Annotated in this window: 101 protein-coding genes and 2 tRNA genes (2 of these 103 running past the window's edge); 51 read left to right on the top strand and 52 right to left on the bottom strand. The window is 63.3% G+C overall.

Annotated features, from left to right (window positions below):
• The 5 genes from BLS27_RS16360 to BLS27_RS16340 all read left to right on the top strand — a co-directional run.
• Positions 1-183, top strand: the 3' end of a protein-coding gene (locus BLS27_RS16360; RefSeq protein WP_043214641.1) for a flavin reductase family protein. The gene continues 336 nt to the left of window position 1, outside the view; the window shows 183 of its 519 coding nt (coding positions 337-519); its start codon lies beyond the left edge, outside the window; the stop codon is at positions 181-183.
• A gap of 9 nt (positions 184-192) precedes the next feature.
• Positions 193-1890, top strand: coding sequence for an FAD-binding protein (locus tag BLS27_RS16355; protein WP_090345693.1), 1698 nt, complete (start codon positions 193-195; stop codon positions 1888-1890).
• Position 1891: 1 nt separating this feature from the next.
• The gene (locus tag BLS27_RS16350; RefSeq protein WP_090345806.1) at positions 1892-2983 is read left to right on the top strand and encodes a ferredoxin--NADP reductase; all 1092 of its coding nucleotides are present in this window, start codon (positions 1892-1894) and stop codon (positions 2981-2983) included.
• 148 nt (positions 2984-3131) lie between these two features.
• The gene (locus tag BLS27_RS16345) at positions 3132-3878 is read left to right on the top strand and encodes an SDR family NAD(P)-dependent oxidoreductase (protein WP_043215143.1); all 747 of its coding nucleotides are present in this window, start codon (positions 3132-3134) and stop codon (positions 3876-3878) included.
• Positions 3879-3945: 67 nt separating this feature from the next.
• Positions 3946-5529 carry a FadD3 family acyl-CoA ligase gene (locus BLS27_RS16340; RefSeq protein ID WP_090345690.1) on the top strand — a complete coding sequence of 528 codons (1584 nt, stop codon included), beginning with the start codon at positions 3946-3948 and terminating at the stop codon, positions 5527-5529.
• Between the two features lie 123 nt (positions 5530-5652).
• Here the strand turns inward: BLS27_RS16340 and BLS27_RS16335 are convergent, their stop codons facing one another.
• Positions 5653-6531, bottom strand: coding sequence for an SDR family NAD(P)-dependent oxidoreductase (locus BLS27_RS16335; RefSeq protein ID WP_090345687.1), 879 nt, complete (start codon positions 6529-6531; stop codon positions 5653-5655).
• 2 nt (positions 6532-6533) lie between these two features.
• Positions 6534-8267: an FAD-dependent oxidoreductase gene (locus BLS27_RS16330; RefSeq protein WP_090345685.1), complete on the bottom strand. Its 1734-nt coding sequence runs from the start codon at positions 8265-8267 to the stop codon at positions 6534-6536.
• A gap of 257 nt (positions 8268-8524) precedes the next feature.
• Here BLS27_RS16330 and BLS27_RS16325 point away from each other — a divergent pair, with 257 nt between their 5' ends.
• Positions 8525-10102 (top strand): DUF1302 domain-containing protein, encoded by a 1578-nt coding sequence (locus BLS27_RS16325; protein ID WP_090345683.1) that lies wholly within the window; start codon positions 8525-8527, stop codon positions 10100-10102.
• A 24-nt stretch (positions 10103-10126) separates the two neighbouring features.
• Entirely contained in the window at positions 10127-11509 is a 1383-nt protein-coding gene (locus tag BLS27_RS16320; protein ID WP_043215152.1) for a DUF1329 domain-containing protein, read from the top strand.
• Positions 11510-11586: 77 nt separating this feature from the next.
• Here BLS27_RS16320 and BLS27_RS16315 read toward each other — a convergent pair whose 3' ends face one another.
• The 6 genes from BLS27_RS16315 to BLS27_RS16290 form a co-directional block, all read right to left on the bottom strand.
• Entirely contained in the window at positions 11587-12552 is a 966-nt protein-coding gene (locus BLS27_RS16315; protein ID WP_090345681.1) for an acetyltransferase, read from the bottom strand.
• Between the two features lie 14 nt (positions 12553-12566).
• The gene (locus BLS27_RS16310) at positions 12567-13352 is read right to left on the bottom strand and encodes an SDR family oxidoreductase (RefSeq protein WP_090345679.1); all 786 of its coding nucleotides are present in this window, start codon (positions 13350-13352) and stop codon (positions 12567-12569) included.
• 30 nt (positions 13353-13382) lie between these two features.
• The gene (locus BLS27_RS16305; protein ID WP_090345677.1) at positions 13383-14558 is read right to left on the bottom strand and encodes a sulfotransferase family protein; all 1176 of its coding nucleotides are present in this window, start codon (positions 14556-14558) and stop codon (positions 13383-13385) included.
• Entirely contained in the window at positions 14558-15670 is a 1113-nt protein-coding gene (locus BLS27_RS16300) for a DUF1214 domain-containing protein (RefSeq protein WP_090345675.1), read from the bottom strand. The genes BLS27_RS16305 and BLS27_RS16300 overlap by 1 nt, the downstream gene beginning before the upstream one ends.
• A 117-nt stretch (positions 15671-15787) precedes the next feature.
• Positions 15788-18478, bottom strand: coding sequence for an RHS repeat domain-containing protein (locus BLS27_RS16295; protein ID WP_090345673.1), 2691 nt, complete (start codon positions 18476-18478; stop codon positions 15788-15790).
• 128 nt (positions 18479-18606) lie between these two features.
• Complete coding sequence (locus tag BLS27_RS16290) at positions 18607-19110, bottom strand: hypothetical protein (RefSeq protein WP_043215909.1); 504 nt, start codon at positions 19108-19110, stop codon at positions 18607-18609.
• Between the two features lie 410 nt (positions 19111-19520).
• Between BLS27_RS16290 and BLS27_RS16285 the strand changes: the two genes are divergently transcribed.
• The 3 genes from BLS27_RS16285 to cysN all read left to right on the top strand — a co-directional run bounded on the left by BLS27_RS16285 (position 19521) and on the right by cysN (position 22885).
• Positions 19521-19991 carry an SRPBCC domain-containing protein gene (locus BLS27_RS16285; RefSeq protein ID WP_090345671.1) on the top strand — a complete coding sequence of 157 codons (471 nt, stop codon included), beginning with the start codon at positions 19521-19523 and terminating at the stop codon, positions 19989-19991.
• Positions 19992-20084: 93 nt separating this feature from the next.
• The gene (gene cysD / locus BLS27_RS16280) at positions 20085-20999 is read left to right on the top strand and encodes a sulfate adenylyltransferase subunit CysD (RefSeq protein WP_279614988.1); all 915 of its coding nucleotides are present in this window, start codon (positions 20085-20087) and stop codon (positions 20997-20999) included.
• Complete coding sequence (gene cysN / locus BLS27_RS16275) at positions 20999-22885, top strand: sulfate adenylyltransferase subunit CysN (RefSeq protein ID WP_090345662.1); 1887 nt, start codon at positions 20999-21001, stop codon at positions 22883-22885. Before cysD ends, cysN begins: the two co-directional genes overlap by 1 nt.
• Before the next feature lie 45 nt (positions 22886-22930).
• On the opposite strand, the gene BLS27_RS16270 is transcribed toward cysN, so the two are convergent.
• Entirely contained in the window at positions 22931-24544 is a 1614-nt protein-coding gene (locus BLS27_RS16270) for a phosphoethanolamine transferase (RefSeq protein WP_090345659.1), read from the bottom strand.
• 220 nt (positions 24545-24764) lie between these two features.
• Here BLS27_RS16270 and BLS27_RS16265 point away from each other — a divergent pair, with 220 nt between their 5' ends.
• From BLS27_RS16265 to BLS27_RS16255, 3 genes are all read left to right on the top strand, one after another.
• Positions 24765-25913 carry a helix-turn-helix transcriptional regulator gene (locus BLS27_RS16265; protein ID WP_090345656.1) on the top strand — a complete coding sequence of 383 codons (1149 nt, stop codon included), beginning with the start codon at positions 24765-24767 and terminating at the stop codon, positions 25911-25913.
• A 31-nt stretch (positions 25914-25944) separates the two neighbouring features.
• The gene (locus BLS27_RS16260; RefSeq protein ID WP_090345653.1) at positions 25945-26922 is read left to right on the top strand and encodes a 5'-nucleotidase; all 978 of its coding nucleotides are present in this window, start codon (positions 25945-25947) and stop codon (positions 26920-26922) included.
• A gap of 178 nt (positions 26923-27100) precedes the next feature.
• Positions 27101-28378, top strand: coding sequence for a bifunctional O-acetylhomoserine aminocarboxypropyltransferase/cysteine synthase (locus tag BLS27_RS16255; RefSeq protein WP_043213632.1), 1278 nt, complete (start codon positions 27101-27103; stop codon positions 28376-28378).
• A gap of 712 nt (positions 28379-29090) precedes the next feature.
• On the opposite strand, the gene BLS27_RS16250 is transcribed toward BLS27_RS16255, so the two are convergent.
• Positions 29091-29552: a hypothetical protein gene (locus BLS27_RS16250; protein WP_090345651.1), complete on the bottom strand. Its 462-nt coding sequence runs from the start codon at positions 29550-29552 to the stop codon at positions 29091-29093.
• On the bottom strand, positions 29549-30457 hold the full coding sequence (locus BLS27_RS16245; protein ID WP_090345649.1) for a hypothetical protein: 909 nt from the start codon (positions 30455-30457) through the stop codon (positions 29549-29551). The genes BLS27_RS16250 and BLS27_RS16245 overlap by 4 nt, the downstream gene beginning before the upstream one ends.
• Positions 30458-30782: 325 nt before the next feature.
• Between BLS27_RS16245 and BLS27_RS16240 the strand changes: the two genes are divergently transcribed.
• The 3 genes from BLS27_RS16240 to BLS27_RS16230 all read left to right on the top strand — a co-directional run bounded on the left by BLS27_RS16240 (position 30783) and on the right by BLS27_RS16230 (position 33076).
• The gene (locus BLS27_RS16240; protein WP_090345648.1) at positions 30783-31550 is read left to right on the top strand and encodes a hypothetical protein; all 768 of its coding nucleotides are present in this window, start codon (positions 30783-30785) and stop codon (positions 31548-31550) included.
• Positions 31551-31646: 96 nt separating this feature from the next.
• Positions 31647-32564, top strand: coding sequence for a hypothetical protein (locus tag BLS27_RS16235; protein ID WP_090345646.1), 918 nt, complete (start codon positions 31647-31649; stop codon positions 32562-32564).
• Positions 32565-32605: 41 nt separating this feature from the next.
• On the top strand, positions 32606-33076 hold the full coding sequence (locus BLS27_RS16230) for a GIY-YIG nuclease family protein (RefSeq protein ID WP_139205755.1): 471 nt from the start codon (positions 32606-32608) through the stop codon (positions 33074-33076).
• Here BLS27_RS16230 and BLS27_RS16225 read toward each other — a convergent pair.
• The 9 genes from BLS27_RS16225 to glsB form a co-directional block, all read right to left on the bottom strand.
• Complete coding sequence (locus BLS27_RS16225; RefSeq protein ID WP_090345643.1) at positions 33073-33402, bottom strand: RidA family protein; 330 nt, start codon at positions 33400-33402, stop codon at positions 33073-33075. The genes BLS27_RS16230 and BLS27_RS16225 overlap by 4 nt on opposite strands.
• Positions 33403-33453: 51 nt before the next feature.
• Positions 33454-34872: an aldehyde dehydrogenase family protein gene (locus BLS27_RS16220; RefSeq protein WP_090345641.1), complete on the bottom strand. Its 1419-nt coding sequence runs from the start codon at positions 34870-34872 to the stop codon at positions 33454-33456.
• Between the two features lie 11 nt (positions 34873-34883).
• Positions 34884-35927 (bottom strand): homoserine dehydrogenase, encoded by a 1044-nt coding sequence (locus tag BLS27_RS16215; protein WP_090345639.1) that lies wholly within the window; start codon positions 35925-35927, stop codon positions 34884-34886.
• 206 nt (positions 35928-36133) lie between these two features.
• Positions 36134-36571 (bottom strand): Lrp/AsnC family transcriptional regulator, encoded by a 438-nt coding sequence (locus BLS27_RS16210; RefSeq protein WP_090345637.1) that lies wholly within the window; start codon positions 36569-36571, stop codon positions 36134-36136.
• Positions 36568-37953, bottom strand: coding sequence for a threonine synthase (locus BLS27_RS16205; protein WP_090345635.1), 1386 nt, complete (start codon positions 37951-37953; stop codon positions 36568-36570). The genes BLS27_RS16210 and BLS27_RS16205 overlap by 4 nt, the downstream gene beginning before the upstream one ends.
• A 25-nt stretch (positions 37954-37978) precedes the next feature.
• Positions 37979-38863, bottom strand: coding sequence for a LysR substrate-binding domain-containing protein (locus tag BLS27_RS16200; RefSeq protein ID WP_090345633.1), 885 nt, complete (start codon positions 38861-38863; stop codon positions 37979-37981).
• 48 nt (positions 38864-38911) lie between these two features.
• Positions 38912-40348: an amino acid permease gene (locus BLS27_RS16195; protein WP_208599416.1), complete on the bottom strand. Its 1437-nt coding sequence runs from the start codon at positions 40346-40348 to the stop codon at positions 38912-38914.
• 143 nt (positions 40349-40491) lie between these two features.
• Complete coding sequence (locus tag BLS27_RS16190; RefSeq protein ID WP_090345629.1) at positions 40492-41763, bottom strand: cystathionine gamma-synthase family protein; 1272 nt, start codon at positions 41761-41763, stop codon at positions 40492-40494.
• A gap of 197 nt (positions 41764-41960) precedes the next feature.
• Complete coding sequence (gene glsB, locus BLS27_RS16185; protein WP_043213650.1) at positions 41961-42869, bottom strand: glutaminase B; 909 nt, start codon at positions 42867-42869, stop codon at positions 41961-41963.
• Positions 42870-43099: 230 nt separating this feature from the next.
• Here glsB and BLS27_RS16180 point away from each other — a divergent pair, with 230 nt between their 5' ends.
• Together BLS27_RS16180 and BLS27_RS16175 are read left to right on the top strand one after the other, a co-directional pair.
• Positions 43100-44137, top strand: coding sequence for a sensor domain-containing diguanylate cyclase (locus BLS27_RS16180; protein ID WP_090345804.1), 1038 nt, complete (start codon positions 43100-43102; stop codon positions 44135-44137).
• A 266-nt stretch (positions 44138-44403) separates the two neighbouring features.
• Positions 44404-45315, top strand: coding sequence for an HNH endonuclease (locus tag BLS27_RS16175; protein ID WP_244155251.1), 912 nt, complete (start codon positions 44404-44406; stop codon positions 45313-45315).
• Positions 45316-45623: 308 nt separating this feature from the next.
• Here BLS27_RS16175 and BLS27_RS16170 read toward each other — a convergent pair whose 3' ends face one another.
• Complete coding sequence (locus BLS27_RS16170) at positions 45624-45857, bottom strand: hypothetical protein (RefSeq protein ID WP_043213600.1); 234 nt, start codon at positions 45855-45857, stop codon at positions 45624-45626.
• Between the two features lie 551 nt (positions 45858-46408).
• On the opposite strand from BLS27_RS16170, the gene BLS27_RS16165 reads away from it, so the two are divergent.
• On the top strand, positions 46409-46792 hold the full coding sequence (locus BLS27_RS16165) for a nucleotide pyrophosphohydrolase (RefSeq protein WP_090345627.1): 384 nt from the start codon (positions 46409-46411) through the stop codon (positions 46790-46792).
• Between the two features lie 28 nt (positions 46793-46820).
• Complete coding sequence (locus BLS27_RS16160) at positions 46821-48734, top strand: DUF2075 domain-containing protein (protein ID WP_052352484.1); 1914 nt, start codon at positions 46821-46823, stop codon at positions 48732-48734.
• Between the two features lie 253 nt (positions 48735-48987).
• Here BLS27_RS16160 and BLS27_RS16155 read toward each other — a convergent pair.
• The 9 genes from BLS27_RS16155 to thrS all read right to left on the bottom strand — a co-directional run bounded on the left by BLS27_RS16155 (position 48988) and on the right by thrS (position 56461).
• Positions 48988-49064, bottom strand: a tRNA-Pro gene (locus BLS27_RS16155).
• Between the two features lie 99 nt (positions 49065-49163).
• Positions 49164-49520 (bottom strand): MerR family transcriptional regulator, encoded by a 357-nt coding sequence (locus BLS27_RS16150; RefSeq protein WP_043213594.1) that lies wholly within the window; start codon positions 49518-49520, stop codon positions 49164-49166.
• Positions 49501-49803, bottom strand: coding sequence for an integration host factor subunit alpha (gene ihfA / locus BLS27_RS16145; protein ID WP_003250679.1), 303 nt, complete (start codon positions 49801-49803; stop codon positions 49501-49503). Before ihfA ends, BLS27_RS16150 begins: the two co-directional genes overlap by 20 nt.
• A 3-nt stretch (positions 49804-49806) precedes the next feature.
• Positions 49807-52188 carry a phenylalanine--tRNA ligase subunit beta gene (gene pheT, locus BLS27_RS16140; protein ID WP_090345625.1) on the bottom strand — a complete coding sequence of 794 codons (2382 nt, stop codon included), beginning with the start codon at positions 52186-52188 and terminating at the stop codon, positions 49807-49809.
• Between the two features lie 31 nt (positions 52189-52219).
• Positions 52220-53236, bottom strand: a complete 1017-nt coding sequence (gene pheS, locus BLS27_RS16135) for a phenylalanine--tRNA ligase subunit alpha (protein ID WP_043215859.1) — start codon at positions 53234-53236, stop codon at positions 52220-52222.
• 111 nt (positions 53237-53347) lie between these two features.
• Complete coding sequence (gene rplT, locus BLS27_RS16130) at positions 53348-53704, bottom strand: 50S ribosomal protein L20 (RefSeq protein WP_003250671.1); 357 nt, start codon at positions 53702-53704, stop codon at positions 53348-53350.
• 28 nt (positions 53705-53732) lie between these two features.
• Positions 53733-53927: a 50S ribosomal protein L35 gene (gene rpmI, locus BLS27_RS16125; protein ID WP_003250667.1), complete on the bottom strand. Its 195-nt coding sequence runs from the start codon at positions 53925-53927 to the stop codon at positions 53733-53735.
• Positions 53928-53987: 60 nt separating this feature from the next.
• The gene (gene infC / locus BLS27_RS16120) at positions 53988-54539 is read right to left on the bottom strand and encodes a translation initiation factor IF-3 (protein WP_170831750.1); all 552 of its coding nucleotides are present in this window, start codon (positions 54537-54539) and stop codon (positions 53988-53990) included.
• Positions 54539-56461: a threonine--tRNA ligase gene (gene thrS / locus BLS27_RS16115; protein WP_043215858.1), complete on the bottom strand. Its 1923-nt coding sequence runs from the start codon at positions 56459-56461 to the stop codon at positions 54539-54541. Before thrS ends, infC begins: the two co-directional genes overlap by 1 nt.
• 333 nt (positions 56462-56794) lie before the next feature.
• Here thrS and BLS27_RS16110 point away from each other — a divergent pair, with 333 nt between their 5' ends.
• Positions 56795-57097 (top strand): hypothetical protein, encoded by a 303-nt coding sequence (locus BLS27_RS16110; protein WP_043215857.1) that lies wholly within the window; start codon positions 56795-56797, stop codon positions 57095-57097.
• A 162-nt stretch (positions 57098-57259) separates the two neighbouring features.
• Complete coding sequence (locus tag BLS27_RS16105; RefSeq protein WP_070091905.1) at positions 57260-57472, top strand: cold-shock protein; 213 nt, start codon at positions 57260-57262, stop codon at positions 57470-57472.
• Positions 57473-57547: 75 nt separating this feature from the next.
• On the opposite strand, the gene BLS27_RS16100 is transcribed toward BLS27_RS16105, so the two are convergent.
• Positions 57548-57871, bottom strand: coding sequence for an I78 family peptidase inhibitor (locus tag BLS27_RS16100; RefSeq protein ID WP_070571896.1), 324 nt, complete (start codon positions 57869-57871; stop codon positions 57548-57550).
• Positions 57872-58143: 272 nt separating this feature from the next.
• Here BLS27_RS16100 and BLS27_RS16095 point away from each other — a divergent pair, with 272 nt between their 5' ends.
• Positions 58144-58356 (top strand): hypothetical protein, encoded by a 213-nt coding sequence (locus BLS27_RS16095; protein WP_043214792.1) that lies wholly within the window; start codon positions 58144-58146, stop codon positions 58354-58356.
• On the opposite strand, the gene BLS27_RS16090 is transcribed toward BLS27_RS16095, so the two are convergent.
• The 7 genes from BLS27_RS16090 to BLS27_RS16060 form a co-directional block, all read right to left on the bottom strand.
• On the bottom strand, positions 58328-59335 hold the full coding sequence (locus tag BLS27_RS16090; RefSeq protein ID WP_090345623.1) for a nucleoside hydrolase: 1008 nt from the start codon (positions 59333-59335) through the stop codon (positions 58328-58330). The genes BLS27_RS16095 and BLS27_RS16090 overlap by 29 nt on opposite strands.
• A gap of 113 nt (positions 59336-59448) precedes the next feature.
• A complete protein-coding gene (gene rbsD, locus BLS27_RS16085) occupies positions 59449-59847 on the bottom strand; it encodes a D-ribose pyranase (protein WP_090345621.1) in 399 nt (132 codons plus the stop codon).
• Complete coding sequence (rbsK, locus tag BLS27_RS16080) at positions 59844-60752, bottom strand: ribokinase (protein WP_090345620.1); 909 nt, start codon at positions 60750-60752, stop codon at positions 59844-59846. The genes rbsD and rbsK overlap by 4 nt, the downstream gene beginning before the upstream one ends.
• A gap of 9 nt (positions 60753-60761) precedes the next feature.
• A complete protein-coding gene (locus tag BLS27_RS16075) occupies positions 60762-61784 on the bottom strand; it encodes a LacI family DNA-binding transcriptional regulator (RefSeq protein WP_043214798.1) in 1023 nt (340 codons plus the stop codon).
• 4 nt (positions 61785-61788) lie between these two features.
• Positions 61789-62784: an ABC transporter permease gene (locus BLS27_RS16070; protein WP_090345617.1), complete on the bottom strand. Its 996-nt coding sequence runs from the start codon at positions 62782-62784 to the stop codon at positions 61789-61791.
• A complete protein-coding gene (locus BLS27_RS16065; protein WP_090345615.1) occupies positions 62781-64331 on the bottom strand; it encodes a sugar ABC transporter ATP-binding protein in 1551 nt (516 codons plus the stop codon). Before BLS27_RS16065 ends, BLS27_RS16070 begins: the two co-directional genes overlap by 4 nt.
• Before the next feature lie 160 nt (positions 64332-64491).
• Entirely contained in the window at positions 64492-65445 is a 954-nt protein-coding gene (locus BLS27_RS16060) for a sugar ABC transporter substrate-binding protein (RefSeq protein WP_090345613.1), read from the bottom strand.
• Positions 65446-65800: 355 nt separating this feature from the next.
• On the opposite strand from BLS27_RS16060, the gene BLS27_RS16055 reads away from it, so the two are divergent.
• The 3 genes from BLS27_RS16055 to BLS27_RS16045 all read left to right on the top strand — a co-directional run bounded on the left by BLS27_RS16055 (position 65801) and on the right by BLS27_RS16045 (position 68066).
• Positions 65801-66889: an asparaginase gene (locus tag BLS27_RS16055; RefSeq protein WP_043214809.1), complete on the top strand. Its 1089-nt coding sequence runs from the start codon at positions 65801-65803 to the stop codon at positions 66887-66889.
• A 235-nt stretch (positions 66890-67124) separates the two neighbouring features.
• Complete coding sequence (locus BLS27_RS16050; RefSeq protein WP_043214811.1) at positions 67125-67367, top strand: DUF1654 domain-containing protein; 243 nt, start codon at positions 67125-67127, stop codon at positions 67365-67367.
• Positions 67368-67373: 6 nt separating this feature from the next.
• Positions 67374-68066, top strand: coding sequence for an endonuclease (locus tag BLS27_RS16045; protein WP_070571888.1), 693 nt, complete (start codon positions 67374-67376; stop codon positions 68064-68066).
• Here the strand turns inward: BLS27_RS16045 and BLS27_RS16040 are convergent, their stop codons facing one another.
• Complete coding sequence (locus BLS27_RS16040; RefSeq protein ID WP_043214816.1) at positions 68067-68492, bottom strand: GTP pyrophosphokinase; 426 nt, start codon at positions 68490-68492, stop codon at positions 68067-68069.
• A 100-nt stretch (positions 68493-68592) separates the two neighbouring features.
• Positions 68593-69162: an SPOR domain-containing protein gene (locus BLS27_RS16035; protein WP_043214818.1), complete on the bottom strand. Its 570-nt coding sequence runs from the start codon at positions 69160-69162 to the stop codon at positions 68593-68595.
• Between the two features lie 235 nt (positions 69163-69397).
• On the opposite strand from BLS27_RS16035, the gene BLS27_RS16030 reads away from it, so the two are divergent.
• Positions 69398-70066, top strand: coding sequence for a DUF3313 domain-containing protein (locus BLS27_RS16030; RefSeq protein ID WP_070571886.1), 669 nt, complete (start codon positions 69398-69400; stop codon positions 70064-70066).
• 87 nt (positions 70067-70153) lie between these two features.
• Here the strand turns inward: BLS27_RS16030 and BLS27_RS16025 are convergent, their stop codons facing one another.
• Entirely contained in the window at positions 70154-72829 is a 2676-nt protein-coding gene (locus BLS27_RS16025) for a hybrid sensor histidine kinase/response regulator (RefSeq protein WP_090345611.1), read from the bottom strand.
• Positions 72819-73568, bottom strand: coding sequence for a response regulator transcription factor (locus BLS27_RS16020; RefSeq protein WP_269475583.1), 750 nt, complete (start codon positions 73566-73568; stop codon positions 72819-72821). The genes BLS27_RS16025 and BLS27_RS16020 overlap by 11 nt, the downstream gene beginning before the upstream one ends.
• A gap of 302 nt (positions 73569-73870) precedes the next feature.
• Between BLS27_RS16020 and BLS27_RS16010 the strand changes: the two genes are divergently transcribed.
• The gene (locus BLS27_RS16010; RefSeq protein ID WP_090345605.1) at positions 73871-75478 is read left to right on the top strand and encodes a methyl-accepting chemotaxis protein; all 1608 of its coding nucleotides are present in this window, start codon (positions 73871-73873) and stop codon (positions 75476-75478) included.
• A 20-nt stretch (positions 75479-75498) separates the two neighbouring features.
• On the top strand, positions 75499-75693 hold the full coding sequence (locus BLS27_RS16005; RefSeq protein ID WP_090345603.1) for a hypothetical protein: 195 nt from the start codon (positions 75499-75501) through the stop codon (positions 75691-75693).
• A 19-nt stretch (positions 75694-75712) separates the two neighbouring features.
• Here the strand turns inward: BLS27_RS16005 and BLS27_RS16000 are convergent, their stop codons facing one another.
• Positions 75713-76834: a glycosyltransferase 61 family protein gene (locus tag BLS27_RS16000; RefSeq protein WP_090345601.1), complete on the bottom strand. Its 1122-nt coding sequence runs from the start codon at positions 76832-76834 to the stop codon at positions 75713-75715.
• 312 nt (positions 76835-77146) lie between these two features.
• Positions 77147-78649 carry a glycine betaine/L-proline transporter ProP gene (gene proP, locus BLS27_RS15995; RefSeq protein ID WP_043214829.1) on the bottom strand — a complete coding sequence of 501 codons (1503 nt, stop codon included), beginning with the start codon at positions 78647-78649 and terminating at the stop codon, positions 77147-77149.
• Positions 78650-78953: 304 nt separating this feature from the next.
• Here proP and BLS27_RS15990 point away from each other — a divergent pair, with 304 nt between their 5' ends.
• Entirely contained in the window at positions 78954-79520 is a 567-nt protein-coding gene (locus BLS27_RS15990) for a hypothetical protein (RefSeq protein ID WP_232092033.1), read from the top strand.
• A 73-nt stretch (positions 79521-79593) separates the two neighbouring features.
• Here BLS27_RS15990 and BLS27_RS15985 read toward each other — a convergent pair whose 3' ends face one another.
• Positions 79594-80481: a LysR family transcriptional regulator gene (locus BLS27_RS15985; protein ID WP_090345597.1), complete on the bottom strand. Its 888-nt coding sequence runs from the start codon at positions 80479-80481 to the stop codon at positions 79594-79596.
• Between the two features lie 95 nt (positions 80482-80576).
• Between BLS27_RS15985 and BLS27_RS15980 the strand changes: the two genes are divergently transcribed.
• From BLS27_RS15980 to BLS27_RS15950, 7 genes are all read left to right on the top strand, one after another.
• Entirely contained in the window at positions 80577-82010 is a 1434-nt protein-coding gene (locus tag BLS27_RS15980; RefSeq protein ID WP_090345595.1) for an aldehyde dehydrogenase family protein, read from the top strand.
• Positions 82011-82023: 13 nt separating this feature from the next.
• Entirely contained in the window at positions 82024-83010 is a 987-nt protein-coding gene (locus BLS27_RS15975) for a dipeptidase (protein ID WP_090345593.1), read from the top strand.
• A 54-nt stretch (positions 83011-83064) separates the two neighbouring features.
• Positions 83065-84615 (top strand): BCCT family transporter, encoded by a 1551-nt coding sequence (locus BLS27_RS15970; RefSeq protein ID WP_043209246.1) that lies wholly within the window; start codon positions 83065-83067, stop codon positions 84613-84615.
• A gap of 26 nt (positions 84616-84641) precedes the next feature.
• Positions 84642-86336: a hypothetical protein gene (locus BLS27_RS15965; RefSeq protein ID WP_090345591.1), complete on the top strand. Its 1695-nt coding sequence runs from the start codon at positions 84642-84644 to the stop codon at positions 86334-86336.
• 2 nt (positions 86337-86338) lie between these two features.
• Positions 86339-87034 carry a DUF3726 domain-containing protein gene (locus tag BLS27_RS15960; protein ID WP_043209242.1) on the top strand — a complete coding sequence of 232 codons (696 nt, stop codon included), beginning with the start codon at positions 86339-86341 and terminating at the stop codon, positions 87032-87034.
• A gap of 29 nt (positions 87035-87063) precedes the next feature.
• Complete coding sequence (locus tag BLS27_RS15955; RefSeq protein ID WP_090345589.1) at positions 87064-87435, top strand: RidA family protein; 372 nt, start codon at positions 87064-87066, stop codon at positions 87433-87435.
• Positions 87436-87721: 286 nt separating this feature from the next.
• Positions 87722-89638 (top strand): tyrosine-protein phosphatase, encoded by a 1917-nt coding sequence (locus BLS27_RS15950; protein WP_090345588.1) that lies wholly within the window; start codon positions 87722-87724, stop codon positions 89636-89638.
• Between the two features lie 26 nt (positions 89639-89664).
• Here BLS27_RS15950 and BLS27_RS15945 read toward each other — a convergent pair whose 3' ends face one another.
• Positions 89665-90636: a helix-turn-helix transcriptional regulator gene (locus BLS27_RS15945; RefSeq protein ID WP_232092034.1), complete on the bottom strand. Its 972-nt coding sequence runs from the start codon at positions 90634-90636 to the stop codon at positions 89665-89667.
• Between the two features lie 448 nt (positions 90637-91084).
• On the opposite strand from BLS27_RS15945, the gene nhaA reads away from it, so the two are divergent.
• Both nhaA and BLS27_RS15935 read left to right on the top strand, forming a co-directional pair.
• Positions 91085-92278 (top strand): Na+/H+ antiporter NhaA, encoded by a 1194-nt coding sequence (nhaA, locus tag BLS27_RS15940; protein ID WP_090345794.1) that lies wholly within the window; start codon positions 91085-91087, stop codon positions 92276-92278.
• Between the two features lie 117 nt (positions 92279-92395).
• Complete coding sequence (locus BLS27_RS15935) at positions 92396-93517, top strand: mechanosensitive ion channel family protein (RefSeq protein WP_043209235.1); 1122 nt, start codon at positions 92396-92398, stop codon at positions 93515-93517.
• On the opposite strand, the gene BLS27_RS15930 is transcribed toward BLS27_RS15935, so the two are convergent.
• Complete coding sequence (locus BLS27_RS15930; RefSeq protein ID WP_244155249.1) at positions 93501-93974, bottom strand: nuclear transport factor 2 family protein; 474 nt, start codon at positions 93972-93974, stop codon at positions 93501-93503. The two genes, BLS27_RS15935 and BLS27_RS15930, sit on opposite strands and share 17 nt — an antisense overlap.
• 340 nt (positions 93975-94314) lie before the next feature.
• Between BLS27_RS15930 and BLS27_RS15925 the strand changes: the two genes are divergently transcribed.
• Positions 94315-96435: a TonB-dependent receptor gene (locus tag BLS27_RS15925; protein WP_208599415.1), complete on the top strand. Its 2121-nt coding sequence runs from the start codon at positions 94315-94317 to the stop codon at positions 96433-96435.
• Between the two features lie 49 nt (positions 96436-96484).
• On the opposite strand, the gene BLS27_RS15920 is transcribed toward BLS27_RS15925, so the two are convergent.
• Positions 96485-97573 carry a sigma-54 interaction domain-containing protein gene (locus BLS27_RS15920; protein ID WP_090345584.1) on the bottom strand — a complete coding sequence of 363 codons (1089 nt, stop codon included), beginning with the start codon at positions 97571-97573 and terminating at the stop codon, positions 96485-96487.
• A gap of 376 nt (positions 97574-97949) precedes the next feature.
• On the opposite strand from BLS27_RS15920, the gene BLS27_RS15915 reads away from it, so the two are divergent.
• Together BLS27_RS15915 and BLS27_RS15910 are read left to right on the top strand one after the other, a co-directional pair.
• Positions 97950-100175 (top strand): TonB-dependent receptor, encoded by a 2226-nt coding sequence (locus BLS27_RS15915; protein WP_090345790.1) that lies wholly within the window; start codon positions 97950-97952, stop codon positions 100173-100175.
• A gap of 47 nt (positions 100176-100222) precedes the next feature.
• Positions 100223-101296: an ABC transporter substrate-binding protein gene (locus tag BLS27_RS15910; protein WP_232095229.1), complete on the top strand. Its 1074-nt coding sequence runs from the start codon at positions 100223-100225 to the stop codon at positions 101294-101296.
• 74 nt (positions 101297-101370) lie between these two features.
• On the opposite strand, the gene BLS27_RS15905 is transcribed toward BLS27_RS15910, so the two are convergent.
• A complete protein-coding gene (locus BLS27_RS15905; RefSeq protein WP_090345581.1) occupies positions 101371-102105 on the bottom strand; it encodes a class II aldolase/adducin family protein in 735 nt (244 codons plus the stop codon).
• A gap of 331 nt (positions 102106-102436) precedes the next feature.
• Between BLS27_RS15905 and BLS27_RS15900 the strand changes: the two genes are divergently transcribed.
• The 9 genes from BLS27_RS15900 (at position 102437) to BLS27_RS15860 (ending at position 111272) form a co-directional block, all read left to right on the top strand.
• On the top strand, positions 102437-103603 hold the full coding sequence (locus BLS27_RS15900) for an LLM class flavin-dependent oxidoreductase (protein ID WP_043209223.1): 1167 nt from the start codon (positions 102437-102439) through the stop codon (positions 103601-103603).
• Between the two features lie 21 nt (positions 103604-103624).
• Complete coding sequence (locus tag BLS27_RS15895; RefSeq protein WP_090345579.1) at positions 103625-104680, top strand: ABC transporter substrate-binding protein; 1056 nt, start codon at positions 103625-103627, stop codon at positions 104678-104680.
• 58 nt (positions 104681-104738) lie between these two features.
• Entirely contained in the window at positions 104739-105791 is a 1053-nt protein-coding gene (locus tag BLS27_RS15890) for an ABC transporter substrate-binding protein (RefSeq protein WP_090345578.1), read from the top strand.
• Positions 105778-106968, top strand: a complete 1191-nt coding sequence (locus tag BLS27_RS15885) for an MFS transporter (protein WP_090345576.1) — start codon at positions 105778-105780, stop codon at positions 106966-106968. The genes BLS27_RS15890 and BLS27_RS15885 overlap by 14 nt, the downstream gene beginning before the upstream one ends.
• A gap of 4 nt (positions 106969-106972) precedes the next feature.
• Positions 106973-107731 (top strand): ABC transporter permease, encoded by a 759-nt coding sequence (locus BLS27_RS15880; RefSeq protein WP_208599414.1) that lies wholly within the window; start codon positions 106973-106975, stop codon positions 107729-107731.
• The gene (locus tag BLS27_RS15875) at positions 107728-108501 is read left to right on the top strand and encodes an ABC transporter permease (RefSeq protein WP_178113765.1); all 774 of its coding nucleotides are present in this window, start codon (positions 107728-107730) and stop codon (positions 108499-108501) included. Before BLS27_RS15880 ends, BLS27_RS15875 begins: the two co-directional genes overlap by 4 nt.
• Positions 108502-108510: 9 nt before the next feature.
• Complete coding sequence (locus BLS27_RS15870) at positions 108511-109305, top strand: ABC transporter ATP-binding protein (RefSeq protein ID WP_043209210.1); 795 nt, start codon at positions 108511-108513, stop codon at positions 109303-109305.
• 118 nt (positions 109306-109423) lie between these two features.
• Positions 109424-110251, top strand: a complete 828-nt coding sequence (locus tag BLS27_RS15865; RefSeq protein ID WP_043209208.1) for a 5'-nucleotidase, lipoprotein e(P4) family — start codon at positions 109424-109426, stop codon at positions 110249-110251.
• 196 nt (positions 110252-110447) lie between these two features.
• The gene (locus BLS27_RS15860; RefSeq protein ID WP_043209205.1) at positions 110448-111272 is read left to right on the top strand and encodes an SDR family NAD(P)-dependent oxidoreductase; all 825 of its coding nucleotides are present in this window, start codon (positions 110448-110450) and stop codon (positions 111270-111272) included.
• Positions 111273-111464: 192 nt separating this feature from the next.
• Here BLS27_RS15860 and BLS27_RS15855 read toward each other — a convergent pair.
• The 3 genes from BLS27_RS15855 to uvrC form a co-directional block, all read right to left on the bottom strand.
• Positions 111465-111540 (bottom strand) — tRNA-Gly (locus tag BLS27_RS15855).
• Positions 111541-111604: 64 nt separating this feature from the next.
• Positions 111605-112165 carry a CDP-diacylglycerol--glycerol-3-phosphate 3-phosphatidyltransferase gene (gene pgsA / locus BLS27_RS15850; protein ID WP_043209203.1) on the bottom strand — a complete coding sequence of 187 codons (561 nt, stop codon included), beginning with the start codon at positions 112163-112165 and terminating at the stop codon, positions 111605-111607.
• A 33-nt stretch (positions 112166-112198) separates the two neighbouring features.
• Positions 112199-113475, bottom strand: the 3' portion of a protein-coding gene (gene uvrC, locus BLS27_RS15845; RefSeq protein ID WP_070571852.1) for an excinuclease ABC subunit UvrC. Its footprint extends 547 nt past the window's final position; the window shows 1277 of its 1824 coding nt (coding positions 548-1824); the start codon falls outside the window, past its right edge; its stop codon occupies positions 112199-112201.

Genomic DNA, 113475 nt, shown 5'->3' with positions numbered 1-113475 from the left:
GCCGACGCCCAGTCATCGATCCTCTGCCGCCAGGATGGCCAGTTCGCCTACGGCACCCACACGGTCTTCATCGGTCGCATCCTGCGCATCCACACCACCCCGACCATCACCCCGCTGGTGTACCTGGACGGCCACTACACCACCACTGCCAAGCCTGCGCCCCTCGCGGCCAGTGTCGGCTGAGGCGCGGCCATGGCGAAGCACGCGGTGACAGCACCGCTGCGCGTCGACAACGCCGAGCAACTGCACTGGCAGCAGCGCGCCGACCTGGTGGTGGTCGGCTTCGGCGGCGCCGGTGCCAGTGCCGCCATCGAGGCCGCCAGTCGCGGCCTTTCGGTGTTGGTACTGGAGCGCTTCGCCGGCGGCGGCGCCACGGCCCTGAGCGGTGGCGTGGTCTATGCCGGCGGCGGTACGCCCCAGCAATTGCAAGCGGGCTACCCGGACAGCAGCGAGGCGATGTTCAACTACTTGCGCAAGGAGGTAGGCGATGCGGTCAGCGAACAGACCCTGCGCACTTTTTGCGAAGGCAGCCGGGAGCAACTGGCCTGGCTGGAGCGCCAGGGCGCGGTGTTCGAGGGCAGCATGGCCCCACACAAGACTTCCTATCCCAGCGACCGCTACTACCTCTATTACTCGGGCAACGAGGCGGTGCCAGCCTATGCCGTTGATGCCGCCGCCGCGCCCCGCGGGCACCGCACCAAAGGCACAGGCATGTCCGGTTCGGCGCTGTTCCGTGCCCTGGCCGACAGCGCCCGGCGCCGTGGCGTGCAGGTGCGCACCCAGTGCCAGGTGCGGCGTTTGGTGATCGACCGTGACAACCAGGTGATCGGCGTTGAAGCCTGGCAATTGCCCGCCGGCAGCCGCGCGGCACGCAGCCATGCGCGCCTGGCGCGCTGGGCCGCCGCCGTGCACATGTACGTGCCGGCGTTGTCCGCCAGGCTGCGGGCGCGCATGCAGCGCCTCGAGCAACGCCATGCCCGGCCGGTGCGGGTCCGCGCCGATCATGGTGTAGTGCTGGCCAGCGGCGGTTTCGTGTTCAACCGCCAGCTGCTGGGCGAGTATGCGCCGCGCTACCTCGATGGCCTGCCCCTGGGCAGCAGCGGCTGTGACGGCAGCGGCATCGACCTGGGGCGTAGCGTGGGCGCCAGCCTTGGGCGCATGAACAAAGTCAGCGCCTGGCGCTTCATCAATCCACCGCTGGCTTGGGCGCGCGGATTGATCGTCAACGCCCGGGGCGAGCGCTACTGCAACGAAGAACTCTACGGCGCCACCCTGGGCCATGCCATGGTCGAGGAACACGACGGCCGTGCACTTTTGATCCTCGACCGCACCTTGCGCAACCAGGCCCTGGCGCAGGTCGGGCCAGGCAAGGTGTGGTCGTTCCAGCGTTTGCCGGTGCTGCTCAACCTGCTGTTCAACTGCCGCCGAGGCAACACGCTGGAGCAGTTGGCCGACCGCTGCCGGTTGCCCGCCGACACCCTGCGCCGCAGCGTGGAGACCTACAACCTGGCGGCCCGTGGCGAGACCACCGACCCGCTGGGCAAGTCCGCCTCGATGCTGCATGACTTGGGCCAGGGCCCCTGGTATTGCCTGGATCTGTCCTACGACAGCCGCCTTTACCCTTGCCCGACCCTGACCTTGGGCGGACTGCGGGTGTGCGAGCAAAGCGGCCGGATGCTCGACCAGCAAGGCGCCCCCATCGCCGGGCTGTACGGCGCCGGCCGCTGCGCCGTGGGCGTTGCGTCGAACCTGTATGTCTCGGGCCTGTCCCTGGCCGATTGTGTCTTTTCTGGCCGGCGCGCCGCGGCCCATGTGGCCGAGCTTGCCGCAAGCCAACGTGCCTCTGAAGGAGAACACCCATGCAACGCGCAACTGACCCGTGGCCGCTGACATGAACATCCAGGCCACCCCAGACCAGACCCAGGCCAGCCCGGCGCCTGCCAGCACGCTGCGCCTGCAGGTGAGCGCGGTGATCGACGAGACCGCCGATGCCCGCTCGCTGGTGTTCGACGTCCCGCAGGCACTGCGCGAACGCTTTGCCTACAAACCCGGGCAGTTCCTGAGCTTTCGGGTGACCGTGGACGGCAAGCGCCTGACCCGTTGCTACTCGATGTCCAGCTCGCCGTGGACCGATGCACAGCCCCAGGTGACCATCAAGCGCGTCGAAGGCGGGCGAGTGTCGAACTGGATGAACCAGCACGTGCAGGCCGGCGACTGGCTCGACGTGCTGCCGCCGGCCGGGCACTTCTGTCTCGACCAGCGCCAGGCGGCCGACGCCAGCCGGCCCTTGGTGCTGTTTGGCGGCGGCTCCGGCATCACCCCGGTATTCTCCTTGCTCAAGGCGGTGCTGCACAGCGGCCAGCGCCCGGTGCTGCTGGTGTATGCCAACCGTGACGAGGCGTCGGTGATCTTCCGCGATCAATTGCGCCTGCTCACCCGGGCCCACCCGGAGCAATTGCAGGTGGTGCACGTGCTGGACTCGGTGCAAGGCTTTCTCGATGCCGCCCAGGTACGCCAGCTGGTGCGCCATTGGCGTGGCGCGGACTACTTCATCTGCGGGCCAGGGCCGTTCATGGACACCGTGGAAACCACCCTGCTGGCCTTGGGCGAAGCACGCGACAGCATCCATGTGGAGCGTTTCGTCTCGCCGCCCGACCCGGACAGCCAAGGCGCCGCACAGGCCCCGGTGCCACTTGACGGCACCAGCTGCGAGCTGCTGCTGGTGGAGCTGGACGGTGTGACCCACCAGATCGTGCCGCGCCCGGGCGAAACCCTGCTGCAGAGCTGTCGTTCGGCGGGGCTGGATGTGCCGTACTCGTGCGAGGAAGGGTTCTGCGGGGCCTGCATGTGCACCGTCGAGGAAGGCCAGTCGCAGCTGACCCGCAACGATGTGCTCAGCCAGGCGGAGCTTGCGGCCGGGTGGACCTTGGCGTGCCAGGGGCATCCGCAGGGCGCGCGGGTGCGATTGAAGTTTCCTGCCTAAGGCTTTCGAGGGTGCCCTGGCCAATTCGCGGGTTTACCCGCGAAAAAGCCAGTCCCCCCTAGTCTCTACAGACGATCCCACCCGCACCCGCAACAGGTAGACTCGCCACAGCAGCAGCTTCACAACAATAAAAGACTGAGGTTCGAATATGGCTCGTTTGCAAAACAAGGTCGCGGTGGTCACCGGGGGCGCGTCGGGCATTGGCCTGGCCTGCGTGCGTCGCTTCAGCGCCGAGGGCGCCCAGGTGGTCGGGCTGGATGTCGGCCAGGCGCCAGCGGACTTCCCGGGCCTGTTCATGACCCTGGATGTCCGCGACGAAACCCAGGTGCAGCAGGTGATGGCCGAGGTCGTCCAGCGTTTCGGCCATATCGATGTGTTGGTCAACGCCGCCGGCGTCGCCAGCCAAGGCAGCGTCACCAGCGCCAGCACCGCCGACTGGCAGCGGGTCCTGGACATCAACCTGACCGGCAGCATGCTCACCAGCAAGCATGTGCTGGGGCAGATGCAGGCCCAGCGCAGCGGCTCGATCATCAACATCGGCTCGATCTTCGGCCTGCAGGGCTGCGACGGCAACGTCGCCTACAACGTCTCCAAGGGCGGCATCAACCAGCTGACCCGCAGCATGGCCATCGACTATGGCTACGCCAATATCCGCGTCAACGGCCTGTGTCCGGGCCTGATCGAAACGCCGATGACCAGCATGGTCCGCGAGAACCAGGCGTTCCATGATTTCTTCGCCTCGCAGCACATGCTCAGCCGCCCCGGGCAGCCGGAAGAAGTGGCCAATGTCGCGCTGTTTTTGGCCAGCGACGAGGCGTCCTTCGTCAGCGGGCAGATGATCGCCGTGGACGGTGGTTTCTCCGCCGGCCGCCGCTTCGCCCCGCCCAGCGCCTGACCGACCCGGCCGGGCCTGGCGCCCGGCCTTTCCCTTCGTCTATCGATCCTCTGCCTGAGGAGGCCACATGCCGTCCGTGGAAAACGCCCAGACCTTCCCGCAACTGTTCGCCCTGGCCGCCGAGGCCTACGGCGAGCGCCCGGCCATCGAAGACGCCGGCGATCCCATCAGCTACCAGCGCCTGGACCAGTTGCGCCGCCAGGCCGCGCGTGCCTTGCTGGCCCTGGACGTGCCGGTGGCGGCGCGGGTGGCAGTGTGGGCTCCGAACCTTTGGGAGTGGATCGTCGCGGCCGCCGCCCTGCACAGCGTCGGCGCCACCCTGGTGCCGCTGAACACCCGCATGAAAGGCGCCGAGGCCGCGCAGGTGCTGCACGACAGCGGCACCTGTGTGCTGTTCTGCATCAGCCGTTTTCTCGACACCGACTACCCTGCCCTGTTGGCCGACCAGACCTTGCCCGCGCTGCGCCAGGTGATCCACCTGCGCCCTGAGGGCGATGTCGGCCAAGGCCTGGCCTGGGAGGACTTTCTCGCCCTCGCCGAGCAGGTGCCCGACGCCTGTTTGAGCGAACGCGAACGACAGGTCACGGCCGACACCTTGTCGGACCTGCTGTTCACCTCCGGCACCTCGGGCAAGCCCAAGGGCGTGATGAGCTGCCATGGCCAGAACCTGCGCGTGGTGCGTGACTGGAGCGCAATCGTCGGTCTGCAGGCGGGCGATCGCTACCTGATCGTCAACCCGTTCTTCCATTCCTTTGGCTACAAGGCCGGCTGGGTCGCAGCGCTGATGCGCGGCTGCACCCTGCTGCCGCAGCAGGTGTTCGACACCCAGGCGCTGCTTGAATGTATCCAGCGCGAGCGCATCAACGTGCTGCCCGGGCCGCCCACGTTGTACCAGTCATTGCTGGCCCACCCCGAGCGCCAGGCGTATGACCTGGGCAGCCTGCGCATTGCCGTGACGGGCGCGGCGTCGATCCCGGTGCAGATGATCCGGCGCATGGCCAGCGAGCTGGGCTTTGCCATCATCGTCACCGCCTACGGCCTGACCGAGGCCTGTGGCTTCGTCACTATCTGCCGGGCCGGCGACAGCGCCGAGCGGGTCGCCACCACCTGTGGCCGGGCGATGCCTGATGTCGAGGTGCGCTGCGTCGATCCCCAAGGCCAGCCGGTGCCGGCCAATCAGCCGGGCGAGGTGCTGGTGCGCGGCTACAACCTGATGCGCGGCTACCTGGACGATCCGAGGGCCACCGACGAGACGATCGACGCCCAAGGCTGGCTGCATACCGGCGATGTGGGGGTGCTCGATGACGAGGGCTATCTGCGCATTACCGACCGCTTGAAGGACATGTTCATCACCGGTGGTTTCAACGTGTACCCGGCGGAGATCGAACAGACTTTGGTGCGTTATCCCGGTGTGGCCCAGGCGGCGGTGATCGGCATTGCCGACGAGCGTCTGGGCGAGGTCGCCATGGCCTTCCTGCTGCCGGTGCCGGGGCAGCGGATCGACGAAGCGGCGTTCTTGGCCTGGTGCCGGGTTCAGATGGCCAATTACAAGGTGCCACGGCGGGTCCAGGTGCTGAACAACATGCCGCTCAATGCCACCGGCAAGGTGGCCAAGCAGGTGTTGCGCGCTTGGGTCGCGGAGCCTGTTTGAGAACCACGGGGGCGCGTTGCGCCCCATCGCTCCGCTGACGCCCACAGCTACCGTGCTGCTCAGCAGGGCGAGATTCGGTAGCGCTGGCGGAGCCTGCGATGGGCCGCAACGCGGCCCCGGGATTCAGATGACCCGCGCTGGATGCTGCTGGCGGGGCTCGCCCAACATGGCGCGGTGCGACGGAGGCTGGCGGCCGTCAGCTTCGGTGATGCCGTAGCGTGGGGCGACCTCGGCGCTGATGAGGGTCTGGCCGCTGTAGTCGGCCAATTGCGGGTCATTGAGCAAGGCATGGATCAGGCGCCCGTTGAACTGCGGCGTCTCGGCGTTCTCCAGGAACGCACGGTACTGCTCACCATGCTGCTCCCCGGCAATGCGCGTGCGTTCGGTCAGCTGCGGCCCGAGCCACAGCGAGACCGCCGCCACGCCACGGCCTTCGAAGTCGATGGCCATGTCCGCCGCGAACTTGTCGCAACCGGCCTTCTGCGCGCCATACGCCGGCCCGTGCATGTAGCAACCGGCCCCGAAGGACGAGGTGAAGCACACCAACGCACGCCCGCTGCGCAGTAGCAAAGGGGCCGCGTGATAGCTGGCGACATAGGCCGAGCGCAAGCCGACGTCGAGGATGCGCACCAGCGACAGCGGTTTTTCCCAGAACGGGCCCGGCTCGATCAGCTGGTCATGGATATGGGCAACGTTGTTGACCAGCAGATCCAGCTGGCCGCATTCGCGCTCGATGCGTTCGAACAGCGCCCGCACCTGCTCATCGTCGCCATGGTCACAGGCCACGGCGATACCCCGTCCGCCCGCCGCGTCGATGGCATCGGCCGTGCCCTGCAGGTCACCCTCCAGGGCCTGGCCATAGAGCGTCGAGCCGCCCTGCCCGGCCATCCGCCCTGTGACGTACACGGTCATGCCCGCCTCACCCAGTGCCTGGGCAATACCGCGCCCGACACCGCGACTGGCGCCTGTGACCAATGCTACCTGTGGCCTTTCGTTGTGCATGCTTACCTCCCAGTGGTGGCCAGGGTCGGTTGACCCTGGTTGTGTTCGCTATGGGCATGGATATGGTTGGCCGCCAGGTAACCGAAGGTCATGGCCGGGCCAAGGGTGGCACCGGCGCCGGGATAGGTGCGGCCCATCATCGAGGCGGCGCTGTTGCCGATGGCGTACAGCCCCAGGATCGGCCCGCCATCCTGGTGCAGCACCTGGGCGTACGTATTGGTGAGCAAACCGCCCTTGGTGCCGATGTCGCCGGCATCCACCCGCACGGCGTAGAACGGCCCCTTGGTCAGCGGTGCAAGGCATGGGTTGGGCTGCACGCCGGGGTCGCCGTAGTAGCGGTCGAACAGCGACTCGCCCTTGCCGAAATCGTCGTCGCGGCCCTGGGCGGCCATGGCGTTGAAGCGCTGTACAGTGCGGCCCAGGCCGGTGGCATCGACGCCGATCTGCGCCGCCAGCGTGCCCAGGTCATCGGCCTTGTGCAGCACCTGGCGCAGGTGCGCCGGCAATCGCCAGTCCGGCTGGGCATAGCCGGGCAGCAACGGGCCACAGGGGTACTTGCGCCGGAACTGGGCGTCGAAGACCATCCAGCACGGCACGCTGGTGGCGCCTTCGCGGTTGTTCGCGTACATGGCGTAGACGATGTCGCTGTAGGGCGCACCTTCGTTGACGAAGCGCTCACCGGCCGAGTTGACCAGGATGCAGCCAGGCAGGTTGCGCTCGACGAACAGCGCGCGCTGCTTCTCCTCGCCCGCCACCTGCACGGTCGGCGCCCACCAGCTGTGTTCCATCAGGGCCGTGCGTGCGCCAACGGCCACGGCCGCGCGAATGCCATCACCGGTGTTGTGCGGCGGTGTGGCGCTCCAACCGGCATTGGACGGTTGCGGGTGATACTGCTCGCGCATCGCCTGGTTCCGCTCGAAACCGCCGGCGGCGATGATCACCCCTTGCCGGGCCTTGATGTTCAGCCATTGCCCGTCGCGCAGCACTCGGGCGCCGCCGATGCGCTCGCCGACGATCAACAACTGATCGAGCCGGCAATCGAGCCACAGTGGCACGCCTCGGTCGAGCAACGAGCAGCGCAAGGCGCCCACCAAGGCGTTGCCCAGGGTCAGGTAGCGGTCGCGGCGCGACAGCCTGCGGCCCTTGCGGTCGCGCCAGTAGCGCCACAGCACCTTGGCGGTCAGGCCCATCCAGCCTTTGCCTCGGCACAGCAAGACCCGCGCTTCCTTCATGGTCATGGCCATGCGCCCCATCATCAACGTACCGGGGGATGGTGCGCGCATCCGCAGGAATTCATCACCCAGCTGCGCGGCGTCGAACGGCAACGGGTCCATGGAACGGTAGCCGGGCTTGCCGCCCGGCACTTCGGGGTAGTAGTCGGTGTAGTGGGCCTGGGCTTCGAAGCGCACGCGGGTGTCGCGCTCCAGGTACTGGACCATGGACCGGGCATGCTCGACGTAGGCCTCGATGCGCCCGTCGTCGACCTCGCCTTGCGTCACGGCCTTGAGGTACGCCACCGCCTCGGCGGCCGAGTCCGCCCCACCCAGCGCGGCCACGCGGTGGTTGTCGGGGATCCAGATCCCCCCGCCGGACACCGCCGAGGTGCCGCCGTACTGCTCGCTCTTCTCGATCACCAGGGTATCGAGCCCCAGGTCATGGGCTCGCAACGCGGCGGTCAGGCCGCCCGCCCCCGAACCGATCACCAGTACATCGCAACATTCGTCCCACCTGATCATGCACGCACCTCCTCGGGGCAGACGCCTCCAAAGCCCGCGCCGGAAAAGGAAGAACGCGGCCTGGGCCAAGGGCTCGCTCGATTGTCTGGCGCGGTGCATGACCGGACATCGTCCGATGGGACTAGCGGGTCACCACCGATTGCGCGTAGTCCACTTGGACGATGTTGGTCCAAGGGTCCGGTCCCATAGTCGGCCCTGCTTCACCTCCCAAAACCGGAACGTCGGTCGGGCAGGCATGCCCGCGCATGAGGACGACAATGATAAAAACAACAATCGCCCCCCAACCCCTTAACACGTACGTGCGTCTGTCCCTGTTGCTGCTGGCCGGGGGCCTCGGCCAGCAGGCCAGTGCCTTGACCTTCCAGCCCAGCGATGACCTGAGCATCGATTGGGACACGACGTTGTCCTACAGCCTTGCCTGGCGTACCGAGAAGCGTGACCACAAGCTGGTGAACAACGCCGACGGCAACGACGGCGACAACGCCTTCGACCGCGGCAGCCTGATCACCGACCGGGTGGGTTTCCTCACCGAAGCCAACCTGCGCTGGCAGGAAAACTACGGCCTGTTCATGCGCGCCTCGGGCTTCTACGACAAGGCCTACGACCAGAGCAACGACAACGACACCGGTACCTCCAACTGCTTCGCCAGCGGTGTGTGCAGCAAACCGAACCAGTTCCCCAAGGACACCGTCGACCAGCACCGCGACGACCTGCGCCTGCTCGATGCCTATGCCTACGGCACCTGGGACATGGCCGGGCACAACCTCAACCTGCGCGTGGGCGACCAAGTGGTGAGCTGGGGTGAAAGCCTGTTCTACCCAGGCGTCTCGGGCGCCCAGAGCCCGGTGGATGCCACCAAGGCGACTACCCCCGGCGTCGAGGTGAAGGAAGTGCTGCTGCCGGTCGGCCAGGTGTTCGGCCAGTTCAGCCTGACCGACGACCTGGATGTGGAAGCCTACTACCAGTACAAGTGGGAAAAGACACAGTTGTTCGGCGTCGGCAGCTACTTCTCCACCACCGACTTCATCGACCGTGGCGGCTACAGCGATGCCAGCGGCTTCGTCAAGCGCCTGCCCGACAACGAGCCCAGTGACAGCGGCCAGTACGGCCTGGCCCTGCGCTACAGCGCAGCGTCGCTGAACAACACCGAGTTCGGCCTGTACTACGTGCGCTACCACGACAAGACCCCGACGCTGGACTTCCAGAGTGACCTGGGCTTCTACCGTGCGCGCTACTTCGACAACATCGACCTGTACGGCGCAAGCTTCGCCACCGTGCTCGGCGATACCAGCCTGGCCGGCGAAGTCAGCTACCGCGACGGCCAACCGGTGATGGTCGACAACGGTTTCTCCAGCGCGGTACGCGCCGAGACCTTGCAGGCCCAGGTGTCGGCCATCCACGTGTTCGGCCCCAATGCCTTCTCCGATAACACCACCCTGACCGGTGAGCTGGTCTACAACACCGTGCTCAACAACGACAAGTCCGACCCGCTGACCCTGGCCCCTGGCTTCTCGCTGCCGGGCACCGACTCGCTGGTCGGCGATCGCGATGCCTGGGGTTACACGGTGCAAGTCAACTTCGACTACAACGACGTGTTCAGTGGCTGGGACATGTCGGTGCCGATCAACTTCAGCACCGCCGCCCAGCACGACAGCGCCCTGACCGGCTCGATCAACTACGGCCAGGGCGACGACCGCGCCAGCATCGGTACCACCTGGCGCTACCTCGGCAACTTCACTGTCGAGGCCCTCTACAGCGCCTACCTGGGCAATGCCAACAACTCGCCCTGGGCCGACCGCGACAACGTTGCCCTCAACTTCAAATACCGGTTCTGAAGCCCCCGACGGAGGATCATCGACATGTCCAATCTCAAGCACCCCTGGATACGCACCACCCTCGCCGTCGCCCTGCTCGGCAGCAGCCTGGCCCTGCAGGCCAACGTCAGCGGCACCAGTGCCGCATCCCTGGGCAAGGACCTGACGCCCATGGGCGCCGAGCGCGCCGGCAACGCCGACGGCAGCATCCCGGCCTGGACCGGCAAATGGCGCGGCGCACCGCCCCAGGTGAAATTCGCCGGCCCCGGCACCCCCTACCCGGATCCCTATGCCGACGAAAAGCCGCTGTTCGTCATCACCGCGCAGAACATGGACCAGTACGCGGCCAACCTCTCTGACGGCCAGAAAGCGTTGTTCAAGCGTTATCCCGACACCTTCAAGATGCCGGTCTACCCCAGCCACCGGGATTTTCGCGTCGATCCGGACACCGAGGCGGCCATCAGCCGCAACGCCGCCAGCGCCAAGCTCAGCAGCGACGGCAACGACGCCCTGGACGCCTTCGGTGCCTCGCCGTTCCCGGTGCCGAAGAACGGCAACGAGCTGATTCTCAACCACACCATGCAGGCCCGTGCGATCACCGAGGAGGCCAACTACAACCAGGTGGTGGTCTACGCCGATAACAACCGCGTGCTGGAGAAGGTCAACTACAAGATCTACTCGCTGTGGTCCGACCCCAAGCAGAATGCGCAAAGCACCAACGGTGTGTTCACCGACTTCCTGCTCACCACCCTGGAGCCTGTGCGCAAGAAAGGTGAGATCGTCGTCGGTCACGAGTTCATCAACGCCGCCGCCCAGCCGCGCCAGGCCTGGCAGTACACCCCTGGCCAGCGCCGCGTGCGCCGTGCGCCGACCGTGGGCTATGACTCCCCGACCGGTGCCGGTGGTTTCCGCGTGTACGACGAGGACCGCCTGTTCAACGGTGCCACCGACCGTTACGACTGGAAGATCGTCGGCAAGAAAGAGATCTACATCCCGTACAACAACTACAAGATCGACAGCCCGCAAGTCAGCCAGGCCGATATCATCAACGCCGCCGGTCACATCAACCCTGACCTGATGCGCTACGAGAAGCATCGCGTCTGGGTCTTGCAGGCCACCCTCAAACCGAGCGCGCGTCACATCTATGCCAAGCGTACCTTCTACATCGACGAGGACAGCTGGGCTGCCATCCTGGCCGACAACTACGATGCCCGTGGCCAGCTGTGGCGCACCAACATGCAGACCTCGGTGTATGCCTATGACATCCAGCGCTTCCATGCCCGTCTGGGCCTGTACCACGACCTGATCGCCGGGTCCTACATGGTCGACCGCCTGCTCGACGGCCAGACCCCGGCCAAGCTCAACGCCAGCAACTTCGGCGCTGACGAATTCACGCCAGGCAACCTGCGCAAGCTCGGCACCCGCTAAGCAGCGACCACCTCAAAGCCCCGTGTCGAAAGACCCGGGGCTTTTTGTTTTGCCTTGCGCTTTCGAGGTGGGAGGGATCAGCCGGGGTAGCAGGCGGCCAGGCGCTGGACGAGTGCTGGCAGTTGTGCGGGGCTCAGGCGATTGATGCCCGCGGCACGCACCCGGCCGCCCCCGCTGGGGAACTGCCGGCAAAAGGCATCGGCGGACCAAAGCGCACCGTCCGGCACGCGCAGGCTGAACATCCAGTCGCCATCAGGCTTGGCGCTGAGCAGCCCCACGGCACGTCCAGGCGCGGCAGCGGCCAGGTCGTTGGCCAGCACACCGCTGACTCGCCGCGCCCAGGCCTGTTCCGGCAAGCGGAACAGGCGCATGCCCGGCCCTTCGCACCACGGCGAAAGCCCCGCGGCGGCGGCCATGTCCGCGGCGTAACCGGCCCGCAGCACGGCAAAGCTTGCGCTGTGCTGCACGAAATCCAGCGGGTCGGCATAGGGCAACAGCTCGGCGGCCAGGGCCAGCGGGTCGAAGTGCAAATCGGCCACGCTGTCGCCATAAGCGTTGTAATTGAGCAATTCGCCCAACTGCGCCAGGGCCGTCAGCTCAGGTGCGCCCAGACCATGGCGTTGCGCCAGGGCCCGTGCCGGCCCGGCCATGCCATCGCCAAAGGCCGCCACCACCGCCCAGCGGTGGGCCTTGCCTTGCAGCCAGGTGTCGACCAGCAGGCTGGTACACACGTGCGCCGCCGTGTCGATGTGCGCATCGAAGGCCGGATGCTGGGGCAGTTCCCCGGCAAAGTGATGGTCGAAGTAGCGCACCTGGGCGCCGTCGGCCAGTAAACGCTGGACGTCTTCGCGGTTCTGCTCGTGGCCGATGTCCAGCACCGTCACCCGCTCGCCGGGGCGGGCCTTGACCCGGTCCAACAATGCAATGTCGCGCTTGACCCCGCTGACCAGTTGCACGTTTGGGTCGAGTTCGCCCGCCAGGCGCAACTGCTGCAGGGCACACAGGCCATCGGCGTCGCCGTTGAAAGCGCAATGATCGATCATGACCGCCCCCTTCACTACATCACTTCGCCGCCATTGGCGTCGAGCTGCGCGCCGTTGATTGCGCTGGAATAGTCCGAGGCCAGAAACAGCGCCGCCCGGGCGCATTCATCATCGGTGCGCATACGCCCGCCGGGGATGCCCGCGCTGAACTCGGCCTTGACCTGCGCCTCGCTGATCCCGCGGGCCTCGGCACTCTGACGGACCACCGCCTGCACCGGCGCCCCCCACATCCAGCCGCAGGCCAGGGCATTGACGCGGATGCCATACCCGGCCTGCTCGCAGGCCAGGTACCGCACGCTGGCGGCCAGGGCCGCCTTGGATGCCGAGTAAGCCGCGCCGCCCGGGTAAGGCTTGCGCACACCGAGCGTGTTGATCATCACGATCGCCCCTGCGCCCTGCTCGCGCATCGCCGGCAGCACGGCCCGGGACATGTTCAGCGAGCCCAGCAGGTTGACCTCAAGCGCCTCGCGCAGCGGCGCGTTGTCAGCCTCTTCCACGGCCTGGAAACCGCCGTGGGAGAACGCGCTGTTGACCAAGGCATCGATGCGCCCGAAGGCCTGCAGGGTGGCTTCGGCAAACCGGGTGCAGGCCTCGGGCTGGGTGATGTCGGTGGGCACGCACAGCACGTCGCAAGCGTGGCCCAGGGCGAGAATGCGGGCGCGGGCGTCGGCCAGCCGCTCGGCGCTGCGAGCCCCGATGGCCAGGGCGCGCGCACCTTCGCGCGCGGCCTCCAGGGCCAGCTTGATACCCAGGCCCGGGCCGATGCCGGAGATCATCACGACTTTGTCGTTCAACAGCATGGAGTGTTCCTTCTTCTGGTTGTGAGGGTGTCAGGCACGGGCGCGCAGGTGGCGGCTGCGGTATTGGGCATAGTCGCGCTGCAAGATGGCCTCGGTAAGGCCGAAACGCTCGGGGGTGTAGTGGTGGCTGGCGCGCTTCTCGCGGCCGTTGTCGGCCAGCCAACGCACAATGGCTTCGCGCACCGCGTCGCTCAGGTCCAGGCCGGCGAACGCGTAGATACGCTCGACCACCGCCAATGGCTGGCCAAGGGTGTCTTCGAAATGCACATCCAGCACACGCCCTGCGGGCAGCAGCTCGCGCACGGCCATGGTATGACGAAGGGCACGGGCCATGCGGCGGTTCCACTGCTCGCCGACGGCCTCGGCATCGGCCTGGTCGCTGTACAGCTGCCACAGGGTATGGATGAAGCTCGCCAGCGACGGGATGGTGCTGGCAGGCTCGCGGTGGGTGAGGATCACCTGTGCGCCTGGGAAGACCTTGATCAACAGCTCCAGGGTATGCAGGTGCTGGGGGCTCTTGAGCAGCCAGCGACGGCCCGGTGCGATACCGCGCAAGCCCTGCTGCCATTGCAGGAACTGCAAGCAACGCTTGAGGTAGTGGTAGACCTCGGTCTGGTCCTGGCGATCGAGCCAGGCGGTGTAGCTGGGCACATTGACATAGGAGTCCATGGCGCAGAGGAAGCTGTGCTCCATCAACATGAACTCTTCATCGGCCTGCTCGGCATCGAGGGGGTGGATGGCCAGCAACTGCGGCAGGTGCTCGACCATTGCCGCGACCTCTGCGCGGGCGCGCTGGATGCGCGCCTCGGGCTGGGCCGGGTCTTCGCCGGGCAGGGGCGCCGGATAGCGGGTTTCCCACCAATGGGCCTTGCTGAACTGCGGATCGACCGCCAGGGTGCGCTGCAACAAGGTGGTGCCGGTGCGCGGCAGGCCGACGATCACCAGTGGGTCGTCGACAGGTTGCGCCAGGATTTCGGGGAAGCGCTTGCAGTGCTCCTCCACCACCAAGCGGTTGGCCAGTTGCGCCACCAACTTTTCGCGCAGCATGCCGCGCCCGGCGGACGACAACCGGGCCTCCAGCTCCAGCGCCTGGGCAAGTACTGCCAGGGCCTCTCGGTAGTTACCGGGGCCGAAATCCTGCAGGCCGCCGGTCCGGGCGCTGGCGTCGGCCAGCAGGCGGTCTGGGGCGAATTCACTGTTGATCATCAGACGAGCTCCTCAAGGGCATGCAACTTCACGACGCGGGTGCTGGGGTGAACAGGGGATTTCGCGCCGACCCAGCGCAGGCACAGGGTGCCGTGGGGGTGACCGGCGGTGTGCAGCCAGTTGGCCAAGCCCGGGTCACGGGCGCTGAGCACCATGCGCAGGCCACCGTTGTCATCCAACTGGGCCGAGTGTTTGTTCAGGCAGATGCGGTGGTAGCGGTAGTCCAGGGATTCCATCCAGTAGTTGTTGATCTGCAGGTTCCAGAAATCGCACGCCGGTACGTGGTCGACCTCGATCAGCAACGCCTCGTCGTCAGCCAGCGCCCAGTACGAGTGGTAGTAGAAGATGTTCGGGTCGCCCCCCACCGACTGGCACAGCGCCTGGTCGGCCGGCGGCAGCTCATTGGTGTGGGCCTGGTAGCCCTGGGCCCAGTCGGCGAACAGCCGTGCGGTGTTCTCCACGAACGAGGCGGCGCGCTGCAGGCCTTGCTGCAGGAAGGCAGGGTCCAGCGGCGCGGGCACCTGGTCGGCGTCCAGGCGCTCGATATGCAGCCGTGCAGGCTGCTCGGTGGCGCGGTCGAGGAAGGTCTGGCGCACGATCAGCGCGTTACTCTCCGGCTCCAGGCGCAACCAGTTGCCGCTGGCCTGCGGGTACTGGCTGAGGATGATTTCGAAGTTGCCCTGAGCATCGAGCTCAAGCTGGCTGGCGTCGATGAAGCCGGTCTGGATCATCTTGCCGTCGGTCTCGTAACCGCCTTTTTGTGTGCCGAAGCTCAAGTAGGCGACACTGCCGCGCTGGCCGCTGATGCGGTAGCGCTGGGCGCCATTGAGGCGGGCGTAGCGGTACAGGTTGTCGGGGTTGTCGGCGCCGATCTTGGCGGTTTCGTGGGAGGGTGTGATGAAGCCTGGGAAGTCCGGGTCGGCGAACTCCAGGTGCATCTCCAGGGCGATGCGCAGCAGGCGTGTGAGGTAGCGAAAGCCTTCGGCGCGGGTCTGCGCATCGGCCGGCGCCTCGGCGCGCAGGATCTGCTCGCCGCTGCGCCTTAGCTGTTCGCAGAACCGGTTCCAGGTTTCACCGCTGCACACCTGCTGCTCGGTTGGGTCGTTAACCATGAGGGTCTCCTTGGGGGGCGGAATGCCGCGGGTTGGGAGACCATAGGAATTGCGACCCTCGGAGTACTACGTCCGAGCGGACTAAAGCGCTCTGTGCAGTGCGGTCAATACAACGGTTTATTTCTTGGATGCTGGGTAATAAAAACTTTTAGATATTTCATGCATTTTTTTATTTTGTTGCACCCCCTTCAAATATTCATGCCTGGAGGGAAACACTACGTTCCAGCCTGCCGCCAAATACTGCTTATCATTTGGATTAGCCCCAATGATGCTCCCATCCGGACTAACGCTAATGGCAATAAAGTGGTTTTTCCCTCCCGCCTCAACCTTATAGATTGGGCGGGCCGAGTCGCGTCCATGTGCCTTGCCTTGCTGACCCACGATCTCTCCCTCAGTGAGGGCTTTCATGATGATCGACTGTATTTCTACATCTTTAGTGAACCCGACGGCTTCAAAATCACCGTAATGATTTTCTCTGATGTGCCTCCACCCCTCCCCCTTTGACTTGTCTCCTTTTTTGTCTTTATCCGTTCCAATCCAGCCAGTGAGCATAAAAACAGGTCTCAACTCCTGCTTCCCGCCAACATTTACAAGTCTTCTACCCACTGCCTCGGTAGGCTCGTATTTAACACGGCTATTTCTGGATTCGACCCATTGACGCAGACCGGTGGAGGCGCTGTCTTTCAGCGCATAATTAGGCGCTGCCCTTGAGCCGCCTGCAGCGGCACCCGTGTTTGCGTCCATGCTTTGCTTGGGCTGCTGATTCCTTTGCTTCCTGCCCTTGGGCAATACAAATCCGTCGTCATCCTCATTCGGATCTCGGTCCGCCAACCCTTGGTCGTCGATCCGCGAGACCGGATTGTTCCTGACCATGCAGTACAGGTTCAGCCCGTCCACCGTGCCAGCGGGATCGGCACTGAGCCACCGCCCGACCCAAGATTGGTAATAGCGATAGCCGTAGTAATAGAGCCCCGTCGCATCCCGCTCCTTGCCTGAGTAGCGAACTGTCTTGTAGCTCGCCTGCACCGCATTGCGATGGGTCCAGACCGCCGTCCCGCCGAAGGGGTAGAACTCCTCCTGGCTGATCAGGTTGCCCGCGCCGTCGACCTCCAGAGCGCTGCTGCCCAGCAGGTTGTCGTAGCTGTAGCGCAGTTGGTCGTTGGCAATGTCCGCAGGCTTGCCTGCGGTCCAGTGCAACACCCGCACCTGGGCACGGCCCGCCTTGCCCAGGGTGATGACCTGCAGGTCTTCGGTGACCTTGTCGCCCGTTGCCGTGCACCGCTGCTCAAGCCCGGGCAGATAAAGCACCCATTGTCTCTGCACGCTGCCGGAGGCCTGCTGGACGCTGCTCTTGAGTACACGCTGGCTGTCATGGTCATAGCGGTAGCTTTCATGATCGTTCAGGCCGCCTTCGCGCTTCACCGGAGAGACCTGGTGCAACTCGCCGCGCGGTGTCCAGGCAAGGGTTTGCCCGGGTGACAGCAGCTTTTGCTGACCTGCGGCGCCGAACAGCGCCTCGACCTCGGTCGGATCCTTGGCCAAGGTGCTCAGCACCGCCCGATTGCTTCGAGCGCTGATGGTGATGTCGGTGGTGTAGCTGTGGTTCGTGGCAGGGGCGCTGTGGCGGATCTGGCTCAGGTTGCCCGCCGTGTCGTAGGTATAGCGGCGGGTGTAGCGGGTCGTGGCGCCGGGATCGGCCATCTCGCGCCCCGTTGCGCTGACCAGTTGATAGAGGCTGTCGTACGCGTAGGTGTTTTCCGGGACCACCTTCTGGTTGCGCCAGAAGCGCGTGGCTTCGGCGTCGTTACGCACGCTCAACACGTTGCCCACCGGGTCGTAGGCGTAGCGCAGATCCTGCAGCACTTTCGCCCCACTGCCCTGACGCTCGGTCTTGATGGAGGCCAGGCGCTGGGTCTTGGGCTCGTAGGTATAGGTCGTCACCACCCCGTTGCCATGTTCCTCGCGCAGCTTCTGGCCGGCAGCAGAGTAATGGAGGGATTTGACGATCACCTGTTCGGTGCCGCCCTTGAGCGTGAGCCAGCTGCCAGCCAATTGGCCGGCCACGTCATAGCACAGACGTTGCTTATGGCCTGCGGCATCCTGGGTGCTCAGCACTGCCCCAGTGGCATCGGTGGTGGTCTGGGTGGTGTATGCGTCGGGCTCGAGCCCCGCGTCGTCCTCGCCCTGCCAATCGACGAGGGTGTCAGGGCTGTCGGCATCCTTGAGCAGTTGTCGGGTGACCGACTGAGACACGCCGGTCAGGGCAATGCGCTCGGTCCTCACCAGCCCGGCGGTGTCGTAGTGACGAATACACTGGCCGGCGAGGTTATGTGCCTGGGCCTCTGGTGTCGGATCGGCCCAAAGAAGGCGTTCGATGACGCGCGCCGGCGCACCGGCCACCTGCTCCGTCACGTACAGTGGGCGGCCCGGCAGCGAGGCGTCCTCGTACTGCCAGGTGCGGGTCACGGGCGGGTCGTCCTTGTCGGCGCTGATGTTGTGCAGCGTCAGGCACGGCCTACCGGCGACATCGCTCAGGGCCAGTGATGTTCCGGCATCGACGCTTTGCGTGCGCAAGACCTCGCCGGCCAGGCTCGTCAGGTAGGTGAAGTTGGCCAACCCGGCCTCGTGCAGGCGCGGATCGGTGCTCTGGGTCAGAAAGCCGCGGGCATCGTGGCGATGGTAGGTGATGCGCGTGTCCGTCACGTGCGGGGTATCGGGGTGGCGATGATAGGCGATGCTGCGTACAGGCAAGCCGCGATTGTCCGACACCGTGACGGTGGGTGTGTTGCTGAATAGGGAAATGTTCAAGACTTGCTCCTTCAGTCATTACGAGATAACCCGCCCCTTTTCAGCATCCTAAGCACCCCCACACGCGGTGAAAGCTCAGCGATCTAACAGCCTTGTGGCTTGCCCCCTTCTCTCCGGGCGCCTGTTCCCTACAGCGGATTCCACCGAGCCTCCGGTGCGCGTGTCGTGTCGCCAGGCTTGGAGATGTTCGCGCCGATAACATACCCATTGGCAGCGACACTGACGGCAACCCGCACCAATCTTCCCCCGTACTGGATCTGGTAGACCGGACGGTTCTGCCCTTGCGTAGCGACGTGCCTGCCCGTTGTCACTGCGCTGATCACCAATTCTCTGATTTGCGCATTGCTGTAGGCCCCGACTTTATGGAAGTCGTCTAGGTGCTTGCCCACAACGTGATACATCCCGCCCTTCATCCCGGCATTCTGGATGTACACGTACAGCCCGGTCTCCTTGTCGCGCCCTACAGCCTCGATTTCATGGATGCTCTTGGCGCCTTGCGCGCGCAACACCCGCTTGAGTTTTTCACCTGGCTCACCGTTGATGATGAGGCCGGCGCCATGGTCGAAACGCTCCTTCCTGGCCTGCCAAGCTGCGGCCGTTCTTGCTTTTTCCACCTCCTTAGCCGTCGCCATGCCAGAAAAATCCTGAGACGGCAATCTTGGCGAAGTTGCCGCTCTTGGCCTTGGTTCCTCAGGCGTGTGTGCTTGCGCAGTGGGAGGCGACGAGAACAATGATCGCCCGTGCGCCCTGCCCCAGGCTGAAGGTGGATTACCGTTAGATGGCATGTGCATCACTCCTTGTTCAGTAGCGTGGGATTGTTCCTAACTTTCGATCAGAGTTCTGCACGCGCACTGCTTCACAGCAGGCGGATTTTGCCGCCACTCATACGGAACAATGCCTAGCTCCAAGTAGGATTACCTCACTCTGCCTCCTCGTCCAAACGGACGAGGAGCCCCCCGTCGCAACGGGCGACGATCCCCCGTTGGGCCATCTGGCTCTCCCGCGCCCAGCCGGGCTTGGGCCATCCAACGAGGACACCTTGATGACAACAGAAAAAAACCTGGTTCGCTCCGTCACCGTGGATATCGCCGCCCCTGCAGAGCTGGTCTGGTCGATCCTCATCGATCTGCCCCGCTATCCCCAGTGGAACCCGTACACGATCAAGGTCGAGTCCACCTTGCGCCTGGGCGAGCCGGTCAATCTGTACCTGCCTGATCCCACGCAGCCCGGTGAGCTGATCCACGTGACCGAGCAGTTGGCCGACTTCGAACCGTACCGCCTGCTGGCCTGGGAGATGCACGCCAGCGCCAGCAACCCCGACGCCGCCCGCCGCGAGCAGGTGATCGAACGTACCGGCCCGGACAGCTGCCGCTACCACACCACCGACCAGTTCCTGGGGCCCACCGCCGACACGGTCATGGCCAACCATGGCCACTGGGTCAAGCAGGGCTTCGATGCCGTGGCCCTGGCGGTGAAGGCCCGCGCCGAGTCGCTGCGCGCTGCTGCTGGGTGATCTCCATGCCCCCGGCGCACTTCGTCCGAGCAGACGAAGAGGCGCCGGGGGCGCATTGCCTACCTTGGCGTCAACCGGGCTCAAGCCCGGACGATCACGAGGAGGTATCCGATGTTGACTCATCTGCAATGGCTGGAAGCCGAGAGCATCCAGATCATCCGCGAAGTGGTGGCCGAGTGTGAAAACCCGGTGATGCTTTACTCCATCGGCAAGGACAGCGCGGTGATGCTGCACCTGGCGATGAAGGCCTTCGCTCCGGGCAGACCGCCCTTCCCGCTGCTGCACGTGGACACCACCTGGAAGTTTCGCGAAATGATCGCCTTCCGCGACCAGACCGCCAAGCGCCTGGGCCTGGAACTGCTGGTGCACATCAACCCCGAGGGCGTGGAAAAGGCCATTGACCCTTTCACCCACGGCTCGGCGCTGCACACCGATGTGTGGAAGACCCAGGGCCTCAAGCAGGCGCTGGACAAGCACGGTTTCGACGCAGCCTTTGGCGGCGCGCGGCGCGACGAGGAAAAGTCCCGGGCCAAGGAGCGGGTATTCTCGCTGCGCTCCGAGCAGCACCGCTGGGACCCCAAGCAGCAGCGCCCGGAGCTTTGGCGTCTGTACAACACGCGCAAGCGCAAGGGCGAGAGCCTGCGGGTGTTCCCGCTGTCGAACTGGACCGAACTGGACATCTGGCAATACATCTATCTCGAGCAGATCCCCATCGTGCCGCTGTACTTCGCCAAGGAGCGTCCGGTGGTGGAGCGCGATGGCACCCTGATCATGGTCGACGACCACCGTCTGCCGCTGCGTGACGGCGAGACCCCGCAAATGCGCAAGGTGCGCTTTCGCACCCTGGGGTGCTACCCGCTTACCGGTGCCATCGACAGCGACGCCCACGACCTGCCGGCGATCATCAGCGAGATGCTGGTCAGCCGCACCTCGGAACGCCAAGGCCGCCTGATCGACAGCGATTCGGCCGGCTCCATGGAGAAGAAAAAACAAGAAGGGTACTTCTGATGAACGCCATCACCCAGCACGACGAACTCACCCCGTACCTGCAGGCGCAACAGCACAAGCAACTGCTGCGCTTCATCACCTGTGGCAGTGTCGACGACGGCAAAAGCACCCTGATCGGGCGCCTGCTGTACGAGTCCAAGGTGTTGTTCGAAGACCAGCTCGGCCAGCTCGAAGCCGACTCGAAAAAGCTCGGCACCCAAGGCGAGGAGCTGGACTTCGCCCTGCTGGTGGACGGTCTGGCCGCCGAGCGTGAGCAAGGCATCACCATCGATGTGGCGTACCGCTTCTTCGCTACCGACAAACGCAAGTTCATCGTCGCCGACACCCCCGGCCATGAGCAGTACACCCGCAACATGGTTACCGGCGCTTCCACCGCGGACCTGGCGGTGATCCTGGTGGATGCCCGCCAAGGCTTGCTGACCCAGACCCGCCGCCACAGCTACCTGGTGTCCCTGCTGGGTATCGGCAAAGTGGTGCTGGCGATCAACAAACTCGACCTGATGGATTACGCCCAGGCGGTGTTCGAGCGCATCGAGGCCGAGTACCGCGCCTTCGCCGCGCAGATCGGCCTGCACGATATCCAGTGCATCCCGCTGTCGGCGCTGCGCGGCGACAACATGCTCAGCCCCAGCCTGAATACCCCGTGGTACACAGGCCCGAGCCTGCTGGCGTATCTGGAAGAGGTGCCCCTGGAGCAGGCCCGCGCCAGCGAAGCGGCGTTTCGCCTGCCAGTGCAATGGGTCAACCGGCCGAACCTTGATTTTCGCGGCTACTGCGGCAACGTCGCCGCTGGCAGCGTGAGCGTCGGCGAGCGCATCCGCGTACTGCCTTCAGGCCAGCAGAGCGAGGTCACGCAAATCCTCGGCCCCAACGGCCCGCAACAACGGGCCGAATGCGGCCAAGCTGTGACCTTGGTGCTCAAGGACGAGATCGACATCAGCCGCGGCGACCTGATCGCCCTGGCCGATGCCCCGCCTGCGGTGGCCGACCAGTTCGAGGCCACCCTGGTGTGGATGGACGAGGACGCCCTGCTGCCCGGGCGCCCCTACCTGATGAAGATCGGCTGCCGCACCGTAGGCATGAGCTGCGCCAATCTCAAGCACCGGGTCGATGTGAACAGCCTTGAGCAACTCGCGGCCAAGACCCTGGAGCTCAACGGCATCGGCGTGTGCAACCTGCACTTGGACCGGCCGATCCCGTTCGATGCCTATGCCGACAACCGCGACACCGGCGGCTTCATCGTCATCGACCGCCTGAGCAACCGCACGGTGGGCGCCGGCATGTTGCACTTTGCCCTGCGCCGCGCGCAGAACGTGCATTGGCAAGCCATCGACGTCAACCGCGAGGCCCACGCCGCGCTCAAGGGCCAGAGCCCGCGGGTGCTGTGGTTCACCGGGTTGTCGGGGGCAGGTAAATCGACCATCGCCAACCTGGTGGAACGCAAGCTGCACGCCCTGGGCCGGCACACCTACCTGCTCGACGGCGACAACGTACGCCACGGTCTGAACCGCGACCTGGGCTTCACCGAGGCGGACCGGGTGGAGAACATCCGCCGCGTGGCCGAGGTGGCCAAGCTGATGCTCGATGCCGGGTTGATCACCCTGGTCTCGTTCATCTCGCCGTTTCGCGCCGAGCGCGACATGGCCCGTAGCCTTGCCGGGGATGGCAACTTCCTGGAGATCTACATCGACGCCCCACTGGCCCTGGCCGAACAGCGCGACCCCAAGGGGCTGTACCAGAAAGCCCGGCGGGGCGAGCTGAAGAACTTCACCGGCATCGACTCGCCCTACGAGCCACCGGTGACCCCGGAGCTGCACATCGACACCCAACGCGAATCGGCCGAAGCCGCCGCCGAGCGCATCGTCGAAGCCTTGCTCAGGCTATGAGCGCAGCGGGCGCGGTGCCACGCCGCCGTGCCCGCACCTGACCGCTCAGCGGGTACCGAACTCGAACGAGGGCACGAAACCCGAGCCGAGCAGGTAGGGGCAGTTGGAGTCGACGAAGTCGTCGCTGAGCAGATCCTCGGCACTGTTGTAGCCGTCCGTGTAAACGCCGGTGAGCCCCAGCAGCGTATGCGGCAGGGAGGCAATGCTCACCCGTTGGTCTTGGCGTTGCTTGAGTTTTTCGAGCTTCGCGCTCTGGTGGCGCGACACGTTGTCAGTGGCCCAGACGAACGCCGAGACCGACAAGTCGTATTCATTACCGATGCCATGCCCCAACAAGCCGCGATCATCATCCATGAGGTTCTGGCCATGATCGGAGCTGTAGACCAGCACTGACGGTTTGTTACTGGCCTCCAGTTGATTCATGAGGGTGTGCAACAGCCAATCGGTGTAGAGCACGGTGTTGTCGTAATGGGCGACGAGTCTGTCCTTGGCGCTGTCGGTGGCGGGCTGGAACTGCCCGAAGCTGTCCGGATACCGGCGCTCGTAATCGAAATGGCTGCCTTTGATGTGGATGAAGATCGCCTGCTTGGCAGCGGCCGAATGCAGGATTTGCTCATGTACAGGCAGCAGCGCGGCGTCATAGCTGCGCTCGAAGTACTGCCGGCTGTGTGCCTCGGCGGCAATCTGCGGAATGATCCCACCAAAGCTGTCGACCTCCTGGACAGACAACCAATGGGTCTTGTAGCCCGCTGCACGGTAGATGCCCACCAGGGATTTGGTCGAGGCGATCTGGTCCCAGTCGGAGATCGGCGACAGGCTCAGCATCGACGGCACGGCAAACGCGGTGTAGGGCGCGGTGGTGCACATGCGGTTGAACTTGAACAGCCCCAGGCGCTTGTCCAGGTTCGGTGTGGTCGGTTTGTCGTAGCCGTAGAGCGACCAGTTGTGCGGCCGAGAAGATTCGCCGATCACGAAAACGAGGGTTTCGATGTTCGAATCGTTCTCGACGCGGGTGATGTTGACCTCGGTGTCCTGGCGCTGCTTGATGTATTCGAGGGTTTCGCCGTGCAGGTAGGCGGTCAGGCCGATTTGCGACAGGTAACCCACCGGCGTGCTCTGGTCCTTGGCGACCAGGTCGAGCACGGCGCCCTTGCCCAGCGAATTGACCGTCACGGTCTTGTAGAAGTACGCGCCATACCCCAGCAGCAAGGCGCACAGGCTCAAGGCGAACAGCGACCGGCTCTTGGGCAGCCGACGCCGGTACAGGCCGGCCAGTCCGATCCCGTAACAAGCCGCGAATACCGCCAGCACGAACGTAATGGACTTCCAGTAAGTCAGCAGGAAGTCGGTCGTTTCCTTGTAGTTGGTCAGCCCGATGAACAGGTAGGCCGCCGTCAACCGGGAGTTGAAGTTGAGCGTCAGGAACAGGTCGATGGTGGCCAACAAATAGAACGGCAACAACCCAACATGAAGCTTGAATTGATCGGTGGAGGCAAAACGGATCGCCGCCAGCCACAGCAACGAGATGGCGACGGTGTAGAGCGCCAGCAGGTCGATCTTCGCGTACGGGTTGGCGAGGGTGCGGATAATGATGGGCGATAGCAAAAACGCCCAGAGCACCAGGTTCGGCCATTCCTGCTTCAACGTGGGGAGTTTCATTTTCTAATGCTCGTCGGGCGCCCATGGGAGAGGTGCGTCCCTGCGCGATACCCCGTTGCTGGCATACGAACGAGCATAGATCATCGGGCTTCGCCTTGGACGCCGGCGCTGACGGTTGCGGCAGGATCATCCCCGAGCATAGCCAGTTAGTCCAAACAGACGATTTACCCGGCAAGTCCCCCATCAATACTGCCCTTCCCGATACCCCGCGAGGCGCAGCATGACCGCTCATCATCCGGCTCCCATCGCTACCGACGCGCTCAGCGCCTTGCTCGCCTTGGTCTATCAAGGCCCTCTCGAATCCACGCCTTGGGGCAGCTTTCTCGAACAGTTGCGCCAGCGCCTTGACGCCCGTTTCATCACCCTGGTGCTGCGCAACCCCGAGCACGAACGCCCCGGCCTGATCGTCAACGCCTCCAGCCACGGTCCGCTGCTGCCCGGCGAGCCGTCCTACAGCGAGTACTACTATTCCATCTGCCCGTTTCTCGACTGGCCAGCCAATCAAGTGGCTACGGCCGACCAGGTGATGGGCAGCGCGCTGTGGCTGGCCCACGACTTCTACCGCAACTACCTGCAACCGCTGGACCTGCGCCACGTACTGGTGGCCAACATGGTGACCAACGCCGGGATGCACTGCGCCTTGTTCGCCAGCCGCGGGCACACCGGTACGGACTTCGATGCCGGGGAGGTCGCCCTGGTACGCCTGCTGCAGCCACACGTGCAGCAGGCGGTGGACCTGCACTCGGCCGTGGACCAGCTGGACTCCGAGCGCCAGCTGTATGCTGCGACCATCGACCGCTTGATGGTCGGTACGGTGATCCTCGATGAGAACGGCCGCAAGCTGCGTTGCAACCGCGCAGCGCAGCGGCTGTTCGACGAAGGCGATGGCCTGGTGTGCCGGCAAGAGAAGCTGTGCGCCTACCTCAACCACGAGAACCGCGCCTTGCAGCAAGCGGTCCAGGCCGTGCTGCGCCAGCGCCAGCGCGGGCTGGATGAGCTGGAGGTGCTCACCCTCTCCCGCCCCAGCGGCCAGATGCCACTCAACCTGCTGCTGCGGCCGATCCCGCTGAACTACCAGGCCGGCAAAGCCACCCGCAGACCGGCGGTGGCCCTGTTCATCCGCGACCCGGCCGACTCGCCCCAGGCCTCGCGCCACCTGCTGCGCAGCCTGTTCCAGCTCACACCCATGGAAACCGAGGTGGCAATGCTGGTGATGGACGGGCAGACCCTGGACGAAACGGCGGACCTGCTGCATGTGTCGCGCAATACCGTGCGCGCGCACCTGCGCGGGGTGTTCGCCAAGACCGGCGCCACGCGCCAGGCGCAGTTGGTGAAGACCTTGCTCAACAGCGTGGCGTCGTTGGGGTAATCTGGCTTGCACAGCAGCCCCAGGAGGCCACATGCCCTACCCCATCGAGCAGAAACTTGTCGTCGGCGTCGCCTCCAGCGCGCTGTTCGACCTGACCGTGTCCGACGACATCTACAAGACCGAGGGGGTCGAGGCGTACCGTCTGCACCAGGAGCAGAACCTCGACGAGCCCTTCCCCAAGGGCGTCGCCTTCCCGTTCATCCGGCGTTTTCTGAGCATCAACAAGGCCTTCCCGGCGCAACTGCCGGTAGAAGTGGTGCTGCTCTCACGCAATTCGCCAGAGACCGGCCTGCGGGTGTTCCGCTCGATCGACCACTACGGCCTGGACATCACCCGGGCGGCATTCATGTCCGGCCGCTCGCCCTACGAGTACATCCCGGCCTTCAATGCCTCGCTGTTCTTGAGCGCCCACGAAGAAGACGTCCAGCGCGCCATCGACGCCGACTACCCCGCCGGCCTCGTGCTACCCACGCGCATCTACGACGATGAAATCGACACCGAGCTGAGGGTGGCTTTCGACTTCGATGGCGTGATCGCCGATGACGAGGCCGAGAGCGTGTACAAGCAGCATCACGACCTCGGCGAGTTCCTGGCCCACGAGCGCGACCGCAAGGCCATCCCCCACCAGCCAGGCCCGCTGGCGGACCTCTACCGCAAGCTCTCGCACATCCGCACCCTGGAGGACCAGAAACTGGCCCAGTGCCCGGACTACCAGCGCATCCTGCGCATCGCCATCGTCACCGCGCGCAATGCGCCGTCCCATGAGCGGGTGGTGACCACCTTGAAGAACTGGGGCGTGTCGCCGGACGAGTCGTTCTTCCTGGGCGGCATGGAAAAAGACCGCGTGCTGTCGATCCTCAAGCCGCACATGTTTTTCGACGACCAACGCAGCCACCTGACGTCCGTGGCTGGGGATCTGCCGATGGTGCATGTGCCGTTTGGGGTGGCGAACAAGCGTCGGGAAACGGGCGATGCGCTGGCCGAACCTGCAAAGGCGGAAAGCGAATAAGTTATCCGCCAGCGCCGGGATGCCTCATCCGGGCGAGTGCTGATCGAGGCTCACGGACCAACGGTGAGTATCCAAGCACATCAACTTTTCGAGCACATCACTCGCCTTCCATCACCTTGACCACCCTCCTCCCAGCCTCCATGCTCAAACGCTTCCACCACGACTCAAGGATCGATACATGAAGCTGGAAACCCTGGCCATCCACGCGGGCTTCAGCCCCGACCCGACCACCAAGGCTGTGGCCGTCCCGATCTACCAGACCACCTCGTTCGCCTTCGACGACACCCAGCACGGCGCCGACCTGTTCGATCTGAAGGTAGCCGGCAACATCTACTCGCGCATCATGAACCCCACCAACGACGTCCTCGAGCAGCGCATGGCGGCGTTGGAAGGCGGTGTCGGCGCCCTGGCCGTTGCCTCGGGCATGGCCGCCATCACCTATGCCATCCAGACCGTCGCCGAGGCCGGCGACAATATCGTCTCGGTGGCCAAGCTCTACGGTGGCACCTACAACCTGCTGGCCCACACCCTGCCACGCATGGGCATCCAGACCCGCTTCGCGCCGCATGACGATATCGCCGCCCTTGAAGCGCTGATCGACGACCGCACCAAGGCGGTGTTCTGCGAATCCATCGGCAACCCCGCCGGTAACATCGTCGACCTCCAGGCCCTGGCCGACGCCGCGCACCGCCACGGCGTGCCGCTGATCGTCGACAACACTGTCGCCACCCCGATCCTGTGTCGCCCCTTCGAGCACGGTGCCGACATCGTCGTGCACTCGCTGACCAAGTACATCGGTGGCCACGGCACCAGCATCGGCGGCATCGTCATCGATTCCGGCAAATTCCCCTGGGCCGATAACAAAGCACGCTTCGCCCTGCTCAACACCCCCGATCCGTCCTACCACGGCGTGACCTACACCGAAGCCTTCGGCCCTGCCGCCTTCATCGGCCGCTGCCGCGTGGTGCCGCTGCGCAACACGGGCGCGGCGTTGTCGCCGTTCAATGCGTTCTTGATCCTGCAGGGGCTTGAGACCCTGGCCCTGCGCATGGAGCGACACACCGAAAACGCCCTGAAGGTCGCCCACTACCTGCAAGGGCACCAACAGGTCGCCTGGGTGAAGTACGCCGGCTTGCCGGACCATCCGGAGCACGCGCTAGCGCGCCGCTACACCGGCGGCAAACCGGCGTCGATTCTTTCGTTCGGGATCAAAGGCGGACAAGAAGCCGGCGCACGCTTCATCGATGCGCTGCAGTTGGTGGTGCGCTTGGTGAACATCGGCGATGCCAAGTCACTGGCCTGCCATCCCGCGTCCACCACCCATCGCCAACTCAATGATGAAGAGCTGGAAAAAGCTGGGGTACCAAGGGACATGGTGCGACTGTCGATCGGGATCGAGCACTGCGATGACATCATCGCGGACCTGGCGCAGGCGCTGGAGGCGAGCCGCGGGTGACGGGTTGCAATCGTTGACAGGCCCTGGCCTATTCGCGGGTAAATGGGAGTGGCGCTCCGGCGCTCCAATTTACCCGCGCAGGCGTCCACAAGGACGACGCCGTCATCAGAAACCTAACGCCTACGCATTCGTTTGAGCTGTCGGATCAGGCGTCGCTGGCGGGTGCGGCGCCTGCGCATGACGCAGAGGCGTTTCCAGAGGCCTCGAAAGCGGCGGGTGTTCAGTAGCCATAAGGCAATCAATGAGGGAAGCAAGACCATCAGAGTTAAGACGGGCTTTGGTGATGTCTTGTAGATGAAGGATGCACATAAGAAACACACCACGAGTAAAACAATTAGGCTTTTCAGTGCGCGAGGATGAGCCCTCGATACAAAAAAGACTAGACACACAGTAAAAAACGCCAAGCCTAAGCCCACAAAATATATTAAACCTACTTTATCGCGGCTCAATGGAATTACCTGAGTGATGCTAAACAACGCGGCCGCACCTGCCATCAGTGTAAGAAAGTAAATAGCCAAGAAGATCGTAAGACGCCGCCTTATCGCCCAAGGCAACGGTTCGTAATATATCATTCTGGATCAAACTCCATGACGTTTACGGCGATCGCTCGAACACCCTTCCAAGAAATCGCCTTGTATTGGTGCACTGGCTATTCGTGGCTAAACCCGCTAATACGGCCTTCGATAAGGCGCAGTATCGGCAGGATCGGAAACTAACGCCTGTCGGTTCGCTTCAGTTGCCTGATCAGGCGCCGCTGGCGGGTGCGGCGCCTGCGCATGACGCATAGGCGTTTCCAAAGGCCTCTGAAGCGACGAGTGTTCATCAGCAATAAGGCCGCCAACGGGAGAATGGCGGACATGACGGTCACCTGGGCATTGGATGAGGTCGTATAGGTTGCGAGGGTGCTGATCAGCGCAATTACCAGCAGCACCACTAAACTTTTCAGCGCTCGTACATGGGCTCTCAAAATCAAGAGAATCTGAACCAAGACAACCAAACTAATGGAGCCTGCCGTGGCATCCAGAGCATGCTCTTGCATAGGGCCAGTGAGGAATTTTTCCGCGACACTCGTAACCCCGTTAACTCCTGCGGCAATGGAGAGAACAAAGACGGCGGAGAAGATCGTGAAATAAGGCCTGATCCAGATCGGAAGCTCTTTTCTTATATACGTCATTTTGTATCAAGCTCGACAGTACTAACGACGATAGACTGCACAGTCGCATTTCCGGCGATCCCAAGTACGTTAGCCAGGGACTCACGTATCTGAATAGATGTCACCCTCTTCATCTCTATAGCGGTGAGCCTTTTTTTCATCTGACCAGTCTGCTGCGCTAGCTTTAGCTGTTTTTTCGTAAGGCTTGGATGACTGATGCGAAGCAGTTCATTGTTCAACGCCTTACGCTGCTGTCGTCCCAAGGGCCTCAATAACTCGGACCAGCTACGTCCCGTCACAGACCTCAAATGCTGCAGGTACTTGATCATGTTGTAGCTGCCCCCAAGGACCGCAAGCAACGAAATCGCATCAAGCAACCGGCTTACTGACAGGACCCATTGATCGTTATCCCACCGATCGACAAGTCCAGGGTTGGTGTATTCGGCTCTTGCCCTTCTGATACCGATACCGCACTGAACGACCGACACTACCGCACCCGCCATCCCGAGATACATTATCGGCGTAGCGAGCCCTGCAGAAACAGCAGACACTCCGCCACCCCCAATGACAAGTGCCACACTCAAGACCGCGCCAGTACAAGCCACCCCCATATTGGCCATCTCTTCAAGGAGCCGAGACTCGCGCGAACCTCGCTGAACCTGCTCCACATACTGCTGTGGCGTAACATGCCGCCTCAGCTCCTGAATCACCACCCGCTTCGGCACCACACTGCACACCGCCTGAAACCTACGCAGGTTGACGATGTTGTACTGCGCATCGATATAAACCACCCCCGCCCCGATCAGCGCCGGGTCGGCATCGATCACCGCAAACAACCGAGGCAGATCGATCAGTTGCTCGATGCGCATCCGCGCCAGGTAGGTCGAGGGGCGTGCTCCGAGTTCGTCCAAGCGTGTAAGTCTCATCAAGCATCCTGTCTGAAGAACCGAGATGGCGGAAAACCAGTCGCCGCGTGCAAAACCCGTAGCGTACGCAGCCCCTGATGGCCTGTATGTCGGTGCCTTCCGAAGAACCTCGTCATCTCCCTGCCCGCCCCTTCGAGGCCTTTTCGCCAGCCCCGAATAGCCGCCTCAGCAACGGCGCGCACAAGGGTTGACCATCAACACTGGAGCACCGCATGCTCGGTCACACCCGCCTGTGCTCAAGGACCGATTGCATGAAGCCGGAAGACCGCGCCATCCCCACGCCCTCTGCCCCCCCGGCACAATCGACGCGGACGAGCCGCCGGCAATGACGCTCTTCTACCTCAAGCTCATCGTCACCCCGCTTCTGATGTGGGCCGTCTCCCTCGCTTCGCGGCGCTGGGGTGGCCTGCTGGGTGGATTGTTGTCCGGCTTGCCCATCACCTCCGCGCTGGTGATGACCTTCCTATGCCTGGAACAAGGCACCGCCTTCACCCTGAACGCAGTACCCGGTGCGCTCGGCGGCCTTGCAGCGGTGCAGGCGACCTACGTCTGCTATCTGTATGCGACCCGCCGTACCGGCATAGGCTGGGCCGTTCTGCTGGCCTTGGCGCTCTACGCCGTGGCCGCCTACGCCTTTACCCACGGCGGCAGCCTGTACCTGTCGATTGCCGTCTCCGTGGCGCTGATCGCCTGGCTGATCCGCGCGACCGACCGCGAACCCAAGCCAGAGCTGTTGGCCAAACCCCGTCATCGCTACTGGGAAATCCCCCTGCGCATGGTGGCCGCCACCACCTTGCTGATGGTCACCACCGGCTTTGCCAGCTGGCTGGGGCCGGCAGCGAGCGGGATGCTGGCGCCGATTCCGGTGATTGCCTGGCCATTGGTGGTGTTCGCCCATGTGCAGGGCGGGCGCGCGGGGATGGCGGCGATGGTGCGGGGCAATGCCATCGGGGCGGTGGGGGTTATCGCGTTTTATCTGGTGGTCGCAGGGTTGCTGGAGCAGTTGGGGATCGCGGCGACCTTTGCCTTGGCCGTGGTGCTGGCGGTGGTGTTGACCGTGGCGCTGGCAGCGGTGTTGCGCCGTAGACGCTGATGCAGCATTAGAAACGCCCTGCAAATCATTAAAGATCTGCAAACCCAGGGCGATCTAACAGGTTGGATCTTCTTTTCGCGACCTTCGGACAGATAAGTGCAGTCGAGTATCCAACCGCTCTTCCAGACCCTGCAGCAGCAATACCTTTCCAGGCTCGACAACTGGAATGAGCTGATACAAACCCCTTTCCTGGAGATGCTCGTCGTCTGGGGCATCGTGACGTTTTTCGCCTCCATCATCCCGTTGAAACTGAGCACCGCCCGCGGATTGATGCTGGGTTTTGTCATCGCCATCTGTGGGGCGGTGATCATCACAGCAGATATCGCAGCTGACAGCCTCAGTGCCAAGAAACGCTTGATCGATGTAGAGCAGCAATTATCCGGGCTCGAAACGCCGGCCCCTGGGAGTGGGAGGCTCACGCCTGACAAGACCACCAACCCTGCACCCAATGCCGCCTCATTGAAAAACGAGCGCGAGCGATTGCTCGGCAAGATCGAGCTGGCTGGCGTGCTGACCACCTTCACCGCCATGACACTCGGGGGGCTGGGCGGTGGGTTGCTGACGGCCGCAGTGAGTATGCCGAGAAACCGGCAGGAAGAAGAACGCCAGGAGAAACCAGTACTCGAATGCATTCTGAACGGGTATTTCTACCTGTTCGCCTTCATCCTGACGTCCTCGCTGATCCTCCTGGCCGGCGAGTACTTCTTCCTTGCTCGCAGGCTGACCGACACAGGAAGCGCCCACCCGCTCCTGCTCATCCCAATTATCGGGTTCCTGTTGAGCATCGTGTTCAGCGGCATTGCCTTCGACAGAACACGCAGCCACTTGAAAAAAGACAAGCCGCAGTTGTTCCAGCAATCATTATTTGGGCTGTTTGCGCTGTTCTTCTATCTCAATACGGTTGCCCACGTCTGGTACGACATCGGGGCGATCTCCATGACCTTGCACATCCCCGTGATCCTGGCCTTGTCCCTCCATGCCCTGCATCAATATCGCCAACTCGAGCGCAGATGACACTGTCAACACGCCAGCTTGAGACCCGCCAAGAGAGCGCCATGACCGAATTCACCGTTGTCGATATTTCCTGGTCCGATCGGATCAAGATCCACTATGACCCCAACGAACAGGTGCACGGGCTGCCGGAGGCAGACGGTTTTCAGCGCACCGGTTTTTACTGCCTCTACGGGCGTCATCCGGTCTATGGACCGGATGTGCTTCTGTATATTGGCGAGACGAAAATGTCCGCCACTGGCCGGTCTTTTCGGGCGCGGCTGGGGGAGCATCTGAAGGGCCGGTTCTGGTATCACGCCAATCTCTCGGTCTCCCTGGGCACCCTTGAAGAGGGGCAACAGCTCACCGCGCAAGCAATCCGCGCCGTGGAGTCGGTGTTGATTGCAGCGCACAAACCGGCGCTCAACCGCCGCCATATTGACTGCGCGCTGCCGGGTGCGGAGCAGTACTTGATTCGCAACTGGGAGTTCCCGGGGGCGCTTCAACATGAGTGCTCGGGGTATTACTGGCGCTAGCCCCCAGCACTCCCCTGATGAATCGCAAACACCTGCATCTCCACCAGGTAACCGTCGCCCAGGTCAGCGCCGACGCAGGCACGCACTGGCTTTGGGCAGCCCTCAAGCCAGGCGTCGTACACCTCGTTGACCCGGTCGAAATGGCTGTAGTCCGCTAGCCATAACTGAACCCGGGTCAACTGGTCCTTACCGATGCTTGCCTCGGCCATCAGGCCATCGATGATCGCAAGCACTTGCCGGAGTTGCCCCTGCACATCCTGTTGCAGGTCGTGGGCGGCGATACCCGCCGTTTCGAACAGGCCTCGGTAGCTGACGGCCAGCGACATCCGGTCGCCTGAGGCATGACGTGTGATCATCGATGTGTACTCCCTTGTGCATTAACTCAGTTGATTGATGCAGACCACCTTGGGCTGGGTCATGTCTTCATAGGCGAAGCGCACACCCTCGCGCCCGAGGCTGCCGTACTTGGAACCGCCGAACGGCATGGCGTCGAAGCGGTAGTCCGAGGAGTCGTTGATCATCACGCCACCGGCCTCGATGCGCTTGGCCAGTGCAAGCGCGGCGGACAGATCCTGGGTGAACACGCCGGCATGCAGGCTGTACTCCGGCGCATTGGCCAGGGCGATGGCCTGCTCGCGATCATCGAACGGCGCCAGCATGACCACCGGTGCGAACGCTTCTTCGCGCCACAATTGGCTGGCGTGGGAGACCTGCTCGAGCACGGTAGGTGCATAGGCGGCGCCCTCGCGCTGGTGGCCGCACAGCAGCGTTGCCCCCTCCTCCAGCGCCTGGTCCACCAGGGCCTCGACCCGTCGTGCCGCGGCCTCGGTGATCATCGGCCCCATGTCGGTTTCGCGCCGGGCGGGATCGCCCAACACCATCGAGCGTGTCAGGGCGACGAAGCGCTCGCGGAACGCCTCATAGATCGAGGCGTGCACGAGAATGCGCTGGGTACCGATGCAGTTCTGCCCGGCCGCCCAGAATGCACCCGAGACGCAGGCCTCGACCGTGGCGGCAAGGTCGCAGTCTTCCAGCACCAGCACCGGGGCATTGCCGCCCAGGTCCATGGCTAGCTTCTTCAGGCCCGCGTTACGCGCAATCTGCTCGCCGGTAGCGAAGCCGCCGGTGAAGGAAATCATACGGACTTCACGCACCGCGACCAGGGCCTTGCCCAGCTCGGCGCCGCCGGTGGCGACAGTGACCACGGTGTCGGGCAAACCCGCCAGGCCCAGGTATTGCACCAGCTTGATGGCCGACAGCGGGGTCAACTCCGAAGGCTTGAGAATGACCGCGTTGCCCCCGGCGATGGCCGGGCCAAGCTTGTGGGCCACAAGGTTCAGCGGGTCGTTGTAAGGGGTGATCGCCAGGATCAACCCCAGGGGTTCGCGGGTGAACCAGCCTTGGCGCGATTCCGAGCCTTCATAGGCATCGAAAGGCACCACTTCCCCGGCGTTGCGCCGCGCTTCCTCGGCGGAGAGCCTGAGGGTGTTGATGCAACGCTTCACTTCTTTTTCGGCCTGGCGCAGGGTCTTGCCCGCCTCGTCGACGATCAGGCCGGCGAAGTCCGCCGCATCCCGCTCGATGAGCCGCGCGGTATTTTCCAGGATGCTGGCTCGGCGATGCCGAGGCAGTGCGGCGCTGTCGCTGACGCCCTGGCGAGCGCGGGCCAACAGGCCCGGCACGTCCTGGACACCGAGGTTTTCGACGCTGCCGACGAGGCTGCCATCGAAGGGGCTATACACGTCGATCAAGGCGGGCTCCTGCAAGGAAACCCGTGGCAGGTAGGACAGATTCATGGGGTTGCTCCTCAGGCCGAGTGCTTGGTGGCGTGGATGGCGACGATGTCCGACAGCAAGGCAAATGCGGTTTCGATCCGCCCGGCGCCAGGGCCCGACACAGTCACGGCGCCCAGCAGTTTGGTATCGAATGCGACCGCGTTGGTGGCGCCGCTGATGCCTGCCAGGGGGTGGTTGCCGGGTAGCAGGCGGGCTTGCACGCTGGCCTGGACCGAGCCGTCCTGGTTACGGCTGGCAGCACCGATCAGCTTCCAGCGCTGGCCCGAGGCCAGGGCCTGCTGGATATCGTCGCAGGTGATCGCGCTGATGCCGCTGCACGCCACATCGCTGACCTGCAGGCAGGCGCCCAGCAGTTCGTTGGCCAGAATGACCACCTTCAGGCGCACGTCGTAACCTTCGACGTCGGCACTCGGGTCCGCTTCGGCGTAGCCCAATTCCTGGGCCTTGGCGACCGCCTCTGCAAAGCCAAGGCCTTCTTCCATGCGCGTCAGCACATAGTTGGAGGTGCCGTTCAGAATGCCCTCGAAACCGACCAGCCCTGCTCCGGGCAATGTCTGGCGTGCCATGCGCAGGACCGGGGTGCCGCTCATCACGGCGCCTTCGTACTCGAACGACACCCCCTTGGCCTTGGCCAGCGCCTTGAGCGACTGGGCATGCAGGGCAACCGGCCCTTTGTTGGTGGTGACCACATGCTTGCCCGCCTCCAGCGCCCAGCGGCAGAAGGTGGCAGCAGGTTCGCCATCCTTGGGATTGGTGAATGTGGCCTCAGCGATGATGTCGGCGCCGGACTGCTTGATCACCGCCTCATTGAAGGCCTCCGCCGAGCCTTGTGCCAACTGCGCCAGCGCCCCCTTGCTGGCCGGTAGCGCGACCAGGGTGGCGGCATCCAGGCCATCGCGGTCGATGGCCGACCCCAGGAACAGGTCGGTGACGCCGACGATCTTCAGGCTGAAACCCAACTCCTGCTGCCAGCGCGCATTGCGCTCGGCGATCAGCTGGGCCAGGGCGCGGTTCACTCCGCCAAAGCCAACGAGTGCGATCTTGTATTCAGTCATGCTGCGTGGTCCTTCTCAGGCGATTGGTCGATGGGGTTAGCCTAAGAGCCGGGCCATGCCAGTTGAATATGGCAATCCGCTGTATTTATTGGCCAATCTGACCAGTGCCTGGCGCCTGCTTTTATGCCGGCCACACGAAAAACGCCGCCCGGGTCGAGCCCGGGCGGCGTGGTTCGGCAGCAGGTGTGCGCAATACGGTGATGGGCTCAGATCACGCTGGACAGCACGAACGAGGTGACGGTGTTCTCGACGCCCGACATGGCGGCGATTTCCTTCCAGACGTGGTGCACCCGCTCGGGGCTGGCGGCCTCCACGCGCAGCAGCAGATCGAACTCGCCGCTGAGCACTTCGCACTGGACCACCTCGGGGATCATCCGCAGCGCATCCAGTACCGCCTCCCCCCGCATGCGGTCGTAGCGGTAGACGAAGATCACCGCGTTGATCAGCGAGGTGGGCCGCCGCCCCTCGCCGATGCGCAAGGTATAGCCCTGGATGGCCCCATCGCGCTCCAGCCGTTCGATACGCTGGCGCACCGCATTGCGCGAGAGATTCACCTTCTGCCCCAGCTCGGCGTGGGCAATGCGTGCGTTGGCGGTGAGCTCGGCGAGAATGCGCTCGTCCAACGGGTCGAGAATGCGCTTCATCGCGCGGCCTGCAACTGGATCAGTGCCTCGTGCAGCCCCGCCAAGTCATCCCTGCCCAGGCGCGGCGCGGCCGTGGTGCCGGTCGGCTGGGCCGGCACCGCACCGTGCCAGGCGCCCAGCTCGGCCAGCAGCGTGGCGGATTTTTCAGGCGCGAACTGGCCCAGCGTGACGATGGGCGCGCCGATGTTGCGCCGGTGCAGGCGCCCGGCGAAGGCGCCGGTCGCGGTGTGAGGGTCCACGGCGCTGCCGGTCTCGTGGAACAGCGTGACGATCTCTTCGCGGATCAGCGCATCGTCCACGGCGTAGGAGTCGAACAGCATGCGCGCCTGCAACCACTGGCGGTTGCCGATGCTCAGTTCGCCGCAGTCTTCGAAGTGCTCCATCAGCGCCCGGGTCGCACCACCATCGCGGTCGTACAGCTCCCAGACAAACCGCTCCAGGTTGGAGAACAGCGAGAAATCCATGGCCGGCGACAAGGTTTGCCGGGTGGCCGAGCGGCTGTAGCGGTTGCTGTGGATGAACCGGTGCAAGGCGTCGTTGCGGTTGGTGGAGACGATGATCTGGTTGATCGGCAGCCCCATCTTCTGCGCGATGAACCCGGCGTAGATCTCGGCGAAACTGGCCGTGGGAATGCTGAACCCCACTGGCCGGATGCCGCCGCCCAACTGCAGCGCCGCATGGAAATAGAACACGATCTGCGCCAGCACACCGACCCAGTTGCTGGAGTTGAAACTGATCGGCATCAGCGCCGGGCACGGCCAGGCCCGCAGCAGGCGTGAGGCCAGGGACTGGCAGTCATCGAAACTGCCATCGACCGCCATGCAACTGACGCTGTCGGAGTCGGCGCTGTTCATGATCGCAGCGCGGTCCGGCGGGGTGCCGGCGGACGGATACAACGCCAGCAGACGCGCCGTCGGGCAATGACGCAAGGCATCGATGGCGGCCACGGCGGTGTCGCCATTGCTAGCGCCGACCCACATCACCCGCTCGCACGCCTGGCCCAGGAAGTGGCGGATCAGCCGCGCCTGCAACTGCGCGGCGAAGTCCTTGGACGAACGTGTCGGCCCGTGGAACAGCTCCAGGATCCACTCGTTGTGGCCGATCTGCTGCAACGGGGCGATGGCCCGGTGCTGGAACCCGCGGTAACTGTCGCTGACCAGCGCGCGCAAGGTCGGCTCATCGAGGGTATCGCCCACGAAGGGCGCGATGACACGCCAGGCCAGCTCATCGAACGGCAGCCACGACCATTTGGCGATTTCCTGTGGGCTGAACACCGGGAGGGACGCCGGCACATACAGCCCGCCGTCCTCGGCCAGCCCGGACAGCAGCGCCGTGCGGAAATCAACTCGTGTCTGGGTACCGCGCGTGGATGTGTACTGCATCGTTGCTCCAGGTGAATACTCGTGATTAGCGGTGCGCCATGGCCACCAGCCAATGGCTGAAAGCCTGGGCATCCGGGGTCAGGGCCTCGCCCAGGCCCCGGACCAGATAAAACGACTCGCTGGCCTCGATCCGCTGGCTGAACGGCGCCACCAGACGCCCCTCGCGCAGCAGGTCTTCGGCCAACGAGGAACGCGCCAGGGCCACCCCCAGCCCGGCCTCGGCCATGCGCAAGGTGGACACCAAGGTGTCGAACTGCATGCCGCTGGAATAGTCGACCCCCTCGGCCCCGACTCGCTCCAGCCAGTACCCCCACCCCTCCTCGTAGCCCAATACATGCAGCAGCGGCAGACGGGCCAGGTCGCGGGGCTCGCGTAGCGGGCAACGGGCGAGCAGCGCCGGCGAGCACACCGGCACCAGCACGTCATGGGTCAGCCGCTGCGCCTCAACCCCCGACCACTGACCGTTGCCCCAGCGAATCTCCAGGTCATCCTCGGCATCGAGCTCCTTGACCCACAGGTTGCTGATGTAGCGCAGATCCACCTGCGGGTAGGCATGGCGAAAGTCAGCCAACCGCGGCGCCAACCAGAAGTGCAGGAACGACAGGCTGCCGCGCACCTTCAACGGCCGGCGCTTGCGTTGGCCAAAAATCTCGTTGGTGCCCACCGCCAGGCGGCTGATGGCGTCCTGCACCACCGGCAGGTACGACTGCCCTTCTTCGGTCAACCCCAGCCCCCGGGGCAGGCGCTTGAACAGCGCCACCCCGAGTTGGCTTTCCAGGTGGCGAATCTGCTGGCTCACGGCGCCCTGGGTGAGGTGCAGCTCCTCTGCCGCGTGGGTGAAGTTCAGGTAGCGGGCCGAGACTTCAAAGGCACGAAGCCAGTTCAAGGGGGGCAAGGTTTTCTGGCTCAAGGGCGGCTCCTGATGACAACGTTCGGCGATGGCCTAGTATCGCTGTGCTCAGGCGGCCTCGGTACCGGGCGCGGCAATTTCCGGCGCCTGGCTGCGCGCCTTGAACTTGCAGGTCAGCCAGTACACGAAGTAGCACCAGGCAATGAACGGCAAACCAAAGTACAGGGCCACGCGCTGGGCCGGGTCGAAAGCGATACCGACGCAGGCCAGCAGACAGCAGAAGATCGCCGCCAGCGGCACGAACGGGTAGCCCCGCACGCGGAACTTGAGGTCTTCGAGCTTGCCGCCGTGGGCCAGGTAATGCCGGCGGAAAGCGATCTGGCTCACGGCGATGCTGATCCACACCACCACCACCGCCAGCCCGGAAATCGACACCAACGCCAGGTAGATGGTGTCAGGGGCGAACACGCTGCTCAGCAAGGACGCCATGCCGCCTGCCATGCTCAGCACGATGGCGTTGACCGGCGTGCCACGACGCGACAGCGAGGCATACCGGCGCGGCATGCTGCCCTGATCGCTCAAGGTCCAGAGCATCCGCGCGGCGGCGTACAGCCCGGAGTTGGCGGCCGACAGCAGCGCGGTGATGATCACGAAGTTCATGATGTCCGCGGCATAGGGGATGCCGATCATCTCGAAGACCATCACGAACGGGCTCTCCACCAGCCCGGCCTGTTCCCGAGGCAACAGCGTGGCCAGCACGAAGATGGTGCCGATGAAGAACAGCGCCAGGCGCAGCACCGTAGTGCGGATGGCCTTGGGTACGTTCTTTTCAGGGTCACGGGTTTCGCCGGCGGCGATACCGATCAGCTCGGTGCCGGAGAAGGCGAACGCCACCGCCAGCAAGGTCATGGCAATCGACCAGAAGCCGGTTGGGAACAGCCCTTCGCGGGTGAAGTTGCCCAGCCCGACGCTGTGCGCCTGCTCGATCTCGAAACCACCGAGAATCGCCCCGCCGCCCACCACCAGGAACGCGACAACGGCAAGCACCTTGATCAACGACAGCCAGAACTCAGTCTCGGCGAACGAACGCACCGAGATGATATTGCTGATGAACACCGCGGCCCCGAACAACGCACTCCAGATCCACACCGGCGTGTCCGGGAACCAGCGCACCATCAAGATACCGGCAGCGGTGAACTCCGAGCCGATGGCCACCGTCCAGGTCAACCAGTACATCCAGGCGACCATGTAGCCGGTGCCCGGGCCGATGTAGCGCGTGGCGTAGCTGCTGAACGAGCCGACTTCCGGCATGTGCACGGCCAGCTCACCGAGGCAAATCATCACCAGGTACACCATGATCGCCCCCAGCACGTAGGCGATCACCGCGCCCAATGGGCCGGCCTGGTTGACGGTGTAGCCGGACGTCAGGAACAGGCCGGTGCCGATGACACCGCCCAACGCCAGCATGACGATATGGCGGGTTTGCATGTCCTGTTTGAAGGAGTGCACCGAAGCATTTTTACTTGTCGTTGTTTGCACGGACATTGTGGGTTTCTCATGAATGTTGGCGGGCAAGGGCGTAGCAACGACCTCGTCTTGGCAGAGCGAATCGAATGGCCTTGCATCGTTGTTGTTGTTCTACTTCATGAAGGGGCACCCGCCCTCCCGAGCGAGTGCCGCGCGACAGCTCAGGCGGGCAGCTCGATCGTGCTGCACGCCACATCACCGTGCAGTTCCTTGGCCTCGGCCAGCTCCTGACGGACGGCCGTGCAGGCTTGCGCCAGGTCGGCCAGCAGGTCGTCGGTTTCTTCGATGCCGACCGAAATGCGCACCAGGCCTTCGCAGATGCCCAGCGCCAGGCGCTCCTCCAGCGTGTTCTCCACGTGGCTGGTAGTGCGCGCCGGGCCATAGATCGTCTCCACCGCCCCCAGGTTGCCCGCCCGGTGGGCGTACTTAAGACGCGGCAGCAAGCGCGCCACCGTCGGCATGCCGCCCTTGAGCACGAAGCTCACGATGGCGCCGAAGCCGCGCATCTGCGCCTTGGCAATGGCATGGCCCGGATGCTCGGGCAAGCCTGGGTAGTTCACCGCCTCCACCAGCGGCTCGTGGCTCAGGTACTGGGCCAGGGCCAGGGCGCTGGCCTGTTGCTGGCGCATGCGCAGGGCCAAAGTCTTGATGCCCCGGATGATCAGGTAGGCCGAGAACGGGTCCAGGGCCGCGCCGTTGATCTCCCGGTAGTGACGCACCTGGGCCATCAACGCCTCGGCGCCGCACACCACCCCGCCCAGCACATCACCGTGGCCGGACAGGAACTTGGTGGCGCTGTGCACCACCACGTCCACGCCCAGGGCCAGAGGGTTCTGGTTGAGCGGCGTGGCAAAAGTGTTGTCCGCCACCACGATGGCCCCCACCCGCCGCGCGGCGGCGCTCAGGCGGCGGATGTCCAGCACCTTCAGCGTGGGGTTGGTGGGGGTTTCGAGGTACAGCACGTCGCAGCCGGCTTCGATCTCACGCTCCAGCGCCTCGGTATCGAGCGTGTCGCACAGGCACACCTGCACGCCCATGCGCGGCAGGAACTCTTCGAAGATCTTGTTGGTGCCACCGTAGCTGTCGCGGGTCGACACCACGCGCTTGCCGGTGCAGAGGAAGGTGTGCAGCACCGCGCTGATCGCCGCCATGCCGCTGCTGAACGCCACTGCCGATTCGGCCTGCTCCAGCTGGGCCACTTTCGCCTCCAGCGTGGCAACCGTGGGGTTGCTCATGCGGCTGTAGATATAGCCCGGCAGTTTGCCCAGGGCCACGTCGTACCAGGCGTCGATGTCGTTGTAGCCGTAGGCGGCGCTGACCACGATCGGGGTCTGGGTGGCGTTGTAGGGATGCTGCACTTGCTCGCCGCTCCACACCACCTGTGTGCCGATACCGGCCACGCTGTTGTGCTCGAGGTTTTCGTTCTTGTTCATATCCGCTTCCCGCAGGCTGAGAGTCTTGCACCGATTCAAGATCGGGCCTTGGGGGGACTATAGGGATATGGCCAAAAGCTGAAAAACGATGGAATCCGGGGGTGAGGGGCGTTTTTTTTAATGGCTGTGTTGAGCGGTTTTACAGCACGAAAGCCCTGGAGCTTTCGTGCTGTAACGGTATTGCGGCCGAGTGCCGATCAGAACACCGACCATCCGATCCGTGAGCTGAGCAACTCGAGCGCTGCCATCCCGGCCAGCGAGTTGCCCGCGGCGTTCAACTCAGGTGACCACACGCAGACCGTGAACTGCCCTGGCACGATCGCGACGATCCCGCCGCCTACGCCACTTTTGCCGGGCAAGCCCACGCGGTAGGCGAAATTCCCGGCTTCGTCATACAGCCCGCTGGTGGCCATGATCGAGTTCACCTGCTGAGTCTGGCGCTGGGTCAGAATCTGATTGCCGCTGTGCTTGCAGAACCCATCGTTTGCCAGGAAACAGAACGCCTTGGCCAAGTCCAGGCAGTTCATTTGCAGCGCGCAGTAGCTGAAATAACTGCGCAGCACCGTCTCGACCTCGTTATGGAAGTTGCCGAATGACTGCATCAGATAAGCCATGGCCGCGTTGCGCGCGCGGAACTGATACTCCGAGTCAGCGACCCGGGTATCGATCGCAATGTGCGGATTGCCCGACAACCGCCGCACGAAATCGCGCATCGACAACGTGGGCGCGGCGAAACGCGACTGGTTGATATCGCAGATCACCAGCGCCCCGGCATTGATGAATGGGTTACGCGGACGCCCGCGCTCGAACTCCAGCTGCACCAGGGAATTGAACGGCTGGCCCGAAGGCTCATGACCCAGCCGCTCCCAGATCGCCTCACCCGAGTGCTCGATCGCCTGGACCAGGCTGAACACCTTGGAAATACTTTGCACCGAAAACGGCACCAGCGCGTCGCCTGCGCAGTAATAACTGCCATCGTTGCCATAGACCGCGATGCCCAGCTGGTTCGCGGGCACATCGGCCAGCGCGGGAATGTAATCAGCCACTTTGCCCTTGCCGATCAAGGGACGCACTTCGTCGAGAATTTCGTTCAACAGCGTTTGCATGGAAGGCCCAGTCATCAGTCCCCCAGACGACAGCGAGGGGTGGCATTCTTGACGACAATCGAGTGGGAGAAATCACATGTTCGCGAAGAAATGGATGACGGGCGTTCAGGGCGTGTCCTTACTGTCGTAGTCTTGATGCCATGACCTATGCTGTGCTTGGTTTGACGAACGAACAGAAACTGCACCTTGCCAACTCCGGAAGCCGTGAACCAAGGAATGGGAGATTGAACATGCCAGCTTGCCCTTTGCCCGTTGACGAAGCGCTTCGCCAGCGCGCCCTCGATGACATGAACCTGGTCGATACTCCAGCCGAGCACTACCTCGATACCTTGGTACGGCTCACCCAGGATCTGGCCCACGTGGACACGGTGCTCATCAGCCTCATCGACCAGGACAGGCAGTGGTTCAAAGCCCGAATCGGGCTCGAGGTAAGCGAAACGACACGGAGTATTTCCTTCTGCGGCTACGCCATTCTCGGTGAAGATACCTTGATGGTCCCCGACGCCAGGTACGATGAGCGCTTCGTTGACAATCCGCTGGTGCTCAACGCGCCCCATATCCGCTTCTATGCCGGCCACCCGCTACGCGCTGGCAACGGCAAGGCCATCGGCACCCTGTGCATGTTCGACCCCCGCCCCCGCGTGCTCAGCGACACCCAAAAAGCGAACTTCAAGGACCTGGCCACCCTCGCGGAGGGCTATCTGCAAATGCGCGCCTTGGCCCAGGCCAACCGCGACCTGCGCCTTGAAATGGATCGAGAGCACCGTAAAGCGCTGCTCGACCCTTTGACACAACTGTGGAACCGCGGCGCGTTGACCGCGTTTGAAGAGCACCAACGGCGCATGTCCGCAGCCAGTGGCTTACGCCTGGCTGCGATTTACGCAGACCTCGACCATTTCAAATCCATCAACGACAAGTACGGCCATGCAAGCGGAGACAAAGTGCTCTGTGAATGCGCCCGCCGCCTGCGAGCCGCCCTTCGCCCCGACGACCTGCTCGTGCGCCACGGCGGAGAAGAATTCGTCGCTATTTTGCAGGTCAATGACAACGAAGAACTGAAGCGGATTGCCGAGCGCATTCGTGAACAGGTCGGCAGCAGCCCGATGCAACTGCCCAGCACTCAGTTGAAGGTTAGCGTGAGCATCGGCTGCACCCTCTTCGCCCCGGGTGAAAAAATCGATGACGCACTGGAGCGCGCCGACAAAGGGCTCTATGCCGCCAAGCAGAATGGGCGTGACCAGGTTGTGTATGTCAGGCCGCCGGTGTGAGGGCGGGAGGCTGACATTCAACGCCAAAGGTAAACGCTTTACGTGTGGTAGCGGGCTTTTGTCGTGATGGGCTACTCGGTGCTTAATTTGCGGTACGGGCACAAAAAAGCGCTTCTGGCAGCCACCAGAGGCGCCTATCCATCTGCCATCTGTAACTAGAGAATTCTCCTACATGCTTCCTCATTAATTCTGAAGGAAGTAAGGTATCGGGCATCCCTGGCAGCGCCGAAATGTAGGCCCCTGCCCTCGCTTGCAAGGATGCCCTCGTGACGCTGCCCTCCACTCTTCCACCTAACGGAATCTCACCCAGCGTATTCACATCGCAGCAGTTGGAGCCAGGCAGCGTTTACAGCCGAGCGGACCTCAAGGCACGCTTCGACATTCACGACGCCACGCTCAACACCGGGATCTTCCGCCCGAAGGGGTATGACTCTGTCTGGCTGTTCATCACCGAACACAAGACGTCTGACAGAACCCAATACGAAGACACCCTGGAAGGCGACACCCTTCGCATGCAAGGACAAACCCTGGGGCGAACCGATGCCCTCATCCTGGAGCATCGTCAGCGAGGCCTGGAGTTGCTGGTTTTCTATCGCAAAGCGAAGTACGAACATCCCAATGCGGGTTTTCGGTACGAGGGTGTCTTCACGTGTGTAGGCAGTGAAGGCAGTCGACCGACATCGTTCGTATTGAAGCGTGTACCGGCTGCGGCTGGAGAAGATCTTCCGGCAACGATCGAGCAAGCACTAGACACCCAAGGCGCCTTCAATCCCGATGACCTGAGCGACGCACGCACGCGCACCCTGACGTCGATCGTTCGACGACGCGGCCAACCTCAATTCCGAAAGCAATTGCTCAAGGCCTACAAAGGCCGCTGCGCCATGACAGGCTGCACCTTGCCGCAGGTGTTGGAGGCGGCCCATATCCACCCCTACCTCGGCGATGAAACCAACGTAGTTAGCAATGGGCTGTTACTGAGGGCTGACGTGCATACCCTGTTCGACTTGGGGCTGTTATGGGTCAACCCAAGCGATATGCGAATTGGCATCGCCGACGCGTTGAAGCAGAGCGAATACGTTTCGCTGGAAGGCCAACCCTTGTACCTGCCGGAAAACGAAGCAGACCGCCCTAGCCTCCCAGCGTTGGCGTTTCGCTTCAACGCGATTGCAGCCCGCTAATTGCACGCCCACTGTGTAAAAGCGTCTTTGTGCCGCGATGGCCCGCAAGGCGGACCCTGCTTTTTAATCAATTGCCCTCAACGCAAAAAAAAGCGCCCCTGGGTATCCACCAGAGGCGCTCACTGATTCAAGGGCTCGTCGCTCAACACCAACCAGAGCGACCAAACCAACCTGCGCAACCCTACGCAAATCTCTGCCCATAGCCTGGCCAGCCCTGGTCGATGAAGAACGACGAACACTGCGAGGCTAGACCATCTGGACAGGCTTACGAGGGAACTCGCGCCATTTCGGAAACGGACTACAGGTGATCAGTGCTGCGCCTGCACACGACTCAGCGCCATCTCCGCCAAAGCGTGGGCGCGCTCGATTTCGTGCATGGCTGCCAAGGCCAGGACCTGGCCGGGAGGCTTGGCGTGAAGCTGGACGCTGTGCTGGGAAACGGTCAGGGCGCAGACGAGGTATTCGGAGATCTGGATGAGGATCTCTTCAAGGGTGGTGAGGGATTCGGATGGTATGGGTGGGTCGGGGACGATTTTGAGCATGACAAACTCCGATATCAATGAAGCTGCCACGTCTCTGCTGTCAAACAAATGGGTGGCAGCTGTACGCGGGTTGACAGACCGAGGATATCGGAACTCGGCGCACCGAAGTGCCCCACGACAGCTGCCATAAAGCGATCCGCTGTGGTCCGAAAATCAGAGTCGGCCTGTCAAAACCGGTCGTTGAATTTGCAACGACCCGGCGAGACTAGAGCTCTGATGGAGCGACAGCAATGGGCTGGAAGGCGTAGAAGTATGTTTGGGAAAGGGACTACAGGGAAGTGGGAAAGTCTGATCCAAGCCACCGCAGCTATTGCAAGTAGCTGCACCACGTTTCATCAACAGCACGCTCAGTGAACATCTCAATAGCGATTTCTAGCTTGGAAGGCAGCTGTAACTTCTAGGCCATGCGCAAAAATCATGCAGAGTACATAGATTTTTCTTACGATCTTCCTCATTCAGTCTGAAGGAAGTAAGGTGTCGAGCATACGTAAAAAAGGCGAAACGATGGCACGCCCGCCCTGTTCGCCTGCTCGACACCACAGGAAGCATCCGTGACAGCCCAAACTCCCTCCTCGCCCAGACTCGTCGAAGTCAGCCAACTCGCACAGGCGCTTGAGCAGTTCGCCACTGACCGCAATTGGGCTCAGTTCCACTCGCCCAAAAATCTGGTCATGGCGCTGAACGGCGAAGTGGGAGAGCTGAACGAGATATTCCAATGGCTGACCGAGGAAGCATCGAAGTCTGCCGCTCGCTCGCCCGAGACCGGCCAAGCAGTTCAAGACGAGTTGGCCGACGTGCTGATGTATCTGGTGCGCCTGGCATCGGTCCTGGGCGTCGACCTCAATGCTGCCGTGCAAAACAAGCTGCGAATCAACGGCGAAAAATACCCCGTCGATAAGGCTCGGGATACCGCCAAGAAATACGACCAGCTCTGATTGCAGCCTTGACTAAGGAAGAAAGGCCTTGATCGTTTACGAAGCGACCAAAGTACGGTTTTTGCACGACAACGATAACGATGACATCGAAGACGTGATCTTACAGAGCTTCAAAACTGCGACCGGCAAAGCCGTGGCCGTTGCGGAGATGAACGCCTGGAAGAACTCCCTCGGCGCCATGGCGAAGGTACTGCGCGATACCGAGATCCCGGATGACATGGGGGTAGCGATTGAGCTGCACATTCCCCAAACCTCCAAGCGCATCGACATCACCCTCACCGGGTATAACGCCCAAGGGCAACGCAATGCCCTGTTGGTTGAACTCAAGCAGTGGAGTTCGGCCAAGGCGACGGGTAAGGACGCTATCGTCAAAACGGCGCTGGGCGGCGGTCTACGTGAAACAGTTCATCCGTCTTACCAAGCTTGGTCGTACGCCTCGTTGCTGGAAGGCTTCAACGAAGCAGTATATTCCGGCGGCATCCAAGTCAATGCATGCGCCTACCTGCACAACTACGTAGGCGATGGCATGATCGATGCCCACCATTATCAGGACTACATCAGTAAGGCCCCGCTCTTCCTCAAAGGTAAAGAAGAGCTCGCTCGCATGCGCACCTATATCAAGCAGCACATCGCCATGGGTGATGAGAACAGCGTGCTGCATGACCTGATGGCCAGCCCGATCCGGCCTTCAAAAGCGTTGGCCGACTCGTTGAAAGGCTTACTCAAAGCGCAGCCCGAATTCATTCTGATCGACGACCAGAAAGAAGTATTCGAAGCCGCTGCCGCCGCTGGTACAGCCTCGTCCGCAGAGCATCCCAGAGTCGTCATCATTGAAGGAGGGCCCGGCACCGGTAAAACCGTGGTGGCGCTCAATCTGTTAGTCAAACTCACCAGCCATGGTCTGGTCGGTAAGTACGTGTCGAAGAATGCTGCACCGCGTAAGGTCTATGAGAGCAAGCTTGCCGGCTCCATCACTCGCAGCCGCTTCTCTCACATGTTTACTGGCTCCGGCGCGTTCGTCGATACCGAAGCGAACACCTACGATTTCCTGGTCGTGGACGAAGCCCACCGCCTCAACGAAAAAAGCGGGCTGTATGGCAACCTCGGCGAGAACCAGATCAAGGAACTGATCAATTCCTCCAAGTGCACGATCTTCTTTATCGACGAAGACCAGCGTGTAACCCTGAGCGATATAGGCAGCCGCGAAGCCATTCGTGCATTTGCCAAAGCCAAGGGCGCCGAGGTTGAAGAATACAGCCTGGCCTCACAGTTCCGATGCAACGGTTCGGATGGATACCTCGCTTGGCTCGATGATGTACTGGAGATTCGAAATACCGCCAACCGCCATCTCGATACAAGCACCTACGAGTTCAAGGTATTCGAAACACCTGAAGCGCTACATGAAGCCATTCGAGAGAAGAACAGCCAAAACAAATCCCGCGTAGTGGCCGGTTACTGCTGGCCCTGGAGCAGCAAAAAGCAGGCGTCTGCCTACGACATCGTGATCGGTGAAAATTATCGGCGTAAATGGAATCTCGACCAGGACGGTAGCCTTTGGATCATCGCCGAAAACTCGATTGAGCAAGTGGGGTGTATCCATACCTGCCAAGGGCTGGAAGTGGACTATATCGGCGTGATCATCGGGCCGGACCTGGTTATCAGGAATGGCCGAGTCGTCACCGCACCGGAAATGCGCGATAAGCAGGATCGCTCGATTCGGGGTTACAAGACTCGCATGAAGTCTGAGCCGGAAGAGACCCGTAAGCTGGTCGACCTGATCATCAAGAACACCTACCGCACTCTGATGACACGCGGGATGAAGGGGTGTTACCTGTACTGCACGGATGAGCAGACTGCACGGTACTTCCAGGAGCGCTCGATGTCAGTGGAACTGGAGGTCAACGCCTCCGCGCTACGGCAACCCACTGCCTCGATGGCGTAACGTATAACCTTGGCTTGCCAACTGCGGATCAAGTCATGACGATCCGCTGGCATAAAGCTTAAGCCTCATTAAATGAAACTGAATCGCTCCTAGTTTCGCCCAAAGCCCTGAAATTGACTTCCTCTACGAGCAATCGCTACTCATCCAAGCTGATCACCACTCGCCGTGCCGCCCAGTCTCCCGAGGCACTCGAAAACCACCAGACATAAAAAAATCCAGTCACCTCGCGGTGACTGGATTTTCTAGGGATTTTTGGTCGGGACGGAGTGATTCGAACACTCGACCCCTTGCACCCCATGCAAGTGCGCTACCGGGCTGCGCTACGCCCCGACATCATTCTCGATATTGCTGAGAACGGTGAAGAATCTACCCTAACCTTTTGAATAATGGAAGCTTTTTTTCAAAAACTTTCCATTCATCGGGTTCGGTTCACTTCTTCAACACCACCAACACATCCTCCAACTCGGCAATCATCTGCCGGATCAGCTGCTTGTACTGGGTGGTGTCATCCTTGGCCTCATCACTGGAGAGGCGCAGTCGCGCCCCGCCGATGGTGAAGCCTTGGTCGTACAGCAGCGCGCGGATCTGGCGGATCATCAGCACGTCTTGGCGCTGGTAATACCGCCGGTTACCGCGGCGCTTGACCGGGTTGAGTTGCGGGAACTCCTGTTCCCAATAACGCAGCACGTGCGGTTTTACCGCACAGAGCTCACTGACCTCACCGATGGTGAAGTAGCGCTTGCCCGGAATGGGGGGCAGCTCGTCGTTATGGCTTGGTTCCAGCATAGGCCTCAACCCGGGCTTTCAGTTTCTGCCCTGGACGAAAGGTGACGACGCGGCGAGCGGTGATCGGGATCTCTTCCCCTGTCTTGGGGTTGCGGCCCGGCCGCTGGCGTTTGTCGCGAAGGTCGAAGTTGCCGAAACCGGACAGCTTGACCTGCTCGTTCTCTTCAAGTGCGTGCCGAATTTCTTCGAAAAACAGCTCGACCAGCTCCTTGGCCTCTCTCTTGTTGAGCCCCAGCTCCTCGTACAGCCTTTCGGCCATCTCAGCTTTCGTCAGAGCACCCATACGCTATTTCCTTAACGTGGTGTTCAACCTTTGTTCAAGCGAGGTGAGGATGTTTTGCAGGGTAGTGTTCACCTCATCGTCGTTAAGAGTGCGCGATGGATGCTGCCAGGTCAAGCCGACGGCCAGGCTTTTTCTATCAGGATCAATGCCTTTACCTTGGTAGACGTCAAACAGCCTGAGGTCTGTGAGCCATTCGCCCGCATTGTCACGAATTACTTCAAGCACGGAGCTAGAAGCAACATCACGTCCTGCGATCAAAGCCAGGTCACGCCTCACTTCTGGGAACTTGGACAGTTCGCTGAATTTCGGCAGGCGGCCTTCGACCACCTCACCCAGTACCAGCTCGAAGACGAACACCGGACGCTCCAGGCCCAGGGTCTTGGCGAGCTCTGGGTGGATAGCGCCGATGTAGCCGACTTCCTTGCCGTCGCGCTCGATGCGGGCGGTCTGGCCAGGGTGCAGGGCTGGGTGCTTGCCGGCGACGAACGTGAAGTCGTCCAGGGCGCCCGAGTAGCCCAGCAGGGCTTCCACGTCGGCTTTCACGTCGAAGAAGTCGAGGCTGTCACGGCCGTTCGCCCAGCCTTCCGGCAGGCGACTGCCCGTGGCGACGCCGGCGATCATCGGCTGCTGCTTGAGGTCGCCCAGCTGGCCGACGAAGCGCAGGCCGCTTTCGAACAGGCGTACGCGGTCCTGCTGGCGGTTGAGGTTGTGCTGCAGCGCCTTGACCAGGCCCGGCCACAGGGACGCGCGCATGGCGGCCATGTCGCTGGAGATAGGGTTGGCCAGCAGCAGCGGCTCGACGCCCGGGGTGAACAGCTCGAACAGTTTCGGGTCGATGAAGCTGTAGGTGATCGCTTCCTGATAGCCGCGGGCGACCAGCAGGCGGCGCAGGGTCGGCAGCTCGCCACGGGCTTCCGGGCGGGTCTGCGGAGCCAGGCGGGCTTGCGGGTAGCGGACCGGCAGGTTGTTGTAGCCGTACAGGCGGGCCAGCTCTTCGATCAGGTCGACTTCGAGGCTGATGTCGAAGCGGTGGCTTGGGACTTCGACAGTCCACTGCCCTGCCCCATCAGCGCTGGTTTTCAGCTCCAGGGCGTTGAGCAGTTGCTCGACCTGGGCAGCGTCCATGTCCATGCCAAGCATCTGGTTGATACGCTCGGCGCGCAGGGTGACTGGCGCGACCTTCGGCAGGTGCTGCTCGCTCACGGCCTCGACGATGGGGCCGGCTTCGCCGCCGACGATCTCGAGGACCAGGGCGGTGGCGCGCTCCATGGCTTCACGGGCCAGTTGCGAATCGACGCCGCGCTCGTAGCGGTGCGAGGCATCGGTGTGCAGACCGTAGGAACGGGCCTTGCCTGCGACGGAAATCGGCTCGAAGAAGGCGCTTTCCAAGAACAGATCGCGGGTCTTCTCGGTATTCACGCCGCTGTGTTCGCCACCCATGACGCCGGCGATGGCCAGGGCGCGGGTGTGGTCGGCGATGACCAGGGTGTCGGCACGCAGCGCGACTTCCTGGCCGTCCAGCAGGACGAGCTTCTCGCCCTCCTCGGCCATGCGTACGCGGATGCCGCCGTTGATTTCGGCGAGGTCGAAGGCGTGCATCGGCTGGCCGAGTTCGAGCATCACGTAGTTGGTGATGTCGACAGCGGCGTCGATGCTGCGCACGTCGCTACGGCGCAGGCGCTCGACCATCCACAGCGGGGTCGGCTTGCTCAGGTCGACGTTGCGGATGACGCGGCCCAGGTACCGTGGGCAGGCCGCCGGCGCGCAGACTTCAACCGGGCGCACTTCGTCGTGGGCCGGGGCAACGGCAGGCACTTGAGGACGGGTGACCGGCACGTCGTACAGGGCGCTGACGTCGCGGGCCAGGCCTGCGATGGACAGGCAGTCGCCGCGGTTCGGGGTCAGGCCGATTTCGATGCTGGCGTCGTCCAGGTTCAGGTACTGGCGAATGTCTTCGCCGACCGGGGCGTCAGCCGCCAGTTCCAGCAGGCCGTCGTTCTCTTCGCTGATCTGCAGCTCGGCGGCCGAGCACAGCATGCCGAAGGACTCGACGCCGCGCAGCTTGGCCTTCTTGATCTTGAAGTCGCCCGGCAGTTCGGCACCGATCATGGCGAACGGGATCTTGATGCCTGGGCGCGCGTTCGGAGCGCCGCAGACGACCTGGAAGGTTTCCTGGCCGTTGCTCACCTGGCACACGCGCAGCTTGTCGGCGTCCGGGTGTTGTTCGGTGGCGAGGATCTCGCCCACCACGATGCCGCTGAACTGGCCGGCAGCGGGGGTCACGCTGTCGACTTCAAGGCCGGCCATGGACAGGCGGGCGACCAGTTCGTCACGGGAGACTTGCGGGTTTACCCAACCGCGCAGCCACTGTTCACTGAATTTCATGCTGTTCTCCTAGAAAGTGCGTCGATTGGGCCTAGCGGAATTGGGCGAGGAACCGCAGGTCGTTGTCGAAGAACAGACGCAAATCGTTGACGCCATAGCGCAGCATGGCCAGGCGCTCGGCGCCCATGCCGAAGGCGAAGCCTTGGAACTCTTCCGGGTCGATGCCGGACATGCGCAGCACGTTCGGGTGGACCATGCCGCAACCCATGACTTCGAGCCAGCCGGTCTGCTTGCACACGCGGCAGCCATTGCCGGAGCACATCACGCACTGGATGTCGACTTCAGCCGAAGGCTCGGTGAAGGGGAAGAACGACGGACGGAAGCGTACCGCCAGTTCTTTTTCGAAGAACACGCGCAGGAACTCTTCGATGGTGCCCTTGAGGTCGGCGAAGTTGATGCCGCGATCGACCAGCAGGCCTTCGACCTGGTGGAACATCGGCGAGTGGGTAATGTCCGAGTCGCAGCGATAGACGCGGCCCGGGCAGACAATGCGGATCGGCGGCTGGCTGGACTCCATGGTCCGCACCTGCACAGGCGAAGTGTGGGTGCGCAGCAGCATGTTGGCATTGAAGTAGAAGGTGTCGTGCATCGCCCGGGCCGGGTGATGGCCGGGGATGTTGAGCGCTTCGAAGTTGTGGTAGTCGTCTTCGACCTCAGGGCCTTCGGCGATGCCGTAGCCGATGTGGGTGAAGAACTGCTCGATGCGCTCGAGGGTACGGGTGATCGGGTGCAGCCCGCCGGTGGTCTGGCCACGGCCTGGCAGGGTCACGTCGATGCATTCGGCGGCCAGGCGAGCGTTGAGCTCGGCTTCTTCGAAGGCAGCCTTGCGTGCGTTGAGCACGTCGGTGACGCGCTCTTTGGCGTCGTTGATCAGCGCGCCGACTTTCGGGCGCTCTTCGGCTGGCAGGTTGCCCAGGGTCTTCATCACCTGGGTCAGCTCGCCTTTCTTGCCGAGGTATTGGACCCGGATCTGTTCCAGGGTAGTGATGTCTTCAGCGCGTTCCACGGCCTCGAGGGCTTGGGCAACCAGCGCGTCCAGGTTTTCCATGTACAGACTCCAGATACGAAAATAGGGGAAGAGCTTTTGAAGGCTCTTCCCCTATCGATGACGTTTTACACCCGACGACGCAAAGCGCCGCCGGATGATTGTCGTGGGTACTTAAGCCAGGACGGCTTTAGCTTTCTCGACAATCGCAGCAAACGCCGCTTTTTCGTTCACTGCCAGGTCGGCCAGAACCTTGCGGTCGATTTCGATCGACGCTTTCTTCAGGCCAGCGATCAGACGGCTGTAGGACAGACCGTTGGTGCGGGCACCGGCGTTGATACGAGCGATCCACAGAGCGCGGAACTGACGCTTCTTCTGGCGACGGTCACGGTAGGCGTATTGGCCAGCCTTGATGACAGCCTGCTTGGCAACGCGGAATACGCGCGAGCGTGCACCGTAGTAGCCTTTAGCCAGTTTCAGAATTTTCTTGTGACGCTTACGAGCGATGACGCCACGCTTTACACGAGCCATGAGTAACTTCCTCTATCGTTGACCAGAATTAACGTACGCGCAGCATGCGCTCGACTTTTGCCACGTCAGACGGGTGCAGCAGGCTGGCACCGCGCAGTTGACGCTTACGCTTGGTCGACATTTTGGTCAGGATGTGGCTCTTGAAAGCGTGCTTGTGCTTGAAGCCGGAAGCGGTTTTCAGGAAACGCTTCGCAGCACCGCTCTTGGTTTTCATTTTTGGCATGTTGGAACTCCGCATTCGATAAAATTACACATAATCATCAGGCCTGCCGTGCCCGGGAGATTACTTCTTCTTTTTGGGGGCGATGACCATCATAAGCTGGCGTCCTTCCATCTTCGGATGCTGCTCAACGGTGCCGTATTCGGCGAGGTCAGCTTCGACCCGCTTCAACAGCTCCATGCCCAGCTCCTGGTGGGCCATCTCACGGCCGCGGAATCTCAGAGAGATCTTGGCCTTGTCCCCATCGCTAAGGAAACGTACCAGGTTGCGTAGTTTTACCTGGTAATCCCCTTCTTCCGTCCCTGGACGAAACTTGATTTCTTTGATCTGGATCTGCTTCTGGTTTTTCTTGGCTTCGTTGGCCTGCTTCTTCTTTTCGAAGAGGTGCTTGCCGTAGTCCATGACCTTGCAGACAGGCGGTTGCGCGTCTGCAGAGATCTCCACCAGATCCAGCTTCGCTTCATCAGCGATACGCAGCGCTTCATCAATCGAGACGATGCCAATCTGCTCGCCGTCAGCGCCAATTAACCGAACCTCGCGTGCCGAGATATTCTCGTTGATCGGGGCTTTCGGTGCAGTTCGTTTATCGTTTCTCATTTCACGCTTAATAGTCATTACTCCGATTCTAGGCGACCGCGCTGAGCCACGGCATCAGCGAGCAGTTGGGTGAATTGGGAGACGGGCATGGAGCCCAGGTCTTTGCCATCACGGGTACGCACTGCAACGGTCTGCGTTTCGACTTCGCGGTCCCCTATAACCAGAAGGTATGGGACCTTGAGCAAAGTATGCTCGCGGATTTTAAAGCCGATCTTCTCATTTCTCAAGTCGGACTTGGCACGGAAACCAGCCCCATTGAGGGATTTTTCCACTTCGAGTGCGAAATCGGCCTGCTTGTCGGTGATGTTCATGATCACCGCCTGGGTCGGGGCCAGCCACGCCGGGAATACGCCCGCGTAGTGCTCGATCAGCATGCCGATGAAACGCTCGAAGGAACCGAGGATCGCACGGTGCAGCATGACTGGGCGCTTACGGTTGTTATCTTCGGCGATATAGCTGGCATCCAGACGCTCCGGCAGGTTCGGATCGTACTGCAGGGTGCCGCACTGCCAGTTACGGCCCAGGCAGTCACGTAGGGTGAATTCGATCTTCGGACCGTAGAAAGCGCCCTCGCCCGGCTGGTATTCCCACTCCAGGCCCGACTCGTTCAGCGCATCGGCCAGGGCGCCTTCGGCGCGGTCCCACAGCTCTTCGGAGCCCACGCGCTTAGCGGGACGGGTCGAGAGCTTCATGGCGATGTCGGTGAAACCGAAGTCCTTGTAGACATCCAGGGTGAGCTTGATGAAGTCGGCCGCTTCTTTCTTCACCTGATCTTCGGTGCAGAAGATGTGGGCGTCGTCCTGGGTGAAGCCACGCACACGCATGATGCCGTGCAAGGCGCCGGACGGCTCGTTACGGTGGCAGGCACCGAACTCGGCCAGGCGCAGCGGCAGGTCACGGTAGGACTTCAGGCCTTGGTTGAACACCTGTACGTGGCACGGGCAGTTCATCGGTTTTACCGCGAAATCGCGACTTTCCGACGAAGTGGTGAACATGTTCTCGGCGTAGTTGGACCAGTGGCCGGAACGCTCCCAGAGGATGCGGTCGACGACCTGCGGCGTCTTGATCTCCAGGTAGCCGTTTTCGCGCTGCACGCCGCGCATGTACTGCTCGAGCACCTGATAGACGGTCCAACCGGCCGGGTGCCAGAAGACCATGCCCGGGGCTTCTTCCTGCAGGTGGAAGAGATCCAGCTGCTTGCCGATCTTGCGGTGGTCGCGCTTTTCGGCTTCTTCGATGCGCTGGATGTAGGCAGCCAGTTGCTTCTTGTCAGCCCAGGCGGTGCCGTACACGCGCTGCAGCTGCTCGTTCTTGGCATCGCCGCGCCAGTAGGCGCCAGACAGCTTGGTCAGCTTGAAGGCCTTGAGGAAACGGGTGTTCGGCACGTGCGGGCCACGGCACATGTCGACGTATTCTTCGTGGTAGTACAGGCCCATGGCCTGTTCGTCCGGCATGTCCTCGACCAGGCGCAGCTTGTAGTCTTCGCCACGGCTCTTGAACACGTCGATGACTTCGGCGCGCGGGGTCATCTTCTTGATGACGTCGTAGTCCTTGTCGATCAGCTGTTGCATGCGCTGTTCGATGGCGGCCATGTCTTCTGGGGTGAAGGGGCGCTCGTAGGCGATGTCGTAGTAGAAGCCTTCGTCGATCACCGGGCCGATCACCATCTTGGCGGTCGGGTACAGCTGTTTCACTGCGTGGCCGACCAGGTGGGCGCACGAGTGACGGATGATCTCCAGTCCCTCTTCATCTTTAGGGGTGATGATCTGCAGCGTGGCGTCGTTCTCGATCAGGTCGCAGGCGTCGACCAGCTTGCCATCGACCTTGCCGGCCAGCGTGGCCTTGGCGAGGCCCGCGCCAATGGAGGCGGCGACTTCGGCAACGGTGACGGCCTTGTCGAACGTACGTTGACTGCCATCGGGAAGAGTAATTACGGGCATGGCGCCTCCTCTCCTAGTGGTGACCCCTACCAAAGGTCACATGGGTTGGGATGAGCCAGTACAAGATCCGACCTGCCTTTCCCGCGGGAAAGCCTGCCTCACAGTGGCAGGAGCCTTTCGGCCAACCAGGGACGAACCAGAGTGACTGGAAAGAAAAATGGAAAACAGCTGCCAGGGTGCAGCTGCAAGCCGAGCATGCTAGCACGCGGCTTGGGCGGCAGGCAGAAATATTTGGAAATTAAGCCGTCTGGGTGAACTTGTTCGGAAAATTCCACCTCAGAGTTTCTGAAGCATCCTACTCTTGATGAGATCCAACCCAAGGAGTGTGTGGTTATGCGACTTCAGTCTCTTCTGGCCCTGACCGCCGCCAGCGCCCTGCTGCTGCCCCTGGCGGCACATGCCGAGTGGCCTGCCGGCAAGAAAGGCGCCTACATGGAGCAGTGCGTCCAGGTGGCGTCGGCTCAAGGTGTCGATGCGAAAACGGCGGACCAGCACTGCAAGTGCGGCGCTGATGCGATCGAGAAGAACTTCACCAAGGCGGAAATCGAAGACCTGGACAGCAAGGACGGTGTCGACGCCAAGCTGATGCAGCGGGCGCAAACCGTGGTACGTCAGGCCTGCGCACCTAAGAGCTGAGCCTTTTTGCGGGGCGATGCACGCATTATTTGCCGTGGATCAGTATCCTGCGAAGGTAACAGGCGCTAGATACGCAGAATTAGACTATGATGTCGCCGGTGCTGCGTAGCCTCGGCAACATCGCACCTCGAAAAAAAAACCATGTTTCTGGAGATTCACCCCATGTCCAATCGCCAAAACGGCACCGTCAAATGGTTCAATGATGAAAAAGGCTACGGCTTCATCACCCCAGCAGGCGGCGGCGACGACCTGTTCGTACACTTCAAGGCCATCGAAACCGACGGCTTCAAGAGCCTGAAAGAAGGCCAGTCCGTTTCCTTCGTTGCCGAACGCGGTCAGAAGGGCATGCAGGCTGCGCAGGTTCGTCCGGAGTAATTCGGATACGAATACAAAAAACCCGCCTTCATGGCGGGTTTTTTGTGGGTGTTCGCTTTTGTCGCAGGCGAAACCTCAACCGCAGTTAACGCGGGTCACCACGCCTTTGTCATCGACGTTCAGGTTCAGCCGCTCGGAGCGGTATTCCAGGGTGATTACATCGTGGGGCTTGAGGATACGTGCCAGTTGCGAACCGCTGGCCTTGCGTGCCTGCTCCAGCAGCGCCGGGGTGGCCTGTTTGCCGATGGTGAAGTCGGCACCGCTGGCCTCGCAGCGACCGCCGTTATCGGCCGAGGTGCCTGGGGCCTTGTCGCCACCGCTGGAAGAACCGCCTGTGCTGCAACCTGCCAGGACTGCAGCCGCCAGCAAGGTCGCCAGGTAAGCACGGGTACGGAACATGAATCCTCCTAATCATCATGGGAACTGTCTCATGCGACAGCTCCGCTCAACTTTTGTTGCAAAACCGGGCAAGTCTGCCTGAACCGGCCCCTGATGGCGAAAGGGAATCGTGACTGGATTTTGCGCCGTACGCCTGGCGGTTTATTCGCCAGCGGTCGTGCGACGAATGCAAAGGCATGATTTACTGCAACAACCGGAGCGCAGCACGCCTCCCTTCGAACGCCAGGGTCCGGTGTTCGACCCTTAGCCCAGGCTTGCCACGAGAGCCTCCCATGAGCAGCCACAGCATCGACGCCGACATCAAGGTCAAATGGGCCGAGGGCCAGAGCGCCTACAGCCCCAGCACCCCTGAAGAACTGCTGCTGATCGCCATCGACTTGTTGGTCCGCGACCGCGGCAGCGAAGCAGCGCGCAGCTTCATCGAGCAGGTGTTCGAGCGCTACGCCCCGCACGCCGCTATTGCAATCGAGCCAAGCGCTCGCTGAGCAGGTCGAAGAAACCCTGGGCATCGCCCTCGTTCAGCCACAGCACATTGGCCGGACGCTTGAGCACCGCGTACCAGTCAACGACGGTCTGGCCAAAGGTCGGGCCTTCACGGCTGTCGACCTCCAGGTGGGCCCGCCTGCCGCTGAACAGCTCGGGCTTGATCAGGTAGGCGATGACACTGGCATCGTGCACCGGGCCTCCGGGCATCCCGTACAGGTCCATGTCGTGCTTGACGTAGGCGTCGAGGATATCCACCACACGCTGGCTGGCCTGATTGTTGATGGCTGCCAACTGCTTGAAGCGCGCTTCACTGGTGATCACCTTGTGGGTCAGGTCCAGGGGCACATAGGTCAGCTTGACGCCGCTGGCCAGCACCACCTGCGCAGCATGGGGGTCGGCGTAGAGGTTGAACTCGGCCACCGGGGTGATGTTGCCGCCATTGAAGTGAGCACCACCCATTACCACCACTTCCTTGATGCCTTTGGCGATCTCGGGCTTCTGGATCAACGCCAGGGCCAGGTTGGTCTGCGGACCGAGCATGGCCAGGGTGATGCTGTGAGGCTCGGCGTGGGACAGCGTATCGACCAGGTACTGCACGGCATTGCCCTGGGCCAGGCCCTGTTTGGGCTCGTGGACCTTCACCCCTTCCAGGCCCTCCCGACCATGGATATCGTCAGCGTAGATCGGCTTGCGCACCAGCGGGCGCCCTGCCCCGGCGTAGACCGGGATGTCTTCGCGCCCAGCCCATTCCCGCGCGAGGCGAGCGTTGCGTGAGGTCTTGTCCAGACGCACGTTGCCGGCCACGGTGGTGATGGCGCGGATGTTCAAGTCCTCGGGCGAGGCCATGGCGAGCAGCAGCGCGACGACGTCGTCGGCACCCGGGTCGGTGTCGATGATCACATCCCGCGTAGCGGCCTGGAGGGAGGTGGTGGCCACGGCTGACATGAGGACGACTCCTTTGAGGAGGTGTTTGAACATAGGGCACTCCTTGTTGCCTTCGATAGTGGGGCCGCGTTGCGGCCTTTCGTGGGTAAACCCGCTCCCACAGGGTTCGGCGCAGGACCGGGTTTACCCGCGAGTGGGCCTTGACCTCAGAACGTGACACCCGCCACTAGCGCGATGTTGCTGTAGGGTTTGCACTCCCCGGTTCGCACCACGGCCTTGGCCTGGCGGCACAACTCTTTGAACGCTTGATGGCTCAGCAGCTCGCGCACGCCCAGCTGTCCTTGCAGCCCCTGTACCTGCGCCAAGGCTGGCGGCGCTACCTCGAGCATCTGCTCGGCCAGCACATGCCGCTCCACTTGCATCTCCTCCAGCACCGCCTGCAACACACTGGCGAAATCCGGCACACCGGGGGTCACGGCCAGATCGATCAGTTCTACGCCCGGCGGCACCGGCAGCCCGGCATCGCCGATCACCAGGATGTCACCATGGCCCAGCCCGGCGACCACCCTGGACAACGCCACGTTCAACAATCCGGTCTTCTTCATGGCGCAAGCTCCGCCAAATAGGGAATCGAAGGCTGGGCGCCCACGCGGGTCACCGACAACGCCGCGGCCCGCTGGCCGAAGGCGATGGCCTCGCCCTCCTCCAATCCACGCACCAGGCCGGCAGCGAAGCCGCCGATGAAGGTATCCCCTGCCGCGGTGGTATCCACGGGCTTGACCACCGGGGCGGGAAAATGCCGGCTATCCGCAGGGCTGACGAACAACGCACCCTGCGCCCCCAGCGTGACGATCACCTTGCCCGCGCCCAGCTGCAACAGCCGTTCACCGGCGCGGCGTGCACTGTCGATGTCGGTCACCGGCAGCCCGGTCAAGGCTTCGGCCTCGCTCTCGTTGGGCGTGAGGTAATCGATATCGGCGAACCAGTCCGACGGCAGCGGGCCGGTGGCAGGCGCGGGGTTGAGGATCACTGTCTTACCCAGTTCACGCCCACGGGCCAGCGTCCAGGCCACCGTGGTCATGGGCACTTCCAGCTGGCAGATGATCACCTCGGCCGCTTGCAACAGAGCGTCGTAACGCTGCACGGACGCCGGCGTCAGCTGGCCGTTGCCGCCGGGGATGATGACGATGGAGTTCTGGCTGGCGGCATCGACCATGATCAGCGCCACGCCGCTGGAGACGCCTGGGCATACGCCCACCGCTTGGCAATCGATGCCCTCATGCTCCAGGGCCTTGCGCAGTTGCTGGCCATAGGCGTCGTCGCCCACGTTGCCGACCATGGCCACGCTGGCCCCAAGCCGAGCCACGGCCACCGCCTGGTTGGCACCCTTGCCGCCGGGCACGGTGAAGAAGCTGTCGCCGGCCAGCGTCTCGCCGGGCCGGGGCAAACGCTGGGTGCGGGCCACCAAGTCCATGTTGAGACTGCCGACCACCACGACCTTGGCGCTCATGGTCACTCCTTAGCGGTAATCATTGAACAGGTCCGGGCGCGGCCCGGTGGATTCACGCAGCACGATGCGCGGGGCGACGATGCGCTGCTCCACGCCGCCGCTGCGGGGGGTGGCGATGCGCGAGAGCAGCAGCTGCGCGGCGCTTTCGCCCAGCTCGCGGATCGACTGGCCGACCGTGGTCAACGGCGGGTACACATAGCGGCTGAGCTCGATGTCGTCGAAGCCGACCACCGACAACTCGCCCGGCACGTGGATGTTGCGCTCGGCCGCCGCACGCAACACGCCAAAACCGATCATGTCGTTGCCGGCGAAGATCGCCGTGGGCCGCGGGCCGTCGAGCAGGTGCACCGCGGCGTCGTAGCCACCGGGGCTGCTGAAGTCACTGTGCAGAATGCGATTTTCACCCTCCGCCACGCCCTGCTCGGCCATGGCCCGACGGTAGCCCGCCAGGCGTAACTGGGCAGGCCCTGAGTCGGCCGGCCCGCCGATGCAGGCGATGTCACGGTGGCCCAGGTCCAGCAGGTGCCGGGTGGCGAGGTAGCCACCCTGTTCGTGGTCGATGCGTACCAGGTCGGCGTCGATGCCATCCAGGGCGCGGTCGACGATGACCATCGGCGTGCGCACGCAGGCCAGGCTTTCCAGCAGGTCGCTGTCCTGGCCGACCGAGGCGACGATCAGGCCGTCGATGCGCTTTTCCAGCAACACCCGCAGGTAGCTGCGCTGCTTTTGCGGGTTGTCGTCGGAGTTGCAGAGGATCACGCAATAGCCATTGCGCTCGCAGCCGTCCTCGATACCCCGGGCCAACTCGGCGAAGTACGGGTTGACGCTGTTGGGCACCAGCAGGCCGATGGTGGCGGTGCTGCGGGCCTTGAGCGAACGGGCCACGGCGCTGGGCACGTAGTCGAGCTCGGCGATGGCCGCCTCGACCTTCAGGCGCACATGCTCGCTGACCGGGCGGGTCTTGTTCAGTACATGGGACACGGTGGTATAGGAAATACCTGCCAATGCCGCGACGTCTTTGATGGTTGCCATGGGTTCAGTTCCGCCGGCCTGCGCGCCGGCTCCGGTAAGTGTCGAGCACCACGGCGATCACGATGACCGCCCCGGTGATGATGCGTTTGGTGGGTTCGGAGGCACCGATCTGCGCCAGCCCCGCGGCCAACACAGAGATGATCAGCACACCGAAGAAAGTGCTGATGACCGAGCCGCGCCCGCCCATCAGGCTGGTGCCGCCGATGACCACGGCGGCGATGACCTGCAGCTCCAGGCCAGCGCCGGCATTGGGGTCGGCGGCTTCCAGGCGGGAGATCTGGAACAGCGCGGCCAGGCCCGCGAGCAGCCCCATCAAGGCGAACACCAGCACCTTGTAGGGGCGCGGGTCGATGCCAGCCAGGCGCACGGCCTCCTCATTGGTGCCGATGCCGATCAGGTAGCGGCCGAACACCGTGCGGGTCAGCGCCAACTGGGCGACGACGATGACCAGCAAGGCGATGATGAAGGCTGGCGAAATACCGAAGGCGATGGGGTTGGAGAACCAGGCGAAGGCATCGCCGATGTAGGCGGTGCGCGAGTCGGTGAACTGGTAAGCCAGGCCTCGGGCCATCTCCAGCACGCCCAAGGACACGATGAACGATGGGATGCGCCAGGCCACGGTGATGCCACCGGTGACGCTGCCGGCCAGCGCCGCCACGGCCATGCCCAGCAACGCCGCAGGCAACGGGCTCCAGCCCCAGCCCAGGATCGCCACGCTGACCGCCGAGGCGGCCAGGGCCAACACCGAGCCCACCGACAGGTCGATGCCGCCGATGATCAGCACGAAGGTCATGCCCACCGCCAGCACCATGAGGTCCGGGATCTGGTTGGCCAGGGTACTGAAGGTGGCGTAGGACAAAAAGTGGCTGCTCAAGAACGAGAACAGCACGATCATCGCCAGCAAGGCGCCGGCCAGGCCCAGGTAGGTACCCAGGCCGAAGTAATTGGCGCTGCGGCGCGCGGGGGCGCGGCCCGGGGTGTCGAGGGGTGTGGTCTTCATGGGTCCATCCTGGGAGCTGCTTCATGCAGCAGTGCGTCACGTTTCTGATAGCCGGCGAAGGCGGCGGCGAGCAGTTGATCCTGGCTCCAGCGCTCGCGGTCGAAGGTGTCGATCAGCCGGCCCGCCGAGAGCACAGCGATGCGATCGCAGATCAGCATCAGCTCGCGCAGGTCGCTGGACACCACCACCAAGGCCTTGCCCTGGCGCGCCAGCTCGGCCAGCAGGCCATAGATGTCGAACTTGGCGCCGACATCGATGCCCCGGGTCGGCTCGTCGAACAACAGCACCTGGCAGTTGCGCTCCAGCCAGCGGCCGATCACCACTTTCTGCTGGTTGCCGCCGGAAAGCTCGCCCACGGCCTGGGCCGGGCTGGCGCTGCGGATGCGCATGGCATTGATCTGGCGCAGCGCCTGGGCGCGCTCGGCTTCGGCGTCGAGTATGCCCGCGCGGGACACCGCCTCCAGGTTGCCCAGGGCAATATTGGCGCTGATCGATTGAGTGAGCAGCAGGCCTTCGCCCTTGCGGTCCTCGGTGATCAACGCGATGCCCGCGCGCACCGCCGCCTTGGGCGAATCGAGGGTGACCGGCTGCAAGGGCTGGCCAAGTTCGATCTGCCCGCTGTCGGCGCGGTCTGCGCCGTAGATCAGGCGCAACAGCTCAGTGCGTCCGGCGCCGATCAGGCCGGAAATACCGAAGATCTCCCCTGCACTGACCTCGAACGACACCTCGCGCACCTTGTCGCCACGGCTTAGCTTGTTGACCTTGAGCAGCGTCTGGCCGATCTCGCGACGACCGAGGTCGATATGCTCGCCCAGCTCGCGACCGACCATGAGGTTGACCAGCTCGGCGCTGCTGTAGCGCTGGATCGGCTCGACGCACACCAACTTGCCATCGCGCAGCACGGCGATGCGCTGGGCCACGCGCTGCAGCTCTTCCAGGCGATGGGAGATATAGACGATGGCCACGCCGCGCTGGCGTAGGCGTTCGATCTGAGTGAACAGCAGCTCCACTTCGCGAGCGGTGAGCATCGCCGTGGGCTCGTCGAAGATCAGCACATGGCAATCGCCAATGAGGTTGCGGGCGATCTCCACCATCTGCTGATGGCCGATGCCCAACTCGCCGACCGGGGTGTCCGGGTCGATGGCATCCAGGCCGACCTGGGCCATGGCGGCGGTAGCCAGTTGGCGCAGGCGTTTCTGACTGATCCAACCGGCGCGGCTGGGCAGGTTGTCGAGGAACAGGTTCTCGGCCACGGTCAGGGTGGGCAGCAGGTTGAGCTCCTGCATCACCATGCGCACGCCCAGGCGCTCGGCCGCGCTGCGACTGCCGGGCGCGTAGGGCTCGCCGCGATAACGCATCTGCCCTGTGGTGGGCGTTTCCAGGCCGCTGATCAGCTTGGACAGCGTGCTCTTGCCCGCGCCGTTCTCGCCGGTGAGCGCCAGCACTTCGCCGGCGCGCAGCTCCAGCGTCACATCGCCGAGCACCGGCTGGGTGTAAGTCTTGCCCAGGCCGCTGACGGCAAGGGTGACCTCATTCGCTTCTTTCATGGCAGACACCCCGCCCCAGGGAACGCAGCGGTCTTGTATTGGCTGTGCTGGCCTCCTCGCGGATGAGCCGGTGCCAACAGACCTTGCGCAGGCCTGGAAAACCCTGCTGTACCTGTGGGTGCGGTCCTACCGGCGAAACCGGCGCCGCGATGCCGCATCATCATTTGGTAACCAGTTCAACCGGGGTCTGGATGACGTTGTCGGCATCCACCGCAGGCTTTTCGCCCTTGAGCATCTGCAAGGCCGCCTGGATGCCGAACACTGCCTGGTCGGCGCCATGCTGCTCGAGGGTGGCAAGCACGCGGCCGTCTTTGAGCATGGGCTTGATGGCGCGGATGTTGTCGTACCCAACCACTTGCACCTGGCCGGTCTTGCCTGCCGCCCGCACCGCCGACACAGCGCCCAGGGCCATGCTGTCGTTGCCGGCCAGCAATGCCTTGAGATCGGGGTATTCGTTGAGCATGGCGGCGGCGACGGCGTTGCCCTTGTCGATCTCCCAGTTGCCCGACTGCACCGAGACCACGTTCATCTGCGCAGCTTCCATGGCGTCCTTGAAGCCTGCGGTGCGCTGCTGGGCGTTGGTGGTGGTCGGCACGCCTTCGATGATACCGACCTGGTCCCCGGCCTTGAGCTTCTGCTGGGCCAGGTAGTCGCCGACCAAACGTGCGCCCTTGCGGTTGTCGGGGCCGACGAAGGGCACGCTCAGGCCTTTGCTCTTGAGCACGTCGGGGTCGAGGCGGTTGTCGATGTTGACCACAGTGATGCCCGCGTCCATGGCCTTCTTGATCACCGGCACCAGGGCTTTGGAGTCGGCCGGAGCGATGACCAGGGCGTTGACGCCGGAGACGATCATCTGCTCGACGATGCGGATCTGGTTGCCAGTATCGGATTCGTCCTTGATGCCATTGGCCACCAAGTCGAAATCATCAGCGTGGGTTTTCTGGTAGGTCTTGGCGCCGTCTTCCATGGTCAGGAAGAACTCGTTGGCCAGGGATTTCATGACCAGGGCGACCTTGGGTTTGTCCTGGGCCTGGGCGGCGGACACGGGGAGCGAGAGGGCAAGCGTGGAGAAGACAGCCAGGGCCAGCAAGCGGCCAGGGAATGGCAATTTCATGAATTTGACTCCGAATCTTGTGTTTTTTATCGGATCGCAAACGTTTGCGTTGCCTAACTATGGAAACAAGACCTGCTTTTGTCAAATCCCTCACGCGGTTTTGCCCAAGCCGCGTACGTCGGGATTATCCGAAAAATTTCCGAAAAACCGAACACCTTTTCCTACTCTCATTCGGGATACCGAACGGAACAGGCTGTCATGCAGCCCGAACCAGTCTCACAGGTTTGTCGTAACGCGCCCTGATCACGGCCTCATCCAGCCCTTGCTGGGGCCACGGCCCCCGCTGGTACGAAACCTGCCTGCTCTAGGGCGCGACACAGCCAACCGTCTCATTTGGAAGAGAGAAAATAAAAACATGAATGCTGCAGTGAAAACCTTCGCCCCAAGCGCCCTCGCCCTGTTGCTGATCCTGCCGACCGGCCTTAGCGCCAAGGAAGCCGAGCAACAGCAGAAGCTGGCCAACGTGGTCATCCTCGCCACCGGCGGCACCATCGCCGGCGCCGGTGCCAGCGCCGCCAACAGCGCCACCTACCAGGCCGCCAAGCTCGGTGTCGACAAACTCATCGCCGGCGTACCGGAGCTGGCCACCTTGGCCAACGTGCGCGGCGAGCAGGTGATGCAGATCGCCTCCGAGAGCATCAGCAACGACGACCTGCTCAAGCTTGGCAAACGCGTCGCGGAGTTGGCCGACAGCAAGGATGTCGACGGCATCGTCATCACCCACGGCACCGATACCCTCGAAGAAACCGCCTATTTCCTCAACCTGGTGGAGAAGACCGACAAGCCAATCGTGGTCGTCGGCTCCATGCGTCCAGGTACTGCGATGTCCGCCGACGGCATGCTCAACCTGTACAACGCCGTAGCAGTAGCCAGCGACAAGCAGTCCCGCGGTAAAGGGGTGCTGGTGACCATGAATGATGAGATCCAGTCCGGCCGTGACGTGAGCAAGTCGGTCAACATCAAGACCGAAGCGTTCAAGAGCGCCTGGGGCCCGATGGGCATGGTGGTCGAAGGCAAGTCCTACTGGTTCCGCCTGCCGGCCAAGCGCCATACCGTCAACTCGGAGTTCGACATCAAGCAAATCAGCGCCCTGCCCCAGGTGGACATCGCCTATGGCTACGGCAACGTGACCGACACCGCTTACAAGGCGCTGGCGCAAAATGGCGCCAAGGCTCTGATCCACGCCGGCACTGGCAATGGCTCGGTATCGTCGCGGGTGGTGCCAGCCCTGCAAGAGCTGCGCAAGAACGGTGTTCAGATCATTCGTTCGTCCCACGTCAATCAGGGTGGTTTCGTGCTGCGCAACGCCGAACAGCCTGACGACAAGAACGACTGGGTCGTGGCCCATGACCTGAATCCGCAGAAGGCGCGGATCCTGGCGATGGTGGCGATGACCAAGACCCAGGACAGCAAGGAGCTGCAGCGGATCTTCTGGGAGTATTGATTCGTTGCCATGACGTCGGGCCGGCGCGTTGTATGAGCCGGCCCCTTCGCGGGTAAACCCGCTCCCACAGGGTCCAGAGCGGACGTGGGAGGAGCGGGCTTACCCGCAACTGCATTCACCCGTGAGTGAACCAATTCCATCCCTGCGGTCATAGACGCTTTCGCCTTACACGCTGTTGCGAAATGCCTTACAGTGAAATACTGTATGCGCATACAGCAAAACAAGGAAAAGCCCCGTGGCCAGTACCTCTGCAGCATCCCCTAGCACCTACGAACAACTGGGTCTGCGCATCCAGAAGATCATCAACAGCCCCATCGCCCAGCGCAGCCGCGCGGCCTTGATCTTCCGCCTGGAGCACGAGTCGCCCGACGACTGGGAAACCCTGCTCGAGGAAATCGCCGAAAACGACAACGTCACCCTCGCCCACCGCGATGACGGCGGCGTGCAGATCTTCTGGACTGTGCCCAAGGAAGACTGACCGCGCATGAGAGTTTCGCTTTTCGCAGGCCTGTGCCTGCTGTTCACCGCTGTCACTGCCCACGCCGACGCCCCACGTACCTTCCAGGAAGCCAAGAAGGTCGCCTGGCGCCTGTATGCACCGCAATCCACCGAGTTCTACTGTGGTTGCAAGTACAAAGGCAACAAAGTGGACCTGGCCTCTTGCGGCTACACCCCGCGCAAGAATGCCCAACGCGCTTCGCGCATCGAATGGGAACACATCGTGCCTGCCTGGCAGATCGGCCATCAGCGCCAATGCTGGCAGAATGGTGGACGCAAGAACTGCTCGCGCCACGATGAGGTGTACAAACGCGCCGAAGCCGACCTGCACAACTTGGTACCGAGCATCGGCGAGGTCAATGGCGACCGCAGCAACTACAGCTTCGGCTGGCTGCCGCAGCAACAGGGCCAGTACGGCAGCTGCCTGACCCAGGTGGACTTCAAGGCCAAGAAAGTGATGCCGCGCCCGTCGATCCGCGGGATGATCGCGCGCACCTACTTCTATATGAGCAAACAGTACAACCTGCGCCTGTCCAAGCAAGACCGGCAGTTGTTCGAGGCCTGGAACAAGACCTATCCACCGCAGACCTGGGAGTTGCAGCGCAACCAACAGGTGGCGTGCGTGATGGGCCATGGCAACGACTTCGTCGGGCCGGTGAACATGCAGGCCTGTGGCTGATCAGTTGAGGGTCTGCAGGTAGGCGCTGGCCTGCTGGTAGCGGCAAAGCCGGGCCAGGTCCGCCGGGCCCGGGCATGGGATACGCGACAGGTCACTGTTGTCGGCCAGGTCCGCCAGCTTGACCTGCCGCGCCAGCGGGTCGCCGCCAAGGCGCACCACGAACGCTTCGTAGCTCTCGCCTTCACGCCGGCTCAACGCCAGCACGGCGGCGAGGATCTTCAGGGGGAAGCCTTCGCGCGCGAGGTCCGACAGGGTCAGCGGGGTGTCCTCCAACACGTCGTGGAGCACCGCGACGATCCGCTGCTCGGGCGTCGAAACCCGCATCATCACCCGCAACGGGTGGAGAATGTAGGCCGCCCCACCCTTGTCGTATTGCCCTTCATGCGCCCTGGCAGCGACGGCAATGGCCCGTTCCAGCGTAGACATGAGGCCTTTCCCCCTCAACCACCTGCTTCCCTGCAAGCATAGCCGCACACGCCCCGGACATGCATTTTTGACGCCCTGGAGCCGCTGTGCGGCCCGTGCCTTAGCGCTGTGCGCCGTGCTGGATGACGATCGAGTCCGTGCCCAGGCGCGCCATGACATCGGCCTTGCGTGCCTCGGCCTCGGCCTTGGTGGGGAATGGCCCCATCAACACCACCGGCTTGCCATTGCGATACTCGACCGAGGACGGGATGCCCTTTTCGATCAGGCGGGCAGTCATGTCGGTCAAGGCGCCCATGTTGGCCCCTTGGATCACTTCCACATCCCAGCCTTCCGGGGCCGGCTGGTCAGCCAGGGCATCGGCGCGGCGTTGCAGCTCGGCACCGCCGCAGACCTCACGGATGCGCAGGTTGTTGCCGGTGTCATCGACGAGGATTTCATACTGGCCATCGTGCTTGATCGCCACATAACTGCGGTACGCCTCGTACTGCCCGGCGTCGTCCTTGCCGCGCACCTGGCCGCAGATCGAGCCCTGGGTGTCGATCCGCACGTTGGCGAACTTGGCCGTCTTGGGGTTGTGCAGGTGTTCGGCCACCTGTTTGTGGACACCCTCGACCTCGTTCTCACAGCCCGCCAGGGCCAGCACTGCCATTACCACTGCCAGTTTGCGCACGCGTCTACCTCCTGATTCGAAGCGGCGGATTCTAGCATGAGCGACACCTTGATCTGACTCAGCAACAGGACATTGACCCGACAAATGCACTGTCGGACAACACTTTGTCCGGCAACTTCGGCAACTGTGCGCTACATATCATTGGAGGGCGCGCGACCTGGCGTTTCCACGACACCGTCACACGAACTCGAAACCAAGGCCACCGCGCACTGCCAATGTCCCAAGGAGAACCTGAATGAACTTGAAGTCGTTCGCTACAACCTTGTGCCTGTCCTCGCTACTGCTCTCCGGTTGCGCGAGCAAATACGTGGAGTCCGATCAGTATTCCGGCTTTTTGAAGGACTACAGCATCCTCAAGGAAGAAAAGTCCCCCTCCGGTGCGCCGGTGATGCGCTGGATCAAGCCTGGCGTCGACGTCAACGCCTTCCGCAGCGTCTACATCGAGCCCAGCCAGCTCTATCCGCGGCCGCAGCCGACCGAGAAGGTTCCGCAGTCCACGCTTCAAGGCATCACCCAGTACTACGACCAGACCTTGAAATCACACTTCTCCAAGGTCCTGCCGCTGGCCACCAGCCCAGGCCCAGGCGTGTTGGTCGTGCGCCCGGCGATCACTGCGGTCAGCGCCTCCACCAAGAGCCTGCGCCCGTATGAAGTGATCCCGATCGCCCTGATCGCCGCGGGTATCAGCACCGCCACCGGCATTCGCGACCAGGACACCAGCATCGCCACCGAGGCGGCCTTCATCGATGGCAGCAACAACCAGGTAGTGGCCGAGGTGGTGCGCAAAGGCGCCGGCACAGAGCTGGAGAACTCATCGCAAGTCATGCAGGCCAAAGATGCCAAGGCCGTGCTCGACGGTTGGGCGCAGGACATGGTCAAGTCGTACCAGGCCCTGAAGAAATGATCCTTGTCGGCGCTGCCCTTCTGCGTGGCGCCCGCTTCGCGGGTGAATCGGTTCGGTGTCCGGTTTACCCGTGAAACCTGCACGACCTCACGGTTTTGTCGCGGGCACGGCTTCGAGCAGCGCGCTCACGGCATCCAGATCACAGGCTTCAGCCAATGCACACATATGGGCCGCCAGCATCTCGAGCTCCTGCGGAAGACCTTGCACCCATTCGAACAGGTCCGTGACCGCCCCCGCCTCGAGCAACACACGTAACTCCCGCAAACGATGCGCCTCCAGGCTGCTCAATTGGTGGATCAGCAGCACCCGGTCGCACGGCACCTCCTCCTCCCTGCCTTCCATGCGATAACCCAGCCCCAGTAGCTGCGCCAGCGTCTGGCGCAATGTCGCCAGATTGACCGGCTTTATCAGCGCAGCGTCGAAGGCGGGGTGCGGTGGGCTGGGCAGATGCTGGCTGTGCTGGGTCGCCGAAATCAACACCACAGGCAGCGCGGGCCAACGCTCGCGCAATGCTCGCAGCAACTGCGCGCCGTTGAGCTTGGGCATCAGGTAATCGGTCAGGACCAACGCTGGCGGCTGGGAAACGGTCGCGGCGAGCCGTGCCAGGCAATCCTCGCCATCCACCGCCGCCTGGACAGCGAACCCGCAAGTGAGCAGTTCATCTACCAACAAATTGCGGATGTCGTCGTTGTCTTCGACCACCCACACCGTGCGCCCCTCCCCCAGGACCGGCGGTACGGCAATCGAGAAATCCAGCCATTGCGGCTCGGTGATCTGGCTCTCGCAAGCGACATTGACCGTCAGGCAAAACCCGATGCGCGTCCCTTCTCCAACGGCGCTGTCGACCTCAACGTTCGCGCCCATCAGCCCCAACCAGTGATCGACGATGGCCAAGCCCAGTCCACTGCCCTCCACTTCGTGGGCGTGGCTGCGAAAGAAAGGCGCAAACAGGTTCGGCAAGTCTTCTTTGGCGATGCCAAGGCCGGTGTCGTGCACGCAAAAATGCAGGTCCACGCAGCTCGCCTTGCCCGGTGTATCCGTCGCACGCACCTTCAGGCCGATCATGCCGTCTCGGGTGAACTTGGCGGCGTTGTCCAGCAGATTGATCAACACCTGGCGCAGGCGCTTGGCATCGACTTCCACAACGGGCGGTACAGCCCCAGACAGGTCGAACGAGAATTTGTTGTTGCGTCGCAGGGCCAGGACTTGCGCCTCCATGACCACCGAGTCCAGCACACCATGGAAGTACACCGGCGCCACGAGCAAGGTTTGTCCCGAGGTGCCTTTGGCGTAATCGATCAGGTCGCTGACCAGCGCCAGCATGTGGTTGGCGCTCTTGAAGATCACCCCCGCCTTTCGTGTGATCGCACCCCCTTCGGCTTGCAACAGTTGCGCGTAGCCGATGATCGAGGTCAGCGGCGAGCGCAGATCGTGGCTGACCCGACCGAGAAATTCGATTTTTGCCTGGCTGGCGTTGTTGGCTTCGACCACGGCGGCCTGAAGCGCCCGTGTACGCTGGGCCACGGCCTTTTCCAAGCGGTGCTTTTGCTGGCGTTCGCTCTCGAGCAGCTCCTGCTCGATCTGCTTGCGCCTGACCTGCTGCTCGAGGGCGAACAAGCCAATGATGCCGACAATGATGCCTAACCGGATGAGCATGGCCGAGATGTTGAACAGCCCGTCATAGTTGATGGCAAAGGTGTAGTTGAAGGTGAACCACAGGCTTTCCAGCCAGCTGAGCAGGAACAGCACCAACAGCACCTGGCGATAGGGGTTGCCGCGCAAGGCGACGCGCGATAACGAGAAAGGCCATGCCAGCAGCACGGTCAGGCTCAGGTAGGCGCTGAGCGTGCGCAGCGTATTGTTATCCCACAATGCCTGGCTCAGGACCAACGCCCCTATGAGCACCACGCTCGGCCAATAGAAGTACCGCCACGCCCGGCGCTGGCGAAGGTCGAGCAATAGCAGCGCCGAGGTCAGGAAGCTGAACAGAGCGATTTGCCAGAACGTCGTGCGCAGGGCCAGCCCCATGGATTGCAATCCATCGAACAGCTGAAAAGTCAGGTAGCCTTCCTGTTCGGCCTGCATGGCGAAGGTTGCCAGCAGCCACAGGGCAAGTGTCATGAAGGCCAGCTTCAGCCGCAGTAGCAGGATCGCCACCAGCGCCAGCACACACCCGAACAGCACGGCATGCTGCAACTGCTCGAGGCGGTCCTGGGCCTGCACGGCGTCCGCCTCCCATAACCTGAGTGACAGCGTGGGCCTGTGTTCGCTTTGCACCCGAATCAACAGATCGCTCGGCGTTGCGCCGACGAAAGTGATGGGCAGCAGATTCCGCTGACTGTGAATCGCCCGCGCCTCGATGGGCAGCGAAGGGCCGGTGCGCTGATGGTCGATCACTTCGCCGGTACGGGCATCGAGTTGGTAGAGATCGATGTCTCCGACTCGCCAGGGCGCAACTTCCAGCCAGCGCTCGGTGACCGGCAAGTCCGGTGCCTGGACCTTGAGCCTCAGCCAGAGCGCGGAATGACGACGCGGCGCGCTCAGAAGCGCTTTGCTGGCTGGACGCCAGCGTGCCTGTTGCAGGGCCTGCTGCGCTTCGAGGGCCTGTCCGGGGGGCTCTTCGAAGACTTGGGCACTACCAGTGAGCGCTTGGAACGGGGCGTGGAAACTGCGCTGATCGAACACCGCCACCGAGCCGAAGGCCAGCAACAACAGCAAGGCCCCGAAAAAGACCGTGCATGCGCTACGAGCGTCAGTCGACATCGCCCGACTCCAAGTTGCCGCGCGACTGGCGAAACTGATTGGGCGAGAGCCCGTAACGGTCGCGAAACGCCGTCGAGAAGCTGGCGCCGCTAGTGAATCCCACCTCCAGGGCGATCGCCTGGGAGGCAAGGCCGGTGTTGGACAGCAGGCGGCACGCCTCCTTCATGCGTTCCTCTCGCAGGAATTCGAACACCGTCACCCCGGCGCACTGGCGGAAGGCTTCGTTCAGGCGTTTGCTGTTGGTGCCCACCTGCGCGGCCAGCTCGTGCAGGTCAGGGGTCGTGCTCAACGCATTCACCAACACGTTGCGCGCGGTCTGGAACAGTATGTTGTCGAGGTTGCGCACTGGTGCGGCCTGATGCTCATTCACCGAAGCGTTGTCCAGTTTGCGTCGAAGATGAATCACCAGCCGCAGACGGATCTCTTCCAGCCTGAAGGGTTTGACGATGTAGTCGACCGCGCCGCACAGCAGGCCTTGCACCCGCTGGTCAGGCATGCCCGCGCCTGTCAGGAAGATCACGGGGATCTGCCGGGTCAATGCCGAGGCCTGCATCATTCGACAACAGGTCAGGCCATCGCAAACCGGCATCAGCACATCCATCAACACGATGTCCGGATTGATCAGCTGAACCTTCTTGAATGCATCCTGGCCGTTGCGTGCCAGATACACGCGGCAACCTTGCTGCTGCAGGTAGTCGGCGAGCAGCATCCGCTCATTGTCGACATCATCGACGACCAGGATACGCTGCCCTTGGAGAACGTCTGGCGCAAGATTTAGCGTCTCGATGAAACTCCCTCCTCTACCGGCCGATTACAGAGCCGGCCCGCACCATCACGCAGGCCTGTACAGCCGTTTTATCGCATGCCACTTTTGCGCGCTTCAACTGCGGATACTTCGCGAGCGCGTCTGCGCCAACAAAAATTTCCCGCCAGCGAAAGACGCGGCCCTCCGGGCAAAAGCCACGCCCACCCAATGGCTTGATAATCCACGGTACACCGTGCTCGAAGTGCGACGTCCTCTTGACCGTGGAGCCTCTCCCCATGAATTTACGATCCCTCGCCATCGGAAGCCGCTGCGCGCTTATTTTCTCGCTCATCGCCTTGTTGACGCTGGCGATCGGCGTGACTGCCATCCTGCAAACCCGATCCATGAACGCCTCGGCCGAACAAGTCCGCCAGCACTGGCTGCCCGGTGTGATGGCCACCGGCGATATCAGCAACCATCTGGGGCGGATACGTTCGCTGGCCCTGCGCAATTTCATCGAGCAAGACGTTGAAGACGTGCGCAGGATCGAATCGCTCAAGGGCGATGTTTCCAGCGCGTTGGCCGAATACGAGAAAACCCTCCACAGCGAAGAAGACCGTGCCCTCTTCACCGCCTTCAGCCGCGAATACGCAAACTACCTGACGATACTGGACAAGGTCCTCGCAGCCCAGGGCGACAAGGCGGCGACCATGAACACCATCAAGCATGAGCTGTCCCCTCAGGCCGACAGCATGATGGCCGCCCTCAATGCCCTGCGAATCTTCAACTCCGACAGCGCCGACCGCGCAGCCGAAGCCAGCGAAAAGGCTTACTACGAGGCGTTCTTCGCCATCGTCGTAGCCTTGGTGGTCATCCTGCTCGTGATGCTGCTCTGCTCGTTCTTGCTGACCCGTAGCATCGTGCGCCCGCTGGCGGATGCCATTGCGGTCGCCCAGCGGATTGCCGGCAACGACCTGACCCAAGAGCTCCGTATCAAGGAGCGCGACGAGCCGGGCCAATTGCTGGCATCGCTCAAGCACATGCAGGACAGCCTGCGCCAGACCTTGCAGCACATCGCTCAATCCTCCGACCAGCTCGCCTCCGCGGCCGAAGAGCTGCACGCGGTGACCGAAGATACCAACCGTGGATTGCACCAGCAGAGCGCGGAGATCGAACAGGCCGCAACCGCTGTCAACGAAATGACCGCAGCCGTCGAGGAAGTGGCCAGCAATGCAGTCAATACTGCTCAGGCCTCCGAGGACGCCGACAGCACCACGCGCCAGGGCCGCGAGAAAGTCGAACAGGCACTGGGTTCGCTCCAGCAACTGGTGGGCGATGTCAGCACGACCTCTGGGCAGATCGCCGAGCTGGCGCACCGCGCCAACGAGATCAACCGCGTGCTCGAGGTGATCGGTGAGATCGCCGAGCAGACCAATCTACTGGCCTTGAACGCCGCGATCGAGGCGGCGCGGGCAGGCGAAGCCGGGCGTGGCTTCGCGGTGGTAGCCGACGAAGTACGCGCCCTCGCCCATCGCACCCAGCAGTCCACCGGCGAGATCGAACAGATGATCAGCGGCATCCGCTCCGGCACTGCGCATGCGGTCGATGCCATGCGCGCAAGTGAAAGCCGCGCCAACAGTACGCTGGAAATCGCCCAGGCGGCGGGCCACGCCCTGACGGTTATCTCCCAGTCCATGTCCACCATCAACGACCGCAACCTGGTGATCGCCAGCGCCTCAGAAGAGCAGGCTCAGGTCGCCCGGGAAGTCGATCGCAACCTGGTCAATATCCGTGACCTGTCGATGCAGACCTCCGCGGGCGCAAACCAGACCAGCGCGGCCAGCCAGGCGTTGTCCCAGCTTGCAATCGAACTCAACGGCTTGGTGGCGAACTTCAAGATCTGACCACGGAAGGGTTTGCGACGATGAACGACATTCAATCACCGGAATTTGCCTTGTGGTCGTCAAGGCACGTGCACTTGAAGGGGTTCACCGAATCCGAGTACGACGAGGCCATCCTGGAGGCCCAGTTGCTCCGGCAGAGGGGGTTGGTGACCGAGCAGGAGTGGATTCAAATGGTGAAGACGGCAAACCTTCTCCTGGCCCGGGCCACATCCTGAACGTGCTCTGGGTCACGGCTCACGGCGGTGGAATCAAATCCAACGTGCGCTCCACTTCCTCGATGTCGATCCTGAAACCGTCGCCATCGGGGGTACCGACCACATAAGCGAAGTGCTGGTTGTCTCGGTCGGTGTGGTACTTGTAATAGCTGACGAAGCGATTGGGCGGTTGCAGGGCGAGCAAAGCACCGCCCGGTTGCAGGACATTGACCCCATGCACCAGCTGGCTGCCCTCGACACCGATCACCACCTGCGCCCCGGCGCAGGCCGCAACGATGGACGGCACGTCGCTTTTCAGCGGATCGACCACGTGAAAACCACGGGTTCGACGCAGGTGCTCGGCCAACTCCAGTTCGTTGCGCAGCAAGCGCAGGTCGCCGTCGCCACCGCGCAGCAAGAACACGCCGGGGTGAGACTGATAGTTCACCCGCGACAGCAGCTTGTCGCCCATGGCGCGAAAACGCAGATACTTGTTGCGGTTGTTACAGAAGTCATCGAACAGCACCAGTTCATGGAAGTAGGCGCCACTCAGGCGCCTTGGCTTCATGCCGAGCCAGTCTTCGTAGGGCGGCGCCTGGGTGTAGATGGGAAACCGCGCCGACGGCCCGACAGTGACCGGCACACCTTCCTCGGCGGCCAGGGGATAGGTCACGCAGTCTTCGACCATCCAGTTGCCGAACCAGGTATTGCCGTTGACCGAACAGTAGATTGCCCCGCGGTCGATCTCATGCTCCACGACCACAGGCGGGAATGCCCTGGGCCGTTGGGAAAGCCAGAAACTGGCCCGCCCCTTGTACAGCACTCCGTCGATCAACCAGACGTCCTTGAGCAGATAGCCCCGGGTCGGGCCCTGCACCACTTCGCCCAACCCTGCCATGGTGCGGGCCGGGTGCTCATATGGATAGAAGCGTTTTTCCTCCCAGCCGGTGACGCGCTCCAGCTGGCCGGGCAGCGCAATGGCTGGCGGAGAGAACGACAGGCAACCTGGGGCGATGTCCCAGCTTTTTTCCGCGATGCTTTTCAGGCTGATATCGACATGACGAGCCAGCCGTTTTCGCGCGATGTATTTATACGCGGCCAATGTCCAGTGCCGACGATGATGGGAATCCAATTGACTGAACGCCGACACCTCACTTTCCATGAACAGTCCTCCCCACTGAGCGGGACCCGTCAGGAACGGCAAACCCATAAAGGATGTAGCCACCCTTTATGAACCTGACAAATAGGCCGGAATATCAACGCGAAACGTCAATGCACCCTTTAACTCATTGATATGAAAGCCACGCTTCATTGAAACAGCGCCCCTCATATCCAGTAACAAGTAAAGGTGCCAACAAATGACTTTGCAAGCGCTCTACCTCGGGTATTTGCCAATTATTTTATGGCGTCAAATTAATCACCCGACTTAAATAGTTTGCACTTGCAATGAACATTCAGACTCCGCTTCGCGCCGTCAATCGATATGAGGATGCTGTTGCGCCAAACGTGCGCGCTGGGCTTGAAGCTCGGCAATCTTCGCGTCGATGTCTTCGATCTTCTGCTCCAGCGTGTCGTGGTGTTCCTGCAGCAGCTCGCGCGCTTCTTCGATGTCCGAGGCAGCGGGGGCAGCGCCGTGCAGGGGCTTGTTGGCCGTCTCCTTCATCGACACGCCCGTGGCCAATCCCACCAATGCGATCACCATCAGGTAGTAGGCCGGCATGTACAGGTTTTCGGTGCTCTCCACCAGCCAGGCGGCGATGGTTGGGGTCAGCCCGGCGATCAGCACCGAAATGTTGAAGGCGCTGGCCAAAGCGCTGTAGCGGATATGGGTGGGGAACATCGCCGGCAAGGTAGAAGCCATCACCCCGATGAAGAAATTGAGCAGCACGGCCAGGATCAGCAAACCGGCGAAGATCACCCCGAGCACGCCGCTGTTGATCAGCATGAACGCCGGAATGGCAAGCACCAACAGCCCCACGCTGCCACCGATGATGAAGGGCCGGCGGCCGACCTTGTCGCTCAACAGGCCAATGATCGGCTGCACGAACAACATGCCGACCATGATCGCGATGATGATCAGCACCCCATGGTCTTCGCTGTAGTGCAGGTTATGGGACAGGTAGCTGGGCATGTAGGTGAGCAGCATGTAGTAGGTGACGTTGGTGGCGATGACCACACCCACGCAGGTCACCAGGCTGCGCCAGTGCTGGGTGGCGACCTCCTTGAACGACACCTTCGGGCCTGAAGCCAGGCCCTCGCGATCGCCCTGCTCCAGCTTGTCGACATGCTGCTGGAAAGCTGGCGTCTCTTCGAGGGCGTGGCGCAGGTAGAGGCCGATCAGGCCCAGCGGCAAGGCCAGGAAGAACGGCAAGCGCCAGCCCCACTCCAGAAACGCCGCCTCGCCCAGTGCAGTGGAGATGAGCACCACCAGGCCCGCGCCCAGCACGAACCCTGCGATCGAACCGAAGTCCAGCCAACTGCCGAGAAAGCCCCGCTTGCGGTCCGGTGCGTATTCGGCCACGAAAATCGACGCCCCGGTGTATTCGCCGCCCACCGAGAACCCTTGGGCCATCTTGGCCAGCAGCAACAGGATCGGCGCCCAGATGCCGATCGAGGCATAGGACGGGATCAGCCCGATGGCGAACGTACTCAAGGACATGATCACGATGGTCGCCGCCAGCACCTTCTGACGCCCATAGCGGTCACCCAACGCGCCGAAGAACAGCCCACCCAGCGGGCGGATCAGGAATGGCACCGAGAACGTGGCCAGTGCCGCGATCATCTGCACCCCGGGGCTTGCGTTAGGAAAGAACACCTTGCCCAGTGCATAGGCAACGAACCCATAGACACCGAAGTCGAACCACTCCATGGCATTGCCCAGCGCCGCGGCGGTGATCGCCTTGCGCATCTTGGCGTCGTCGACGATGGTGATGTCCTGCAAGCCGATCGGCTTGACGGTCTTTTTCCGTGATTTCATGGTCGCTCCCTGTCGCGGATGCACGTTCTATGGCATCAGATACAGCGGAACGTAAAAAAATTCACCGTCAGGCTGTGCAGTCCCCGTGGGGCAGGTTTACCGGCGAATGCCGTTGATGAAACCACTGTCGCATTGGCGGGTAAATTCGCTTCCGCAAAGGGCAGTTTGCGCCCCCTGCAGACCGCAGCACCGGCTTCGTCACGGGCCATCCTGGTTACAGGCATATCGCCAGAGTCTGGCTATGCTTGCTAGGCGCGTGCGCAGCGCACGCCTAACCGGAATCGACGACATGGAAAGAAGCCCGATGAAACTCACCCGCTCCCTCGCCCTTGCTTCGCTGACCTGCGCCGCCAGTTTCACCGTCGTTGCGGCCCCGCTGCCGCTGGGCAGTGAAGCCCTGGAAAGCCACGTCTCCACCCATGTACTGGCGGTGGATGCGCCGAACTACCAGGTCACCGTCGAAGGCCCCAACCAGAAACCTGTGACCTTCCAGCTCACCGAGAAAGCCAAGGCCTTGCCCAACCTCAAGGTGGGGGACAACGTGGACATCTACGTGACCCGGGCGGTCGCCTACGAACTCAATACCGAGGTCGGTGGTGCGCCGAAGATGAGCGAGGAGTCCGGCACCATCCGCGCCACCAAGGACAACCCCAACCCCGGCGGCGAGGCGTTCCGCCAGGTCAAGGTCACTTCCAAGATCAGCAAGATCGACCTGAAGAACCATGAAGTGACCCTGCTGCCGCCGGAAGGCAAGGTGCAGGTGGTCAAGGTCGAGAACCCTGATCTACAAGCGCGCATGAAGAACCTCAAGGTCGGCCAGACGGTCGATGCCATCTACACCGAGGTGCTGCGCGTCGAGACCTCACGCTGAAGGTGTGGCGGTGTTGCAGCCCATCGTAGGCTTTGCCCCACAGGTCCAAGCGCGACGTGGTACCTGTGGGCCTTCATTCGGCGCTCGGCCATTGCGCCTGCAAGAACGCCATCAACGCCCCCGCCGCCGGTGACAGGCTGCGCCCCTTGCGGGTGAGCATGCCGATCTGGCGCTCCACCTTGGGCGCGGCCAAGGGCAGGAAGGCGAGTTTTTCGTTTTCCAGCGGAAACGCCAGGTACGGCAGGGTACTGATCCCTACCCCTTCTTCCAACATCGCGATCAACGAAATCATGTTGGAGACGAACAACCGGCTGTGCTCCAGCAAACACGCCGCATCCGTGCCTTCCAGTAGCCGCGAGGTGCCGTTGCCGATCATCGGCAGGCCCTGCAGCTGCGACCAATGCAAGGCCCCGCCCACCTGCACCAGTGGATGATCGGCCCGGCACACCACGCCCACCTGGTCATGGGCGATCGGCATGAACTCGATCTGCTCGTCCTCCATCCACAGGCTACTGATCCCGAAGTCCACCTGCCCCTTGGTCAACAGTTGCTGGACACTTTCGGCCGTGCCGTCCTGGATGCTGACTTGCACGTTCGGGTGCTCGGCTACGAAACGCGCCAACGGCCCTGGCAGCAAGCGGCTGGCCACCGAGGGCACGGTGGCGATGCTGACCTGGCCAATCTCGTGCCGGGCCAGCAAGGTGGCCTCGCGGGCGATGCGGTCGTGGTGTTCGATCAAGCCGCGAAACAGCGGCAGGCAATGCTCGCCGAACGGCGTGAGCTCCACGCGGCCACCGCCCTTCTCGACCAGGGCCTGGCCCAGTTTCTGCTCCAGCTCCCGCACCGCCAGGGAAATGGCCGGTTGGGTGCGAAACGCCTGGCGTGCGGCGGCGTGGAAGCTCTTGAGTTCGGCGACCAGCACGAAATAGCGCAGTTGGGCAATCTTCAGTTCGGGCAGCATGGTTAGCGATCCTTATCAAAGCATTTTTTTTATTAATTTTTATTTGCTGCATATTGCTCGCAAGATGAGAGCCAGGCAAACGGAGGCTTTCATCCATGACGTACAAGAACTACATCGATGGCCAGTGGTGCGAAGGCCAGGCCACCCTGGCGAATCACAGCCCCTCGGATACACGCGATCTGATCGGCGAGTACCACCAGGCCAGCGCCGAACAGGCCCGCCAGGCCATTCAGGCCGCCCGCGCTGCGCAACCCCTGTGGGCCGCCTCGGGCCTTGAGGCCCGCCAGCAGGTGCTGATGGCCATCGGCGACGAGCTGATCGCCCGCAAGGAAGAACTCGGCGAGCTGCTCTCGCGTGAAGAAGGCAAGCCCCTGGCCGAAGGCATCGGCGAGGTCTACCGCAGCGGCCAGTTCTTCCACTACTACGCCGCCGAAGTGCTGCGCCAGATGGGCGAGACCGCCGCCTCCGTGCGTCCAGGGATCGATATCGAAGTGCACCGCGAGCCAGTGGGCGTGGTAGGCATCATCACCCCGTGGAACTTCCCCATGGCTACGGCGGCCTGGAAGATCGCCCCGGCCCTGGCCTTCGGCAATGCCGTGGTGTTCAAGCCGGCCAATCTGGTGCCGGCCAGCGCCTGGGCCTTGACCGAGATCATCAGCCGCCAAGGCCTGCCCGCCGGCACCTTCAACCTGGTCATGGGCAGCGGCGCCAGCGTCGGCGAAACCCTGGTCAACTCGGCCGACATCGACGCCCTGACCTTCACCGGATCCCTGGAAACCGGCCGCCGCGTCGCCGTTGCCACCGCCGGCAACCTGGTGCGCTGCCAGCTGGAGATGGGCAGCAAGAACGCTCTGGTGGTGATGGACGACGCCGACCTGGACCTGGCGGTGGAATGCGCGCTCAACGGGGCGTTCTTCGGCACCGGGCAGAAGTGCACGGCGTCTTCGCGCTTGATCGTCTGCGAGGCAATCCACGACCGCTTTGTCGAGGCCCTGCGCCTGCGCATGCGCCAGCTCAAGGTCGGCCATGCCCTGCAAGCCGGGGTGCAGATCGGCCCGGTCGCCGATGCGCGCCAGCTGGAGCAGAACCTGGAGTACCTGCACCTGGCCCAGGCCGAAGGCGCCACCTTGATCGAAGGCGGCGAACGCCTGCAGCTGGACACCGACGGCTATTACATGCGCCCGGCGCTGTTCATCGACAGCCGCAACGACATGCGCATCAACCGCGAAGAGGTCTTTGGCCCCATCGCCTGCGTAATCCGCGTGCGCGACTTCGAAGAGGCCCTAGCCACGCTCAACGACACCCAATACGGCCTCACCGCCGGCATCATCACCCAGTCCCTGCGCCACGCCAGTGAGTTCAAGCGCCGCGCCCAGACCGGCTGCGTGATGGTCAACCTGCCCACCGCCGGCACCGACTACCACGTGCCGTTCGGCGGTCGCAAAGCGTCGAGCTTCGGCCCGCGCGAACAGGGCCAGTACGCCCGCGACTTCTACACCGTGGTCAAGACCACCTATCTGCGGCCCTGAAGGAATACGCGCCATGCACGACCTCTTGATGATCGACGGCCTGCAGTACTCCAACTGGGGCCCGGAGATATTCCAGCAAATGCAGGCCGGTGGCCTGAGCGCGGTGCACGCCACCATCGCCTACCACGAGAACGCTCGCGAAACCCTGTCGCGCCTGGGCGAGTGGAACCGCCGCTTCGAGACCTGGCCCGAACTGATCCGCCCGGTACGCTCGGCCAGCGACATTCGCCTGGCCCATGAAGAGGGCCGCGTGGGGATCTTCTTCGGATTCCAGAACTGCTCGCCGATCGAGGACGACATCGCCTTGGTGGAAGTCTTCCGCCAGCTCGGGGTGTTCGTCATGCAGCTGACCTACAACAACCAGAGCTTGCTGGCCAGCGGTTGCTACGAGCGCGAAGACAACGGCATCAGCCGCTTCGGGCGCCAGGTGATCGCCGAGATGAACCGCGTCGGCATGCTGATCGACATGTCCCACAGCGCCGAACGCAGCACGCTGGAGGCCATCGAGCTGTCGACCCGGCCAGTGATCATCTCCCACGCCAACCCGTCGAGCTTCCACGCCGCCAAGCGCAACAAGTCCGACGCGGTGCTGCGCGCAATCGCCGAGTCCGGCGGGCTGCTGGGCTTTAGCACCTACCCGTTCCACCTCAAGGGCGCTTCGGAGTGCTCCCTGGAGAGCTTCTGCGACATGGTCGCGCGTACCGCCGACCTGATGGGCGTCGAGCACATCGGCATCGGCACCGACCTGTGCCAGGGACAGCCGCTGTCAGTGCTCGAATGGATGCGCAACGGCCGCTGGAGCAAGGAGAAAGACTACGGCGAAGGCTCCAAGGACAACGCCAACTGGCCAGCGCCGTTGCAATGGTTCCGCGACAGCCGCGACTTCCCCAACATCGCCCAGGGCCTGCGCGCCCGTGGCTTTGCCGAGGAAGACGTGCGCAAGATCATGGGGCTGAACTGGTTGCGCCTGCTGGAAACCGCCACCACGGCGCAGGCCTGAGCCCCTCGCACGGACAGCCTTACAAAAACAACAATCACAGGTTCCGGAGGCTAAATGAAAAACCCAACCACCCTGCCGGCTGACGACCAGACCCTGCGCCTGCCGCTGTCGCGGGACATCGACTGGCCGCTGTTTCTGATCAGCGGCGGTTTCCTTGGCGCATTTCTGTTGGCGGCCCTGATCGACATCGATGTGGTCTCGGCCCTGGTCAACACGTTGTTCGCCTGGTCGACCAAGGCCTTTGGCCTGTATTGGCAGGTCTTGATGCTGGCGACCTTCGTGGTCAGCCTGGCCATTGGCTTTTCCAAGTGCGGGCGCGTACGCCTGGGCGGCGTGACCCAACGCCCGGACATCAGCACCTTCAACTGGATCGCCGTGATCATGTGCGCCCTGCTGGCCGGCGGCGGCGCCTTCTGGGCCGCGGCCGAGCCGCTGATGCACTTTGCCAGCCCGCCACCGCTGTTCGCGGGCGTGCAACCGCACAGCGAAGCGGCGGCCACCGCAGCCCTGGCGCAGTCCTTCGTGCACTGGGGTTTCCTGGCCTGGGCGGTGCTCGGCAGCTTGCTGGCGATCGTGCTGATGCACCTGCACTACGACAAAGGCTTGCCACTGGCTCCGCGCACCCTGCTCTACCCGCTGTTCGGCGAACGCGCGCTCAAAGGCCCGATCGGCACCCTGGCCGACGCCACCTCGATCATCGCGGTGGTCGCCGGCACCATCGGCCCGATCGGTTTCCTGGGCTTGCAGATCAGCAGCGCCTTGCATGCGGTGTGGGGTGTCCCCAACGGCATCGTCACCCAATCGATCACCATCGTGCTGGTCACGGCGATGTACACCGTCTCCTGCCTGGTAGGGCTCAAGGGCATCCGCTTCGTCAGCGAAATCAACGTCTGGCTGATGATTGGCCTGGCGGTGTTCATGGTGGTGTTCGGGCCGACGCTGTTCATCCTCGGCGGTTTCCCGCAGGCCTTCGCCCTGCATGTGGAGCACTTCATCCCGATGACGATGTTCCGCGCCGATCCCAAGTGGCTGGACTGGTGGACGGTGTTCTACTGGGGCTGGTTCATCGGCTATGCGCCGATGGTGGCGCTGTACGTCGCGCGGATCTCGCGGGGCCGCACCATCCGCGAGATCATCATGACCCTGTCGATCATCGCACCGTTGGTGACCATGTTCTGGTTCACCGTGGTCGGCGGGACCGGCATTGGCCTTGAGTTGCAGACCCCAGGCATTGTCACCGCTCATGGCGCCCAACCCGAGGACCTGCTGCTGGGCGTGACGCAGAACCTGCCGCTGGGCGGCTTGATCAGCGCGCTGTTCCTGTTCCTGAGCTTCATCTCGGTAGCCACCAACGGCGATGCCATGGCCTTCACCGTGGCGCTGGCGATGTCCAGCAACGATAAACCGAAGAAATGGCTGTGCGGCTTCTGGGCCATCGGCATGGGCCTGGCGGCGGTGGTGCTGATCACCATCGGCGCAGGCGGCGTGACCGCCCTGCAGTCCTTCATTGTCATCACCGCGGTGCCGGTGTCGCTGGTGATCCTGCCAGCGTTGTGGGATGCGGTGCGCATCGCCCGGCACATGGCCCGCGAACAAGGCGTCTGAACATGATGCATCCAGGTACGACAACAATGTCCAACACCGTGCTTGCCACCCCCACGCTGCGCCCTGCCGACCAGGTCATGGACTTGGCCCGGTTGGGCAGCCACTTCCAAAGCCCGCTGAGCTTCGTGCGCAGCAGCATGCGGCGGATGATGAACCAGCGCTGGCAGATCCAGCGCAGCCGCTTCGACCTCGATGGCGAAGGTTTCGGCACTGTGATCTACCGCATCGACACGCCGAGTGCCCATTACCACTGCGTGATCTTCTCGGCCTACCTGCCGCCGGAAAAGCGCAGCGACCGGGTGATCGCCGACCAGTGGGACGTGACCTTCGTGCTGGTGGCCGGGGATATCGACGCGGCGCAACTGGACGAGCTTGCGCGCAACGTGCCGCTGCAGGAAGCCGGTCGCTTCGATGCCCGCGTGCTGGTGCTGTCCCGGGCCAACCGCAGCCTGCGCAACTTCGACCGGTTCCTGGCGGCGCTGGCCGAAGGACAGCAACCGGACCCGCGTCAGCTGGCCGAGGTGGGCTACCTCTACCGCACCACCGCCGTCTACGGCAACGGTAAGTTCGGCATCGCCGACTTTGGTTGCCTGCAAGACAACCCGGACTTCAACCAGCCGTTCAGCGCGCAGATGTTCACGGTGTACCTGCTGCGCCATTTCAGCATCGAGCAGATCGAGCACATGGCCCGTGCGCTCAACCCACAACGGGCGGTACAGCTGGCCCCGGCACTGCAACGCTACCTGGGCGTAGGCAATGCCACGGGCCTGGGCATGGCGCCTTTTTTGATCAATCACCCGCAGCTCGTGGAGCGCTGGATCAGCACGCGGGAAACCGCCCTGGCGCAGGTACTGGCACGATCGGCCGAACCTGCGCATCTGGCCCGCCTTCAGCGGTTGCTCAGCCGCGCCCACCTGCACCTGAGCCAGACCCAGACCGAAGATGTGCGCCAGCACGAGCAAAACCTGCGCACCCTCGCCGAGCTGTCGGCGTTGGCCGACTGGCTCGGTGGCCAGCCGGCGGGCGACGATCTCTGGCCGCGCCTGCTGGCCTGGAGCGAAGCCCACGCCGGGCTAGGTTGCCAGGAACTGCTGGTGAGCCTGTTGCTGGAGCTGTACCCCGAGCAAGTCACGCCGCTGGCCGAGCAGATGGGTGTGGTCGAAGGCCTGCGCCTGGATGCCCAGATGCCCCTTGCGCAGTTGCGTGAACTCATCGAGCGGCAGTACGCCTGGGCCCTGGCCTACGACTTCGGCAATGTCGAAGCCGAGCATTTCTTCTGGTACCGCTCGGCCGAAAAAGAAGAGCCGCGCCTGGGCATGCGCGCCGAGGAGCCGGGCGCCGAAAAAGAGATGCAACTGGGCATCGCCCGCAACATCCAGCGCTGTCATGGGGCGTTAGTAGAGCACCTGCGCGAGCAACCCCAGGCACTGACCGCGCATTTCCTCATCGCCCAACCGGCGTTCAAGGGCACGGTGCGCCGCCTGCAAGGCATGGCGCATACCAGCTATGGCGAAATCCGCGCCAACCTGCTGGCCCAGGACATGCTGCCGATCCACCTGCTGCGCTGCAAACTGGCGTTCTTCGGCGCGGGCAAGTTCGACCCCAAGTCCAGTCGCTGGGTACGCATCACGCTGTTCCAGGGCGCGCCGCTGGTCAGCGACATCGGCCAGCCGTTCGATGACGACTGGAACTTCGCGGTGATGCCGCAGGAGGGGCTGTGACCATGCGCGTATCGCTCAACGAAATCCAGGTGATGTGCCGCAAGGCCTTCGAAGGCATGGGCTTTGCCGCTGGCGACTGCGAGGACGCCGCCGACCTGGTCGGCTGGTTGCACCTGCAAGGGCTGGACGGCATCGGCACGCTGGAAAAAGCCCTGGACTACCTGCAAAGCGAAGCCGAGCAGCCGTTCACCCTGTGCTACGAAGACAGCGCCCTGCTGGTGATCGACGCCAAGGGCCAGAGCGTGCTGCGTTGCGCCGCGACCGTGGTGGAACTAGCGCTGGGCAAGGCCCTGCGCAGCGGTCAGGCGGTGCTGCGTATTCACCACTGCCACAACCGCCTGCTGTTGCTGGGCTACCTGAGCCGGGCGGCCGAGATGGGGCTGCAGGTGCAGGCCCGCTGGGACGATGCCCGCCAGCGCCATGTGGCCAGCTTCGCCGCAGGCGCCAACCATCCTCAACTGCACTGCGACGCCCCGCCCGGTGCCGGGGATGCGATCGAGCAAAGCATCACGGTGTTGTTCAGTCGGCCTGCCCGGGCCATCGCTCCGGTCGCCGCGACCCACAGCCTGCTCAACCAAGGGTTCACGGTCAGCGAACACACCTGGCGCAGGCTCAAGCAGATGGCCGATCACATCCTCGTCGAAAGCACCGAAGCCTCCCGCCGCCATGGCGCGGGCGGCGGCAGCGATGCCGACTGACCCTTACCGAACACTCAGGAATTTCCTTCATGAAACATGCGATCAAGACCAACCTGTTCGCCTCCAAGGCCCCATTGGAATGGGCGGTCGTCGGCAATGGCACTCTGTACACCGCACAGATTCCCATCGACGCCCACGGCCAGGTCGTCGCTGGCGGCATCGAGGCCCAGACCCGCCAGACCCTGGACAATCTGCGGCACACCCTGGAGGCGGCCGGCAGCTCGCTGGACGCCGTGACCCAAGTGCTGATCTACGTCACCGACCGCAGTTACCTGGCCACGGTCAACAGCCTGTACACCGATTATTTCCAAGCGCCCTACCCCAACCGTGCAGCCGTGGTGGTGGCCGGTTTGGCGCGGGAGGAAATGCTGGTGGAACTGGTGGTCTACGCCTGCGTGTAAACCCACCCTGAGGCTGCCTGGCAGCCTCGCCCGCGCAAGGCACCGGCCGTGCCGTTCACGGCAGTTCGGTTAACCCGCTCGCACAAGATTCACCGGGACCAGGTGGGTGTCGATTTACACGCGAATGGGCCTCGAGAACCCTGCAAGAACAGGAGTTGGATAGACAGATCGCGCACCGCGCAGACCAATCGCGCACTCATCGTCGTCGCCAGGGGCCTGTGCAATATCGCGGCCCAACGAACGCGCTAATAGTGGCTAGCCCCTACACAACAACGAGGCTAGATCCGTGTATTCACGCGTCCTGTGTTCCCTGTCCCTGCTCACCCTCGCCATTGGCGCCGCTCACGCCGCCGACCCGCTCAACACTCCGCGCCTGGTGGGCATGGACAACTTCCGCGACATTGCCGGCACCACCACCGCGTACAGCACCGCCCACAATGGGACCCTGCGCGCCGGCGTGTTCTACCGCACCAATGCCGTGACACCGACCAACGCGGACATGGCCACCCTCACCAGCCTGAACATCGGCAAGGTGTTCGACCTGCGCACCCCCAACGAGATCGCCGTCACGCCTGACCGCCTGCCGCCCGGCGTTCGCTACCAGAACATCGACATCATCGGTGCGACCACCTCGGGGGTGGACATCACCAACACCACGTTCCACAACGCCGACGAGGCAATTGCCATGATGAAGGAGACCAACCGCGCATTCGTCTATGACGCGGGCATGCGTAGCCAGTACACCGTGCTGTTCAACGAACTGGCCAGCGCCGAAGGCGCGACATTGTTCCATTGCACCGCCGGCAAGGACCGCACCGGCTGGACCGCTGCGGTACTGCAAAGCATCGCCGGGGTGGACGACGCCACCATCATGGCCAACTACCTGGCCACCAACGACTACACCGCTGACCGCATCGCGGCGACGCTGGCAGCGCTGCCGCCGAACCTGGCGGCGATCTACGGGCCGATGATCGGCGTGGACGCCAGCTACCTGCAGGCTGGGCTCGATGAGGTCAAGGCGCGCTACGGCACCATGGACAACTACCTCAAACAGGGCCTAGGCCTGTCCCAGGAAACGATCTACGTGCTGCGCGGCAAGATGGTCCGCTATAACAGCCTGCCCGGCCAGGCCAGCCTGCAAGGCAACGCTGCCGCCGGCGCAGGTCTGTTGCAAGACCTGCAGGACAGCTCGCTCTCTGGCACTTACAGCGCCTACAACTACTACCTGCAATCGGCCATCGATGCTGGCACTTTGGGGGGCTTGGAATCCACTGTCGGGGGCCAGGTGCATGCGGATGCGGCCAGCTACCTGCTGCGCCAGGGCGCGATGATCGACCAGGCAGCAGCGCCCTTCACCCATGGCGCGGACCTCAAGCCTGGTCAGTCGCGCCTGTGGAGCACGGCGCTGGCCGGCTATGTGGGCACCGACGGCTCGTCCCAAGCACAAAGCAGCAACGAGCACAGCCAGGGCCTGATGATCGGCGTGACCCAGCGCGTTTCCGAGCAGCTCAGTGCCCATGCCGGCTTCGGTTACAGCAACGGCAACGTCGGCGGCGCTGGCGGTGAGGCAGACACCGACCTGACCTTCCTCAGTGCAGGTGCCCGCTTCGCTCCCGGCAGCCTGGAGCGAGGGCTGTTCATCGATGCCAAGGCCAGCGCCGGGTGGTTCGACTATCAAAGCAAGCGCGATCTGGGCGGCGGCCTGGGCCGGGCCAAGGGCGACAGTCACGGCAACCTGGCGGGGGCGAGCGTTGCCTTGGGCTATCGCCTGAACAGCGGCGCGCTGGTGCTGGAACCGAGCCTGGGCGTGAGGGTCAGTCATGTGGACCTGTCGGGGTTCACTGAAAAAGGCAGCGAGCTGGCCCTGGACGTCGATGGCATCGGGCAGACCCGACGCAGCGCCGTGGCCAACCTTCAGGGCAACCTGGCGGCGGTGCACTTGGACAGCGGCTGGCAGCTGGTGCCGGGCTTCTCGGTGGGTTACGAGCATGTGCTTGGGGATCATCAGGTGGACAGCGAAGGTCATCTGCTGGGGCTGGATATCGAACAACGCGCCGCGTTCGACAATCGCGACCAGTTCACCGGCGCGGTCAACCTCATGGCCAACCTGGGTGCGTTCAGCGTGGGCGGTGAAGTGGCGGCCATGGGGGGCGGTGACAGCCATGGGGTGATCGGGAGCCTGAAGGCCAGCTACGCGTTCTGACCCCCACTGCTCTGCAGAGCGGGGGCTTACACTCCCCGCAGCACCTGAGCGGGGCTCACGCCATAGGCCTGTTGGAAGTAGTGCGAAAACCGCCCGGCGTTGCTGAACCCATGACGCAACGCCACCTCCGACACCGAACCGGACTCCCCACGTGCCAGGGCTTCATAGGCCCGCTCCAGGCGTACCTGGCGTTGATAATCGACGATCGATGCCCCCACGAACCGCTTGAAGCCCTGCTGCAGAGCCCGCAGGCTGACGTTGGCCAGCGCTGCCAGCTCGGCCCCGCTGGACAGGCTGTGGGGGTTGGCGCGGATGTAGTCCATGGCCAGCTTCACATGCCGCGGCGCGATTTGCGGCGAGGGCCGGCGCAGCGCTTCGCTGTGGTTGTGCGGCCAGGCCTCGAGCACCGCGTCGACCAGCATTTCCTGCAAGCGCACTGGCATCAGCACGCCCGCGTGGATCAACGAGTCGAACGCGTTCCCCGTGGCCAGCTCGAGCAACGCACGAATGCCCTGGAACGCCGCGACACCCAGGTCCACCACCGGCTCGAAGCGGATCGGCTGTAATACCGGACGGCCCAACAGGATCGCCAGCCGCTCGGTGATCAGCCCCCGGCGGATCGACATGCCGCACTGGGCATGGTCGTCGGCAAAATGCAGGGTCCGGATCGCTCGCTTGTCGATGGCCAGGCCCATACCGGGCCGGCCGGTCGTCTCGACGCCGTGCTCGAAGACGACCCGCCCGGCGCTGGGCAGCACGAAGGTGATCTCATCTTGCGGGGCGCCAAAGGTGATGGAGCAGTCGCCCCGGTAGTGCATGCGGCGAAAGCTGACGCCCTCGTGCCGCCCATAGACGCCACTGATGACGATGTCGTCCGACAGCGCCAGCGAGTCGGCATAGAGGTTGTCGAACATCTGCGAGAACAACGCACCGAAAGCGTCGCTGCGCAGGCCTCGGGAGCGGAGGATGATCTGTTTGCGGGGCGTGCCGGAAAACACCTTAGGTCACCTTCTTGTTGTTTGGACGCATGGGCGCCTGACCTTACCAAGGGGGCATGACAGCGACGTGACCTGCACATGGCCAGGGCTTGAGCAAAACAAAACACAACCGCGGCAACATTTCGAAGTAAATTCCTACAGAAAGTAGCGAATTACCCTCGTAGAATTGTCGCCTGGCGTGTGCTGCGTGCGCCCGGGAGCCTTCCCGAATACGGAGAACATTCATTTGTTTTCCGAGAGCTATTTTCATGTCGCATGCAGCCTCCACACTGTTTTGGCGTTCCCCGCTCCGCCGTGTCTCGGCCGGGCTTTCCAAGCGCCATCCCCTTCCCTTCTTCCCATCCTTTGCTGCAGTGGCCCGGAACGTCCGGGGCCATCGTTTTGCTGTGTCCGCATTCCGACGCGCCGCTGCCCTCGCGAAGGTGACGTCATGAACGAGGACTCCCGTATGAATGCACCTGTGCCCACCCTTGCGCGGCCGTCGCTGCTGCACCGCCTGCTGACCAGCGAGGCCGCTGGCGGCGTGCTGCTGATGATCACCGCTGCCCTTGCCATTGTCCTGGCCAACAGCCCTTGGGCCAGCACTTACCAACATCTGTTGCACTTGCCCGTGGGGCCCACGCTCAGCGACAAGCTCGGCCCGATGACCATTCACCTGTGGGTCAACGACGGGTTGATGGCGGTGTTCTTCCTGCTGGTGGGGCTGGAAATCAAGCGCGAGCTGGTCGATGGCCGTCTGGCCACCTGGGAGCAACGCCGCCTGCCGGCGTTGCCGGCCTTGATGGGCATGGCCGTCCCGGCGCTGATCTTCCTGGCGGTCTCGCGCAGCGAACCGGGCCTTGCCAGCGGCTGGGCCATCCCCGCGGCCACGGACATCGCTTTCGCCGTCGGCGCCCTGGCGCTGCTGGGTCGGCACGCACCGCTGTCGCTGAAGGTGATGCTGGTCTCGGTGGCGATCATCGATGACATGGGCGCCGTGGCGATCATCGCGCTGTTCTACACCTCGTCGATCAACCTGCTGGCCCTGGCTGCAGCAGGCGGGATCATCCTCGTGCTGCTGGCGTTCAACCGTCTGCGCGTGGTGTCTCTGTGGCCGTACCTGCTGGGTGTCGCGGCGCTGTGGTACGTCACCTTGCTGTCGGGTGTGCACGCCACCATCGCTGGCGTGGTCGGCGCACTGTTGATTCCCTACAGCGCCGGGGTCGGCAAAGCCAGCCCGCAGCTCAAGCTCGAGCACGCCCTGGCGCCATGGGTCGGGTTCTTGATCGTGCCGGCCTTTGGCTTTGCCAATGCGGGGGTTTCCTTCAGCCACTTGAGCGTGAGCGATGTGCTCGCCCCGCTGCCACTGGCCATTGCCCTGGGCCTGTTGCTGGGCAAACAGCTGGGCGTGTTCGCAGGCGTCTGGCTGGCGGTCAAGACCGGCCTTGCGGCCAAGCCGCGCGGCGCCAGCTGGCTGCAGATCTACGGGGTGGCGATGCTGTGCGGCATCGGCTTTACCATGAGCCTGTTCATCGGCGAGTTGGCTTTCCCAGGGCAGCCCGAGCGGATCGACGAGGCCAAGATCGGCATCCTGCTCGGCTCGCTGGTGTCGGCGCTCGTCGCCTGCGCCATCCTGCGCTTTGTGCCCAAGCGCCAAGCCTGAAGCGCGGCACTCACGCGCGCACCGTTCGTCGAGGGCCGCACACATGCGGTCCAACCCCCGATGCCAATGCCCTTCTAACGAGCACGTGTTCAACACTGCCTTGGAGGGCAACCGACGATGAACGAACGATTCCTCGAATCGCTGACGACCACGACGCTCTTTGGCATCTCTGTGCTCAACCTGATGCTGGCCCTGGCGGTCAGCATCCTCACCTTCCTGATCGCTCGCTGGGCGATCAGCTTCGTCAAGCGCCGGGTCCAGCATTGGTCCTCCCACGATGGGCATTTCGCCCAAGTCCTGGCCAAAGTCCTCGATGGCACCAGCAACGTGCTGTTGCTGCTCGCCGCGCTGCTGGTGGGCCTGGGCGTGCTGGACCTGCCCGAGCGCTGGCTGGACCGGGTCGGCAGCCTGTGGTTCGTGGTCGCCGCCCTGCAGATCGGCCTGTGGGCCAACCGCGCCATCGCCCTGGGCCTTGCCCGCTATTTCGCGCGGCACAGCGCCGAAGGCTTCTACCAAGGCAGCGCCCTGGCCACCCTGTCGGCCTGGGGCGCGCGGGTGCTGCTGTGGTCGATGGTGTTGCTGGCGATGCTGTCGAACCTGGGGGTGAACATCACCGCCTTCGTCGCCAGCCTCGGCGTGGGCGGGATCGCCGTGGCGCTGGCGGTGCAGAACATCCTCGGCGACCTGTTCGCTTCCCTCTCCATCGCCGTGGACAAGCCATTCGAGGTGGGCGACTTCATCGTCATCGGCCCACTGGCCGGCACGGTCGAACACATTGGTCTGAAGACCACGCGCATCCGCAGCCTGGGCGGCGAGCAGATCGTCATGGCCAACGCCGGCATGATCAGCAGCACCATCCAGAACTACAAACGCCTGCAGGAACGGCGCATCGTCTTTGAATTCGGCCTGTCCTACGACACGCCCACCGAGGCGGTGAAAAAGGCGCCGGGCATCGTCGCCCAGGTGATCAAGTCCCAGCAGCAGGTACGCTTCGACCGCGCGCACCTGCGCGGCTTCGGCAAGGAGTCGCTGGAGTTCGAATGCGTCTACATCGTGCTCGACCCCGGCTACAACCTGTACATGGACATCCAGCAGGCGATCAACTTCCAGTTGCTTGAGCAGTTCGCCAGCATCGGGGCCAAGTTCGCCGTGCCGGCGCGAGCGATCAAAGTGACCTCCCTGCCCCAGGCTTCGAACCAGATGGGCCGCGAAGCCGGCGTGTTCAAGGCCAGGGACTGATCGGTCCGGGCTTTGGCCGCACCACTTCGAAGTGCCCGCGAAATACCGTTTCGACGATGCGCCACTGACCCGCCTCTCGTCGGTAGCGGTCCTGGTAGAAGCCACCAAGCTGGCGGGTCACGCCGGTTTCAGCGTCGCGGTTCTGGTAGTGCAAGGCCCAGCGCGCCTGGGCGTTGTCTGGGTCTTGGTAGTCGATCTGCGGGTTGGCGGCGTGGTGCAGATCGATCACCCGGGGCACACAGGCCAGTTCGCGGTATAGCGCCAGGAACGGTTCGCGGTCGTTGAACACGCCCAGCGGGCCGTAGTCGATCAGCACCGGGCCTTGAGCGAAACAGTCGCGAATCGCGGCCACGTCCTTGAGATCGCATGCGTTCAAGCAACGATGCTTGAGCTCTCGGATGGCCTCCAGGGCCTCGAGGCGGGCGATGCGTTGCTCCAGTGTCATTGCGTCTTGCATGAGGTTCTCCCTGGGATGGTTGCCACCAGACGCTGTTTTCATCTGCTGCACCTTGGGCAGGTGCGCGCCCTCGCAGCCCCCTGCCCTTGAACGTTCCGGGGGCCGCCTGCTGCTTGTCCGGTCGCGGACGGTGCTAGCAAACCTATCCTTACGCGAACGCCCGATGCACCCTCCATTTGGACTAGGTCTGTAGCACAGACCCCGACACCCTCCAACGACATCCCTTTGCCCGCTCTCGCCATGCGTAAGCATTCGATTGAGTGCGCGCTTCTTTACACTTGCTTTACATTTGTGAATCGTTACTATTTGCGACAGAAAACAACAACGCGAGTGATTCGTAATGGCAAAAAAGTCTGTCGCCCCAGCATCGCTGTCGATGCTGGGCCTGTTGGTAATCCCTGCCGCCTACGCTGAAACCCAGCAAACGCTGGCCTTGCCAGCGACCCCGGTCACCGGTGCCTACGAGCAGCAAGGCTACAAGGCCAGCGAAAGCAAGAGTGCCCTGAAGATCGATGCGCCCCTGCGCGACATTCCCCAGACGGTCAACGTGGTGCCAGAGAGCGTGATCAAGGATCAAGGCGCACAGTCCATGGAAGACGTGCTCAAGAACGTGCCCGGGGTCGGACTCTCCAACGGCGATGGCCAACGCGACCAGGTCACCATTCGTGGCTTCAGTGCTATCGGCGATATGTACATCGATGGGGTTCGCGACGACGCCTTGTATTTTCGCGATCTGTCCAATATCGAGCGCGTCGAGGTCATCAAAGGCCCGGCTGCCGTGCTCTACGGCCGTGGTTCGTCAGGTGGCTTGATCAACAGCGTCAGCAAGAAACCAGGCTTTGCGCCCAAACACGAAGTGGGGATGACCTTCGACACCGAAGGCAAGCGCCGCACCCAGTTCGACACCGGCTATGCCGACCCGCAGGGCAACCAGGCCTATCGCCTCACCGGCGCGTTCGAGGACAGCGACACCTTCCGCGACGATGGCTACATTGATCGCAAGGCCATCGCACCGTCGGCGTATTTCCGTCTTTCTGACGACTTGGAATTGAACCTGGGTGCCACCTACCTGTACGACAAACGCCTGATCGACTTCGGTATCCCGGCCCTGGGCAACCGCCCGGTGGATGTGGACCGCGACAAGCGCTTCGGCTCCGGCGACGCCGACCAAGACTACGCCCGCAGCGAAGTGTTTTCCTTCACCGCGAGCCTGGACTACCGCATCAACGACGACTTCACCCTGACCAACACCAGCCGCTACTACCACTACGATCTGGACCGCAACAACACCCTGGCCGACAGCAGCCCGACCCGCTTCGTCACCGCGCCGGACGGCGAGCTGTTGGTCAAACTCAACCGCGGCAACGTGGCCCGCGACGAGTACGGCGTGTTCAACCAGACTGAGCTCAAGCAGCAGGCGCAACTGGCCGGCATGCAGCACAACCTGCTGTATGGCGTGGAAGTGGGCTATCAAGACAAATACCAACGCGTGTTCAGCCAGAACAACGTCGCTCAGGTACCGGTGTATCGCGACGGCTTGGTCCCGGTCCCGGAGCATGCCGCCAACCTGACCTCCAAGGGCACCAATTACCAGCAGACCGCAGGCTTTTACGTGCAGGATCTGATCGAGCTGAACGAGCACTGGAAAGCGCTGGTCGGCGTGCGGTATGACATCTTCGGCCAGGAGTACGACGACATCCGTGCCGACGACGTCGACCTTGACCGTACCGACAAGACATGGAGCCCACGCGTGGGCCTGGTGTACCAGCCCGACCAGATCCAGTCGTACTACGTATCCGTCAGCCGCAGCTACCAGCCTTCAGGGGAAATGTTTGCCGTCAACGCCGGCAACGCGGATTTGGAGCCTGAGAAAACCACCAACTACGAGTTGGGCGCCAAGTGGGACTTGCTGGACAACAAGCTGGCGGTGACTGCAGCCATCTTCCGCCTGGAGCGCACCAACATGCGGACCCCAGACCCGGTCGTCCCAGGATTGACCATCCTGGCCGGCGAGCAGCGTACCGACGGCTTCGAGGCGACGGTCACCGGTCAGCTCTCGGACAAATGGCAGGTCTATGCCGGCTACGCCTACCTGGATGCAGAAATCATCAAGTCCAACGCCAAGACCAACGGCATTGCCAACGAAGGCCAGACCCCAACGCTCACTCCACGCAACAGCGCCAACCTCTGGCTGGTACGCAGCCTCAACGCACAGTGGCGCGTCGCCGCCGGCGCCAATTATGTGGACGAGCGCTACACCGCCTTGGACAACCGTGTGGTGATGCCTGGCTACACCACCTTCGATGCCGCGCTGCTGTACAGCGAACAGCACTGGGACATGGCGCTGCGCTTGAAGAACGCATTCGACCGGGACTACTACGCCTCTGCCCATGGCTCGGTGGACCTGATCACCCCAGGTGCCCCTCGTACCCTGGAAGCCAGCCTGGCCTACCGCTTCTGATGCCATAGGCTGTCCTGGTGCCTGACCAGGACAGCCTGCCACTTGCCACTCACCCCGACGCCAGCCACCGCTCATTGGCTTTCAATGTCCGGCTGGAAGGCTCCAGTTCCCCGATCCGCTCCAGCCGAGCCCGCACGATGTTGCGGCTGATGCCCAGCAGCCGTGCGGTCTGCAACTGATTGCCATGGCAGTAGTGATAGGCCGTGCGAAACACGGCCTCTTCGATGTGCTCGTAGAGGTCCGGCAGGTTGCGCTCGTACAACGCCAGCAACGCAGCATCCAGGCTCGCTTCGAGGGGCGGGGCGGGCAGCGCCTCATGGCGTGACGCAGGGGTGCGCATGTCGGCCAGGTGCAAGTCGCCCGGCTGAACCCGCTGCTGGCGGCAGACCAGCAGCGCATGGTGGATGGCGTTCTCCAGCTCGCGGATGTTGCCAGGCCAGCTGTGCCCGAGCAGCTTGCGTTCGGCCTCGGGGCTCAAGGTGGCGCGCTGGTAGCCCAGACGCTGGCAATGCTCCTCGACGAAGAACCTGGCCAGCGGCAGGATGTCCCCGGGCCGTTCGCGCAACGGCGGCAGGCGGATGGTCGCCACGTGCAGGCGGTAGAACAGGTCCTCGCGAAAATGCCCGGCCACCACGGCATCGGCCAGGTTGACGTTGGTCGCCGCCACCAAGCGTACGTCGATGGGGATAGCGTTGCGCGAACCCAGGCGCACCACTTCGCGCTCCTGCAGCACCCGCAGCAGCTTGACTTGCATGTTCAGTGGCAGATCGCCGATCTCGTCGAGAAACAGCGTGCCGCCATTGGCCGCCTCGAACCAGCCGGCCTTGCTGGAGGTGGCCCCGGTGAAGGCGCCCTTCTCGTGTCCGAACAGCTCGCTCTCCACCAGGCTCTCGGGGAACGCGCCGCAGTTCACGGCAACGAACGGCGCCCGGGCGCGTCGGCTCAACTGATGGATATGGCGGGCGACCAGTTCCTTGCCCGTGCCCGTCTCGCCGATGATCAACGCATTGGCTTCACTGGGGGCAAGGCGCTCGATGCGGCTGAGCAGTTCGCGCGAGCGCGGGTCCTCGAAGACCAACACGGTGGCACGCACCGATTTGCTCAGTTCTCGGGCGTGGGGATGGGTGAGCAGCGACATGGCGGCAAGTCCTTTGGCAGGCAATGGGTCGATAGTGCCCGAAAATCCTTATTACAAAATAATTATAAATATTCATTTGCTTATAACTTTGTTGGCACTGTTGCACCAGCAGCACAGCAGCAGCAACCCTTGCTGCCAGCGCAGATCCCCCAGCCCATGCGATAAGCCCGCCAAAATCAAGAAAATCACAATAAATTCAATTAGTTATCCAACAAAAATGAAAACCGGTACGGTTGTTGCCCTACCCCAAGGTGTCCTGCCAGACCAGGACGCGCCGGATGCCATGCGCGCCAGCCAACGGACGCACGCACCGTCATTACGACAACGCAGCCACACCGCTGCACGACGTCCGTTCCGAATGCCATTGGGGATCAGCATGTTCAAACGCACCGCACTTTCCATCGCCGTCGCCCTGGGGGGGCTGCCCGCATTAACGGCGCAGGCTGACGAAAGCCTTACGCCCAGTGAGTCGACCACCGTCGACAGTACCGGCTCTACCTTGTCCAAGGTGGTGGTCACCGCGCAGAAGCGCGAGGAGACCGCCCAGGAAGTTCCAGCTTCGATTTCAGTGCTCAGCGGCGACAAAATCCGCGACAGCTCGCTGCAATCGGCCAACGAGGTCACACGCTTCATCCCCAACGCTTCGGCCGGTACTACCGAGGGTCATGGCCGGCCGCGCTGGTGGATTCGCGGCCTGGGCACCGGCGATCAGGGCGCCAATACCGTGAGCCCCGTGGGCATCTATGTCGATGACGTATACATCGCCAACATCAGCGCCACAGGTTTCCCGCTGTTCGACCAGGAGCGCGTCGAGGTCCTGCGCGGCCCCCAAGGTACCCTCTGGGGCAAGAACACCACCGCCGGCGCAATCAACTTCATCTCGCGCAAGCCGACCTTCGAACGCTCTGGCTATGCCAAGGCCGGCTATGGCGACTATGACGATCGTGTGCTCGAAGGCGCCATCAGCGATGCCCTGGTGAGCGATCGCCTGGCCGCACGCCTGTCGTTCCGCCATCAGGGCCGCGATGGCTACAACGAGAACATCGCCGACCACAACGACCAAGGGGCGCTCGAGGACGACGCCGCGCGGTTGCAGTTCCTGGCTTACATCAACGATGATCTGGAGGCCAACCTCAACCTGCATGCCCGCAGCTATCACGACACCGGCGGCTACAGCACCGTGAGCTATGGCCTGCGTCCCGATGGCAGCAACCAGTTCGGCTACCGTATCGATCCCAAGCAGGGCAAGGTCAACTACAACGCCAAATACCAAGTGCAGATCGACCAGGTCGGCACCAACCTCAACCTCAACTGGCAGTTGGGCGACTTGACGCTCACCTCCATCAGCGCGTTCGAGCACTTCACACGCGACGGTTTCAGCGATTCGGACAACACCCCGCTCGAGCTGCAACGCAGCTACGCCTATGCCGACAGCCAGCAGTGGTCCCAGGAGCTGCGCCTGGCCTCGCCGCGCGAGGACCGGCTGAACTGGGTGGTGGGCCTGCACTACTTCAACGAGGACCTCGACTCGCGCAACGCCAGCGCCGCCCTGGACAACCCGTTCATCCCTCGCTACTACAACAACCTCAGCTACAACCAGGGCACCGAGAGCTACGCGGTCTTCGGCAGCAGCACGTTCCGCTTCACCGAGGACTTCAGCATCACCGCCGGCCTGCGCTGGACCCGCGAAACCAAGGACATCGACCTGCGCCGGGTGCAGAACCAGGGCCAGGCTGACTTTTCCAACGGCGACTGGTGGAAGCCTGGCAGCGTGTCCAGCCCGCTGGTGGTCAACGCTGTGCAGGACGAGCACAACACCTGGAGCGACTGGACTTACGATCTCACCCCCGAGTACCAGATTTCCGACAACGCGCGGGTGTACCTGCGCTACGCCTATGGCTTCCGCTCCGGCGGTTACAACACCGGCGCGACCAGCCAGGCGACCGTGGCCACGGTGAACCCGGAATACCTGACCTCCTACGAGCTGGGGGTGAAGTCCGAGTGGCTGGATGGGCGGCTGAACGCCAACGCCGCGCTGTTCTACTACGACTATGAAGACATCCAGCTGAATATCGTCAGCGCGGTGAACAACCAGACCGTCTCGCGCCTGGCCAACGGTGCCGAGGGCGAGGCGTACGGCGCGGAGTTCGAGCTCGAAGCGGTGCCAGTGCAAAACCTGCACCTGAACTTCGCCCTGGGTCTGTTGCACACCGAGTTCACCGACTACACCTCCGGCAGCAACGACTATTCGGGCAACAAGTTCGTCCGCGCACCGAACGTCTCGGCGGTGATCGGCGCGGACTACCGCATCCCGCTGCAAGTCGGCGGCGCACTGGTGCTGGGCACCGACTGGAACACCCGCAGCCGCCAGTACTTCTTCTCCAACGACCAGAGCCAGAACATGCGTAGCGGCGGCTATACCCTGGGCAACGCGCGGATCACCTACGAGCTGCCCGGCGACACCACTCAAGTGAGCGCCTATGTCAGCAACCTGACCGACAAGGAGTACCGCAACCACACCCTGCCGGGCGGCTTCCAAACTGCCGGCGTGATGTTCGGCGACCCGCGCACCTTCGGCGTTTCCGTCACCACCGAATTCTGACCCCAACGCCCGCGGCATGTGCCGCGGGCCTGCTCGAGGAGCCCATCATGCCCATCGCTACCCTGCCCCGGCTGCTGCGTCACCTGCTGCTGCCCGCCGCGTTGCTCACGGCCCAGGCCCAGGCGGCTGAACCACAGACCGTGCGCATCGCCACCGTGGCCTATGCCAATGCCGGCAAGACCATCTTCAATGGCCCGTCCTACGTCATGGATCGGGACAAATGGCTCGAACAGCAGCTGGCCCAGCGCAACATCAAACTCCAATGGGTACCGGCCGCCACTGCCTCGGTGGGGACATTCGTCAACGAAGAGTTCGCCAACCGGCGTATCGATTTCGCCTTCTATGGCGACCTGCCGTCGATCATCGCCAATGCCTCAGGCGTCTCGACCCAACTGATCGTGCCTGGCGGCAGCGGCAACAACGTGTACTTGGTGGTGCCGCCGGGGTCATCGGCCAAATCCATCGCCGACCTCAAGGGTAAGCGCATCGCCCTGCACCGCGGGCGGCCCTGGGAGCTCTCGTTCGCCAAGTTGCTCGACGCCAACCAGCTGCGGTTCGATGACTTTCGCATCTTCAACCTCAACCCCCAGGCCGGTGCCGCTGCGCTCAGTGCGGGGCGTGTCGATGCGCTCTTCACCCTGAGCGATGCGTATCTGCTCGAAGACAAGCAGGTCGGGCGCATCATCTGGTCGAGCAAGCAGGCCCCCGCTGACTGGCGGATGCGCGCCGAACTGTGGGGCGCCAAGGATTTCATCGCCCAGCAGCCTGAGATTACCCAACTGGTGGTCGATGCCTACCTCAAGGCCGCCCACTGGACCGCGCAGCCAGAGAACCAGGCGGCGTACCAGGCCTACCAGGCGCAGTCCGGACAACCTTTGAGCGTGTTGCAGCGCGAAGCCGAGGGCCAGCCTTGGGCGCAGCATTTCAGCCCCCTGTACGACCAGGCGCTGCGCCAGCATTACACCGACGCCATTGCCTATGCCCTCAAGGCTCGGTTGATTCGCGGCGCGGTGAACGTAGAGACCTTGCTCGAGCCGAAATTCGTGCAGCAAGGGTTGCAGAATCTGCAGTTGCAGCAGTACTGGACAGTGCCTGTGGCTTCGGTCGCCACCCAGCCCTGATCAACACCGCCGGGGCTGCTGCGCAGCCCATTTGCGGGTAGGCCCGCGAATGGGCTGCGCAGCAGCCGCCGGGATCAGGCCACGCGTTCCAGCAACTTTTGGCCCTGTGCCCACAGCCCGGTCATCTTCCACTGCTGCTCCAGCACGCCCGGGCCGAACTCCTGGGAGCCGCCGAACAGTTCAGCCAGCCCTTGGAAGTGCGCGCCCTCCTCGATCAGCAAAATCAACTTGGACACCTGCAACAACGACTCACCCCAGAACGTGGCGCCGCCATTGGCTTCGAGAATGGCCGGTGTATACGGGTTCTGCTCGATACGCTCGACGATGAACGCTTGTTCAGGCTGGCGACGGTCGATGTAGATCGGCAGCTCGCGGGCCAACGTCACGCGCTGGGAGGCGGCATAGCGGATCGGCAGTACCCGGTGCGCACTGGCCCAGCCCCCCAGGTACGGGGTATGCACGTGAATCACCACATTCACCTCAGGACGCCGCTGGAACACCTGGGCGTAACGCTGGCCATTGCCGCCGGCCTTGCGTCCGCTCAAGGGGGAACTGCCGTCGGCGGTCTCGTCCAGCACCACCTCGCCATCGTAACTGGCAACCACTGCGCGAATGGTCGGGTCATCGGCCCAGGGGCTTGGGGCGTGCAGGGCGATCACCAGATCGCTGTCCGGCACACGCAGGTAGGCCTGGAAGGTATTGGTGGCGCTCAGCGTGCGGGTATCGCGCAACACCTGGAAGGCCTTGGCGAAATCGTGCCGCACGCGATCGAGCTGGGCGAGCAGTACCGGGGTGATTCGATGGGACATGGTGCAACTCCTGTGTAGCGCCTCGGAAAGTCGGGCTAGCACTGTCTGAGCAGAAGTTGTGCCACTCCTGAATTTCAAGTTTTTTCAATCACTTATCCGTTACAAGATCAATTTCCACGGCACGTACGGCCCGCATCTGCTGCGGCGCCAACAGCCGTTGCTGACCAAGTGTTGCTGGATCAGCAATCGCGCTCATGGATGCGGCTTGAACCACGCTGCACCCCTTGCTGCACAAGGCTTCCAGACTTTCGGCACAGCCCTTGCTCAATGACTGGCAAGCCCACGCTGGATGCGTTCGGGCCTTCCTTCATGCAGCCACTGGAGCACAGCCATGAGCACCGAATTCTTCTGGCGCCTACCCTTGGGTAGCGACGGCCCTTACCTGGCCACCGACAAGAACAACCGCGGCGCCCCGACTTACCGTCCGGGCAACATTGCCCCCGGGCGTCTGCCCAACGGCGAGGCCGACGGCTTCACGTACATCGACTACATCGCCCAGGTGGCCAAGGCCGCCGAGCTTGCAGGCTTCGAAGGGGCCCTGCTGCCCACCGGGCCGGAGCCGTGGATCGCCGCCGCGGCTTTGGCCCGGGAGACCCGCCGCATCAAGTTCCTGGTGGCCTTCCAGGCCACCTGGACGCTGCCGGCCTATGCCGCCCAGCAAGCCGCGATCCTGCAGAACCTCAGCCACGGCCGCCTGGAGTGGAACATCATCACCGGTGGCAACCCTGCCAGCCAACGCGCCAACGGCGACTTCCTCGAACACGACAAACGCTATCAGCGCACCGGTGAATTCCTCGACATCATCGAGGGTCTGTGGCGCAACGAACAGTTCAGCTACCAGGGCGATATCTACCAACTGGAGAACGGCGCGCTGCCACCAGGGCTCAAGCACGAGCGCAAGCCGAGCATCTACTTCTCCGGCTTCTCCGACGCCGCGCTGGACGTGGCCGCGCGCCACGCCGATGTCTACCTGAACTGGGCAGAGCCGGTGGACAAGCTCAAACCCCACTTGGACCGTGTCCGCGAGTTGGCCGACAAACAAGGCCGCCAGGTGCGCTTCGGCATCCGCATCGACCTGTTCGCTCGCGAAACCGAAGACGCCGCCTGGCGCGAGCTGCGCCAGCAATACGAGCGGATCGACACCCGCACCAGTGCCGCAATTAAGCACTTCGCCAGCGGCTCCGACTCGGTGGGCGCCGCCCGCCAGAGCGCCTATCACCAGCACCTGGAACGCTTCGACGACCTGATCCTGGGCCCTAACCTCTGGGCCGGTTTCGGCAAGGCCAAGCCAGGGCCCACCGTGGGTCTGGTGGGCAGCCACGAGAACGTCGCCGAACGCCTGGCCGAATACCGCGACGCCGGTTTCTCGACCTTCATCCTGGCCGGCAATCCGCACCTGGAAGAAGCCCTGCGCATCGGCCAGGAAGTTCTGCCGCTGGTGCAGACCCGCCGTCACTCGCAAGACGACCACCCCACCGCGCTGAAGGCCAGCGCCTGACCCTGCAAGGAGCTGCACATCATGAGTCAACCGCTCGATACCCTCTGGTACACCCGCTGCCCCGTGCCCACCGGGCTCGGCATTGCCTTGCAGAAAGGCTGGCTGGAACAGGCCCTGGGCGACCAGGGCACGCGCATCCAGTCGCTACGTGAGTCCGCCAGCCAGGCAGTGCGTGAGTCGCATTTCGATCACAGCCTGCAGAACTCGGTGCGCCACGGGGGCAGCATTCCGGCCATCTGGGCCCGCGCCAGCGGGCGCGAGACTCGGGTGATCGGCTTGTCTTGGGCCGACGAGGTGCAACTGATCCTCAGTTTGCCGGACAGCGGCATCCGCTCCGTCAAGGACCTTAAGGGCCGGCGCTTCGGCCTGCCCCACTGGACTGGCGCACAGATCGACTTCACCCGCGCCCAGGCCATCCGCGGTCTGGAAAATGCCCTGCGTCTGGAAGGCCTGGAGGTCAAGGACGTGGAGTTGGTGGACTTCATCCAGGGCGGCACCTTCAGCGATGAAGCGCCCCAGCGCATCGCCGGTCTCGGGGCCTTCGGCGGCAGCCGCCGTGGCGGGCAGAACCCGGAGCTCACCGGGCTGCTGCGCGGTGAAGTGGATGCGATCTTCCTCAAGGGGGCTCATGCGGTGCAGCTGGCCCAGCAGTTTGGCCTGCACACGGTGATCGACACCGGCTCGCACCCTGAGCCGCTGGTGCGTTCGAACAACGGAACGCCGCGCACCCTGAGCGTCGATCAGCACCTGCTCGACCAGCACTTCGACAGTGCCGTGGGCATCCTCGGTGCGGTGCTGCGCGCCGAGCAATGGGCCCATGCTCACCCGGAGGACACCCGCCGCTACCTCGCTCGCGAAGCCAACAGCAGCGAGTATTGGGTGGTCCAGGCCTACGGCGAGGACGCGCACCTGCGCCTGCACACCGCGCTCGACGAGCGCGCCGCCACGGCCTTGCAGGACTTCACCGACTTCCTGCACCGCTGGGGCTTCATCCCCGAGCGCTTCGCGGTGCGCGACTGGATCGACCCGCGCCCGCTGGACGCCCTGCGCAGCGCCGTCGCCAAGCGCGCCAGCTGAGCATCATCTGGCCCCGGCGCAGGCTGGGGCCGACTGCCCATCCGCACAAGGCTCTTGCATGAACAACCCACTCGACACCCTCTGGTACACCCACAGTCCGGTACCCACGGGGCTCGGCATCGCTGTCGAATCCGGCCGACTGGCCCGGGCCTTCCAGCCCTGGGGTACGCGCATCCAGGCCCTGCGCGAATCCTCCGACCGCGAGGTGCGTGAGGCGCACTTCGACCATCATCTGCACAATTCGGTACGCCATGGCGGCAACATCCCGGCCATCTGGGCCCGCGCCAGCGGGCGCGATACCCGCGTGCTGGGCCTGTCATGGAGCGACGAGGTGCAGTTGATCGTCACCACCGCCGATAGCCCTGTGCGCGGTATTCGCGACCTGCGCAACCGCCGCTTCGGCCTTCCCAAGTGGGCCAACGTGCAGATCGATTTCACCCGTGCCCAGGCCATCCGGGGCCTGGAAAACGCCCTGCGCCTGGAGGGCCTGAGCCCCCATGACGTGGAGCTGGTGGACTACCCCTATGGCGGCACCTACAGCGACGACCCGGTGCGCCACGTGCACGGTGCCCAGGTCAGCCTCGGCGACCGTGTGCGCCAGCGCAACAACGAGTTGATCGGCCTGCTGCGAGGCGATATCGACGCGATCTTCCTCAAGGGCGCCCACGGCCTGCACCTGGCCGACGAATTCGGCCTGCGGGTGGTGGTGGACATCGGTTCGCACCCCGATCCGCTGGTGCGCGCCAACATCGGCACCCCACGCACCCTGACCGTCGACCAGCACCTGCTGGACCAGCACTTCGACGCCGCGGTGCTGATTCTCGACAGCGTGCTGCGTGCCGAGCAATGGGCCTGGGCCCGCCCCGAAGAGACCCGCCGCTTCCTCGCCCGCGAGCTGAACACCAGCGAGTACTGGGTCGCGGCGGCCTATGGCGAAGACGCCCACCTGCGCCTGCGCACCAACCTGGCCGAGCGCTCCATCGAGGCCTTGCAGGACCTCACGGACTTTCTCGAACGCTGGGGGTTCATTGCGCGCCGCTTCGATGTGCGTCAGTGGATCGAACCCCGGCCGCTGGCGCACCTGCTGGAGAACGTCAATGTCGCCATCTAGGCCGCACGGCTTCATCGCCAGCTTCATGTTCCTGGCGACCTTCAGTGGCGCCACCATCGGCATGGCGAAGATCGTCACCACTCTGTACGCCATGCACCTGGGCGCCAGCCCGTTGCAGTTGGGGGTGATCTCGGCCATGGAGTCGCTGGGCATGGTGCTGCTGACCCTGCCGGCGGGCTTCGTCATCGCCCGCGTCGGTGCACGCCGGGTGTACTTTCTGGCCAGCCTCGGGCCGCTGCTGCTGAACTTGGCGATCCCGCTGTTCGCCCATTGGACCTGGCTGGCCGTGGCGCGGCTGCTGATCGGCCTGTGCATCCCGTTTCGCATCGTGGCCATGAACAGCGCCTTTCTGCGTCAGTTGCGCCACATAGGCCGCGACAAGGCCGGCTGGTATCGCGGCGCGCTGACCCTGGGCATGGGCTTGCTCGGCCCGTTACTGGGCAATGCCCTGAGCGGTGGCAGCTTTACGTTGGGCTTCGTGGTGATCGGGCTGTGCTTCGGCTCGATGGCGGTGTACAGCCTTGGCTTTTGGGAGCACGAAAACCCGGCCGAGACCGCCCCCGAGATTGACGGCGGCATCCTCGCCCAGTCCCGTGCCTTGCTCGGCCATGCCGAGGTGGCCGAGAGCTGCCTGATCGAACTGTTGTCCGGCGCCACCGGTGCGTTGTTCGGCACCTTCGTCATCGTGCTGGCCATGGAGGTCGCACACCTGAGCCAGGAGCGTGCCGTGAGTTTGGTGATGATCCAGGGTCTGGCGGCGGTGCTGGGCCTGTTCAGCCTTGGCCGCTTGGTAACGCGCGCGGGGCGACGCCTGACCTACCTTGCAGGGCTGGGCCTGGCAGTGACGGGCCTGCTGCTGCTCGGTCGTGGCCAGGGCTATGCCTGGCTGGCCGCGGGGGCAGTGCTGCTGAGCGTGGCCAGCGCCCTGGCGCACTTGGTGAACATGGCGCGGATGAGCGACTCGCCGCTGGACAAGAGCAAGCTCTCGGGCCTGTTCAACCTGGCCGGGATGCTTGGCGGCTGTACCGGTGCCTTGCTAGGTGGGGTGATCAGCCACTGGATCGGCACGGCCAACCTGTTTTTGGCGTGGACCCCGCTGGTGCTGCTCACCGCCCTGTTCTGCTGGCTGCGCCACGTGCGGCGCGGTACGACCCCTGTCATCGTCGTGGAGGGCTGACTCGATGCGCACACTCCCTTGGCATCACCTGACTCTGCTCGTCTCGCCGCTGGCGCTGCTCGCGGCGTGGATAGTGCTGGCCGACAGCGGCGCCTTCCCGCGCCAGCTGCTGGTACCACCGCGCGAGGTCTGGCAAACCTTCGAGCAGTTGCTGGCCAGCGGCGAGCTGCGCGAACACCTGGGCAGCAGCCTGTCGCGCTTGGCCCTGGGCTTCGTGTTCGGCGCCGGCGCAGGCCTTGCCTTTGGCTGTGCCATGGCCCTGTCGCCCGGTGTCGAGGCCTATTGCGGGCCACTCTTCCATACCCTGCGCCAAGTCCCGTCGATTGCCCTGATCCCGATGTTCATCCTGTCCTTCGGCGTCGAGGAGACGTTCAAGATCGTGATCGTCATCAAGGCCACGTTCTTCCCTGTGGCCCTTGCGACCTGCGAGGGCGTGCGCGGCATCCCGCGCAGCTACTTCGAGGTCGCCCAGGTGCAGCGCCTACCCCTGCCGACCCTGCTCACGCAGGTCGCCTTCCCGGCCGCCGCGCCACCGATCCTCACTGGCCTGCGCATTGGCCTGAGCCGCGCCTGGATGGTGCTGGTGGCTGCTGAGCTGCTGGCCGCCGACAGCGGCCTGGGGCAGATGATCGAGATGAGCCGGCAGATGCTGCGCATCGATGTGGTGATGGTCGGTGTGCTGGTGACCGGGCTGGTGGGCTTCACCCTCGATCAAGGTCTAAGACTGCTGGAGCGGCGCGTGCTGCGCTGGAAACCCCTATGAACCGACTGATTTCATTGGCCCGCCGGGGCCGCGGGCTGGTACTGCCCCTGCTGTTGATCGCGGCCTGGGACATCGCCTCGCGCCAAGGCGCCAGCCAGGCCTATGCCTTCGTACCGCTCGAGCGCATCGGCCAAGGCCTGGTCGAGCTGCTGGCCAGCGGCGAGCTGTGGTTGAGCGTGCAGGCCAGCCTGCAACGCACCTGCCTGGGGCTGCTGTTCGGCGTGCTGGCAGGCTTCGCCCTGGGCGCCGGGATGGCCTCGTCGCGCTGGCTGGAGCGGCTCTTCGCGCCGTTGTTCCATGGCCTGCGCCAGGTTCCCATCCTAGGGCTGATCCCCCTGTTGGCGTTGTGGTTCGGCAGCGGCGAAGCGACCAAGGTATTGATCGTCTCTCTGGCGGCGTTCTACCCGATGACGCTCAACGCCTTCGAAGGCTTCAGCCACGTGGAGAAACGCTACCGGGAAGTCGGGCGCCTGTATGCCCTGTCGCCCTGGCAGCAGTTCGCGCAGATCCTCCTGCCTGGCGCTCTGCCCAGCTTGTGCAACGGCGTGTTGCACGCGCTGGCCTTCGCCTGGGTCAGTTCGGTGGGCAGCGAGCTGTTCCTCTCCACCGGCATGGGCCTGGGCAACCTGATGATGAACGCCGAGACCGGCTCGCGCATGGAGGTCATCGTGATCGGCGTGCTGTGCATCGGCTTGCTCGGCTATGCCATGAACCAACTGTTCTCCCGCCTCAGCCGGCACCTGCTGCGCTGGCGCGCTCTTCGTCGATAGGTGACCGTGATGACCGCATTGCTCAATTCCGTTCTACCCGCCTACACCCTCGGCCAACCCGGCGCCTTGCAGATTCGTGGGCTGAACAAGCACTACCAGATCGACGGCAAGCCGTTGCAGGTGCTCAAGGACATCGATCTGCAGGTGCTGCCGGGCGAGTTCGTCTGCATCGTCGGCGCCAGCGGGTGCGGCAAGTCCTCGCTGTTGCGGCTGATCGTGGGGCTGGAGCAAGACTACGCCGGGCACATCCATCTGGATGGCGAACGCGTACAAGGCACCAGCCTGGACCGGGGCCTGGTGTTCCAGGATCACCGCCTGTTTCCCTGGAAAACCGTCGAACAGAACGTGGCCCTGGCCCTCAAGCCCCTGCGCCTGGGCAAACGGGAAAAAGCCGAACGGGTCGCCGAGCATCTGGCGTTGGTCGGCCTGCAAGGCTTCGAGCACGCCTACCCGCACCAACTCTCCGGCGGGATGGCCCAACGCGCAGCCATTGCCCGGGCGTTGATCACCCGGCCTAAGCTGCTGTTGCTCGACGAGCCCTTCGGCGCCCTGGATGCCCTGACCCGCATCCACCTGCAACGCGAGCTACAACGCATCTGGCTGCAACAGGGCAGCAGCATGATCATGGTGACCCATGACGTGGAGGAAGCCCTTTACCTGGGCGACCGGGTCATCGTGATGGACCCTCGCCCTGGGCGCATTCGCCATGAAGTGCGCGTGGAGCTACCGCACCCGCGCGAACGGCACGCGCCGCGATTGCAGAAGCTGCGCGACGAGCTGCTGGCCGAGCTCACGGGGGCCTGACGATATGGCGCCAGGTTGCTACCCAATTGCGTCACCGCGATTGAGACAGCCGCCCGGCTTGTGTTACGAGGTTCCTAGGCCCGCCGACCCGCAGCGGGTGAGACAAGGAATCTCGTACATGCCCACGCCAAGAACAATAATCGCCACCACCGCTCTGCTACTCGCCGCGCCCTTCCAGTTGGCGCTGGCCGATACCGCCCCCGCCAAGCCCAACCTGCTGACCGCCGCCGTCGCCTGGCGGCAGACTGCGGCCGAATACCGTGCCTTGTACTACCAGGGCTTCAACTTGGCCAAGCTGCGCCTGGACCAGGCCCTGGCCGAGCGCAAACCTGGTGCCAAGCCGCCAGCGATCATCAGCGACCTGGACGACACGATCCTCAGCAGCAACACCTACTGGGGCGCGCTGATGAACGAGGATAAGGACTTCTTCGACGATGCCCTCTGGGACCGCTGGGTCGCCGCCAACGGCCCGACCCTGACACCAGGTGCACTGGCGTTTCTCGAATATGCCAAGTCCAAGGGCGTGGAAATCTTCTATGTATCCAGCCGCGATCAGGGCGACAAGACCGACGCGTACGCACTCGAAAACCTGCGCGCACTGAAGGTGCCCTTCGCCGACAAAGAACACGTGACCATCCTGCGCGAAAGCTCCAACAAAGAGCCTGCGCAAAAGGCCATAGCCGAGCACCACGACGTGCTGCTGATGCTGGGCGACAACCTCAACGACTTCAAACGCCGGTACTACGTCGACAACGTCCAGCAGCGCGCCACGTTGCTCGATGAAGACCGTGCCCAGTTCGGCGATAAGTTCATCGTCTTCCCCAACCCGACCGACGGGCACTGGATGAAGGCGATCTTCGGGGAGTCCGAGCCTGCCGACACGCCCGAGAATCGCGCCAAATTCCGCGCGGCAGCGGCCTCGGGTGCCTGGAAGGCCAAGCCATAGGTGCTCGCATTGGGTGGACGCGCAGTGCATGTGCGCACAGTTGAGCGGCGTTTGCCTGCCCCAGAGGCATGACCTTCGGGTAGCTGAGCGCTTCATTGGCTCTCGTTCAAACGGACGATGTGAGGGTTCGACCTCTGGGTCATGGTGGGTGCCTGCGCAGGTAGGCGTCCACTCTCAACCCGACAGAAAACCGAAGATGACGACATCCATTCGTTTCGAAGGCGGTACCGCGGTCATTACCGGCGCGGCCAGTGGCATCGGCAGTGGGCTGGCGCGGCATGCCGCCAAGCTTGGCATGCGCGTGGTGCTGGCCGACCTGGACCGCGACAAACTCGAGGCCGTCGCGGCCACGCTCGACACCGAGACGCTGTGCGTACCGACCGATGTGCGCAATCCGCAAGCGCTCGAGGCGCTGGCCGAGGCCACCTGGCAGCGTTTCGGCGGTGTCGATCTGCTGTTCAACAATGCCGGCATCATGGCCACGGGCTTTAGCTGGGAGATCTCACCGGAGCGCTTCGAAAACAGCTTTGCGGTCAATGTCCATGGCGTGCTCAACGGCCTGCGCAGCTTCGTGCCACGCATGCTAGAGCGCAATGCGCCGGCGCGCATCATCAACACCGCATCGGTGGGCGGGTTTTTGGCAAGCCCACTGATGGCGCCCTACTCGGCGACGAAGTTCGCCGTCGTCGCCCTGACCGAGTCGCTGCATGGCGAGTTGAAAATGCTCGGCACGCCCGTGGGGGTGTCGCTGCTCGCACCGGGCCCGGTGCGTAGTGGCATCTTCGACAATCCCTTTGGCGATGCGCTCGACCGCCCCGAAGTGCGAGGGTTCGTCGACACCATGCGTCAGATGCTGGACGCGCATGGGCTGACCCCGGACCAGTTCGCCGAACGGGTATTCGAAGGAATTCAGGAGGAACGTTACTGGCTCATTCCACAACCGCAGGTGCTCAATGATGCCCTGCAACGACGTGTGGAAGATATTCTCGCCGGACGTGAGCCGGTGATGCCGACGCTCTGACACTTACCATACGCACCGCCAACGGCACGAACGTCCAGGCGGTGCCCATCCCCCTGGTTCAGCCGGGAGCTTGCGCCTCTGACTGGCGTGGCGTATTGGAAACGGGAAAAACAAAAAAGGCCAAAGATAAAATCTTTGGCCTTTTCTGGAAGCGTTCCGGGATATCGGGTGACACCCCATGAACACTGAATTTGGAGCGGGAAACGAGACTCGAACTCGCGACCCCGACCTTGGCAAGGTCGTGCTCTACCAACTGAGCTATTCCCGCGTCGTGATGGGTGCCATTGTAGCGATCTGCAAAACAACGTCAACCCTTTGATTCAAAAAAACTTTTACTTCTGCTCCGAGCCTTCGCGCAGGTGCGGCCAGGCAGCGACCAGGTAGTGGACCATCGACAGCAGCGTCAAGCCAGCGGCGACCAGCAGCAAGGCGTAGCCGAGCACCACCCAGAAGGTCAGCACCGGTGGATTGGCCAGCAGAATGACCAGCGCCAGCATCTGCGCGGCGGTTTTCCACTTGCCGAGGTTGGACACGGCCACATGCGCCCTCGCCCCCAGTTCCGCCATCCATTCACGCAGCGCCGAAACCACGATCTCGCGACCGATGATCACCGCAGCCGGCAACGTCAGCCAGAAATTGGCATGCACCTGCACCAGCAACACCAAGGCGACCGCGACCATCAGCTTGTCCGCCACCGGGTCCAGGAAGGCACCGAATGGCGTGCTCTGCTGCAGGCGACGGGCCAGGTAGCCGTCCAGCCAGTCAGTGGCGGCGGCAATGGCGAACACCGTGCTGGCGGCAATGTAGCTCCAGTGATAGGGCACATAGAACAGCAGGATGAAGATCGGGATGAGCAGGACGCGTAGAACGGTGAGCAGGTTTGGAATATTCATCGGTACGACTGGCTGCGGGTTGAGGGTGGCATTCTACTCGCTATGCAGGCTGGCATAAATCGACTCGGCAAGCTTTTTACTGATGCCTGGCGCCTTGGCGATTTCATCGATGCTGGCGCGGTTGAGCTCCTGCAGGCCGCCGAAATGTTTCAGCAGGTCACGGCGGCGCTTGGGCCCGACCCCGGCCACGTCCTCCAGGCTCGAGGTGCGCCGAGCCTTGCCGCGCCGGGCACGGTGGCCGGTGATGGCAAAACGGTGGGCTTCGTCGCGGATCTGTTGGATCAGGTGCAAGGCCGGTGAATCCCCCTTGAGGGTGAACTCGTGGGCCACGTCGTTGAGGTACAAGGTCTCGAAACCAGCCTTGCGCGTCACACCCTTGGCCACGCCGAGCAAGGTCAGGTCGGTCAGGGCAAGCTCCTGCATGACCTCGCGGGCCATGTTCAACTGTCCCTTGCCGCCGTCCACCAGGAGCACGTCGGGCAGCTTGCCCTCGCCGTCCTTGATGCGACCGAAGCGGCGCGTCAGGGCCTGGTGCATGGCGGCGTAGTCGTCGCCGGCGGTCACGCCTTCGATGTTGAAGCGTCGATAGTCGGACTTGAGCGGTCCTTCCGGGCCGAACACCACGCAACTGGCCACGGTGGCTTCACCGCTGGAATGGCTGATGTCGTAGCATTCCAGGCGCTGGGGCACTTCATCGAGGCCCAGCACCTGGGCCAGAGCCTCGAAACGCGCGGCCATGTGCTGGCGGTTGGCCAGGCGGGCGTTGAGGGCCTGTTCGGCATTGGTGACCGCCAACTGCTGCCAGCGTGCCCGCGTGCCACGCACCCTATGGCTGATGGCCAGTTCCCGGCCACGCAGGGTCTGCACCGCCTCGCTGATGGCGGCAAAGTCTTCGTGGGTCACGTTGACGATCAATTCGCCCGGCAGTTCGCGCTCGGCATTGCCCAGGTAGTACTGGGACAAGAACGCGGCCATGACCTCGGCCACCTCCTCCTCGATGCCCACCTGGGGAAAGAAGTTCTTGCTGCCCAGTACCCGCCCGCCCCGCACGCTGATCAGGTGCACGCAGGCGCCACCCGGGTTGACGAAGGCAGCCACGACGTCGACATCCCCCGAGCCACCTTCCATGTACTGTTGGTCCTGCACTCGGCGCAGCAAGGCGATCTGGTCGCGCAACTCTGCCGCCTTCTCGAAGTTCAGGGCCATGGCGGCCTTTTCCATTTCGGCATTGAGCTCATTGCCCAATTGCTGGCTGCGGCCTTCGAGGAACATCATCGAATGGCGCACATCCTCAGCGTACTCCTCTGGCG

The organism is Pseudomonas guariconensis (genome assembly GCF_900102675.1).
In the GTDB taxonomy this organism is placed as follows: domain Bacteria; phylum Pseudomonadota; class Gammaproteobacteria; order Pseudomonadales; family Pseudomonadaceae; genus Aquipseudomonas; species Aquipseudomonas guariconensis.
The sequence above is the reverse complement of the archived record's forward strand: the minus strand, read 5'-3'. Positions and strand labels throughout refer to the sequence as shown.

What these genes read in the sequence shown, in the direction of transcription:
- BLS27_RS15955 (WP_090345589.1), top strand. Translation starts at nt 87,064, where the DNA reads ATGAAACATGCGATCAAGACCAACCTGTTCGCCTCCAAGGCCCCATTG.
- BLS27_RS15865 (WP_043209208.1), top strand. Translation starts at nt 109,424, where the DNA reads ATGCCCACGCCAAGAACAATAATCGCCACCACCGCTCTGCTACTCGCC.
- BLS27_RS16250 (WP_090345651.1), bottom strand. Translation starts at nt 29,552, where the DNA reads ATGACGTATATAAGAAAAGAGCTTCCGATCTGGATCAGGCCTTATTTC.
- rpmI (WP_003250667.1), bottom strand. Translation starts at nt 53,927, where the DNA reads ATGCCAAAAATGAAAACCAAGAGCGGTGCTGCGAAGCGTTTCCTGAAA.
- BLS27_RS15915 (WP_090345790.1), top strand. Translation starts at nt 97,950, where the DNA reads ATGTTCAAACGCACCGCACTTTCCATCGCCGTCGCCCTGGGGGGGCTG.
- BLS27_RS16205 (WP_090345635.1), bottom strand. Translation starts at nt 37,953, where the DNA reads ATGCAGTACACATCCACGCGCGGTACCCAGACACGAGTTGATTTCCGC.
- BLS27_RS16040 (WP_043214816.1), bottom strand. Translation starts at nt 68,492, where the DNA reads ATGTCTACGCTGGAACGGGCCATTGCCGTCGCTGCCAGGGCGCATGAA.
- BLS27_RS16245 (WP_090345649.1), bottom strand. Translation starts at nt 30,457, where the DNA reads ATGAGACTTACACGCTTGGACGAACTCGGAGCACGCCCCTCGACCTAC.
- BLS27_RS16060 (WP_090345613.1), bottom strand. Translation starts at nt 65,445, where the DNA reads ATGAAATTGCCATTCCCTGGCCGCTTGCTGGCCCTGGCTGTCTTCTCC.
- pheT (WP_090345625.1), bottom strand. Translation starts at nt 52,188, where the DNA reads ATGAAATTCAGTGAACAGTGGCTGCGCGGTTGGGTAAACCCGCAAGTC.
- BLS27_RS15930 (WP_244155249.1), bottom strand. Translation starts at nt 93,974, where the DNA reads ATGCAAGACGCAATGACACTGGAGCAACGCATCGCCCGCCTCGAGGCC.
- BLS27_RS16240 (WP_090345648.1), top strand. Translation starts at nt 30,783, where the DNA reads ATGACGCTCTTCTACCTCAAGCTCATCGTCACCCCGCTTCTGATGTGG.
- BLS27_RS16110 (WP_043215857.1), top strand. Translation starts at nt 56,795, where the DNA reads ATGCGACTTCAGTCTCTTCTGGCCCTGACCGCCGCCAGCGCCCTGCTG.
- BLS27_RS16095 (WP_043214792.1), top strand. Translation starts at nt 58,144, where the DNA reads ATGAGCAGCCACAGCATCGACGCCGACATCAAGGTCAAATGGGCCGAG.
- infC (WP_170831750.1), bottom strand. Translation starts at nt 54,539, where the DNA reads ATGACTATTAAGCGTGAAATGAGAAACGATAAACGAACTGCACCGAAA.
- BLS27_RS16025 (WP_090345611.1), bottom strand. Translation starts at nt 72,829, where the DNA reads ATGTCGACTGACGCTCGTAGCGCATGCACGGTCTTTTTCGGGGCCTTG.
- BLS27_RS15965 (WP_090345591.1), top strand. Translation starts at nt 84,642, where the DNA reads ATGTCCAACACCGTGCTTGCCACCCCCACGCTGCGCCCTGCCGACCAG.
- BLS27_RS16075 (WP_043214798.1), bottom strand. Translation starts at nt 61,784, where the DNA reads ATGGCAACCATCAAAGACGTCGCGGCATTGGCAGGTATTTCCTATACC.
- BLS27_RS16055 (WP_043214809.1), top strand. Translation starts at nt 65,801, where the DNA reads ATGAATGCTGCAGTGAAAACCTTCGCCCCAAGCGCCCTCGCCCTGTTG.
- BLS27_RS15870 (WP_043209210.1), top strand. Translation starts at nt 108,511, where the DNA reads ATGACCGCATTGCTCAATTCCGTTCTACCCGCCTACACCCTCGGCCAA.
- BLS27_RS16030 (WP_070571886.1), top strand. Translation starts at nt 69,398, where the DNA reads ATGAACTTGAAGTCGTTCGCTACAACCTTGTGCCTGTCCTCGCTACTG.
- proP (WP_043214829.1), bottom strand. Translation starts at nt 78,649, where the DNA reads ATGAAATCACGGAAAAAGACCGTCAAGCCGATCGGCTTGCAGGACATC.
- BLS27_RS16255 (WP_043213632.1), top strand. Translation starts at nt 27,101, where the DNA reads ATGAAGCTGGAAACCCTGGCCATCCACGCGGGCTTCAGCCCCGACCCG.
- pheS (WP_043215859.1), bottom strand. Translation starts at nt 53,236, where the DNA reads ATGGAAAACCTGGACGCGCTGGTTGCCCAAGCCCTCGAGGCCGTGGAA.
- BLS27_RS16310 (WP_090345679.1), bottom strand. Translation starts at nt 13,352, where the DNA reads ATGCTGTTGAACGACAAAGTCGTGATGATCTCCGGCATCGGCCCGGGC.
- cysN (WP_090345662.1), top strand. Translation starts at nt 20,999, where the DNA reads ATGAACGCCATCACCCAGCACGACGAACTCACCCCGTACCTGCAGGCG.
- BLS27_RS16260 (WP_090345653.1), top strand. Translation starts at nt 25,945, where the DNA reads ATGCCCTACCCCATCGAGCAGAAACTTGTCGTCGGCGTCGCCTCCAGC.
- BLS27_RS15890 (WP_090345578.1), top strand. Translation starts at nt 104,739, where the DNA reads ATGAACAACCCACTCGACACCCTCTGGTACACCCACAGTCCGGTACCC.
- BLS27_RS15860 (WP_043209205.1), top strand. Translation starts at nt 110,448, where the DNA reads ATGACGACATCCATTCGTTTCGAAGGCGGTACCGCGGTCATTACCGGC.
- BLS27_RS16010 (WP_090345605.1), top strand. Translation starts at nt 73,871, where the DNA reads ATGAATTTACGATCCCTCGCCATCGGAAGCCGCTGCGCGCTTATTTTC.
- BLS27_RS16045 (WP_070571888.1), top strand. Translation starts at nt 67,374, where the DNA reads ATGAGAGTTTCGCTTTTCGCAGGCCTGTGCCTGCTGTTCACCGCTGTC.
- BLS27_RS16215 (WP_090345639.1), bottom strand. Translation starts at nt 35,927, where the DNA reads ATGACTGAATACAAGATCGCACTCGTTGGCTTTGGCGGAGTGAACCGC.
- BLS27_RS16265 (WP_090345656.1), top strand. Translation starts at nt 24,765, where the DNA reads ATGACCGCTCATCATCCGGCTCCCATCGCTACCGACGCGCTCAGCGCC.
- BLS27_RS16335 (WP_090345687.1), bottom strand. Translation starts at nt 6,531, where the DNA reads ATGCACAACGAAAGGCCACAGGTAGCATTGGTCACAGGCGCCAGTCGC.
- nhaA (WP_090345794.1), top strand. Translation starts at nt 91,085, where the DNA reads ATGAATGCACCTGTGCCCACCCTTGCGCGGCCGTCGCTGCTGCACCGC.
- rbsD (WP_090345621.1), bottom strand. Translation starts at nt 59,847, where the DNA reads ATGAAGAAGACCGGATTGTTGAACGTGGCGTTGTCCAGGGTGGTCGCC.
- BLS27_RS16000 (WP_090345601.1), bottom strand. Translation starts at nt 76,834, where the DNA reads ATGGAAAGTGAGGTGTCGGCGTTCAGTCAATTGGATTCCCATCATCGT.
- BLS27_RS16320 (WP_043215152.1), top strand. Translation starts at nt 10,127, where the DNA reads ATGTCCAATCTCAAGCACCCCTGGATACGCACCACCCTCGCCGTCGCC.
- BLS27_RS16345 (WP_043215143.1), top strand. Translation starts at nt 3,132, where the DNA reads ATGGCTCGTTTGCAAAACAAGGTCGCGGTGGTCACCGGGGGCGCGTCG.
- BLS27_RS16270 (WP_090345659.1), bottom strand. Translation starts at nt 24,544, where the DNA reads ATGAAACTCCCCACGTTGAAGCAGGAATGGCCGAACCTGGTGCTCTGG.
- ihfA (WP_003250679.1), bottom strand. Translation starts at nt 49,803, where the DNA reads ATGGGTGCTCTGACGAAAGCTGAGATGGCCGAAAGGCTGTACGAGGAG.
- BLS27_RS15935 (WP_043209235.1), top strand. Translation starts at nt 92,396, where the DNA reads ATGAACGAACGATTCCTCGAATCGCTGACGACCACGACGCTCTTTGGC.
- BLS27_RS16150 (WP_043213594.1), bottom strand. Translation starts at nt 49,520, where the DNA reads ATGCTGGAACCAAGCCATAACGACGAGCTGCCCCCCATTCCGGGCAAG.
- BLS27_RS15880 (WP_208599414.1), top strand. Translation starts at nt 106,973, where the DNA reads ATGCGCACACTCCCTTGGCATCACCTGACTCTGCTCGTCTCGCCGCTG.
- BLS27_RS16105 (WP_070091905.1), top strand. Translation starts at nt 57,260, where the DNA reads ATGTCCAATCGCCAAAACGGCACCGTCAAATGGTTCAATGATGAAAAA.
- BLS27_RS16195 (WP_208599416.1), bottom strand. Translation starts at nt 40,348, where the DNA reads ATGTCCGTGCAAACAACGACAAGTAAAAATGCTTCGGTGCACTCCTTC.
- BLS27_RS15970 (WP_043209246.1), top strand. Translation starts at nt 83,065, where the DNA reads ATGAAAAACCCAACCACCCTGCCGGCTGACGACCAGACCCTGCGCCTG.
- BLS27_RS16220 (WP_090345641.1), bottom strand. Translation starts at nt 34,872, where the DNA reads ATGAATCTGTCCTACCTGCCACGGGTTTCCTTGCAGGAGCCCGCCTTG.
- BLS27_RS16300 (WP_090345675.1), bottom strand. Translation starts at nt 15,670, where the DNA reads ATGGTTAACGACCCAACCGAGCAGCAGGTGTGCAGCGGTGAAACCTGG.
- thrS (WP_043215858.1), bottom strand. Translation starts at nt 56,461, where the DNA reads ATGCCCGTAATTACTCTTCCCGATGGCAGTCAACGTACGTTCGACAAG.
- BLS27_RS15900 (WP_043209223.1), top strand. Translation starts at nt 102,437, where the DNA reads ATGAGCACCGAATTCTTCTGGCGCCTACCCTTGGGTAGCGACGGCCCT.
- BLS27_RS16170 (WP_043213600.1), bottom strand. Translation starts at nt 45,857, where the DNA reads ATGCTCAAAATCGTCCCCGACCCACCCATACCATCCGAATCCCTCACC.
- BLS27_RS15895 (WP_090345579.1), top strand. Translation starts at nt 103,625, where the DNA reads ATGAGTCAACCGCTCGATACCCTCTGGTACACCCGCTGCCCCGTGCCC.
- BLS27_RS15925 (WP_208599415.1), top strand. Translation starts at nt 94,315, where the DNA reads ATGGCAAAAAAGTCTGTCGCCCCAGCATCGCTGTCGATGCTGGGCCTG.
- BLS27_RS16305 (WP_090345677.1), bottom strand. Translation starts at nt 14,558, where the DNA reads ATGATCAACAGTGAATTCGCCCCAGACCGCCTGCTGGCCGACGCCAGC.
- rbsK (WP_090345620.1), bottom strand. Translation starts at nt 60,752, where the DNA reads ATGAGCGCCAAGGTCGTGGTGGTCGGCAGTCTCAACATGGACTTGGTG.
- BLS27_RS16225 (WP_090345643.1), bottom strand. Translation starts at nt 33,402, where the DNA reads ATGTCGCTGGCCGTCAGCTACCGAGGCCTGTTCGAAACGGCGGGTATC.
- BLS27_RS16340 (WP_090345690.1), top strand. Translation starts at nt 3,946, where the DNA reads ATGCCGTCCGTGGAAAACGCCCAGACCTTCCCGCAACTGTTCGCCCTG.
- BLS27_RS16005 (WP_090345603.1), top strand. Translation starts at nt 75,499, where the DNA reads ATGAACGACATTCAATCACCGGAATTTGCCTTGTGGTCGTCAAGGCAC.
- BLS27_RS16325 (WP_090345683.1), top strand. Translation starts at nt 8,525, where the DNA reads ATGATAAAAACAACAATCGCCCCCCAACCCCTTAACACGTACGTGCGT.
- BLS27_RS15910 (WP_232095229.1), top strand. Translation starts at nt 100,223, where the DNA reads ATGCCCATCGCTACCCTGCCCCGGCTGCTGCGTCACCTGCTGCTGCCC.
- BLS27_RS16065 (WP_090345615.1), bottom strand. Translation starts at nt 64,331, where the DNA reads ATGAAAGAAGCGAATGAGGTCACCCTTGCCGTCAGCGGCCTGGGCAAG.
- glsB (WP_043213650.1), bottom strand. Translation starts at nt 42,869, where the DNA reads ATGCAAACGCTGTTGAACGAAATTCTCGACGAAGTGCGTCCCTTGATC.
- BLS27_RS16330 (WP_090345685.1), bottom strand. Translation starts at nt 8,267, where the DNA reads ATGATCAGGTGGGACGAATGTTGCGATGTACTGGTGATCGGTTCGGGG.
- BLS27_RS15990 (WP_232092033.1), top strand. Translation starts at nt 78,954, where the DNA reads ATGAAACTCACCCGCTCCCTCGCCCTTGCTTCGCTGACCTGCGCCGCC.
- BLS27_RS16100 (WP_070571896.1), bottom strand. Translation starts at nt 57,871, where the DNA reads ATGTTCCGTACCCGTGCTTACCTGGCGACCTTGCTGGCGGCTGCAGTC.
- BLS27_RS16210 (WP_090345637.1), bottom strand. Translation starts at nt 36,571, where the DNA reads ATGAAGCGCATTCTCGACCCGTTGGACGAGCGCATTCTCGCCGAGCTC.
- BLS27_RS16355 (WP_090345693.1), top strand. Translation starts at nt 193, where the DNA reads ATGGCGAAGCACGCGGTGACAGCACCGCTGCGCGTCGACAACGCCGAG.
- BLS27_RS16190 (WP_090345629.1), bottom strand. Translation starts at nt 41,763, where the DNA reads ATGAACAAGAACGAAAACCTCGAGCACAACAGCGTGGCCGGTATCGGC.
- BLS27_RS15885 (WP_090345576.1), top strand. Translation starts at nt 105,778, where the DNA reads ATGTCGCCATCTAGGCCGCACGGCTTCATCGCCAGCTTCATGTTCCTG.
- BLS27_RS16230 (WP_139205755.1), top strand. Translation starts at nt 32,606, where the DNA reads ATGACCGAATTCACCGTTGTCGATATTTCCTGGTCCGATCGGATCAAG.
- BLS27_RS15920 (WP_090345584.1), bottom strand. Translation starts at nt 97,573, where the DNA reads ATGTCGCTGCTCACCCATCCCCACGCCCGAGAACTGAGCAAATCGGTG.
- BLS27_RS16315 (WP_090345681.1), bottom strand. Translation starts at nt 12,552, where the DNA reads ATGATCGATCATTGCGCTTTCAACGGCGACGCCGATGGCCTGTGTGCC.
- pgsA (WP_043209203.1), bottom strand. Translation starts at nt 112,165, where the DNA reads ATGAATATTCCAAACCTGCTCACCGTTCTACGCGTCCTGCTCATCCCG.
- BLS27_RS15980 (WP_090345595.1), top strand. Translation starts at nt 80,577, where the DNA reads ATGACGTACAAGAACTACATCGATGGCCAGTGGTGCGAAGGCCAGGCC.
- BLS27_RS16285 (WP_090345671.1), top strand. Translation starts at nt 19,521, where the DNA reads ATGACAACAGAAAAAAACCTGGTTCGCTCCGTCACCGTGGATATCGCC.
- BLS27_RS16090 (WP_090345623.1), bottom strand. Translation starts at nt 59,335, where the DNA reads ATGTTCAAACACCTCCTCAAAGGAGTCGTCCTCATGTCAGCCGTGGCC.
- BLS27_RS15985 (WP_090345597.1), bottom strand. Translation starts at nt 80,481, where the DNA reads ATGCTGCCCGAACTGAAGATTGCCCAACTGCGCTATTTCGTGCTGGTC.
- BLS27_RS15960 (WP_043209242.1), top strand. Translation starts at nt 86,339, where the DNA reads ATGCGCGTATCGCTCAACGAAATCCAGGTGATGTGCCGCAAGGCCTTC.
- BLS27_RS16180 (WP_090345804.1), top strand. Translation starts at nt 43,100, where the DNA reads ATGCCAGCTTGCCCTTTGCCCGTTGACGAAGCGCTTCGCCAGCGCGCC.
- BLS27_RS15875 (WP_178113765.1), top strand. Translation starts at nt 107,728, where the DNA reads ATGAACCGACTGATTTCATTGGCCCGCCGGGGCCGCGGGCTGGTACTG.
- BLS27_RS15975 (WP_090345593.1), top strand. Translation starts at nt 82,024, where the DNA reads ATGCACGACCTCTTGATGATCGACGGCCTGCAGTACTCCAACTGGGGC.
- rplT (WP_003250671.1), bottom strand. Translation starts at nt 53,704, where the DNA reads ATGGCTCGTGTAAAGCGTGGCGTCATCGCTCGTAAGCGTCACAAGAAA.
- BLS27_RS16070 (WP_090345617.1), bottom strand. Translation starts at nt 62,784, where the DNA reads ATGAAGACCACACCCCTCGACACCCCGGGCCGCGCCCCCGCGCGCCGC.
- BLS27_RS15905 (WP_090345581.1), bottom strand. Translation starts at nt 102,105, where the DNA reads ATGTCCCATCGAATCACCCCGGTACTGCTCGCCCAGCTCGATCGCGTG.
- BLS27_RS16350 (WP_090345806.1), top strand. Translation starts at nt 1,892, where the DNA reads ATGAACATCCAGGCCACCCCAGACCAGACCCAGGCCAGCCCGGCGCCT.
- BLS27_RS16290 (WP_043215909.1), bottom strand. Translation starts at nt 19,110, where the DNA reads ATGGCGACGGCTAAGGAGGTGGAAAAAGCAAGAACGGCCGCAGCTTGG.